Annotated in this window: 105 protein-coding genes (1 of these 105 only partly in view); 73 read left to right on the top strand and 32 right to left on the bottom strand. The window is 49.6% G+C overall.

Annotation, left to right across the window (positions count from 1 at the left end; genetic code table 11):
* The 3 genes from KG631_RS11330 to KG631_RS11320 all read left to right on the top strand — a co-directional run.
* On the top strand, nt 1-429 hold the end of the coding sequence (locus tag KG631_RS11330; protein ID WP_213999834.1) for an efflux RND transporter periplasmic adaptor subunit. Its footprint begins 660 nt before the window's first position; only the last 429 of its 1,089 coding nucleotides appear in the window; its start codon lies beyond the left edge, outside the window; it ends in the stop codon at nt 427-429.
* 2 nt (nt 430-431) lie between these two features.
* A complete protein-coding gene (locus KG631_RS11325) occupies nt 432-3,485 on the top strand; it encodes an efflux RND transporter permease subunit (protein ID WP_213999833.1) in 3,054 nt (1,017 codons plus the stop codon).
* A 195-nt stretch (nt 3,486-3,680) separates the two neighbouring features.
* A complete protein-coding gene (locus tag KG631_RS11320; RefSeq protein WP_213999832.1) occupies nt 3,681-4,112 on the top strand; it encodes a CopD family protein in 432 nt (143 codons plus the stop codon).
* 29 nt (nt 4,113-4,141) lie between these two features.
* Here the strand turns inward: KG631_RS11320 and KG631_RS11315 are convergent, their stop codons facing one another.
* Entirely contained in the window at nt 4,142-4,621 is a 480-nt protein-coding gene (locus KG631_RS11315) for a DUF2231 domain-containing protein (RefSeq protein ID WP_301003764.1), read from the bottom strand.
* A gap of 78 nt (nt 4,622-4,699) precedes the next feature.
* On the opposite strand from KG631_RS11315, the gene coxB reads away from it, so the two are divergent.
* The 5 genes from coxB (at nt 4,700) to KG631_RS11290 (ending at nt 9,480) form a co-directional block, all read left to right on the top strand.
* Entirely contained in the window at nt 4,700-5,398 is a 699-nt protein-coding gene (gene coxB, locus KG631_RS11310) for a cytochrome c oxidase subunit II (protein ID WP_365868917.1), read from the top strand.
* Nucleotides 5,391-7,922, top strand: coding sequence for a cytochrome c oxidase subunit I (gene ctaD, locus KG631_RS11305; protein WP_213999830.1), 2,532 nt, complete (start codon nt 5,391-5,393; stop codon nt 7,920-7,922). Before coxB ends, ctaD begins: the two co-directional genes overlap by 8 nt.
* 11 nt (nt 7,923-7,933) lie before the next feature.
* Entirely contained in the window at nt 7,934-8,323 is a 390-nt protein-coding gene (locus tag KG631_RS11300) for a hypothetical protein (protein ID WP_213999829.1), read from the top strand.
* Entirely contained in the window at nt 8,314-9,141 is an 828-nt protein-coding gene (locus KG631_RS11295) for a cytochrome c oxidase assembly protein (protein ID WP_213999828.1), read from the top strand. Before KG631_RS11300 ends, KG631_RS11295 begins: the two co-directional genes overlap by 10 nt.
* Nucleotides 9,142-9,306: 165 nt before the next feature.
* Nucleotides 9,307-9,480 (top strand): YqaE/Pmp3 family membrane protein, encoded by a 174-nt coding sequence (locus tag KG631_RS11290; RefSeq protein WP_097109909.1) that lies wholly within the window; start codon nt 9,307-9,309, stop codon nt 9,478-9,480.
* Nucleotides 9,481-9,495: 15 nt separating this feature from the next.
* Here KG631_RS11290 and KG631_RS11285 read toward each other — a convergent pair whose 3' ends face one another.
* The 5 genes from KG631_RS11285 to fusA all read right to left on the bottom strand — a co-directional run bounded on the left by KG631_RS11285 (nt 9,496) and on the right by fusA (nt 17,589).
* The gene (locus KG631_RS11285) at nt 9,496-10,377 is read right to left on the bottom strand and encodes a transglutaminase family protein (protein ID WP_213999827.1); all 882 of its coding nucleotides are present in this window, start codon (nt 10,375-10,377) and stop codon (nt 9,496-9,498) included.
* Nucleotide 10,378: 1 nt separating this feature from the next.
* Complete coding sequence (locus KG631_RS11280; RefSeq protein ID WP_213999826.1) at nt 10,379-12,844, bottom strand: circularly permuted type 2 ATP-grasp protein; 2,466 nt, start codon at nt 12,842-12,844, stop codon at nt 10,379-10,381.
* Between the two features lie 22 nt (nt 12,845-12,866).
* Nucleotides 12,867-13,835 (bottom strand): alpha-E domain-containing protein, encoded by a 969-nt coding sequence (locus KG631_RS11275; RefSeq protein WP_213999825.1) that lies wholly within the window; start codon nt 13,833-13,835, stop codon nt 12,867-12,869.
* Between the two features lie 3 nt (nt 13,836-13,838).
* Nucleotides 13,839-15,296 carry a circularly permuted type 2 ATP-grasp protein gene (locus tag KG631_RS11270; protein ID WP_213999824.1) on the bottom strand — a complete coding sequence of 486 codons (1,458 nt, stop codon included), beginning with the start codon at nt 15,294-15,296 and terminating at the stop codon, nt 13,839-13,841.
* A gap of 193 nt (nt 15,297-15,489) precedes the next feature.
* Complete coding sequence (gene fusA / locus KG631_RS11265) at nt 15,490-17,589, bottom strand: elongation factor G (RefSeq protein ID WP_213999823.1); 2,100 nt, start codon at nt 17,587-17,589, stop codon at nt 15,490-15,492.
* Between the two features lie 192 nt (nt 17,590-17,781).
* Between fusA and KG631_RS11260 the strand changes: the two genes are divergently transcribed.
* The 4 genes from KG631_RS11260 to KG631_RS11245 all read left to right on the top strand — a co-directional run bounded on the left by KG631_RS11260 (nt 17,782) and on the right by KG631_RS11245 (nt 19,620).
* Entirely contained in the window at nt 17,782-18,492 is a 711-nt protein-coding gene (locus tag KG631_RS11260; protein WP_213999822.1) for an SIMPL domain-containing protein, read from the top strand.
* Between the two features lie 2 nt (nt 18,493-18,494).
* Nucleotides 18,495-18,956 (top strand): GNAT family N-acetyltransferase, encoded by a 462-nt coding sequence (locus KG631_RS11255; RefSeq protein WP_213999821.1) that lies wholly within the window; start codon nt 18,495-18,497, stop codon nt 18,954-18,956.
* A gap of 83 nt (nt 18,957-19,039) precedes the next feature.
* Complete coding sequence (locus KG631_RS11250) at nt 19,040-19,240, top strand: type II toxin-antitoxin system VapB family antitoxin (protein ID WP_213999820.1); 201 nt, start codon at nt 19,040-19,042, stop codon at nt 19,238-19,240.
* Nucleotides 19,241-19,242: 2 nt separating this feature from the next.
* A complete protein-coding gene (locus KG631_RS11245) occupies nt 19,243-19,620 on the top strand; it encodes a VapC toxin family PIN domain ribonuclease (protein WP_213999819.1) in 378 nt (125 codons plus the stop codon).
* A gap of 151 nt (nt 19,621-19,771) precedes the next feature.
* On the opposite strand, the gene KG631_RS11240 is transcribed toward KG631_RS11245, so the two are convergent.
* Both KG631_RS11240 and KG631_RS11235 read right to left on the bottom strand, forming a co-directional pair.
* Complete coding sequence (locus KG631_RS11240; protein WP_213999818.1) at nt 19,772-20,623, bottom strand: CHRD domain-containing protein; 852 nt, start codon at nt 20,621-20,623, stop codon at nt 19,772-19,774.
* A 4-nt stretch (nt 20,624-20,627) separates the two neighbouring features.
* Nucleotides 20,628-22,046, bottom strand: coding sequence for a CHRD domain-containing protein (locus KG631_RS11235; RefSeq protein ID WP_213999817.1), 1,419 nt, complete (start codon nt 22,044-22,046; stop codon nt 20,628-20,630).
* A 201-nt stretch (nt 22,047-22,247) separates the two neighbouring features.
* Here KG631_RS11235 and KG631_RS11230 point away from each other — a divergent pair, with 201 nt between their 5' ends.
* The 4 genes from KG631_RS11230 (at nt 22,248) to KG631_RS11215 (ending at nt 23,875) form a co-directional block, all read left to right on the top strand.
* Entirely contained in the window at nt 22,248-22,595 is a 348-nt protein-coding gene (locus KG631_RS11230) for a nuclear transport factor 2 family protein (RefSeq protein WP_213999816.1), read from the top strand.
* A gap of 80 nt (nt 22,596-22,675) precedes the next feature.
* Nucleotides 22,676-23,239: a flavodoxin family protein gene (locus KG631_RS11225; protein WP_213999815.1), complete on the top strand. Its 564-nt coding sequence runs from the start codon at nt 22,676-22,678 to the stop codon at nt 23,237-23,239.
* A 152-nt stretch (nt 23,240-23,391) separates the two neighbouring features.
* On the top strand, nt 23,392-23,625 hold the full coding sequence (locus tag KG631_RS11220) for a ribbon-helix-helix domain-containing protein (protein WP_213999814.1): 234 nt from the start codon (nt 23,392-23,394) through the stop codon (nt 23,623-23,625).
* A complete protein-coding gene (locus KG631_RS11215; protein ID WP_213999813.1) occupies nt 23,612-23,875 on the top strand; it encodes a type II toxin-antitoxin system RelE/ParE family toxin in 264 nt (87 codons plus the stop codon). The genes KG631_RS11220 and KG631_RS11215 overlap by 14 nt, the downstream gene beginning before the upstream one ends.
* Nucleotides 23,876-24,081: 206 nt before the next feature.
* On the opposite strand, the gene KG631_RS11210 is transcribed toward KG631_RS11215, so the two are convergent.
* Both KG631_RS11210 and rimO read right to left on the bottom strand, forming a co-directional pair.
* Nucleotides 24,082-24,543: an MgtC/SapB family protein gene (locus KG631_RS11210; protein WP_213999812.1), complete on the bottom strand. Its 462-nt coding sequence runs from the start codon at nt 24,541-24,543 to the stop codon at nt 24,082-24,084.
* A 156-nt stretch (nt 24,544-24,699) separates the two neighbouring features.
* Nucleotides 24,700-26,103 (bottom strand): 30S ribosomal protein S12 methylthiotransferase RimO, encoded by a 1,404-nt coding sequence (gene rimO / locus KG631_RS11205; RefSeq protein WP_213999811.1) that lies wholly within the window; start codon nt 26,101-26,103, stop codon nt 24,700-24,702.
* A gap of 184 nt (nt 26,104-26,287) precedes the next feature.
* Between rimO and KG631_RS11200 the strand changes: the two genes are divergently transcribed.
* On the top strand, nt 26,288-27,304 hold the full coding sequence (locus tag KG631_RS11200) for an NAD(P)-dependent alcohol dehydrogenase (protein WP_213999810.1): 1,017 nt from the start codon (nt 26,288-26,290) through the stop codon (nt 27,302-27,304).
* Nucleotides 27,305-27,437: 133 nt separating this feature from the next.
* A complete protein-coding gene (locus KG631_RS11195; RefSeq protein ID WP_213999809.1) occupies nt 27,438-29,081 on the top strand; it encodes a response regulator in 1,644 nt (547 codons plus the stop codon).
* A 36-nt stretch (nt 29,082-29,117) separates the two neighbouring features.
* On the opposite strand, the gene ylqF is transcribed toward KG631_RS11195, so the two are convergent.
* The 5 genes from ylqF to KG631_RS11170 all read right to left on the bottom strand — a co-directional run bounded on the left by ylqF (nt 29,118) and on the right by KG631_RS11170 (nt 35,898).
* Nucleotides 29,118-30,053 (bottom strand): ribosome biogenesis GTPase YlqF, encoded by a 936-nt coding sequence (gene ylqF / locus KG631_RS11190; RefSeq protein ID WP_213999808.1) that lies wholly within the window; start codon nt 30,051-30,053, stop codon nt 29,118-29,120.
* A 53-nt stretch (nt 30,054-30,106) separates the two neighbouring features.
* Complete coding sequence (locus KG631_RS11185; RefSeq protein ID WP_213999807.1) at nt 30,107-30,385, bottom strand: hypothetical protein; 279 nt, start codon at nt 30,383-30,385, stop codon at nt 30,107-30,109.
* Nucleotides 30,386-30,550: 165 nt separating this feature from the next.
* Nucleotides 30,551-31,750: a CsiV family protein gene (locus tag KG631_RS11180; protein ID WP_213999806.1), complete on the bottom strand. Its 1,200-nt coding sequence runs from the start codon at nt 31,748-31,750 to the stop codon at nt 30,551-30,553.
* Nucleotides 31,747-35,226 carry a transcription-repair coupling factor gene (gene mfd, locus KG631_RS11175; RefSeq protein ID WP_213999805.1) on the bottom strand — a complete coding sequence of 1,160 codons (3,480 nt, stop codon included), beginning with the start codon at nt 35,224-35,226 and terminating at the stop codon, nt 31,747-31,749. The genes KG631_RS11180 and mfd overlap by 4 nt, the downstream gene beginning before the upstream one ends.
* An 81-nt stretch (nt 35,227-35,307) precedes the next feature.
* Entirely contained in the window at nt 35,308-35,898 is a 591-nt protein-coding gene (locus KG631_RS11170; RefSeq protein ID WP_213999804.1) for a PilZ domain-containing protein, read from the bottom strand.
* 110 nt (nt 35,899-36,008) lie between these two features.
* Here KG631_RS11170 and KG631_RS11165 point away from each other — a divergent pair, with 110 nt between their 5' ends.
* From KG631_RS11165 to KG631_RS11155, 3 genes are read left to right on the top strand one after another with little or no spacing between them, the layout of a single operon-like run.
* Complete coding sequence (locus tag KG631_RS11165) at nt 36,009-37,208, top strand: lipoprotein-releasing ABC transporter permease subunit (protein ID WP_213999803.1); 1,200 nt, start codon at nt 36,009-36,011, stop codon at nt 37,206-37,208.
* Nucleotides 37,201-37,884 carry a lipoprotein-releasing ABC transporter ATP-binding protein LolD gene (gene lolD / locus KG631_RS11160; RefSeq protein ID WP_213999802.1) on the top strand — a complete coding sequence of 228 codons (684 nt, stop codon included), beginning with the start codon at nt 37,201-37,203 and terminating at the stop codon, nt 37,882-37,884. The genes KG631_RS11165 and lolD overlap by 8 nt, the downstream gene beginning before the upstream one ends.
* Nucleotides 37,877-39,115 carry a lipoprotein-releasing ABC transporter permease subunit gene (locus KG631_RS11155; protein WP_213999801.1) on the top strand — a complete coding sequence of 413 codons (1,239 nt, stop codon included), beginning with the start codon at nt 37,877-37,879 and terminating at the stop codon, nt 39,113-39,115. The genes lolD and KG631_RS11155 overlap by 8 nt, the downstream gene beginning before the upstream one ends.
* On the opposite strand, the gene KG631_RS11150 is transcribed toward KG631_RS11155, so the two are convergent.
* Nucleotides 39,096-39,641 (bottom strand): DUF2062 domain-containing protein, encoded by a 546-nt coding sequence (locus KG631_RS11150; protein ID WP_213999800.1) that lies wholly within the window; start codon nt 39,639-39,641, stop codon nt 39,096-39,098. The two genes, KG631_RS11155 and KG631_RS11150, sit on opposite strands and share 20 nt — an antisense overlap.
* 62 nt (nt 39,642-39,703) lie before the next feature.
* On the opposite strand from KG631_RS11150, the gene KG631_RS11145 reads away from it, so the two are divergent.
* The 7 genes from KG631_RS11145 to tcdA are packed head-to-tail and all read left to right on the top strand — an operon-like array spanning nt 39,704 to nt 47,158.
* A complete protein-coding gene (locus KG631_RS11145; RefSeq protein WP_213999799.1) occupies nt 39,704-41,893 on the top strand; it encodes a DNA internalization-related competence protein ComEC/Rec2 in 2,190 nt (729 codons plus the stop codon).
* Nucleotides 41,894-41,932: 39 nt separating this feature from the next.
* Nucleotides 41,933-43,678, top strand: coding sequence for a lipid A export permease/ATP-binding protein MsbA (gene msbA / locus KG631_RS11140; protein ID WP_365868929.1), 1,746 nt, complete (start codon nt 41,933-41,935; stop codon nt 43,676-43,678).
* A complete protein-coding gene (gene lpxK, locus KG631_RS11135) occupies nt 43,675-44,640 on the top strand; it encodes a tetraacyldisaccharide 4'-kinase (RefSeq protein ID WP_213999797.1) in 966 nt (321 codons plus the stop codon). The genes msbA and lpxK overlap by 4 nt, the downstream gene beginning before the upstream one ends.
* A 2-nt stretch (nt 44,641-44,642) precedes the next feature.
* Nucleotides 44,643-44,843 (top strand): Trm112 family protein, encoded by a 201-nt coding sequence (locus KG631_RS11130; protein WP_301003763.1) that lies wholly within the window; start codon nt 44,643-44,645, stop codon nt 44,841-44,843.
* The gene (gene kdsB / locus KG631_RS11125; protein ID WP_213999796.1) at nt 44,828-45,580 is read left to right on the top strand and encodes a 3-deoxy-manno-octulosonate cytidylyltransferase; all 753 of its coding nucleotides are present in this window, start codon (nt 44,828-44,830) and stop codon (nt 45,578-45,580) included. Before KG631_RS11130 ends, kdsB begins: the two co-directional genes overlap by 16 nt.
* A gap of 27 nt (nt 45,581-45,607) precedes the next feature.
* The gene (locus tag KG631_RS11120; RefSeq protein ID WP_213999795.1) at nt 45,608-46,318 is read left to right on the top strand and encodes a pseudouridine synthase; all 711 of its coding nucleotides are present in this window, start codon (nt 45,608-45,610) and stop codon (nt 46,316-46,318) included.
* A 9-nt stretch (nt 46,319-46,327) separates the two neighbouring features.
* Nucleotides 46,328-47,158 (top strand): tRNA cyclic N6-threonylcarbamoyladenosine(37) synthase TcdA, encoded by an 831-nt coding sequence (gene tcdA / locus KG631_RS11115; RefSeq protein ID WP_213999794.1) that lies wholly within the window; start codon nt 46,328-46,330, stop codon nt 47,156-47,158.
* On the opposite strand, the gene KG631_RS11110 is transcribed toward tcdA, so the two are convergent.
* From KG631_RS11110 to gltA, 3 genes are all read right to left on the bottom strand, one after another.
* Nucleotides 47,139-47,582, bottom strand: coding sequence for a SufE family protein (locus tag KG631_RS11110; protein WP_213999793.1), 444 nt, complete (start codon nt 47,580-47,582; stop codon nt 47,139-47,141). The genes tcdA and KG631_RS11110 overlap by 20 nt on opposite strands.
* Complete coding sequence (locus KG631_RS11105; RefSeq protein ID WP_213999792.1) at nt 47,579-48,796, bottom strand: cysteine desulfurase; 1,218 nt, start codon at nt 48,794-48,796, stop codon at nt 47,579-47,581. The genes KG631_RS11110 and KG631_RS11105 overlap by 4 nt, the downstream gene beginning before the upstream one ends.
* Before the next feature lie 125 nt (nt 48,797-48,921).
* Nucleotides 48,922-50,205, bottom strand: a complete 1,284-nt coding sequence (gene gltA / locus KG631_RS11100) for a citrate synthase (RefSeq protein ID WP_213999791.1) — start codon at nt 50,203-50,205, stop codon at nt 48,922-48,924.
* Nucleotides 50,206-50,571: 366 nt separating this feature from the next.
* Here gltA and sdhC point away from each other — a divergent pair, with 366 nt between their 5' ends.
* The 12 genes from sdhC (at nt 50,572) to glnS (ending at nt 67,807) form a co-directional block, all read left to right on the top strand.
* Nucleotides 50,572-50,949, top strand: coding sequence for a succinate dehydrogenase, cytochrome b556 subunit (gene sdhC, locus KG631_RS11095; RefSeq protein WP_141397718.1), 378 nt, complete (start codon nt 50,572-50,574; stop codon nt 50,947-50,949).
* The gene (gene sdhD / locus KG631_RS11090; RefSeq protein ID WP_026349296.1) at nt 50,940-51,287 is read left to right on the top strand and encodes a succinate dehydrogenase, hydrophobic membrane anchor protein; all 348 of its coding nucleotides are present in this window, start codon (nt 50,940-50,942) and stop codon (nt 51,285-51,287) included. The genes sdhC and sdhD overlap by 10 nt, the downstream gene beginning before the upstream one ends.
* Entirely contained in the window at nt 51,288-53,060 is a 1,773-nt protein-coding gene (gene sdhA / locus KG631_RS11085; protein ID WP_213999790.1) for a succinate dehydrogenase flavoprotein subunit, read from the top strand.
* Nucleotides 53,061-53,073: 13 nt separating this feature from the next.
* Nucleotides 53,074-53,796: a succinate dehydrogenase iron-sulfur subunit gene (locus tag KG631_RS11080; protein ID WP_213999789.1), complete on the top strand. Its 723-nt coding sequence runs from the start codon at nt 53,074-53,076 to the stop codon at nt 53,794-53,796.
* 104 nt (nt 53,797-53,900) lie between these two features.
* Nucleotides 53,901-56,711: a 2-oxoglutarate dehydrogenase E1 component gene (locus KG631_RS11075; RefSeq protein WP_213999788.1), complete on the top strand. Its 2,811-nt coding sequence runs from the start codon at nt 53,901-53,903 to the stop codon at nt 56,709-56,711.
* Between the two features lie 66 nt (nt 56,712-56,777).
* Entirely contained in the window at nt 56,778-58,004 is a 1,227-nt protein-coding gene (gene odhB, locus KG631_RS11070) for a 2-oxoglutarate dehydrogenase complex dihydrolipoyllysine-residue succinyltransferase (RefSeq protein ID WP_213999787.1), read from the top strand.
* A 147-nt stretch (nt 58,005-58,151) separates the two neighbouring features.
* Nucleotides 58,152-59,318: an ADP-forming succinate--CoA ligase subunit beta gene (sucC, locus tag KG631_RS11065; protein ID WP_019675590.1), complete on the top strand. Its 1,167-nt coding sequence runs from the start codon at nt 58,152-58,154 to the stop codon at nt 59,316-59,318.
* A gap of 10 nt (nt 59,319-59,328) precedes the next feature.
* Nucleotides 59,329-60,201, top strand: a complete 873-nt coding sequence (gene sucD, locus KG631_RS11060; protein ID WP_213999786.1) for a succinate--CoA ligase subunit alpha — start codon at nt 59,329-59,331, stop codon at nt 60,199-60,201.
* Nucleotides 60,202-60,437: 236 nt separating this feature from the next.
* Complete coding sequence (locus KG631_RS11055; RefSeq protein WP_213999785.1) at nt 60,438-63,410, top strand: TonB-dependent receptor; 2,973 nt, start codon at nt 60,438-60,440, stop codon at nt 63,408-63,410.
* A 143-nt stretch (nt 63,411-63,553) separates the two neighbouring features.
* Nucleotides 63,554-64,342 (top strand): hypothetical protein, encoded by a 789-nt coding sequence (locus KG631_RS11050; protein WP_213999784.1) that lies wholly within the window; start codon nt 63,554-63,556, stop codon nt 64,340-64,342.
* 33 nt (nt 64,343-64,375) lie between these two features.
* Nucleotides 64,376-66,010: a tryptophan halogenase family protein gene (locus tag KG631_RS11045; protein WP_213999783.1), complete on the top strand. Its 1,635-nt coding sequence runs from the start codon at nt 64,376-64,378 to the stop codon at nt 66,008-66,010.
* Nucleotides 66,011-66,142: 132 nt separating this feature from the next.
* Nucleotides 66,143-67,807, top strand: a complete 1,665-nt coding sequence (gene glnS / locus KG631_RS11040) for a glutamine--tRNA ligase (protein ID WP_213999782.1) — start codon at nt 66,143-66,145, stop codon at nt 67,805-67,807.
* A gap of 113 nt (nt 67,808-67,920) precedes the next feature.
* Here glnS and KG631_RS11035 read toward each other — a convergent pair whose 3' ends face one another.
* On the bottom strand, nt 67,921-68,115 hold the full coding sequence (locus KG631_RS11035; RefSeq protein ID WP_213999781.1) for a DUF3185 family protein: 195 nt from the start codon (nt 68,113-68,115) through the stop codon (nt 67,921-67,923).
* A gap of 295 nt (nt 68,116-68,410) precedes the next feature.
* Between KG631_RS11035 and KG631_RS11030 the strand changes: the two genes are divergently transcribed.
* The 9 genes from KG631_RS11030 to KG631_RS10990 all read left to right on the top strand — a co-directional run bounded on the left by KG631_RS11030 (nt 68,411) and on the right by KG631_RS10990 (nt 75,283).
* Complete coding sequence (locus KG631_RS11030) at nt 68,411-69,265, top strand: transporter substrate-binding domain-containing protein (RefSeq protein ID WP_213999780.1); 855 nt, start codon at nt 68,411-68,413, stop codon at nt 69,263-69,265.
* Nucleotides 69,266-69,285: 20 nt separating this feature from the next.
* Nucleotides 69,286-69,912: a LysE family translocator gene (locus KG631_RS11025; protein WP_301003762.1), complete on the top strand. Its 627-nt coding sequence runs from the start codon at nt 69,286-69,288 to the stop codon at nt 69,910-69,912.
* 19 nt (nt 69,913-69,931) lie between these two features.
* Nucleotides 69,932-70,465 (top strand): hypothetical protein, encoded by a 534-nt coding sequence (locus tag KG631_RS11020; RefSeq protein ID WP_213999779.1) that lies wholly within the window; start codon nt 69,932-69,934, stop codon nt 70,463-70,465.
* Nucleotides 70,459-70,827, top strand: coding sequence for a hypothetical protein (locus KG631_RS11015; RefSeq protein ID WP_213999778.1), 369 nt, complete (start codon nt 70,459-70,461; stop codon nt 70,825-70,827). The genes KG631_RS11020 and KG631_RS11015 overlap by 7 nt, the downstream gene beginning before the upstream one ends.
* Before the next feature lie 17 nt (nt 70,828-70,844).
* The gene (earP, locus tag KG631_RS11010) at nt 70,845-72,044 is read left to right on the top strand and encodes an elongation factor P maturation arginine rhamnosyltransferase EarP (RefSeq protein WP_301003761.1); all 1,200 of its coding nucleotides are present in this window, start codon (nt 70,845-70,847) and stop codon (nt 72,042-72,044) included.
* A 16-nt stretch (nt 72,045-72,060) separates the two neighbouring features.
* Nucleotides 72,061-72,618 carry an elongation factor P gene (efp, locus tag KG631_RS11005; RefSeq protein WP_097110361.1) on the top strand — a complete coding sequence of 186 codons (558 nt, stop codon included), beginning with the start codon at nt 72,061-72,063 and terminating at the stop codon, nt 72,616-72,618.
* Between the two features lie 74 nt (nt 72,619-72,692).
* Nucleotides 72,693-73,172, top strand: coding sequence for a DUF1456 family protein (locus tag KG631_RS11000; protein ID WP_213999776.1), 480 nt, complete (start codon nt 72,693-72,695; stop codon nt 73,170-73,172).
* Nucleotides 73,173-73,176: 4 nt separating this feature from the next.
* Complete coding sequence (locus tag KG631_RS10995) at nt 73,177-73,731, top strand: PH domain-containing protein (RefSeq protein WP_213999775.1); 555 nt, start codon at nt 73,177-73,179, stop codon at nt 73,729-73,731.
* A complete protein-coding gene (locus tag KG631_RS10990) occupies nt 73,715-75,283 on the top strand; it encodes a PH domain-containing protein (RefSeq protein ID WP_213999774.1) in 1,569 nt (522 codons plus the stop codon). The genes KG631_RS10995 and KG631_RS10990 overlap by 17 nt, the downstream gene beginning before the upstream one ends.
* Before the next feature lie 71 nt (nt 75,284-75,354).
* Here KG631_RS10990 and KG631_RS10985 read toward each other — a convergent pair whose 3' ends face one another.
* The 5 genes from KG631_RS10985 to KG631_RS10965 form a co-directional block, all read right to left on the bottom strand.
* Entirely contained in the window at nt 75,355-76,017 is a 663-nt protein-coding gene (locus tag KG631_RS10985; protein WP_213999773.1) for an exonuclease domain-containing protein, read from the bottom strand.
* A gap of 1 nt (nt 76,018) precedes the next feature.
* Complete coding sequence (locus tag KG631_RS10980) at nt 76,019-77,845, bottom strand: DUF294 nucleotidyltransferase-like domain-containing protein (protein WP_213999772.1); 1,827 nt, start codon at nt 77,843-77,845, stop codon at nt 76,019-76,021.
* Nucleotides 77,846-77,873: 28 nt separating this feature from the next.
* Entirely contained in the window at nt 77,874-78,401 is a 528-nt protein-coding gene (locus KG631_RS10975) for a hypothetical protein (RefSeq protein ID WP_213999771.1), read from the bottom strand.
* Between the two features lie 103 nt (nt 78,402-78,504).
* The gene (locus KG631_RS10970; RefSeq protein ID WP_213999770.1) at nt 78,505-80,286 is read right to left on the bottom strand and encodes a sodium:solute symporter family protein; all 1,782 of its coding nucleotides are present in this window, start codon (nt 80,284-80,286) and stop codon (nt 78,505-78,507) included.
* A gap of 5 nt (nt 80,287-80,291) precedes the next feature.
* Nucleotides 80,292-80,555 carry a DUF4212 domain-containing protein gene (locus KG631_RS10965; protein WP_213999841.1) on the bottom strand — a complete coding sequence of 88 codons (264 nt, stop codon included), beginning with the start codon at nt 80,553-80,555 and terminating at the stop codon, nt 80,292-80,294.
* A 155-nt stretch (nt 80,556-80,710) separates the two neighbouring features.
* Here KG631_RS10965 and KG631_RS10960 point away from each other — a divergent pair, with 155 nt between their 5' ends.
* Nucleotides 80,711-84,277, top strand: a complete 3,567-nt coding sequence (locus tag KG631_RS10960; RefSeq protein WP_213999769.1) for a PAS-domain containing protein — start codon at nt 80,711-80,713, stop codon at nt 84,275-84,277.
* A gap of 23 nt (nt 84,278-84,300) precedes the next feature.
* Here KG631_RS10960 and KG631_RS10955 read toward each other — a convergent pair whose 3' ends face one another.
* Both KG631_RS10955 and acs read right to left on the bottom strand, forming a co-directional pair.
* Nucleotides 84,301-84,975, bottom strand: coding sequence for a response regulator transcription factor (locus tag KG631_RS10955; protein WP_213999768.1), 675 nt, complete (start codon nt 84,973-84,975; stop codon nt 84,301-84,303).
* 101 nt (nt 84,976-85,076) lie between these two features.
* A complete protein-coding gene (gene acs, locus KG631_RS10950; protein WP_213999767.1) occupies nt 85,077-87,032 on the bottom strand; it encodes an acetate--CoA ligase in 1,956 nt (651 codons plus the stop codon).
* A 231-nt stretch (nt 87,033-87,263) separates the two neighbouring features.
* On the opposite strand from acs, the gene KG631_RS10945 reads away from it, so the two are divergent.
* On the top strand, nt 87,264-88,445 hold the full coding sequence (locus KG631_RS10945) for a DcaP family trimeric outer membrane transporter (protein WP_213999766.1): 1,182 nt from the start codon (nt 87,264-87,266) through the stop codon (nt 88,443-88,445).
* 77 nt (nt 88,446-88,522) lie between these two features.
* On the opposite strand, the gene KG631_RS10940 is transcribed toward KG631_RS10945, so the two are convergent.
* Nucleotides 88,523-88,696 (bottom strand): hypothetical protein, encoded by a 174-nt coding sequence (locus KG631_RS10940; RefSeq protein WP_213999765.1) that lies wholly within the window; start codon nt 88,694-88,696, stop codon nt 88,523-88,525.
* 813 nt (nt 88,697-89,509) lie between these two features.
* Entirely contained in the window at nt 89,510-91,738 is a 2,229-nt protein-coding gene (gene rne, locus KG631_RS10935; protein WP_301003769.1) for a ribonuclease E, read from the bottom strand.
* Nucleotides 91,739-92,231: 493 nt separating this feature from the next.
* Between rne and rluC the strand changes: the two genes are divergently transcribed.
* Together rluC and KG631_RS10925 are read left to right on the top strand one after the other, a co-directional pair.
* Entirely contained in the window at nt 92,232-93,185 is a 954-nt protein-coding gene (gene rluC, locus KG631_RS10930) for a 23S rRNA pseudouridine(955/2504/2580) synthase RluC (RefSeq protein ID WP_213999764.1), read from the top strand.
* 16 nt (nt 93,186-93,201) lie between these two features.
* Nucleotides 93,202-93,846 (top strand): HAD-IA family hydrolase, encoded by a 645-nt coding sequence (locus KG631_RS10925; RefSeq protein ID WP_213999763.1) that lies wholly within the window; start codon nt 93,202-93,204, stop codon nt 93,844-93,846.
* Here KG631_RS10925 and KG631_RS10920 read toward each other — a convergent pair.
* Entirely contained in the window at nt 93,843-94,448 is a 606-nt protein-coding gene (locus KG631_RS10920; RefSeq protein WP_301003760.1) for a Maf family protein, read from the bottom strand. The genes KG631_RS10925 and KG631_RS10920 overlap by 4 nt on opposite strands.
* A 149-nt stretch (nt 94,449-94,597) precedes the next feature.
* On the opposite strand from KG631_RS10920, the gene yceD reads away from it, so the two are divergent.
* The 19 genes from yceD (at nt 94,598) to prpF (ending at nt 113,039) form a co-directional block, all read left to right on the top strand.
* Nucleotides 94,598-95,125 (top strand): 23S rRNA accumulation protein YceD, encoded by a 528-nt coding sequence (gene yceD / locus KG631_RS10915; protein WP_213999762.1) that lies wholly within the window; start codon nt 94,598-94,600, stop codon nt 95,123-95,125.
* Nucleotides 95,126-95,140: 15 nt separating this feature from the next.
* Complete coding sequence (rpmF, locus tag KG631_RS10910) at nt 95,141-95,305, top strand: 50S ribosomal protein L32 (protein ID WP_019675618.1); 165 nt, start codon at nt 95,141-95,143, stop codon at nt 95,303-95,305.
* Nucleotides 95,306-95,311: 6 nt separating this feature from the next.
* Complete coding sequence (plsX, locus tag KG631_RS10905; protein WP_213999761.1) at nt 95,312-96,352, top strand: phosphate acyltransferase PlsX; 1,041 nt, start codon at nt 95,312-95,314, stop codon at nt 96,350-96,352.
* A 6-nt stretch (nt 96,353-96,358) separates the two neighbouring features.
* The gene (locus KG631_RS10900) at nt 96,359-97,318 is read left to right on the top strand and encodes a beta-ketoacyl-ACP synthase III (protein ID WP_213999760.1); all 960 of its coding nucleotides are present in this window, start codon (nt 96,359-96,361) and stop codon (nt 97,316-97,318) included.
* 61 nt (nt 97,319-97,379) lie between these two features.
* On the top strand, nt 97,380-98,321 hold the full coding sequence (fabD, locus tag KG631_RS10895) for an ACP S-malonyltransferase (RefSeq protein ID WP_213999759.1): 942 nt from the start codon (nt 97,380-97,382) through the stop codon (nt 98,319-98,321).
* Between the two features lie 2 nt (nt 98,322-98,323).
* On the top strand, nt 98,324-99,070 hold the full coding sequence (gene fabG, locus KG631_RS10890) for a 3-oxoacyl-ACP reductase FabG (protein WP_213999758.1): 747 nt from the start codon (nt 98,324-98,326) through the stop codon (nt 99,068-99,070).
* A 127-nt stretch (nt 99,071-99,197) separates the two neighbouring features.
* Nucleotides 99,198-99,434 carry an acyl carrier protein gene (acpP, locus tag KG631_RS10885; RefSeq protein ID WP_008223041.1) on the top strand — a complete coding sequence of 79 codons (237 nt, stop codon included), beginning with the start codon at nt 99,198-99,200 and terminating at the stop codon, nt 99,432-99,434.
* 80 nt (nt 99,435-99,514) lie between these two features.
* Nucleotides 99,515-100,753, top strand: coding sequence for a beta-ketoacyl-ACP synthase II (gene fabF, locus KG631_RS10880; RefSeq protein ID WP_213999757.1), 1,239 nt, complete (start codon nt 99,515-99,517; stop codon nt 100,751-100,753).
* Nucleotides 100,754-100,850: 97 nt separating this feature from the next.
* Nucleotides 100,851-101,618 carry an aminodeoxychorismate lyase gene (gene pabC, locus KG631_RS10875; RefSeq protein WP_213999756.1) on the top strand — a complete coding sequence of 256 codons (768 nt, stop codon included), beginning with the start codon at nt 100,851-100,853 and terminating at the stop codon, nt 101,616-101,618.
* Nucleotides 101,615-102,631: an endolytic transglycosylase MltG gene (mltG, locus tag KG631_RS10870; protein WP_213999755.1), complete on the top strand. Its 1,017-nt coding sequence runs from the start codon at nt 101,615-101,617 to the stop codon at nt 102,629-102,631. The genes pabC and mltG overlap by 4 nt, the downstream gene beginning before the upstream one ends.
* Nucleotides 102,624-103,265, top strand: a complete 642-nt coding sequence (tmk, locus tag KG631_RS10865) for a dTMP kinase (protein ID WP_213999754.1) — start codon at nt 102,624-102,626, stop codon at nt 103,263-103,265. The genes mltG and tmk overlap by 8 nt, the downstream gene beginning before the upstream one ends.
* Nucleotides 103,258-104,181: a DNA polymerase III subunit delta' gene (holB, locus tag KG631_RS10860; protein ID WP_213999753.1), complete on the top strand. Its 924-nt coding sequence runs from the start codon at nt 103,258-103,260 to the stop codon at nt 104,179-104,181. The genes tmk and holB overlap by 8 nt, the downstream gene beginning before the upstream one ends.
* Nucleotides 104,169-104,495 carry a PilZ domain-containing protein gene (locus tag KG631_RS10855; protein WP_213999752.1) on the top strand — a complete coding sequence of 109 codons (327 nt, stop codon included), beginning with the start codon at nt 104,169-104,171 and terminating at the stop codon, nt 104,493-104,495. Before holB ends, KG631_RS10855 begins: the two co-directional genes overlap by 13 nt.
* Before the next feature lie 22 nt (nt 104,496-104,517).
* Nucleotides 104,518-105,297 carry a TatD family hydrolase gene (locus KG631_RS10850; RefSeq protein WP_213999751.1) on the top strand — a complete coding sequence of 260 codons (780 nt, stop codon included), beginning with the start codon at nt 104,518-104,520 and terminating at the stop codon, nt 105,295-105,297.
* A gap of 566 nt (nt 105,298-105,863) precedes the next feature.
* The gene (locus KG631_RS10845; protein ID WP_213999750.1) at nt 105,864-106,547 is read left to right on the top strand and encodes a GntR family transcriptional regulator; all 684 of its coding nucleotides are present in this window, start codon (nt 105,864-105,866) and stop codon (nt 106,545-106,547) included.
* Between the two features lies 1 nt (nt 106,548).
* Entirely contained in the window at nt 106,549-107,439 is an 891-nt protein-coding gene (gene prpB / locus KG631_RS10840) for a methylisocitrate lyase (RefSeq protein ID WP_213999749.1), read from the top strand.
* Nucleotides 107,440-107,489: 50 nt separating this feature from the next.
* Entirely contained in the window at nt 107,490-108,617 is a 1,128-nt protein-coding gene (gene prpC / locus KG631_RS10835; protein ID WP_213999748.1) for a 2-methylcitrate synthase, read from the top strand.
* A gap of 342 nt (nt 108,618-108,959) precedes the next feature.
* Complete coding sequence (gene acnD, locus KG631_RS10830) at nt 108,960-111,560, top strand: Fe/S-dependent 2-methylisocitrate dehydratase AcnD (RefSeq protein WP_213999747.1); 2,601 nt, start codon at nt 108,960-108,962, stop codon at nt 111,558-111,560.
* A 291-nt stretch (nt 111,561-111,851) separates the two neighbouring features.
* Complete coding sequence (prpF, locus tag KG631_RS10825; protein WP_213999746.1) at nt 111,852-113,039, top strand: 2-methylaconitate cis-trans isomerase PrpF; 1,188 nt, start codon at nt 111,852-111,854, stop codon at nt 113,037-113,039.
* Nucleotides 113,040-113,081: 42 nt separating this feature from the next.
* Here the strand turns inward: prpF and KG631_RS18930 are convergent, their stop codons facing one another.
* Together KG631_RS18930 and KG631_RS10820 are read right to left on the bottom strand one after the other, a co-directional pair.
* Nucleotides 113,082-113,204 carry a tyrosine-type recombinase/integrase gene (locus KG631_RS18930; RefSeq protein ID WP_301003758.1) on the bottom strand — a complete coding sequence of 41 codons (123 nt, stop codon included), beginning with the start codon at nt 113,202-113,204 and terminating at the stop codon, nt 113,082-113,084.
* Between the two features lie 50 nt (nt 113,205-113,254).
* A complete protein-coding gene (locus KG631_RS10820) occupies nt 113,255-114,046 on the bottom strand; it encodes an integron integrase (RefSeq protein ID WP_301003757.1) in 792 nt (263 codons plus the stop codon).
* A gap of 282 nt (nt 114,047-114,328) precedes the next feature.
* On the opposite strand from KG631_RS10820, the gene KG631_RS10815 reads away from it, so the two are divergent.
* Nucleotides 114,329-115,030 (top strand): toll/interleukin-1 receptor domain-containing protein, encoded by a 702-nt coding sequence (locus KG631_RS10815; RefSeq protein ID WP_213999745.1) that lies wholly within the window; start codon nt 114,329-114,331, stop codon nt 115,028-115,030.
* Nucleotides 115,031-115,343: the final 313 nt, after the last annotated feature.

Here is a 115,343-nt window from a genome sequence, read left to right as displayed (position 1 = left end):
CCAATGTACCGCTACCGGGCCCGCATTCGCGAATGGGATACCCGTGCCGATCCGGCAACCAACAGTTTTAAAGTGGTGTTCAGTATGGCGACACCGACCGAATTTAACGTGCTCTCGGGCATGACAGCGAATGTTATAGCCGAAGTCAGTAAAATTAACGCCGCTTATGTTGATGCGTTATTTATTCCGGCCAGCGCTGTTTTTCTGCCTGATGACGCTACGTTAAACAGCCAGCAAAGCTATGTCTGGGTGTACAACCCCGATACCGGTCTGGTTGAGCGGCGCGAAATCACTGTCAGCAGTTTAACCAGTGCCGGCGCGGCGATAACCTCAGGTCTGGCAGTAGGGGAACAAGTTGTCAGTGCCGGTGTACATCATCTGAATGAGGGCCAGCAGGTACGGCCATGGGTGCGTGAGCGGGGGCTGTAACCATGGATCTGGCCCGTTATTTTATTCGCAATCGAACCTCGTCCTGGTTATTTGCCGCAATATTATTATTTGGCGGCATCGTCTCGTATCTTGGGCTTGGCCGGTTAGAAGATCCGCAGTTTACCTTAAAGCAAGCGCTAATCATCACCCAGTATCCCGGGGCATCGCCTGTGCAGGTGGAAGAGGAAGTAAGCTATCCACTGGAAAACGCTATTCAGCAATTACCCTATGTAAATCATGTCAGTTCGGTCTCATCGGCAGGGCTATCGCAACTGATGGTGGAAATGAAAGATACCTACCGGGCGAAAGAACTGAAGCAAATCTGGGATGAGCTACGTCATAAAGTTAACGACTTACAACCGCAATTACCACCGGGTGTGCAAAACCCGCAGGTTAAAGATGATTTCGGCGACGTTTACGGCATTTTGTATGCAATAACCGGCGATGGCTACAGTGAGGATGAACTGCGTGATTATGTCGACTTTCTGCGGCGCGAGTTAGTGCTGGTGCCAAGTGTCGGCAAGGTGGCAGTAGGGGGCGTACAGCAGCAACAGGTTATTGTTGAAATTTCCCGCCCGCGGTTAACCGCCCTGGGCATTGCGCCACAAACCTTATCTGCCTTATTGCAAAGCCAGAATATGGTCGCTAATGCTGGTTCTATTAAAGTGGGGCCGGACCGGCTGCGGATCTTTCCTACCGGTGAATTTGAATCGGTGGCGGAGCTGGAGAACCTGATTATTTCCAGCCCTGATTCAACAGAACTAATCTATCTGGGTGATGTGGCGCAGGTTTATCTTGAAAATGCCGAGGTGCCCAATCAGCTTATTCGGTTTAATGGTCAGACTGCCCTGACGCTCGGGGTATCGTTCTCCGGTGGCGTTAATGTGGTGGAAGCCGGGGACCAGGTACGTCAGCGCCTGGCAGAGCTGGAGTACAACAAACCGGTGGGGATCACTGTCAGCACTATTTATAACCAGCCGGACGAAGTAGCCAGTTCAGTCAGTGGCTTTATAGTTAACCTGGCTGCTGCCGTGGCCATTGTTATTGTGGTGTTGCTGCTGTTTATGGGGCTGCGTAGCGGCATTTTAATTGGGGTTATCTTGCTGTTAACGGTACTGGGTACCTTTATTTTTATGCAGCAAATGAATATTGAGCTACAGCGGGTGTCACTGGGGGCGCTGATTATCGCCCTTGGCATGCTGGTCGATAACGCCATCGTCATTACCGAAGGTATTCTGATAGGGATGCAGCGCCGGTTAAAACTGGCAGACGCCGCCAGTTTAATCGTTAAGCAAACCCAATGGCCGTTATTAGGCGCGACCGTTATTGCCATAGCTGCGTTTGCACCCATTGGTTTATCCAGTGACGCTACCGGTGAGTTTGCCGGCAGCCTGTTCTGGGTGCTACTGGTGTCATTGCTGCTGAGCTGGGTAACCGCTATTACCCTGACGCCGTTTTTTGCCAGCATCTTGTTTAAAGACAAAGTGCAAGCTACTACCAATGAACCGGCACCGTTATATCAGGGGGCTATTTTTAACCTGTACCGCATAATGCTGAACCTGGCCCTGCGCCACCGGCTGAGCACCTATCTGCTGACAGTAGTACTGTTAGTCGCGGCAGTAATTGGTTTTGGCAACGTAAAACAGGTGTTTTTTCCACCGTCGAATACCCCGATTTTTCTGGTTGACCTGTGGCAACCAGAAGGTACCGATATTCGCCATGCCAGTGAAGATGCGCAGCAGCTGATGAATTACCTTACCAATCTGGCTGGGGTTAGCCATGTCACCAGCACCAGTGGCCGCGGCGCCGAGCGCTTTATGCTGACTTATCAGCCGGAGAAAAATTTTGCAGCCTACAGTCAGCTTATTGTTCGGGCGGAGCAACGTGAACAGTTGCCAGAACTTATGCAACAGACCCGCGATTACATCACTGCACAGTTGCCCAGAGTGCAGCATAAATTATTGCGATTAGAAGTGGGGCCCTCTACGCCGGCAAAAATTGAAGCCCGGTTTAGCGGTAGTGATCCGGATGTGCTGCGAAAATTGGCGGCGCAGGCCAAAACAATCTTACTCTCTGATGGTCAGGCCGTTAGTATCAGAGATAACTGGCGTGAGCGGGCAAAGGTGATCCGGCCGCGTTTTAATGAGGCAATGGCCCGCCGGGCGGGGATCAGCAAGCAGGATATCGACGAAGTTCTGCTAACCAGCATGGCTGGCCGCACGGTGGGCATTTATCGGGATGGCACCCATTTGTTGCCGATTATTGCCCGCTCGCCGCTGGCTGAGCGTGACAATCTGGATGCCCTGTATGATTTACAGGTATACAGCAATAAACTGCAGCGCTATGTGCCAATAACCCAGGTGGTTACCGGTTTTGATTTGGTGTGGGAAGATGCGCAAATTCAACGGCGTGACCGCAAACGCACCATTACCGTTATGGCTGATCACAACAACCTGACTGATGACACGGCCTCAGCTTTACAGGCCAGGGTGCAGGCTCAGATTGACGCTATTGTGTTACCTACCGGCTATTTCCTCAGTTGGGGCGGCGAATTTGAAGCACAGCAAAAAGCCCAGCAGGCTTTGTTCAGCTCGTTGCCGCTCGGTTATCTGATGATGTTTGTGGTAACTGTACTGCTGTTTAATTCGCTGCGCAGTGCTTTGGTGATCTGGGCCTGTGTGCCACTGGCGATTATCGGCGTCAGTTTTGGTTTATTGCTGTTAGGGGCGCCTTTTGGTTTTATTGCGCTGTTGGGCTTTTTAAGTTTATCCGGCATGCTGATAAAGAACTGTATTGTGCTGGTCGAACAGATAAAGCTGGAGCTGAGTGAGGGCAAAGCGGCATTTGATGCCGTATTTGACAGTGCGGTCAGCCGGGTACGGCCGGTTGCGATGGCGGCCATTACCACCATTCTGGGGATGATACCGTTGCTGGGAGACGTATTTTTTGCCAGTCTGGCGGTGGTTATTATGTTTGGTCTGGGCTTTGCCACGCTCCTGACACTGCTGTTTTTACCGGTACTGTATTGCAGCGTTTTTAAAATTCAAAACAGCTAATGTGGCTGCTTATCCGGCGTGGCCGCTCTGGCAACCATTGCCAGGGTCTGAACCCGGCGGCTAAAGTTTTTATGGCTGCCGGGCTGCGCTTGTTATTTTGTCTGCTACAGTTAACTGCATAAATTAAAATATTCATCTGATTAACATTTTATCTGAGGTTTTGCTTATTTTGCCTGCAGCTAATGGAATAGGTTGATGGTCTGGTTGTTGTTTTTGCATATTGCGAGCCTGGTTACCTGGGCCGCGGCGCTGAGTATTTTACTAATATTGATGTCCCGCACCGATGCTGGTCTGCAAACCGGCAGTGAGGTGGATACGCTGGAGCGGGTATGGTTTACCCGGCTCGCCAGTCCGGCAGGTCTGATCGCTATCATATCCGGTACCGCTATTTTTGCTTTTAGCAGTAATTTCAGTAGTTGGTTGTTATTAAAACTTACCCTGGTAACCGCTCTGGTTGTCTGCCATGTCGCGGCCGGACTGCTGATTTTATACAGCCAGCGCCCGGGGGCCCGGGGTATTAGCGGCAAAAGCATCGGTTTGCTCTGTACGGTTTTATTATTGGTACTGTGCATTATTACTGTGGTGCTACTAAAGCCGCAGCTGGAGGCATTTCGATGGTTTGCCTGATAAAAACCGTTAAATGGCGCACGGTTGCGCTACGATTTCGCATCCTGTTGCAGCATATCGTCAATGTTAACCCCAACCGCATATTCATAAACCAGCCGGCCGCCAAGGTAACCGGTTGCAATAATCAATACCCCGCTGAGCAGCGACAAATACAAGCCTTTCGGCATGATTTGAGCCGCGGCGTCCGGCAAACGCAGCAACCAGTTAAAGGTAGCCAGCGACAACAACATCACGGCCAGAATAGCGTGGCACCAGCCACTGATCAGCCGTCTTATCTGGCTTACCAGCAACAAATCCATCAGCCCGGCACTGCTGGCCAGCCAGCCGCCCACCGCGCCCACCCCCGACAACCACAAGCTGGCGCGGGCCCAGAACGGATCAGTGCTGTACATAAAGGCCAAATCGGTGGCAATCAGTCCCAGCAGTGCGGCCACCGGGAAATGAATAAGTCCTGGGTGGATGGGGTGGCCAAATACTTTGATCTGGCTGGTGATGGGTTCCATCGACATGGTTTACCTCTGCAGATTAAACGCCCTGCGGCGACGTTACTGCGCTGCATCCGGGCCATATTGAGGCAAAGTGTAGCAGTGTTCTGGCCCGTTATCCTGTTGTCCGCCATCAGCGGCTGCAGCGGGCCTTATTCCAGCCTGGATCCCCAGGGGCCGGCCGCAGCCGACGTGGCCCTGTTGTGGTGGCTAATGTTTGGCTTTTTCTCTCTGGTGCTACTTATTGTGGTGCTGCTCTGGCACTACGCGATAAAACGACGGGCGCCTGAGCTGCCGGTGACCGGGGTCAGTGGCTGGATTATCTGGGGCGGACTGGCCTTGCCGGTGCTCAGCATTACCATTCTATTAATTATTGGCATACCGATAGGGCAACGGATGATGCCGATAGAAGATGAAGACGCCATCCAGATTAAGGTGACCGGCCATCAGTGGTACTGGCAGGTTGAGTATCCGGGCTATAACTGGCAGCTGACAGATGAGCTGCATATTCCGGTTAATACTGTGGTGCATCTGCATATAACCAGCGCCGATGTTATTCATTCGTTCTGGGTACCGCGGCTTGGCGTAAAACTGGACATGTTGCCTGGGCGCACCAATGTCCTGCGGCTGGAAGCATCCGCTGCGGGTGTATACCGTGGCCAGTGCGCTGAATACTGCGGTCTGGGCCATGCGCATATGCAATTTACCGTAACGGCGCATCAGCCTGAAGATTTTGCCAGGTTGCTGGCGGAGCAAACTGTTGCAGGCGCTGCAGCTGACGGAGGTAACGCTGATGACTGAGCACGAGTCTGGCGTTTCGCCAGCTGTTTTTAAGCAACAGTTGGCCCGGGTTTGGGCGAATTTACCCGGCTGGGGCAGTCTGGCAGCAGTAAACCACGGCACCATTGGTTTGCGTTTTATGGTTACCGGTATGCTGTTTTTCCTGGTGGGCGGCGTGCTGGCGATGCTGCTAAGAACCCAGCTGGCACTGCCAGAACAGGACATCATCAGCGCTGAAACCTACAGCCAGCTGTTTACCATGCATGGTAGTGTGATGATGTTCTTATTTGCCATTCCGGTACTGGAAGGGCTGGCGATTTATCTGATCCCGAAAATGATTGGCGCCCGCGATTTGGTATTCCCGCGGATCAGCGCTCTCGGCTACTACTGCTATCTGTTTGGTGGCATTATTATTATGGCCAGCTTGCTGCTGGGTATTGCCCCGGATTCCGGCTGGTTTATGTATACGCCACTCAGCAGCAGTGACTATGCACCGGGGCCGGGCTCTGATTTCTGGTTGCTGGGTATTACCTTTGTTGAAATATCGGCGATGGCGGCGGGTATTGAACTGACGGTATCTATTTTGTGCAGCCGCGCCCCGGGGATGACCCTGAGCCGGATGCCCTTATTCTGTTGGTACATTCTGGTGATGGCCCTGATGATTGTATTTGGCTTTCCACCACTCATTCTGGCCAGTATTCTGCTGGAGCTGGAGCGTGCGGCCGGTATGCCATTTTTTACGGTGGCAGCAGGGGGCGATCCGTTACTGTGGCAGCATTTATTCTGGTTATTTGGCCACCCTGAGGTTTACATAATTTTTCTGCCGGCCGCCGGCATTGTCTCGACCCTGATCCCGGTGTTCAGCGGCCGGCCAATCGTTGGTTATCGCTGGGTAGTCATCGCTATTATTTTAACCGGCTTTATCAGCTTCGGGCTGTGGGTGCACCATATGTTTACTGTCGGTATTCCGCAACTTGCCCAGGCATTTTTCTCGGTGGCCAGTATGCTAGTCGCCATCCCTACCGCAATCCAGGTATTTGCCTGGCTGGCCACGCTGTGGCGGGGCAAGGTGGTATTCCGCCTGCCAATGCTCTGGATAAGTGGCTTTCTGGTGATTTTTGTCTGTGGTGGCCTGACCGGGGTGATGCTGGCGCTGGTGCCGTTTAACTGGCAGGTGCATGATACGCACTTTGTGGTGGCCCACATGCACTATGTATTGGTGGGTGGCATGTTCTTTCCGTTAATCGCCGGGCTTTATTACTGGTTACCGCTGGTTTCAGGCAAAATGCCCTCAGCGCTGATTGGCCGCTGGGGCTTCTGGTTAACCTTTGGCGGCTTTAACCTGACCTTTTTATTAATGCATCTGACTGGCTTACTGGGCATGCCGCGCCGGGTTTACACTTATGAAACCGGGCTGGGCTGGGATGGCTTGAATTTATTGTCATCGATTGGTGGCTTTATCATGGCCATTGGCGTAGCGCTGGTGCTGCTGGATTTATTACTGCATTTCTGGTTTGGCAAACGCGCTGCCGCCAACCCCTGGCAAGCCGATACGCTGGAATGGGCGCTGGATATGCCACCGGCTCAGTATAATTTTGCCAGCATACCAACAGTTAGCAGCCGCCAGCCGTTGTGGCAGGACCCGCAGCTGGCTCAGCGGATAGCCAGTGGCCGGGAAGGGCTTGCCAATGCCAATAGCGGCCTGCGTGAAACCTATGGTACCTCGCCGGTAAGTGCCCAATTACAGAAGATTTTGCAGCTACCCGCTAATTCCTGGTGGCCGCTATACAGTGCGCTGGCACTGGCTGTGGTTTGTATCAGCCTGCTCAGCCGCTGGTACCCATTTGCTTTGCTGGCATTTGTTGTTAGCGTTGTGCTGCTACTGCGCTGGAGTTGGGAGAATGGCGGCCATCCGGCGGCGGCGCCGTTGCACTTAGCTCAGGTAAGCAGTGAGCAACCATTATTACCGGAGTCGCACACCACTGACGGCCCCGGTCGCTGGGGCATGATAGTCACGCTGCTGGCCAATGGTGCCCTGTATATGTCGCTGTTATTTGGCTGGTTTTATTTGTGGACAGCCGCGCCGCAGTGGTCTGCGCCGGATCAGGGGCCTTTGCCGCTGTGGCTGTTATTGCTATCCGGTATACCCGTTTGTATTGCGGTGGGGTTGTTTCAACGCTTGTGTCAGCGTCTGGCTGAAGGGAATGATAGCACGCTGCAGCGCCAGTTATGGTTTAGCGCTGCTTGTGGCGTAGTGCATTTTATTATGGTTCTGGCGCTATTTATGATGGCACCGCTGGATTATTCGAACAGCGCCCACGACGCGGTGTTACAGGTTATTTTATTATATTTGTTAGGCCATGCCGCGCTGGCCATGGTGTTGACAGCGCTGCAGGCAATTCGGGTGGCCCGCGGCTATGTCAGCGCCAGCTTGCCGTATGAACCGCAGGTCGTTAAACCCTTTTGGTTTTACTATCTGGCGGTATACTGGCTCAGTGTGGCGTTGTTCTTTCTGTTGCCGCTTGGCTGGGGGGCGCTTAAGTGAAAAGTACTGGCATGAGCTCTCAGCGCAGACAAAAGGCCCGTTGGTCAGATCCGGGCCATCCGGTTCAGCTGGTCGTGGGCCTGACTATCTGGAGCATCTGGTTTATTGCCATGTATGGTGGTTTATCGGTGGTGTGTCGGTTTGCCCCACCGGCTACTCAGCACAGCCCCTTTACCTGGCTGAATGGCGGTTTATTTGGCTTAACGGTGTTGGTTGTGGTGTTGTTGCTATTGCTGGCCTGGCGCTGTGGCCGCTACTGTCTGCGGCAGCGCCGGGCTAAACATCATGACGCTGGCGTAACGCAGTTTGCCGGCTATGTCAGCACAGTGTTATATCTGGCTGCAGCCGTTGCCACCCTGGCCGGCGGCCTGCCTGTTCTGGTGCTCAGCCCATGCAATTGAACCCGAAGCACATTGTTTTCAGGTTGGTTGCGTTGTTACTGGGCAGTGCCAGCTTGCCATTGCAGGCGCATAACCCCTTGCAAAGCGACGGTGCGACTTTCTGGGCCGCGTTGGTAGCGGTAATACTGCTGGCATTATTCTGGTTGTTTTATCTGGTCGGTAGTATAAAAAGGCCGCCGCAACGGTGGCGGGCGCTGTTGTTCCATAGCAGCTGTGTGTTATGCGCAGTTGCTGTGATCGGGCCGCTGGATGAGTTAGCTGAAACCAGTGCCAGTGCCCATATGATCCAGCATATGCTGTTTATGGTAGTAATAACGCCAATGTGGGCATTGAGCATGCCATTAGCGCAATTTGCTGCTGCCAGCGGTCACTGGGGCCGGCTGGTATGGCAACCCCTGCTGCAACTGACTGCATTTCCGCTACGCCTGGCCTATTTGCATGCGGCTATGGTCTGGTTCTGGCATACGCCCCGTTTTTATGTGTTGGCGCTGGAGCACCCCTGGTGGCATTTAGTGGAGCATTTTTGTTTTATCTTCAGCGCTGCCATCCTATGGTGGGCCGTGCTTAATTGTAGCGAGCGCACCCGCAGCTGGGCCTTGCTGGCGCTCTTGTTTACTCTGATGCATACCGGTTTTCTGGGGGCATTGCTGACATTTGCTGACACCCTTCTTTATTATCCTGAGCATCAGCTAGCAGACCAGCAACTGGCCGGTTTACTGATGTGGGTTCCCGGCGGCCTGCCATACCTGCTGGCTGCTGCCTGGTTGGGGTATCGCTGGTTAACTGGCAGGGCCGCCAACACTGACCCGACGCCTTAGCCGGTAAACTTTACCGGTTGGCAGTTACCTGATGCTATTTTTACCGATACCTGCCCGCTTTTTAGCTTCTTAATTTAAACAATATCAGTAAGTTGTGATTTATTGCCTGGTCGGCATGTTTCCTGCTTAGTTAAATGGAGTCAATCTGAACCTAAGGAGATTTTTATGGCTGTTACCGCAACTGACCCTATTAAAATACTGTTTGCTATTATTCTGCCGCCACTCGGGGTATTTCTGGAAGTCGGTTTAAAAGGTCACTTTTGGCTGAGTATTTTACTGACCCTGCTGGGCTTTATACCCGGTATTATTCATGCGCTTTACGTCATTCTGAAGCATTAACAGCGCCATCGCTTGCTAATCGGCCAGCGGTGCGACGTCGACGGCTACTGTCAGGGTGTGCTCGCCATTGCCCTGCAGTAAGCCTTTCAGTGGCACTACATCTGCATAGTCACGACCAAATGCCACGGTAAGATGTTGTTCGTCGGCCAGCAGATTATTGGTCGGATCAAAATCTATCCAGCCTAATGAAGGATCAAATACGGCGAACCAGGCATGGGAAGCATCAGCACCTACCAGTCTCGGTTGTCCCTCTGGCGGCCGGGTTTCCAGGTATCCACTGACATAGCGGGCCGGAATACCGACAGCCCGCAAACAGCTTATCGCCAATTGGGCGAAGTCCTGACAAACGCCACGCTTATGACTGATCACGTCGCGAAGTGGCGTTACGACGGTGCTGAACTCCGGATCGTACTGAAATTCATTAAAGATAAAACCATTTAATGCCTGCGCCAGCTGCAGCACATTCTGGTTTTCGCGTAGTAACGGCGTTATTAATGCTTTGGCTTGGGGGAGCAGCGGGATAAGCTGACTGGCATGTAAGCAAAGTCTGGCCTGCAGGGTAGCTGGGTCATGCTCGCCGGCCATATGGTTGTGCAACTGACTTAGACTGACCGCATCCTGAATTTTCAGCACATTATGCCTTGGCTGCACGGTAACGATACTGTCAGCAGAGACACTAAGTTGATCATGTGGGCTTTGTAGATGGATGAAATGCTGCGTATTGCCAAAATAGTCGAGCCGCTGCTGTATTTCAGAGGGCTGGGGCATTACCTCAAGCCGGGTTTGCAGTACCTGTTGATAGGGTAGCTGGCGCGGCGTAACGCAGGCCAGATTATAGCTGTTGGCTACCGGCTGCGGGTAACTGTATTGGGTAAGATGTCGTAAGCTGTATTTCATATCAGAAACGTTGCCACTGGTTATGGAAGTCGACATGACTGAAATAGGACAGGGTAATGCGGTCAGACAACTGACGCAGTCTTAACTGCAATTGTAACAGCAGTTGACTAAGCTCAGGCTGTGCCTGCTGCAGACCATCAAATAACTGCCGTGGGTCGGTTTGTTGCAACAGTGCCAGCAATTCGCCGGCCAGCTGACTTTCATTCCCCGGTCGCTGCGTTGTGTCGCCCGCCGAAAATTGCTGGGGCGGTAGCTTTTTCACCTGATGCAATAAGATTGTGCACTGATAAGCAACCGAGCGGGGAGTGCTGTCATCGAGCAACAACAAATCCATTACCGGTACCGGATGCAGTGCGCTGTGGTAACGCCGGCGATACGTTAACAGGGTATCAGCCATTCGTAACAGGGCTTCGAGCAGGCTGGCGCCGGGGGTGGTCTGACAAAACACTGCATGCAGCAGGCCGCTGGTTTGCAGTGCCCGTTCCAGATGCTGGCCCAGGTCCATAAAGCGTAAGCTATGGGTCCGGCTCATAGTTTCGTTATTAATACCGTAAATAGCTGTTTGCAGTAATATAATCTCGTCCATGCTGCGCAGCAACGCAGCCGGATGTTGCCAGTCGGGCTGTGCCGGCCAGCTATAAACTGCGCTTTGCAGCCTGTCCAGCACGTACCAGGTGTCTTCACTAAAGTATTCGCGAACCGACTGGGCGTTAAACAGCAGGTTTTTTAAGATGGCCATCAGCCCATGCGGGTTATCCGCTGAAAACAGCGGGTTTAGTAACAGGCTTAAATCACCATCCGGCGCTGGGGTTGCGCCGCTGGCCTGCAGGCAAAAGCGTAACAGGGTTCTGGCATCATGTTGGCCCTGCTGAGGATCATCACCACTTAACAGCGGCAAAGCAGCGCGCAATGCCCGGCAAATCAGGTTTAAACGTTCATTATAGCGGCCTAACCAGAATAAGTGATCTGCCACCCGGCTGGGTAGCAAGCCGGCCTGGCGTGACAAGGTAAACCGGTTGCCAGCACTTTGTAATAAGCTGCTGCTGTGAGCTTTTTCCGCCAGTACCCAGACATCCTTAGCGTTAAATTGCTGATTGAACCCCTCTCGCAGCCCGCTCTGCAGAATAAGCGGGTTAACGTCGGTTCGTCCCAGCGCGCCGGGCAACACCTCGGGGATAGCACTTTTCTGATCCTGCAGGCTGAATAGCCGTAGGGCGCCGGCCTGCTGCTGCAAGCCGCCGTTGGCAGACCAGCAGGATAACTGGCTTAATGGCAAGATTTCGCGGGCAATATAAGCCTGCGGCTGTTGCTTAATTTGCTGCCACAAGTCGCTAAGCGGATCAGTGCTGAGCAGCGCCGGCAAAAACTGCTGGTTACTGGTTAAATGCTGCAAACAATAACGTTCAGGCTGCTGCTGCACCAAGGCCAGCGCCTCTGGCTCGCCACACCACAGGGTGGGGACTGTGGCCAGTTGCAGCGGTTCAGCCAACAGGAATTGACAGGCTTTATCCATAAAAGGTAGCAGCGCGCCCGACTCCAGTAATCTGGTGCCCGGCGGGTTGGCACAAAACAGCTGATTACTCCGGATACTTTGTAGCAAGCCAGCGCAGCCGCTGCTGGCCGGCGCCAGCTCCAGCGGATCACAGCTGTTGTCATCCAGATAACGCAGTATACTATGCAGTGGTTGCAAACCACTTAAGGTTTTCAGCCATAACTGACCATTTTTAAACATTAAATCGGCGCCATGCACCAGCGCAATATCCAGATAATTTGCTAAAAATGCATGTTCAAAATAGGCAGTGTCACGCTTTTGATGAGTCAGCAACGCCGCCAGTTGTTGCTGGTTACTGTCTGCTGCCGGTTGTTGCAACAATTGTTGTAATTGCCGGAAAAAACCAGCTAACTGGCTTTTCTTTATCTGGTTGTTCAGCTCAGTGGTGGTGTTGTTAAACGCCAGCCGATGTTCCAGCACATGGCCCAGGCCGGCCGGCACCTGGCTGACATCATTGTAGACGCAGAACTGGCCATTGTTGTCACGGCCGACATCACAAGCCAGCAGCGATAACCATGGATAGGGTTGGGCTAAGTTGGCACAGGGCAGCAGAAACTCCGCATTCAGATAAATGACATCGGCTGGGACAATACCGTGCTGCAACAACTGTTGTGGGCCATATAAGTCAGCAAGCATGGCGTTAAGCAGCCGGTGACGCTGCACCAGCCCCGCGTCGAGTTTCTGCCATTGCATATCGTCAATCAGCCAGGGTAACAGGTCAAGTTGCCGTGCTGAGGTATGCCAGGGATCAACTGCTGCGCCATTTTCCCGCAGCTGGTGCTGTAGTTCGCTGTGTAACTGGCTGCGCTGACGGTCATCCTGCCGGTGCCACCATTGTTGCAGGGTCTGCCACTGGGGAAGCGTTTGCCAGTGTTGCTGCTCGCTGTAGCCCGGTTGCCCGGTATTCAGGGACATAAGGATCCTGTGTTTTGCTGGTTCAGGCTGAAAGCTGCTGACTTTGCTGGCTATTGTCAGGTTCAACAATTACCTGATGCAAGTGAATAATGCCGGCCTGGATCTGATCAATTAATACATGCAGCTGTTCGGTTGATAAGTCAGTCAGCGGCTGCTCTTTCAGCAGTGCCTGCAGGGCATGAACCTGCTGCAAAATAGCGTTGCTGTGCGGTAAACCTCTGGCCGAGGCAGCGACCCGGTTCAAACAGTAGGCTATCGATCGCGGAAAATCAGCATAGGTCAGCAGATAATCTATGGCGTCAACATCACCGCTTTGTTCAGCTACATAATAATGATAAGACTCGATGCCACCTAAGGCGTTAAGAATTGAGGTCCAGCGAAACTTTGGCCGTTTAATCTGAGTGGGCTGCAGTTGTTGTAGTACCAACACGTCCATAATCCGGGTGGTCATATCAGCCCGTTCCAGCAATCGGCCACTGTTAAACAAATCAAAGGCATCGCCACGCAGCATGACACCATCCAGCACCCCAACCACCATCTGGCAGCGCCGACTGACTTCGGTCATCAGGTTGTAACGGTGCTGCCTGCCTTGCAGCTGCTGGCAGTGCTGCTGTAAAAACAGATCGAGTTTATTCAGCTCTTCCCACATATCCCGCGGAATAAGCTGGCGGATGGTGCGGGCATTAAATTTTAACTGGCTGCAGGTGTAGCGAATTGACACGGTGCTGTCTTTGTTGCTGATTAAATGCGCCATCACCGCGTTTTCGATACTGGATTGCTCCGGTTTAGCGTCGGCCGGCAGTTGATAGGAATCCAGCGCCTCTGCGCTGTTCAGGCCCATGACATCCAGCAGCACCGGCCAACTGAATTTGGTGTCCTTGTGGCTGTCAATCAGCAGATGGCTGGTGGCATTGACCAGGCGGGCAGTATTGTCCAGCCGCTCCAGATAACGACCCAGCCAGAAAATATGCTCAACGGATTTTAATAACATAGTTTAAACCTCATCGTTGATGATCCAGGTGTCTTTGCTGCCACCGCCTTGCGATGAATTAACCACTAAGGAACCCCGGGTCAGGGCTACCCGACTTAAACCACCAGTAGTACAGTACAATTCTGCACCTTGCAGAATAAACGGCCGTAAGTCGAGGTGACGTGGCTCCAGCACCTCGCCACACAACGTTGGTGCGGTCGATAAATTTAACGTCGGCTGGGCAATAAAGTTACGGGGGTTGGCCTCGATGGCCTCTGCCATTTGCTGTTGTTCTGCTAATGTTGAGCGCGGCCCGATTAAAATACCGTAGCCACCAGACTCATTGGCGGGTTTTACCACCAGTTTGTCGAGGTTGGCCAGCACATAGCTTTTCTGTTTAGGGTCAAGACACAAAAAGGTTTCAACATTATCCAGCAGCGGTTGTTCGCCCAGATAATATTCAATAATTTGCGGCACAAACGCATAAATGACTTTATCGTCTGCTACGCCAGAACCGGGAGCATTAGCAATCGACACATTGCCTTTGGCCCAGGCTTTGATCAGGCCGGGGATGCCAAGCACCGAGTCAGGCCTGAACGCCAGCGGATCAATAAATACATCGTCTACCCGGCGGTAAATAACATCTACCCGGCGTTTGCCGCGCAGGGTTTTCAGCCAGACGACGTCATCTTCCACATACAAGTCATGGTTTTCTGCCAGCTCAATCCCCATCTGCTGCGCCAGAAAGGTATGCTCAAAATAGGCAGAGTTGTAAATGCCCGGCGTTAACAGCACGATGCAGGGCACATCGCCATCGCGTGGTGATAATGACGCCAGCATCTGCCACAGCTGGTGCGGGTAGTCATCAACCGGGAAAATGGTTGAGTCGGCAAACAGCTCCGGAAATACCCGTTTCATTACCGTGCGGTTTTCCAGCATATATGACACGCCGGATGGCACCCGTAAGTTGTCTTCGAGTACCAGAAACTTACCGCTGCCATCCCGCACTAAATCGGTGCCACAAATGTTCGCCCATGCCTTAAAACGGGGCGAAACACCCTGACAGGGTTTTAGATAATTTCTGGATTGCAGCACCAGTTCTGCCGGAACGATGCCTTGTTTCAGAATTTTCTGTTCGTTATATAAGTCATCTATAAACAGATTAAGTGCGCGCAGCCGCTGCTTTAAACCAGCACTGGTATGCTGCCACTCACTACTGGGAATGGTACGTGGCATCACGTCTAATGGCCAGGCACGGTCAATATTATCGCCGTCAGCGTACAGGGTAAAACAGACACCCATATCGCTAATTGTCTGATTAATCTGCCTTTGTCTATGTGTGAGCTCGCTGGCGCCATGTTTATCAATAAAGCGGGCAATAGCAACGGCGGGCCGGCGAATACTGCCATTAGCACTGACCAGTTCGTCAAAACAGTCAGCAGTCAGCGGATAGCCGCCCTGGGTAAAACTGGTTACGCTCATCGGCAACTCCTTGTCCTGCGCAGTGGCGCAATGCGCTTTAGTCGTTAAGTTAAGTCTTTAACTGTAGCAAGGCATGTGCCATAGGGCCAACTCCGGTAGGTGTGTACCATACTCCTGTTGCTTAAAAATTAATACGTAAAACAAAAAGCCCCGCCGGTTTGCACGGGCGGGGCTTTTTAAGCTTGGTTAATGCTTAGTTTTTAGCAGCAGCCGCTTTCTTTTCTTTTTCTTTAGCAATAACCGTTTCTGCAACGTTGGTCGGGCACGGTGCGTAGTGTGAGAACTCCATAGAGAACTGACCACGGCCTGAGGTCATAGTACGCAGGGTACTGATGTAACCGAACATTTCTGACAATGGCACGTCAGCTTTAATCCGCACACCGGTAACGCCCGCTTCCTGGCCAGAGATCATGCCACGACGACGGTTTAAGTCACCGATTACATCACCTACGTGATCTTCCGGGGTAAACACGTCAACTTTCATGATTGGCTCAAGCAGTTGTGCGCCGGCCTTTGGCATGGTTTGACGGAAAGCGCCTTTAGCAGCGATTTCGAACGCGATAGCAGAGGAGTCAACAGCGTGGAAACCACCGTCAAACACTTCAACTTCAACGTCAAGTACCGGGAAACCAGCCAGGGTACCGGTTGACATCATTGACTCAAAACCTTTCTCGATAGCAGGTAAGAACTCTTTTGGAACGCTACCGCCAACAACCGTTGATTTGAAGGTAAAGCCTGAGTTTTGCTCGCCCGGACGAATGCGGTAATCGATTTTACCGAACTGACCAGAACCACCAGATTGCTTTTTGTGAGTGTAGCTGTCTTCTACTTCACGGGTAATGGTTTCGCGGTAAGCTACCTGTGGCTGACCTACAACTAATTCTACGCCGTAAGTACGCTTCAGAATATCTACTTTAATATCTAAGTGTAATTCACCCATACCCTTAAGGATGGTTTCACCTGAGTCAACGTCAGTTTCAACCCGGAAGGTTGGATCTTCAGCCACCATCTTACCGATAGCGATACCCATTTTCTCCACTGAACCTTTGTCTTTTGGCGTAACAGAGATAGAAATTACTGGCTCTGGGAATACCATTGGCTCAAGGGTACAAGGGTGCTTAGGATCACAAAGGGTGTGGCCGGTCTGGGTGTTGTTCTTCATACCAACTAAGGCGATGATGTCACCCGCCTGGGCCGAAGTCAGGTCGATACGGTCGTTAGCGTACATTTCAACCATCCGGCCGATACGCTCTGTTTTACCGGTGAAAGAGTTCAGGATGGTATCACCCTTGTTCAGTACACCAGAATAAATACGGATAAAGGTCAGGGCGCCGAAACGGTCATCCATGATTTTAAATGCTAAGGCGCGGAACGGCTCATCTGCAGACACAATAGCGTGCTTGCCGGTTTCATTACCTTCTTCATCAGTCAGCGGCTGCGGAATAACTTCAGTTGGTGATGGTAAGTATTCTACAACTGCATCTAACAGTAATTGCATACCTTTGTTTTTGAAGGCAGAACCACAGTAAGTCGGGAAGAAAGCCAGGTCACGACAACCTTTTCGGATACAACGCTTAACGTCGTCAACTGAAGGCTCTTCGCCATCCATGTACGCCATTAATAAGTCATCATCCTGCTCTAATGCCGTTTCGATTAACTGGGTACGGTACATTTCCACGTCATCAGCCATATCAGCTGGTACGTCGGTAACTTCATAGTTTTCCGGCTGGCCGGTCTCGTCCCAGATGTAAGCTTTCTGAGTTAACAGATCTACTACACCTTTAAAGGTGTCTTCACGACCGATAGGCAAGGTCATGATTAACGGGTTTGCGCCCAGTACTTTTTTAACCTGCTCGGTAACACGGATAAAGTCAGCACCGATCCGGTCCAGCTTGTTAACGAAAATCAGACGTGATACTTCCGCGTCATTGGCATAACGCCAGTTGGTTTCTGACTGAGGCTCAACACCGCCAGAACCACAGAATACACCAATACCGCCGTCCAGTACTTTTAATGAACGGTATACTTCAACGGTGAAGTCAACGTGGCCCGGGGTATCGATAACGTTGAAACGGTAGCCTTTCCAGAAACAGCTAACGGCTGCTGACTGGATAGTTATGCCACGCTCCGCTTCCTGTTCCATAAAGTCGGTAGTAGATTCACCTTCGTGAACTTCACCTAACTTATGAATTTTACCGGTCAGTTTCAGGATACGCTCGGTAGTAGTGGTTTTGCCGGCATCAACGTGGGCGAAGATACCAATGTTTCTGTATAGGGATAAATCTGCTGACATAGTAATCTCAATAAGCTAGGGTTTGAAAATAGTGCGACAATATACAGGATTTTAAAAAGATTTGCAGGGAAAAAATGTTGTCGGTCGCTAATTTTTTATCCATGCTGTCAAAGCTAAGTTACAGGCTGTGCTCAAGCCCATTTTGCTGCCTGATACAGCTTTATTCCCCAGCCGCCTTAATAAGGATGTATTATGAAAACACTTTGTATTAGCTTGCTGCTACTTATGACTTTGCCGGCAACCGCCAACAGCAGTTTACCCGCTACCCGGCATATTGCGGTGCAGGGTACGGCTGAACTAACTACCACACCAGATATTGCTGTTATTTCAATGGAAGTCACCAGTATGCAAAAAAGTGCACTGGAGGCCAAAGCCGATGTTGATAAGCGGGTCAATCAGTTACTGGACGGGCTGGATGATTTTGCAGTTAAAACCGACGATGTTACTGCCAGCAACCTGCTAACCGAGCCAGAGTATATTTATACCGACGGCAATCAGCAGCAACTCGTCGGTTATCGTGCCAATCGCTCTTTGAAGTTAAAATTGACTAACCTTGAGCAGCTTAATCAATTGCTTGATTATGCGTTGAGCGTTCGTATAGACGAAGTGCAGGACATTCAGCTGCAGTCGTCCAAAGCTGATGAACTGCGTAAACAAGTTACAGCAATGGCCGCAGAAAATGCTAAGACCAACGGTAAAGCACTGGCCAATGCCTTTGATGCCAAGCTGGGCAGAATTTACAGCATTAACTCCAACAGCCAACGACAACGCGGTGGCTATGAGATGATCCAGGTAACCGGTGCCAGACTAAATGCCTCCGATGCGGCGCCAGGCCGATATCTGCAAGCAACGGTAAGCTTCAATAGCACGGTTGATGCGGTATTTGAGTTGTCGGTTAATTAAAGATGCTGAACATTGTTGCGGGCAGGCTGGAATCGCCAGCGGTTAGCCAATTACTGCAGGGCCACTTAGACGATATGTATGCCACCTCACCGCCAGAGAGTGTGCATGCACTGGATATCAGTAAACTACAAGCACCTGATATCCGTTTCTGGAGTGCCTGGCAGGGTGATACTTTAGTGGGCTGTGTGGCGTTAAAGCAGCACAGTGCTCAGATGGCCGAGATTAAATCAATGCGAACGGCTCACGAGGCGCGGGGGCAGGGTGTAGGGCGCGCCTTATTGCAGTTTTTGCTTGAGCAAGCGCAGCACAGCGGTATTCGTCAGCTTTATCTTGAAACGGGTTCAATGAATTTTTTCCTGCCAGCCCGCACCTTGTACCAAAGCGCGGGCTTTAAGTTTTGTGGCCCTTTTGCTGATTACCCGGATGATCCGAATAGTATGTTTATGACCAAGGTGCTGCGCTAGCTTTCGGGGCCAATTCAACAACGCGATTAGCGAAGATGCCATTTTTGATGCATACTTGTGCTTTATCTGATGTTGGGGGCGATATGCGTACCACCGTAACGATTGACGATGAGTTATATCAGCAGGCACTTGCACTGGCTGAACCGGATATGGACAAAGCGGAATTATTTCGCGAGGCGATCAAAACCTATATTCGGGTGCAAGCAGCCCGCAGACTTGCTGCACTTGGCGGTAGCGCACCCGATATGCCACAACCTAAGCGGCGGCGAGCAGAGCTGGCCTAAGCATGAATGTACTAGTTGATACATCGGTATGGGTTAGTCACTTTCGGCAGCACAATGTAGTTTTGGCTATGTTGCTGCAGTCTGATCTGGTTGTAATTCATCCGCTTATTGTATTAGAAATTGACTGTGGCACACCGCCGGCACCTCGTCAGCGAACGTTGGCGGCGTTGCGTTTGCTGCGCCCGACACAGCAGCCGGCGTTACAGGAAGTCGCTGATTTTATTGAGAGAGAACAGCTTTATAATCAGGGTTGTGGTTCGGTTGAAATGATATTGCTGTGCGCAACCTTACTGACTCCGGGCACTAGCCTCTGGACGCATGACAAAAGTTTGCTGGCATTAGCCAGTCGGTTTAACAAAGCGTTTAACGATCAGAACTGACAACACAGATTCAGGCGTGTTATTTAATTTTAGCAACAGCTTTTCTGCGCTGAGCGCAATGACACTGGAAAAGGCAATTTGTCCCAACTAAAACAGGCCAGTTTTGCAACTGACCTGTTGTGCTTCAGATGAACAGCTTAACTAGCAGGTGCTACTCAATCTGGCCTCTTATTTCGCCGTCCGGGAACGCCGGGGTGTGAACATTAACGTAGTGGCCACCGGCTGCCAGCACCTCGAAGATGCTTTGGGTTAACGCCGCATCAGCGGGCGCCATCCAGCGGTTTACATCATCAGCATCTTGCTCCAGCCCCAGCAGTACCGGGCCGTTTTCGCCCGCTATACCGGTATGAATATGCGCCATGGTGGCATCTTCTACGCCTGACGTCAGTACCTGTAATTCCAGGCGGAAATCACTTAAACCAACAAGCGCATAGCCATTACCCATTGCTGTGGTGTCCACTGCCGGTACTTCCTGGGTACCCGATAACGGGAAGGTGACTAACGCATACTGATCGCTTGCGACAATCTGGCCACGCAGCTCGCCACCCGGGTTAGCGGGGGTATGTACATTGACATAGTGACCGCCTGAGGCCAGTACCGCTAAAATATCGGCATCAATCATCGCGCCCTCTGGCGTAGACCATTTGCCGGCATCATCAGCAGATTGCTCCAGCCCAACCAGAACATCACCATTTAAACCAATACGGCCGGTATGAATATGGGCCATGGTGGCATCATCGACTCCTTCGGTCAGCACAGTCAGCTCAATACCAAAGTCAGTGGTGTTCACTAACGCATAACCGGTACCCGATGCGGTAGTGGTTACTGCTGGCACTTCCTGCGAGCCGCTTAGCGCAAACGTCGCTAACACGAAGTTATCGGTTAAGATTTGGCCCCGCAATTCACCACCCGGGTTGGCAGGCGTATGCACATTGACATAGTGTCCACCAGAGGCCAGTACCGCAAAGATATCAGAGTCAAGCATGGCATCGGCAGGGGTCACCCATTTACCCCGGTTCCGCCATATCCTGCTCCAGCGCCACTAACACATCGCCATTGTTACCCACGCGGCCGGTATGAATATGCGCCATGGTGGCATCGTCAACACCTTCGGTCAGGGCAACCAGTTCGACACTGTAATCTGCGGTGTTAACCAACGCGTAGCCTTCACCTGACGCCATTGTGCTAACCGCAGGGACTTCCTGGGCGCCACTAAGTGCAAAAGTCGCTAACACAAAGTTGTCGGTTAAAATCTGGCCGCGCAGCTCGCCACCCGGATTATCAGGAGTATGTACATTGACGTAGTGGCCACCTGAGGCCAGCACAGCAAAGGTTTCTTCGTCAATCTGGGTGTCTTCCGGGGTCATCCAGGTACCTAAATCATCGGCAGATTGCACCAGGCCCACCAGCACGTCACCATTGTTACCAATCCGGCCGGTATGGATATGGGCCATAGTGGCAAAATCAACGCCGCTAGTTACTGCTACTACCTCAACCATATAGTCGTCAGTATTAACCAGGGCATAACCGTCGCCTGACGCCTGAGTATCAACCATTGGCACTTCCTGGCTACCTGATAACCCAAAGGTTGCCAGCACAAAGTTATCAGTGAGAATTTGGCCTCTTAATTCACCACCCGGGTTAGCCGGGGTGTGAACATTAACATAGTGACCGCCACCGGCAAGGACCTCAAAGGTGGCCTGATCAATCATAGTGTCAGCAGGAATGACCCAGACACCGGCTTCATCTTCATAGGCTTCAAGGGCCACCAATACATCGCCGTTGGTACCAACCCGGCCGGTATGAATATGCGCCATTTCGGCGTCATCAACACCCATGGTTCTTACGGTAAGGGTAAGCTCGTAGTCAGTTTGATCGACCGCGGCATAAGCAAAACCACTGGCACTGGTCATCACGGCCGGTACCTCTTGCTGGCCTGACAGCGGGAAGGTGACAATTACCGTGTCTTCATTCACGATCTGACCGCGTATTTCACCGTCCGGGTACTCGGTGGTATGGACATTGATATACCATTCACCGTTTTGTAAGTCGGCCATCAGTTCTGCAGTAATATCTGTTTCGGCAATACTGTAAACGCCATCGTTACCGGCGGTAAATTCAAAGGCGACGTCACCGTTAAAGCCTAAGTCGCCATCGTGAATATGCGCAGCTTCAACATTCTCAACATCTGACAGGTCCATGCTCGCCCTGATTTGCATTAAATCAGTGTCCAGCTCGACGGTGGCCACTGCCATTTGCATCGAATCAACGTTAGGGACCTGCTGCACACCAGACAAACTGACTTCAAAGGTCTGGTCAACGCTAAATACCGGTGGTGGTTCGACTATCACCTCATCATCGTCAGAGCCATCAAAACACCCGCCGAGGACAAACAAAGGGAGTGCGAGATAAAGTAATCTTTTCATTTTAAAACTCCTGTTATTATAAAAGAGTTCATAACGAAGAACTCAGAACGCAACTACACATCAAGCTACGACTTACAACCTGCATTGGATGCAAAAAAATTGCTATACGGACATTTTTTTGAAAATTAAAGATAATGAAGGTGTAAAACTGGCAGAATCAACTATTAACATGCCAAAACCGTAAGCTAAGGGTAGTACAGGATGCAGGACAAACAAGCCGCCTTACCGGTACAGCGTCAGCTGGAAGCCTATAATGCCAAAGATTTAACCGCCTTTATTGGCTGCTATCATCAAGACATCGCCATTTACCGTATGCCGGCCACCGCTCCCTCACTGCGTGGCCGCGATGCACTAGCCGCTTTTTACCAAACCGAGCGCTTTACCATCGCTGCGCTACGCGCCGAAGTACTCAACAGAATGGTGGTCGGTAATAAGGTCATAGACCATGAACGGGTATGGGGTATGGCTGAACAGCCTTATGACGTTGTGGTGGTGTATGAAGTACAAGCTGGCTTGATTTTGAATGCGTGGTTTTATCCGGTTGGTTGAGTGATTAGGGCAGGGCAGTTGGCTGTCAACAATTGTCAAAACGCTTGTTCAACTATCACAAAATGAGAAAACTTAATGTTATGACAAAACTTGCAGTTATATTTCACTCGGCAACGGGCTCCACAAGACAGCTGGCCCATGCAGTGGCCGCCGGCGCCTCTGCTGTTAAGGGGGTTAATGTGGTTAGCCTGGAAATTCTGGGCGCGGATATTGTCGAAGGGCGTTATATCAACACGGCGTTAATTGACCGGTTATCAGATACCGATGCCATGGTTTTCGGCTCACCAACCTTTATGGGCTCTGTGTCGGCGCAATTTAAAGCATTCGCCGATGCGACCGGTGATCTGTGGGCAGCAAAAAAGTGGACCGATAAAGTTGCTGCCGGTTTTACTATTGGTTCAAACTTCTGTGGTGATCAACTACATACCCTTCAATATATGCAAATTTTTGCTAATCAACATGGCATGCTGTGGACAGGCCTCGACATTCCCGGTAACTATGACCCAGAGCAGCGCAACCGGCTTGGTGCGCAATCAGGCTTAATAGCTCATTCCACCGATGGTGCACTAAACGAAACTGATTTAATTACCGCCCATTATCTGGGGCAACGGGTGGCTATTGTCGCTAAGAGATTTACGGTATGAATAGGTGATAGCGGCCAGCGCTTAGGCATTCTGTGGATTATGACAAAAGCATAGCCGGTGCCACTAAACTTATAGCCTCATACAAATGGCGTCTCGCGAAATTAATGTTATAACGCTATAATGTTGTTACGTCATTATGATTGGGGTGATTTATGAGCATTTTATCCAAGCGTTCAACTGTTTACTTTGAACCAGCTATTCACCATGCGTTAAAACTCAGAGCGGCTTCTTCTGACACTTCTATATCTGAACTTGTTGATGAAGCCGTAAGATTACTTATGCGCGAGGATCAGGAAGATCTTGCGGCGGTAAGGCAAAGAGCCAACGAACCTGAAATATCGTACGAAGAATTGTTAAATAGTCTGCAAGCTGATGGAAAAATATAAAATAACGTTCAAAAAGTCCGTAGCCAAAGATTTAAGTGCGATACCCAAAGCAGACATAGCTAAAATATTAGCCAAAATTAATACGCTTGCCGACAACCCACGAAGAGAAGGTGCTATTAAACTAAGTGGACAAGCGCTGTATCGTATCAGGCAGGGACTTTACAGAATTATTTATGAGATCAAAGATAACCAGTTAGTCGTGCAAGTGATAAAAATCGGGCATCGCTCTGATGTATACAAAGGCAAGTGATTTACCAGACCCTGAGGGCAGACATACAGGAACGTGTTGTCGCAAATGAAACCTATAAATTAAAACCCTCAGGGTGCTCTCATCCAGCCAGTTATCGATTAGTTTCATATCCAACGACAACATTAATGGCGAAGCTTTGGTATAAACGGCAATTACTTTGGGAGCGGTGGAAGTGTTGTCACTGAGAATGACAACGCAAGCTCACACTATTTATCTTTGGGTTGTTCTACCATCGTTTTGGCTTCAGTCAACATTCGTAAGGTAATAAACGTCAGCACGCTAAGCACCAGCGCAATTTCCAGCAGACCTGCGGCAACGGATAATCCTATCGCGCCGGTCAACCATAAGCTTGCTGCCGTGGCTGTGCCGCGAACATAGCTTTCACCTTTAACAATATTCTTTAATATCGCCCCACCACCAATAAAGCCGATACCGGTAATGATACCTTGTATTACGCGCGATTCAGCTTCCGTTGATTCAAGAATCTGCAGACCAACCAGCATATAGCCGCAAGCTGCAACGGCGACCAGTGGAAAGGTGCGAAGACCGGCGGTACGCTCCTGCTTTTCCCGATCCCAACCAATGGGTATCGCAAGGATAAAAGCAATCAGCAAGTCACGGATATGTAATGCCGCAATACTCCAGTCAATCTCTGGGATAAGGTTCATAGGCTATGGCTACCTGGCTGATTTAGCATCAGTTAAACATAGCATAGTGTCTGCTTAGCACTAGTGAAACCTGCTGTGCGAGTGGCACAGCGGCATTTTAGCCGTAAAAAAGGCAGCCGAAGCTGCCTGTTTGGGTTAATTACTACTGCGCTGGCTTTACTCAGCCAATGAGGCCCATAAATCATATTCGTCGGCTTCGTCTACCACGGCATCGATAATGTCGCCGGGTTTAACACTGGTTAAGCCGTTTAGGTACACCGCGCCGTCAATTTCCGGCGCATCGGCAAAGCTTCGGCCAATGGCGCCTTCATCGTCTACTTCGTCTATTAATATTTTAATAGTTTTGCCAATTTTAGCCTGCAGCCGGGCGGCGCTGATTGCCTGCTGCTTTTGCATAAAGCGATGGTAGCGGTCTTCCATTACCTCGTCCGGTACCGGGTCAGCAAGCTCATTAGCTTTGGCACCTTCCACCGGGCTGTATTTAAAGCAGCCAACGCGATCCAGCTGGGCTTCGTCTAACCAGTCGAGCAGCATCTGGAAATCTTCTTCCGTTTCCCCCGGGAAGCCGACAATAAAGGTTGAACGGATCGTCAGCTCAGGGCAAATTTGCCGCCATTTCTTGATCCGCTCCAGTACCCGCTCGGCCTGACCGGGACGTTTCATCAGTTTTAATATACGCGGGCTGGCGTGTTGAAACGGAATATCTAAGTATGGCAGCACTTTACCCGCTGCCATTAACGGAATAATGTCATCCACATGCGGGTAGGGGTAAACGTAATGCAAGCGTACCCAGATACCCATCTCGCCTAAGGCTTCACAAAGTGCCTGCATCGAGGTTTTTACCGGCGCACCATTCCAGAAACCGGTGCGGTGTTTCACATCCACACCGTAAGCGCTGGTGTCTTGTGAAATAACCAGCAGCTCTTTAACGCCGGCATTTTTCAAGCGCTGTGCTTCATCCAGCACTTCGCCGACCGGCCGGCTGACTAAATCGCCGCGCATCGAGGGGATAATGCAGAAGGTACAACGGTGGTTGCAACCTTCGGAAATTTTTAAATAGGCATAATGCTTCGGCGTCAACTTAACGCCGTGATCCGGTACCAGCATGGTAAATGGGTCGTATTTTGGCTTGGGTACAAACTCATGCACCTGCTTTAACACATTTTCATAGCTGTGCGGGCCGGTTATACCCAGTACATTCGGGTGCACCTGACGAATTTCATCTTCGCGTGCGCCCAGGCAACCGGTAACAATCACCTTGCCATTTTCTGCCAGCGCTTCACCAATAGTATCCAGTGATTCTTGTACCGCACTGTCGATAAAGCCGCAGGTGTTAACAATAACCAGCTGGGCATCGTCATAGCTTGGCACGATGTTGTAGCCTTCGCTTTTTAGCTGGGTCAGGATCCGCTCAGAATCAACCAGGTTTTTCGGACAGCCCAGTGACACAAAACCGATAGTATTACCTTTGCTGCTGCCGGCATTAGCCTGCTGTGCGATGGATTTGGCAGAGGTATCCAGCGTAGTGGTCTGGCTTGGGTCATAGGTTTGTACTGTCATAGTGTCTCTTAAAATGGGTGCGGCCTGAAAAAAGTCGGCGGATTATACCTGAAAGCAGCGCAAGAAACAGGTATTGCTGGTTGAAAAATGAGCAATGGCAGATATTTCCCAGCACAATGGCAGATCTGGTCAATACTGTTAGCTGTATAGCTACGTTAAACGGATAAAACCAACAGGAGTGATTATGTCAGGTAACAACAAGATAAACGCTTATGCCGCGATGGATGCCGGGGGCAAACTGGTACCATGGCAATATGAGGCTGGTACACTTGGCCGCGACGAGGTAGAGATAGACGTGGATTACTGTGGCATTTGCCATTCAGATGTGTCCATGCTGAATAACGAATGGGGTATGTCGGCCTATCCGCTGGTAGCCGGCCACGAAGTGGTAGGGCGAATTTCCTCGGTTGGTCAGGCTGTCAGCCATCTTAAAGCAGGGCAGGTGGTTGGCCTGGGCTGGCATTCAGGTTACTGCCAGGTGTGCAGTACCTGTGGCAGTGGCGACCATAACTTATGTGCCAGTGCTCAAGGTACCATAGTAGGGCACCATGGTGGTTTTGCCGATAAGGTGCGGGCCAATGCCAGTGCGGTAGTGCCGCTACCTGAGGGCATGGATGCCAAAACGGCCGGGCCGCTGTTTTGCGGCGGTATCACCGTATTTAACCCGATGGTGCAATTTGATGTTAAACCGACCGATAAAGTGGCGGTGATTGGTATTGGTGGTCTTGGCCATCTTGGCCTGCAGTTTTTGCGGGCCTGGGGCTGTGAGGTCACCGCCTTTACCTCCAGCGACAGTAAAACGAAAGAAGCAAAAGAGCTGGGCGCTCATCATTGTATTAATTCCCGCAATGCTGCGGATATCGAGCAGGCTGCCGGCCGTTTTGATTTTATTATTTCTACCGTCAACGTAGCGCTCGACTGGAATTTATACCTGTCGACGTTAAAACCAAAAGGCCGGCTGCATTTTGTTGGTGCCACACTGGAGCCACTGGATATCGGGGTTTTTAATTTAATTATGGCCCAGCGCAGCGTATCAGGCTCGCCGGTGGGTAGCCCGGCAACCATCGCGAAAATGCTGGAATTCGCGGTGCAGCATGATATTAAGCCGGTGGTAGAAACTTTTAAGTTTGACAAAATTAATGATGCTATCGCCCATTTAAAAAGCGGTAAGGCCCGTTATCGGGTCGTGCTGGAGCGTTAAAGGCTGTTTTAGTCGGCTAATTAAATCGCTGGCGTTCCTAATAAGGCGGCGCTATGCTGCTTGCATTCGGGCTTGCTAACATAAGCGTATAAGTTGCTTGCCCGGCAGCTTGCTGCTATTAACAAGGACGTAAATGCCCCAGATGGAACTACAGGAATTAATTGCCTCTGATAAATTAAATGTACTGATTATCGATGATCAGGTACTGGTCCAAAATGTTATTAAATCGGCGCTGTTTGAGCTGGGCATTGCAAATGTTAAGTGTGCTGAGAATGCCTATTATGCGCTGCGGCTTTGTGAACAAACCACATTTCATGTAGTGATTTGCGCTTTTAATGTTAAAAGCGACAAAGATGGCTTTCATTTGCTGGAAGAACTGAAATTTAAGCGTCACGTTACTAAATGTACTGTGTTGATTTTCCTCAGCGCGGAAACCAGTGAACATCTGGTAAATAGTATTGTTGAACTGCAACCGGATGACTTCTGGGTAAAACCATTAAGCAGCAAACATGTGCAAAACCGTTTGCCGGTAACCCTGGAAATAAAACGCACCTTGTTTAACGTTTATCAGGCAATGGACCGCCAGGATTACAGCAAAGCTATTTATTTTGCTGAGCGCCATTTGCTCAATACCGGGCTTAGTAAATACCATATGCAAATGAAACGGCTGAAAGGCGAGTGTCTGCTGCATTTGCGCGAGTTCACTGACGCTGCGGTGTACTATAACAACTTGCTGCAAACCCATAAAATATCCTGGGTGTATCTGGGCTATATCAAAGCCCTACTGGAACAGGACAAACTGGCGGATATTCAGGCGTTGCTGGCACAGCTTACCGACAAAACCGACACCCGTTTCGCTACCTACGATATGCTCGCCCATTATTACATTGGCAAGCAGGATTACCAGCAAGCCTATCAGGAAATAAAAAAAGCCAGCCAGCTGGCGCCGCGTAATATTGAACGGAATAAGCGTCTGCTCGATTTAGCGCGGTTGAACCACGATCATGCCGGCCAGTATCAGGCCACTATCGCTATGGCTAAATATGCCAAAAACTCAATTCATGACTCGCCGCTGCTCAGGTTGAATGTGGTGCGCTCGGGTATAGATTACGCCACGACGCTTGATAAAGCCGACGCCGTGAAAGTGCTGAATCAGGCAGAGTTGGTGCTAACAGAGCTGGAGAAACAACTACCACTGGCAAACCAGCTGAAAGATCAATTTCTGGTGGTCAGAGCCAGGCTGCACACGGCCCGGGAAGAGCGGACCAAAGCAGAGAGTATTGTCGATAATCATCTTAGCCTACGGCCGACCACGTCAGTTGATGACAACCTGGACAAAGTTAAGGCGCTGCATGAACTCGGCCGGCGCGAAGAAGCCGTGTCACTACTCGAGGCGATCAAACGGCAAATTGCTGGCAGCGGTCTAACTAATCAGGTCGTGGGCAAGTATATCGAGCAAGAAGCAGCGGAGCGCACGGCGGTGCATTTTACCCCGCAGCAGTTAAACCGGATGGCGGTAGAGTTTTTTAAGCGCGACAAATTTCATGCTGCCCTTAATTCGCTGGAGCAGGCATTTTCGCTGACCCCGAATAATATGAATGTAGCGCTGAATATTCTGAAGGTGCTGGTGGCGTTACAGGGGCAGCAACCATTGGATGCCGGGCATATTGCCCTGGCAAACAGTGTTGTTCAACAATTGCAGTATGCAGAGCTTGCGCCGGAGCAGCAGGAAAAGTTTACTGAATATCAACAGCAGCTTGCTGCAGTACTTAGCTAACTATAAACTCAGCTAGCCTGCAGATTTCAGTCATTGTTAGCGATACTTGCGCTGTGCTTTGCGCTTGCGCTCTGCTTCGCGTTCGGCTTTATCTTTCGACTTCGCAGCCTCTTCCGCTTTAGCATCAATTTGTTCCTGGCTGACCATGTCTGGCGTTTCCAGAGTAACGGGCCCGAGGTTGCCTGCACGCAGTTCAGTGATAAGTATTGTACCGGCTTTTTCCAGGTCGACCACACCGCCTTTACGCATACAGCCTCGGCGCACGCCAATGGCGTCAAGCAAGGCAAGATCAGAGTCAGGCTGCTCAGTTAAATCAAAGCGCTGCATTACGGCCTGCGGATATACTTGTAACAAGTAGTCAGCAGCGAACAGGGCAATATCGGCATATTCGAACACGGTGTCTTTAATGGCACCGGTTACAGCAAGCCGGTAACCGCAAGTAGGCGGGCTGAGTTTCGGCCATAAAAAGCCCGGGGTGTCGGTTAGCACAACATTATTTTCCAGCTTAATACGCTGCTGGGCCTTGGTAACGCCGGCTTCGTTGCCTGTTTTGGCTATGGTACGACCGGCTAAGGTATTAATCAGCGTTGATTTACCAACGTTCGGAATACCCATAATCATCGCCCGGGCCGGGCGAATATCCAGGTTTCGCTCTGGCAGCATATCATTACATAACTTTAACAAGGCTTTAATGTGTTCCGGATGTTGCTGACTGATCGGAATGGCCCGTACGCCAGTTTGTTGTTCAAAGTGGTTAACCCAGACTGCAGTTAGTGCCGGATCGGCTAAATCTGCTTTATTCAATACCTTAATGCAGGGGGTATTCCCGCGTAGCTGCGGCACCAACGGGTTTTCACTGGAGAAGGGGATACGGGCGTCAAGCATTTCAATAATGATATCAACCTGAGGCATTACCTCAGCAATTTCTTTGCGGGCCTTGTGCATATGGCCCGGAAACCAGTTAATTGACATCAGTTATCCTCAATAGCGATCAGGGGCGCATCATACTCTATTGTGGTAACGTGCTACAGCAAAAATTGATAAAAGCTAACCAGGGTTATCGGGGTAAGAATGGCTGAATATACAGCAGCCGAAGGCAAACGAATGATACCAAGCCCTTTAAACAACAGCATCAGGCTATATAAACCCAGTAGTGGCGGTAATACATCTAACCAAAGGCTATCTGCCGCACCCGGCATTATCCAGCCGAATAGCGTACTGCCGGCACTGGCAAAGATCAGTAACAGCAATAACAGCACATAGTGCCCAGGTGTAAATTCCGGATTTAAGTTTAAATCGTCCATTGATCTCTGGCTGTGGTTAACGGGTAACTGTAATGTAGGAAAAATCCATGTTACTTACCCGTTGTTATTTGTATAAATATGTAACTAGGGCGCTAGTTTAGTTCCTTTTTTAAATAAAGCAACAGCCTTGTTCAGATTTTCTGTAATCAGGCTGGCCGGCCGGTATTATTGCTGCGTGTTGCCCGGTGCTGATAACGGTGCTACAGCGTTAGTTGTGGAACTCGTTTCTGGTTCTGCCTCTGGTTCTGCCTCAGGTTCAGGTGGTTGAAAGCGTCTGATTTGTATAATCATACCCAGATAAGGATGGTCGAGATAATGCAATTCGCCACTGATAACCCGTCGACTCTGTTTGACATTAATACTTTGTATACTACCGTCAGGATTAGAACGACGCAGGTTAAAATCGGTATTTATAAACAGGTAGTGGTCCAGGTGAAGTTTAAATAGACCGTCAAGCTGCCAGATATCGTCCGGCAGGTTGGACAGGCTGTCACTGATTTGTGGCAATTGTTGATCGTGCCGCTGCAGGGCTTCAAGTTTGCCGGCGGCATTAAGCTGATCCAGTAAACTATCTATCGCACTAAACAAATCATCTTGCTGCTCGTTTTGAAATAACGCTTCTGCTGCAGCGGCGGCATCATCGGTGGCATCCTGGTTGCGGTCACGGCCCCAGTAATCGACTAATTCTGAAAAATTCGACCCGCCAAACCAGCGGCTGGGTATTGCCCGTTTCTCGGTTACCGGCGCCTGGCGCCATACGGTATGTAACAGCAGGTTCTGATTTGGCTGACGACTGATTTTAGTGGCCAGTTCTGTTAACCCAAATGCTGACTTCGGTGCCAGATAAGGCCCAGGCTGATGGAGGTCGGATTTTCCTGCAAGCATTACCGGCAGGCTGTCGGGCATTGGCAACTGGGTATTTAATAACTGCTCCGGAAACAATGCAGTACGCTGCCAGGCAGGAGGCTGGGTTTCGCTTTGGCAAAGTAACGGGTAGAACGCTGGTTGCCACTGCTGCCAGTTGCGCAGGGCTGCCGGTAAAAGCGGGCTCTGTGCGGCCTCAGTGCCTTCACATTGCGTTAGTGCATTAAGTAACGGCTTAATGTCTGGTTGGTATTTAGCAGTAACTAAATCAAAGCTGTTACTAAGGCGAATTGGCTTTACTTCATTATCAAATTGTTCTTTCAGCTCGACGCTGCGGGCAGGACTGAAAACAATAAGTTCTATTTCAAACCAGCGCTCTGCCGCAGTATTCGCTGCAGTTGTGCCACTGACTGTGAGCAGCAATGCCCCGATTAATGCCTTACTTAGGGCCGACATTCTTTTTATAACAGGGAATAAGGTTGGTACTGCAATTAGTTTCATGATTTCTCCAGCTGATGTTGGCTGAAATCAGCCAGCATATTGGCAACCAGGGTCAGCCGGTCCTTGGCATCGGGACTGGCAATGGCAAAACGCAATTTCTGACCACCTTCGAGCTTAAATATCCGGCTTTGTTGTTGAATTAAGCCAATAATATACGCTGGTGCAACCCGGGTTTTATCAGCAAATTCAATTAAGCCGCCCTTGGCATTGGCTTCAATTCGTTTGATCCCGAGAACTTGCGCCTGCTGCTTAAACTCAGTCAGTTTTACCAGGTTTTTTGCTGCATCGGGTAACAGGCCGAAGCGATCAATTAATTCTACCTGGACATCATCCAGCTCGGTTTCATCTTTGGCGCTGGCCAGTTTCTTATAGAATGACAGCCGCAAGTTTACATCAGGAATATAACTATCGGGTAACAACGCCGGAATTTTTAAATCAATTTCGCTTTGCTGGCTTAACATCATATCCAGACTGGGCTGACGGCCCTCTTTCAGGGCCGTTACCGCCTCCTCCAGCATATCCATGTATAGGGTGAAGCCAATAGTTTCAATCTGACCGCTTTGCTCATCACCTAATAACTCGCCCGCGCCGCGAATTTCCAGGTCGTGGGTGGCCAATGCGAAACCGGCGCCTAAATCTTCCAGTGATGAAATGGCTTCCAGTCGTTTCTCAGCATCTTTACTCAAGCGTTTTGGTGGTGGCGTCAGCAAGTAAGCATATGCCTGATGGTGCGAGCGGCCAACCCGACCACGTAGCTGATGCAACTGTGCCAAACCAAAGTTATCGGCGCGGTTTATGATAATGGTATTAGCAGTTGGTACATCGATACCGGTTTCAATAATGGTAGAACAGAGTAGTAAGTTAAAACGCTGGTGATAAAAATCGGCCATTATCCGTTCTAAGTCGCGCTCACGCAGCTGACCATGAGCAATAGCGATATTGGCTTCGGGCACCAGTTCCGCAAGGTCAGCGGCCATTTTTTCGATGCTTGCCACGTCATTATGTAAAAAGTAAACCTGGCCACCGCGCAGTATTTCCCGCATCACGGCTTCGCGCAGCAAGCTGGCTTCAAACTCTCTGACAAAGGTTTTCACCGCCAACCGTTTCGCCGGAGGGGTGGCAATAATTGATAAATCACGCATGCCAGACATCGACATGTTCAGGGTACGCGGAATGGGGGTGGCAGTCAGGGTTAATATATCGATATTGGCCCGAAGCGCCTTAATTTTTTCTTTCTGCCGCACGCCAAAGCGATGTTCTTCGTCCACGACTAATAGGCCTAAATCATGCAGCTTAATGTCATCCTGCAGTAATTTATGGGTACCAATTAAAATATCGACTTTGCCATTGGCCACATCTTCTAAAATAGCTTTTTGCTGTTTCGGGCTGACAAAGCGGGATAAGACTTCAACCCGCACCGGCCAGTTGGCAAAACGGTCTTTAAAGTTGTCGAAATGTTGTTGTGCCAGTAAGGTAGTGGGCACTAATATGGCCACCTGCTTACCATCGTTAACCGCAATAAAGGCGGCACGCATGGCCACTTCGGTTTTACCAAAGCCCACGTCACCGCATACCAGCCGGTCCATCGGTTGTGGTGTTTGCATATCGTTTAGCACAGCAGTAATTGCATCCTGCTGATCGGCGGTTTCCTCAAACGGAAAGCTGTCAGCAAAAGCAGCGTATTGTTCCTGATCAATAGTAAAAGCATAGCCCTTGTGGGCAGCCCGCTGGGCATAAACATCCAGTAATTCGGCCGCGACATCGCGGATTTTCTCTGCTGCTTTACGCCGGGCTTTTTCCCAGCTGTCGTTACCAAGTTTGTGCAGAGGTGCATGTTCCTGATCACTGCCGGAATAGCGGCTTAGCAGGTGCAGGGATGAAACCGGTACATACAACTTACTGCTGCCTGCGTATTCGATGGTCACAAATTCGGCACTGATCCCGCCGGCGTCCAGTACCTGTAGCCCCTGATAACGCCCAACACCATGCTGTAAATGCACCACCGGCTGACCTTCACTTAATTCTGCCAGGTTACGGATAATGGTGTCGGAGGAAACCTGCTGGCTTTTTTTGCGGCGCCGGCGCTGGCTGATCTTCTGGCCAAATAACTCGTTTTCACTGATGAGTGCCAAGGGGGGTGTCGTGCTTAGCAGGGCGCCTTGTTCCAATGCGCCAACCAGCATCACCAGATCAGCATCACTGCTGGTAAAATCGGCCAGTTTAGTTATTTCAGGCGCCCGGATCCCCGCTTTACTAAACAGCTGGTGCAGGCTTTCTCTGCGGCCCTCGCTCTCTACAAAGAATATCGCCCGGCCGTTTTGTTGTTTTAACGTCAGTAAAAATTCAGTTAGCAAGCTAAGTGGCTGCTTTAACTGATGCTGGATATTCAGCTCTGGCAGCTCTGCAACCGGAGCGTTAACCTGGCCGGTCCTGGCTGGTAATGTGGCGCGGCTGAGCTTGATCCGACTGAAATCTTTTAACTCACTGAACAACTCGTCCGTTTGCAGGTATAGCTCTTGCGGCTGCAGAATTGGCCGCATCGTATCAATGGCGCGATCATGATAGCGGCGTTTAAGCTCGTGCCAGAATTGGTTGGCACTATGTTCAACGTCACCATAAGTTAAAGCGATGCAGCCAGCGGGCAGAAAACTGAATAAACTTGCCGTGTCCTCGGCAAACAGCGGTAAATAATATTCAATACCCGCCGGGAAAATACCTTGTGTTACCTGTTGATATAACGATTCTTTCTCATTGCGGGCGGCAAAGCGCTCCCGATAGCGCAGCCGGAAGCGTTCAATAGCGGCTTTATCGGTAGGAAACTCATGGGCCGGCAGTAATTCAATGGCGTTAACCTGGTTTAAACTACGCTGATTATCCGGGTCGAAAGTGCGGATGCCATCGACTTCATTATCGAAAAAGTCAATTCGAAACGGCAAGCTGCAACCCATTGGAAACAAGTCCAGCAAGGAGCCGCGAGCTGAAAACTCACCGTGCTCCATCACCTGATCGACAGCCCGGTAGCCCACTGCGGTCAGTTGTAATTTTAAGGCCGTTAAATCGACTTGCTGGCCTTGTTTAATCAGAAAGCTGGCATGCTCCAGATAGTTGCGCTGACTGATTTTTAGCAACAGGGTACTGACGGGCACAATAACCAGGCCATGGCTAAGCCTGGGCAATTGATAAAGGGTTTTCAGACGCTGGGATATAATATCCTGATGCGGTGAAAACACATCATAGGGCAGGGTTTCCCAGTCGGGCAGGGTTAGCACCGGGCAGCTACTATCATCCAGAAATACCGCCAGTTCCTGCTCAAGTCTTAAGGCACTTGGAGTGTCAGGCACCACTAACAAATATACGGCGGGTTCTGTCTGAACCAGCTGGGCAATGGCATAGGGTAGCGCAGCACCATGCAACTGACCCCAGCTAAGTTGATCCTGCGGGCGTTTAATCCGGGGTAAAAACGTAATAAAACTCATTAAAACCTGAAACCCTATACAAAATGCTGACGATAAAAAAACACGATTAAAGGTATCGCATTAATTTGTGGCTGTGTGCGCTTATTCCGGTAACTGACGCAGTGCAGCTTTTTGTTTCAGCTGCCGGGACTGCTGATGCAAACTGGCACGGACGATAAGCTCGCGATCTTGATCTCTAATCCGCCTGAACACAACTTTTATTTGCCAGCCATTGTCTGCCTGTTCTGCACTGATTACCTGGCCGAGGCAATAAACCGCACCTTCATTTTCTGCCAGAAATACTTTTAGCTCAACCAGGGTAAGCGCCGGGATGGGCTGCGAGCTTTGCAAACATAAGCCTGCACCACCGTAACTTAACGTAAACTGACGGTGTTCTGCGCTGTCTTGCTGGCGCAGGACGTAGTGTAGCAATAAATCAATTTTGCGGGCTTGTTGCTGCAAATAGTTGGCTAATTCATCGGCCAGCTCGCCTATCCGGTTCAGTGAGCGTAGCGCTGACATATTCAGGCTGCCCATTTCACCTGCCAGTAAAAACGGTTCGGGAATGCTGGTGATAAACTCCTGTTCAGTTGGCAGGGTGCCGGAATACACTTGGCAATTGACGGTGATGTCGTGTTCAACGCTGAAGTAGTCGTTATAGGCGTCGGTTAATGACTGTAATATTGGGTCCATAGCAGGCCTCGATTAAGGTTGCTTGTCATTATGGCTAATAATCACTATTATCAGCAGCGATTTTTGCAGCTAATTTACCATCTAACCGAGGCAAAGTCCTGAATATTAACATGCAATTACCCGTCAGCATTTTGCTTGGTATCCGATACAGCCAGAGCCGTAAGGGTAATGCCTTTATTTCGTTTATCACTTTTTTCTCCGTTGCCGGCATTTTGTTGGGTGTCATGGCGTTAACGCTGGTCAGCTCGGTGATGAATGGCTTTGAGGGTGATTTGAAAAAACGGATCCTCGGCGTAATACCGCACCTTGTGGTCATGCCTGAACCTTATATTACGGATTGGCAGAGTTTGTTGCGGCCTAATGATGGGGTGCAGGATATCAGTCCATTTTTACAATCTGAAGCCCTGGTACAGGCACCGCGGCAACTTAATGCGGTAATGTTGCAAGGTATAAATCCGGACCAAATTCCACAATTTTTACAACAGGCATTGGTGGTGGGCAGTTGGCAGGATTTTGCGACAAGCCGCTACGGTGTGGTGTTGGGCAGAGGCCTGGCTGAGCAGCTTGAAGTAAGCCGTGGCCAGCAACTGCGATTTATGCTGGCGCAGGGGGGCAACTATACCCCGGTTGGCTGGTTACCGCGCCAGCGCTTATTTGAGGTGGTGGGTATAGTCGATACCGGGTCCGAGGTCGATAGCGTGCTGGCAGTCACCCGTTTAGATGATCTGGCACGGCTATTGCCGGTTTCCGGGCGCGAACCTTCCTGGCGACTTAGTCTGGTGGAACCTTTCAGTGCACCGCTGCTGGCTGAGCGCCTGAGCCAGAGCGGCAGCTTCAGTGACGTATCTGACTGGCGGCAAAGTCAGGGCAAGTTGTTTGCCGCTGTGGCAATGGAAAAAGCCATGATGTGGCTGATGTTACTACTGATAGTCGCCGTAGCGGCTTTTAATATAGTGTCGGCCCTGGTGATGATGGTGACTGAAAAACAGGCTGAAGTGGCAATTTTAAAAACGCTGGGCATGACGGATAGCCAGTTGTTTGCAGTATTTGCGTTTCAGGGCGTGGTGAATGGTATGGTGGGTGCGGTGCTGGGCGTAGTAGCCGGCTTACTGCTATGCCTGCAACTCAATGAAGTGTTAAGCCTGTTTGGGCTGCAACTGGCCAGTGGTATGGCTTTGCCGGTGGCGGTGAACCCGCTGCAAATTGTTACTATTTTTGCGTGCGCGGTCGGGCTGACCTTGCTGGCAGTGCTGTATCCGGCCTGGCGGGCCGTTAAAGTTAATCCGGCGGAAATTTTACGCGATGAATAAAGTATTAGAAGCGACGCATATCTGTAAAAGTTACCGTGACGGCACAGTGGTCACCCAGGTATTACACAACGTCAGCCTGAGTATCGCTGCCGGTGAAATGGTTGCCATTGTTGGCAGTTCCGGCTCGGGTAAAAGTACCTTGTTACATATATTGGGCGCGCTGGATCTGGCTGACAGTGGTTCAGTTTATATCGCCGGCCAGCCACTGGCCGGCTTGAGTTCGGCAAAAAAGGCCCGGCTACGCAACCAGCAGTTGGGTTTTATTTATCAGTTTCATCATTTGCTGATGGATTTCAGCGCCCTGGAGAATGTGGCTATGCCGCTGTTTATCCGTGGCGAAAAACGCACCGATGCGCTGGCTAAAGCTGCAGCACTGATTGAGCGGGTGGGGCTGAGCCATCGGGGCCATCACAAGCCAGCTGAACTGAGCGGTGGCGAGCGGCAGCGGGTGGCGATTGCCCGCGCATTGGTTACCCAACCGGCACTGGTGCTGGCCGACGAGCCTACCGGCAATCTGGATCAGCATACCGCAGAGTCGATATACCAGTTATTACGCGAGCTGAATGCCAGCATGGCGACCAGTTTTGTAGTGGTAACCCATGACACTGAACTGGCAGGCAGGCTTGATACTCAGTACCTGATGCGGGAAGGTCAGCTTGAGGTGATGCATGGCTAGTCTGGCCTGGCAACTGGCAAAGCGCTACCGTTCGACCCGTCACACCAGTGGTTTTATCCGCTTTATTTCGGCTTCTTCGACCTCTGGCATTGCGTTGGGGGTCGCAATTCTTATTCTGGCGCTGTCAGTGATGAATGGCTTTGAGCAAGCATTAAAAGACCGCTTACTGTCAGTGATCCCCCATATTGAATTAGAAGCCGTAGATTACAGCCTGGCCGACTGGCCGCGCAAACTGCAGACCATGGCCAGTGCCGACGGGGTCATTGCTGGTGCACCTTTTATTAAAGCCAACGGCATGCTTCGCCACAGCGGTGCAGTTAAAGCAGCACAAGTACGGGGCGTGAGCCTGAGCCATGAGCAGCAGATCAGCGCGGTCGCAGAGTATGTCAGTCAGGGCAGTATGACTACGCTGAATGACCTGCAAATAGTACTGGGACAGGGGATCGCCGACGCGTTAGAGATTCAGGTAGGTCAGAATTTACAACTTATGCTGCCCCGGTTTGCCGCAGATGGCAGCCTGGCCAGTCATCGCACGGTAAATCTGACCGTCAGTGCAGTGGTGTCAATAGGTGGTCAGCTGGATTTCAGTCAGGTGTGGGTTGATATCGACGCACTGGCAGGATGGTTGGGCGTGCCAGAAGGTGAGGTGCATGGCCTGGCGTTTCGGATAGATGATGTTTTTGCCGCGCCGCAAAAAGCCCGCCAGTTGGGGCAGTTAACAGAAGACTATGTTTATATGCGTGACTGGTTTGGTGCCCAGGGCCATGTCTACAACGACATTCAGATGGTCAGGGCAATTTTGTATCTGGTTTTAACCTTAGTGATTGGCGTAGCGTGTTTTAATATCGTGGCGACGCTGGTGATGGCGGTGCGGGAAAAAGAAGCGGATATCGCTATTTTGCTGACCATGGGTATGGCGCCCGGCCAGTTGATAAAAACCTTTGTGCTGCTGGGCTGGTTAAACGGTTTAATTGGTTCGCTGCTGGGCGTTGGTTTTGGTGTGCTGCTGGCCAGTACCATCGAACAACTGTTTGCTGGCTTGACCCGTTTTCTCGGCAGTTCGCTGCTGGATCCGAGTATTTATTTTATCGATTTTGTGCCATCGCTGTTGCGTTGGCAGGACGTAGCGCTGACTTTCAGCATTGCATTACTGTTAAGCTTGCTGGCGACGTTATATCCGGCCTGGCGCGCCAGCAAAGTTGAGCCGGCTGCTATTCTTGGTCAGCACTAGCTTTTGCTGTTTTTCTGTTTTTCAGTAACTTAGCCAGCTGCGCTTTTTTCACCGATAATCGCCACAGCCAGTCAATCAGAAAATAGCCACTGATACTGGCTGTTATCGCCATCAATAATGATCCAAGCAAAAATGGCTTACCAATAGTATCAAGGCTGTAGCGTAGCCACTCCAGGCTGGCTTCAAACGCAAAAGGTTCCAGGGGTCTGGCGAGTACGACTGTGCCAATTAGATAGCTTAAATAGAACATAATCGGCATGGTCAGTGGGTTAGAGGTCCATACCAATGCCAGAGTTAACGGTAAATTTACCCGCAATGGGATGGCCGTAGCGGCCGCAGCAACCATCTGAAAGGGCATCGGGATCCACGCCCAGAACAAGCCTACAGCAAAAGCACCGCGCGCCGAGCGTCGGTTTAAATGCCAAAGGTTACCATCATGTAGCAAACTTCCAAATAAATTAATAAGTTTTTGTTGCTTGATTTTTTCAGCTGATGGTAGATATTTCTTAAATAGTTTTTTGGGCATTCTAACCTGTATAGAAAGAGGCCATGCTAGGATTCTGCATCGGAGTTATTACAGCCAGCCTATTGTCGTTATTTTTGCCGATAGTGCCACCTTTTTTCAGTATTTTTTTTGTAATGCTGGTTTTAATGGTATTTGTCCGGCGCTGGCCCCAGCCAATTCTGTTTTTATTGGGTGTCAGCTGCTTCCTGGCCAGCTGGAGCTGGCAGTACAAGCAGCATCAAATTGGCCAACGTGCGGTGCTTGAATTGGCAGGCTCTGCTGTAATGGTCCACATCGATGCTGCGCCGAGGGTGTATCCGGACTATACCCAGCTTAGTGCAACAGTGCTAAACGGGCCAGCCAGAGGCTACAGGTTGTCGTTACGCTGGCAACAACCTCCGGCCTTAGCAGCTGGCCAGCACTGGCGTTTGCGCGTGCAGCTTAAACCGATACACGGTTTTGCCAACCCGGCTGGCTTTAATACTGAAACCTCAGCTTATATAAACGCCATAGTGGCGTCCGGACAGGTCGCTCCTGGTCCGCATATTTTGTTACAACAGCAATACTCGCTGCGCCAGCAACTTGTTGAACAGCTGACGCACGCTATCACACCATACCGCACTGCGCCATTAATGAAAGCGCTGGCAGTTGGCGAGCGTGAATTTTCAGACCAGCTGTGGCTGGGGGCACAGCATTCTGGATTGGGACACTTGCTTGCAATATCAGGTTTACATATTGGCTTAGTATTTGGCTGGGTAATTTGGCTGGGTGGCTGGAGTAAAGGCCTGTTAGCTATCCGGCACCACCAACTACTGCTGTTAGTGTTGGCGTTAGGGGCTGCTCTGTTGTATGCCTGGCTGGCCAATTTTGCCATACCAACGTTGCGAGCCAGTATTGCGCTGCTGCTCCTGGTTATCTGCCGCAGCCAGCTGGCAACCATTCCACTTAGCCGTTTTTGGTTGTTACTCGTTACGTTGTTATTGCTGATGCAGCCATTCTGGGCGCTGAGCAGCAGCTTCTGGCTGTCGGTGCTGGCAGTGGCAATTATATTTACTGCGCTGTGGCGCTATCCGTTAACCGACCGCCATTGGCGGGCCCGCCTTAAATGGTTTTTCAGCTTTCATTTATTGTTAAGTTTGCTGATGACCTTGCTTGGAATTATTTTTTTTGGTGGGTTCAGCCCGCTAATGCTGTTATCAAATTTGCTATTTGTGCCCTGGTGCAGTCTGGTTGCGATTCCGTTGCTACTGGCTAGTTTGCTGTTAACAGTAACGGGGCTGAATGTCAGTTGGCTATGGCAGGCCACTGATTATGCGTTGTTGCCGATGCTGTGGTGGTTAGAGCGTAGCGCTCAGCTGCCCCTCTGGTGGCCGCTGGCTCAGGTTTCCGGTATTACCGTTGGATTAATGGTGCTGCTACTGTTGGTGTTGCTGGTGTATCACAGAAAAGCCGGTCTGCTGTTACTGCCATTGTGTTTACTGTTGTTAACTGGTAGTGGCCTGCAAGCCGAGAAATGGCAGTTGCATTTACTGGATAGTGGTCAGCGCCAGCTGGTGTTATTACAGCATGGCCGTCATGGCTTGCTGTATGATCAGGCCCCCGGGAGGGCAACTCAGGATATTGCAGAAAATCAATTGCAACCCATATTGCGGCAACTGGGCATTCTTCAGCTCGACGTGGTGCTGTTTCGCCAGCAGCGCACGGAGCGCAGCCGGCATTGGACCTTGCTGACGCATTATCAGGTCGGCAGGCAAAGCCTGACACGTTTCAGTCAACAGCGCGGCATTGATGGTTGTGCTCAATTACCCGCCCTATACCGGAGTGTGCGGCTGGAAGTACTGACAACGGACAGCGCTGACAGTTGTATTGTCCGGATGACGATAGGGTCATGGCGGCTGCTGATCCCCGGCAGAATTGACCCGGCAACGGAACATGCTTTAATTAGCCGGCATTCAGACCTGACAGCAGATGTGCTGATCCTGGCCAATAATGGCAGTGCGGCAGTGAATAGCCTGGCCTTGCTTGAACGGGTGCAGCCGGTGCTGGCATTAAATGCGGCTGCCTTTATGAATGGTTATCAACATCCGGCAACTGCAGTGCAACAACGGCTGGCACTGCTACGGGTACCCTTGCTTAATACCGCAGACTATGGTGCTATCACCGTTGAGTTTGACGCGAAAAACCTACACGTTAGCGGCTGGCGACGGCAAAGATTACCTTTTTGGCTGGAAAAGCCACCGGCAATTGCTGAAACCTTGGCAACAACACGCTAGAATACAGCAAATTCTAAATGGCAGGATTAACCATTGTCAGTGTCTGAAATTAAGCAGGCGGGCACCGCCCGGCGTCTGTTACGTTATGTTATCCCTTACAAATTCGGTTTTCTGGCTGCAGCGCTGGGTATGCTGGGCTATGCGCTGATTGACGTGTACTTCATCTCGAAACTGCCTGATTTTATTGATGTTGGCATTAATGATAAAAACACCGATTACCTGCGTTACGCACCGGTGTTTATTGTGCTTATTTTTATGTTACGTGGCGCGTTTAATTTTATTGCCAGCTATTGTCTTAACTGGGTAGGTACCCATGTGGTACAAACGCTGCGCCAGCAGTTATTTGAACATTATATGCGCCTGCCGGTCAGCTTTCATGATCAGCATTCGACCGGTGAGCTGATCTCTAAAGTTACCTACAATACCGAGCAAATTAAACAAACCACTTCGCGTTCGTTATCGGTACTGCTTAAGGAAGGCGTTTTTGTTATCGGTTTGCTGGTAATGATGTTTATGATGAGCTGGCAGTTATCGGCTATTTTTCTGCTTATTGCGCCGGTTATTGCTGTAGTGGTCAGTTTTGTATCCAAACGTTTCCGGCTGCTTAGCCGCAATATTCAGAATGCGATGGGCAATGTCACGACCTGCTCAGAGCAAATGCTTAATGGCCATAAGGTTATTTTATCTTTTGGCGGTCAGCAGATCGAAAAACAGCGGTTTTTTAAAGTCAATAATTTAACCCGGCAGCAAGATGTGAAAATGGAAGCGACCCGGGCGATCAGCGTTTCCACTATTCAGGTTATTGCCTCTTTTGCCCTGGCTTTTGTGGTGTATATGGCCAGTTTCCCGGAAATGCTGGAGAGCCTGTCTGCGGGCACCTTTACCACTATTGTCACCTCAATGGTAATTATGCTGCGGCCGTTAAAGCAGTTAACTACAGTAAACAGTGAGTTTCAGCGTGGCCTGGCAGCAGCAAAAAGTGTATTTGCTATTTTAGACCAACCGGTAGAACAGGATACCGGCACCGTAGTGTTATCGGATATCAAAGGTGATATTCAGTTTAATCAGGTTAACTTCAGTTATCCGGGTCATGACAAGCAGGTGCTGTTTGATATTAGCTTTAGCGCTAATGCAGGCCAGACGATTGCCCTGGTCGGCCGCTCTGGCAGCGGTAAGACCACCATCTCTAGCTTATTACCGCGGTTTTATGAGCTGAACAGTGGCGATATTACCATTGATGGCCAGAATATCCGCCAGTGTACGTTAAGTTCGCTGCGCAGCCAGATGGCGATAGTGTCGCAACACGTTACGCTGTTTAACGATACCATCGCTAATAACATCAGCTATGGTATGGCAGAGCCGGTGAGTGCCGAGCAGATACAACAAGTGGCGGAAAAAGCCCACGTACTGGAATTTGCTAATCAGTTAACCGACGGTTTAAATACAGTTATTGGTGAAAATGGCGTCAGTTTGTCCGGCGGCCAGCGCCAACGTATCGCTATCGCCCGTGCCCTGTTGCGTCAGGCGCCAATCCTGGTGCTGGACGAAGCCACCTCGGCACTGGATACTGAATCAGAGCGAAAAATTCAGGCCGCGCTGGATGAATTGCTAAAAGGTCGTACCAATATTGTCATTGCTCATCGCCTGTCAACCATTGAGCAGGCAGATAAGATTATTGTTATGGAGCAGGGGCGGATAATTGAGCAGGGCACACACACCGAGTTACTGACCAGTAATGGGGCTTATGCGCAGCTTTACAAAATGCAGTTTGGCGCTGAACAATGACCCTGCTGGAACAAAGCTGGTATCAAAAAGGGCATTGGTTATCTGTATTGCTCCTGCCGTTGACCGCCCTGTATTGGCTGCTCAGTGTTGGCAGAGCATGGCTGTTCCGGCTTGGCCTTAGGCGCCGTTACCAACTCGCCGTGCCGGTTATTATCGTTGGTAATATCAGTGTTGGGGGTACCGGTAAAACGCCTTTTACGCTCTGGCTGTGCCAGCAACTGCAGGCAAAAGGCCTGCGTCCCGGTATTATCAGCCGCGGCTATGGTGCTAAAATTAACACGCCGACAGCGGTAACCGCCCAGAGTCTGGCCAGTGAGGTGGGTGATGAGCCGCTGTTACTGGCCAGGCGAAGCAAGTGCCCGGTAGTGGTTTGTCCGGACCGGGTTGCCGCTGGCCAGGCGCTGTTGGCCCGTTATCAGGTGGATATTATTATTTGTGATGATGGCTTACAGCATTACCGCTTAGCCCGTGATTTAGAAATAGTGCTGGTAGATGGCCGGCGCGGTTTTGGCAATGGCTTGCTGCTACCGTCCGGGCCACTGCGTGAGCGGCGCTCCAGGCTGGCGAATGTGGACCTGGTTATCGCTAATTCAGGTGAGATTGCCCAGGCTGATTATCAGATGCAGCTGAGTACTTCCGGGGCAAAAAGTTTACTTACTGATACGGTGCTTGCACCATCAGCCGTGACCCTGGTAGCCGGGATAGGTAACCCGCAGCGGTTTCAGCTAACGGCGCAACAGGCGGGTTTTAATGTGATTGGTCAGCGTTTTTTTGCTGATCATCACCATTTTAGCGCCGCCGATTTTAACGATATCAGTGGCCCGGTGCTGATGACCGAAAAAGACGCGGTAAAATGTCAGCATTTTGCCCGCGACAACTGGTATTTTCTGCCGGTCGATGCCAGTTTTACATCGAAAGAAAGCATTGAAATTATATATAAAATTACCCAATTACTGGAATGAATATGGCTATTAACGTTGCGCTTACTGAAATACTGGCCTGCCCGTTATGTAAAGGCAAACTTAAATACGATAAAACCGCACAGCGGTTAATTTGTCTGGCGGATGCGCTGGCCTATCCGGTACGTAATAATATACCGGTGCTGATTGCCGATGAAGCAGAGCAGTTAAGCTCGGAAGAGGTTAAAAAATGGCGTTCGTCGTAGTTATTCCTGCCCGTTATGCCAGCAGCCGGTTGCCGGGAAAGCCACTGGCCGATATTGCCGGTAAAACCATGATTGAGCGGGTGTATCAGCAGGCACTGCAAAGTGGCGCCAGCCGGGTGGTAGTCGCGACAGATGACGCCCGGGTCGCCGCTGCCGTCGACCAGTTTAGTGGCGAAGTCTGCATGACCCGCTCCGATCACAATTCCGGCACTGAACGATTGGCCGAAGTGGTCAGTAAATTACAACTGGGCCCAGAGACTATCGTTGTCAACGTGCAAGGCGATGAGCCTTTTGTTCCGCCGCTAATTATTCGCCAGGTAGCCGAGAACCTGGCAGGTCAGCAAAAAGCCCGGATGGCGACCCTGGCCGTGCCGCTTCGCCATGCAGCAGAAATTCGTAACCCGAATATTGTTAAAGTCGTAACCGATAAACAGGGCTATGCACTCTATTTCAGCCGAAGTGTCATCCCCTACGACAGAGACGGCATTGTTGCAGATGATCTGGCCAGTCATTACCGACGCCATATCGGCATTTATGCTTATCGGGCCGGCTTTATTCAGCATTACGTCAACTGGCCTGCATCTGCTTTAGAGCAAATTGAGAGCCTCGAACAATTACGGGTATTGTGGCAAGGTGAAGCCATTCATGTTGATACTGCACTGGAAACGCCCGCAGTCGGGGTTGATACACCAGCCGATTTGGAGCAAGCCCGTCTGCATGCATTGAGCCTGGCTTAATGAGCAGTCAACAATGAGTTATTGTCAATGAGCCTGGCCTTTGAGCTGGTTGTGCAGACACCTGAATTTGTGGTGCTTAATAAAGCTGCCGGGGTGAGCTTTCACTCAGAGCAGGGGGCTGGCCTGGTCGTTCAGGCTGAGCAGGCACTTGGTTTTAAATTGTTTGCGGTGCACCGGCTGGACAAAGTAACTTCGGGTTTAATTGTGCTGGCCCGCAGCACTGAAGTTGCAGCAGAGCTTACCCGTCTGTTCAGTACTCATCAGGTGCAGAAATATTATCTGGCGCTGAGTTTTGCCAAACCTGCTAAAAAGCAGGGTTGGGTAAAAGGGGACATGGCAGTCGCCAGGCGTGGTGCCTGGAAGTTGTTAAAAAGCCAAAAGAATCCTGCTGTAAGTTATTTTATTAGCCAGGGTTTTGCTGATTTGCCTTTGCGGGCCTTTCTGATAAAGCCCTACAGCGGCAAAACCCATCAAATCCGGGTGGCATTAAAAAGCGTCGGAGCGGCCATTGCCGGTGACGTGCTGTATCAGGGCGCAGCAGCAGATCGGGTTTATTTACATGCATATGCGCTGAGTTTTAGCCTGGCAGGTAAGTTGTATCAATACAAAGTACAGCCAGCGCAAGGTGGCTACTTTCAGCAATTGGGTGCGGCAGGGGCATGGCAGCAATGGGCTGAGCCGTGGCTGCTGAACTGGCCTGACTATCAACAACCGCAATCAACAACCGCAACAGGTTAAAAACTAAAAATGTCTGATTACTTACTTCGGTTTGCCGGTATTGGCCGGCTATATGGTATCTCTGCGCTACAGGCATTCAGCCGGGCTCATGTCTGTGTAATAGGCATCGGTGGCGTGGGTAGTTGGGCGGCGGAGGCGTTAGCGCGTTCCGGGATTGGTGAAATCACCCTGATCGACCTTGATGATGTTTGCATCAGTAATATAAATCGGCAGCTGCATGCGCTAACTGATACTGTAGGCCAGGATAAAGTTGCTGTGATGGCCCAGCGAATTAACGCAATAAACCCCGAATGTATCGTCAATCAGGTAGAAGATTTTATTGGCAGTGATAACCTGCGCCAGCTGATTACGCCTCAAATGACTTATGTCGTGGATGCTATCGACTCAATTAAAGCAAAAGTCGCTTTGCTGGCGCATTGTAAGCGTAACAAAATTAACGTGATTAGCACCGGTGGCGCTGGTGGCCAGACCGATCCCACCCAAATTCAGATTGCCGACTTAACCCAGACTATCAATGATCCGCTGTTGGCAAAAGTACGCAATACATTGCGTCGCGATTATAACTACAGCAGAAACCCGAAACGCCGATTTGGCATAGATTGTGTGTTTTCTAGCGAACAATTGGTTTACCCCCAGCCGGATGGCAGTGTCTGTCAGCAAAAAACACCTCAAGTGACAAGCGACGGTGAAGTGAGCAGTATGCGGTTAGATTGTAGTGGCGGCTTTGGTGCTACTACTGTGGTAACGGCCAGCTTCGGTTTAGCCGCGGTATCCAGGGTATTGCAGAAAATTGCAGCTAAAGCTAATCAGTCAGCAAAGCTTAATGACAGCAGTCTTTAATTCTGGCCATCATGGCATTTAGGCCACTGCCACGGGACTGGCTCAGGTAGGGTTTTAAATTGAGTTTGTCAAACGCCTGCGCCAGTTCAAACTTTTTTAATTCGGTGTTACTCATGCCATTTACCAGGCTTAGCATGATCGCCATTAACCCTTTGACAATCCGGGCTTCGCTGTCCAATACGAAAAAGTGCTGATCCTGATGTTGATTGTAGTAATGCATCAGCCAAGCGCGGCTCTCACAGCCTTTAACCAGCAGCGACGGCTGTTTCATTTTTTCAGGAATTGGCGGCAATTTGCGGCCTAATTGCATCAGAATACGATACTTGCTTTGCCAGTCTTTCGCCTGAGTTAATTCTGGTAAGTCTTCGGCATAAATCTGACTTAGCGCGGGTTTGGTGTCTGTGAGTAATTGATCCAGGGTCATGCCGTTAGTATCTCCACGGCCTGCGTTAATGCTTGCAGGCTGGTTGCCACATCTGTTTCAGTGTTATAGGGCGCGAATGAGAATCTGACTGCGCCAGCTAACCCTAACAGGCTGAAGAAAGGCATAGCGCAATGCTGCCCACCCCTGACTGCTACGGTTTGCTGATTAAGGAGTTCTGCCACATCTGCAGGATGTTCACCTTGTACATTCAGCGCTACGATACCGGCATTATGCACAGGCGAAGACAAAATATCCAGTCCGTCAATCTGATTCAGTCCGGCAAAGAACTGTTTTAATAACATTGATTTATAGCTTTTCACTTGCTCGCTGTTAAATTTTTGTATCCAGTTGCAGGCGGCTGCCAGGCCTATAGCACCTGCTATGTCTGGCGTGCCGGCTTCCAACCGGAATGGCAGAATGTTAAATAAGCTGTGACTAAAGTTAACTTCGCTAATCATCTCGCCACCACCAAAAAGTGGCGTAAGTAACTCAAGTGCTGCGGTTTTGCCGTATAAGACTCCAATTCCAGTCGGACCATACAATTTGTGGCCGGACCAGACATAAAAATCGGTATCCAGGCTTTGCACATCTACCTTGTCATGGACGATGCCCTGAGCACCGTCAATAACAGTAAGCGCGCCTGCAGCCTTTGCCTGACTAACCATTTGAGCAACGGGCTGAATATGTCCCAACACATTCGAGATATGACTAAAACTAACCACCTTAGGCTTGAGCGCCAGCAATTCAGTAAAAGCCTGCTGATCAACCTGATAATCAGCGGTAAGTGGCACGATATCCAGGATGACCCCGTACTGACTGCAATGTATCTGCCAGGGCACGATATTGGCATGATGTTCCAGCGCGGTGATTAATACTCTGTCACCGGCCCTGAGCACGGTATGCATCAGGCCAAATGCGATCTGGTTCAGTGCTGCAGTAGCGCCACTACAAAATATTATTTGCTGGCGGGCACTGGCATTAATAAAAGCCGCAATATCATCGCGGGCTTGTTCAAATGCCTGGGTGGCTTGTTGGCTTAACGTATGGGCACCGCGATGCACATTGCTGTTATTGTGCTGGTAGAACCTGGCCATGGCATCCACAACAACATTTGGTTTGTGCATGGTGGCGGCGTTATCCAGATAAACCCAAGCCGGGTTGTGCTGAAAAAACGCAAACTGACCACGAAAGTTTACAGGGTCAAAAGGCTGCATAAGGTCTCAGAAGGTTAGTAGGTTAAGCGAATTGTCGGTTGTGCTGTAAAAGATAGCAAGGTTACAGGTCAGCTTTCAGCCATAAAAAAAGCGGCGAAGGTCGCCGCTTTTTAACTCAGTAACGATTAGCGTTGGCCAAGCTTTTTAAAATCACGGCTGGCGTAGCCAGTGTAAAGCTGACGTGGCCGACCGATTTTGTGGCCTTTTTCGCCCAGCATCTCGTCCCAGTGGGAAATCCAGCCAACGGTACGTGACATCGCAAAAATTACCGTAAACATACTGGTTGGAATGCCAATGGCTTTCAGGATAATGCCGCTGTAGAAATCGACGTTCGGGTACAGTTTCTTCTCAATAAAGTATGAGTCTTCCAACGCGATCCGCTCCAGCTCCATTGCTACGTCTAACAATGGATCTTTAACGTTCAGCTCCTTCAGTACTTCATGGCAGGTATCCCGCATAACTTTGGCACGTGGGTCAAAGTTCTTGTATACCCGGTGACCGAAGCCCATTAAGCGGAAGCTGTCATTTTTGTCTTTCGCCCGGGCGACAAATTCCGGAATACGGTCGACAGAGCCAATTTGTTGCAACATCTTCAGACAAGCCTCGTTAGCACCACCATGAGCAGGCCCCCACAGTGAAGCAACACCTGCCGCTATACAGGCATAAGGGTTGGCACCAGACGACCCTGCCAGACGTACGGTTGAGGTAGAGGCATTTTGCTCATGATCAGCATGCAACATAAAGATCCGGTCCATGGCTTTGGCCAGAATAGGGCTGACTTTGTAATCTTCAGCGGGCACTGAAAACATCATATGCAGGAAGTTTTCAGAGTAACTTAAATCGTTGCGAGGATACACAAACGGCTGGCCAACGGTGTATTTATACGCCATGGCTGAGATGGTTGGCAGTTTCGCAATTAAGCGGTGGGCACTGCGTTTGCGTTGTTCCGGGTCGTTAATATCTAAATCAGAATGATAGAACGACGACAGAGCACCAACTACACCGCAAAGCATTGCCATCGGGTGGGCATCTACCCGGAAGCCCTGAAAAAACGAGGCGATTTTTTCATGTACCATGGTATGGCGGGTGATAGTGGTGACGAAATCGGTATATTGCTCTTTTTTAGGTAATTCACCTTCAAGCAGCAAGTAGCACAACTCCAGGTAATCTGAGTGCTCCGCCAGCTGTTCAATTGGATAACCACGGTGCAACAATACGCCGTTGTCGCCATCTATATAAGTAATTTTAGATTCGCAGGAGCCCGTTGACATAAAGCCCGGATCAAATGTGAAATAACCTTGCTGCCCGAGCGTACGAACGTCAATTACGTCAGTACCAGCCGTGCCAGAATAAATCGGTAACTCAAATGACTTACCATCTATCTGCACGACGGCCTTTTTATCTGCCATTGGATTTCTCCTAATTGTTGTAGTTTCGGATTCTAAGGGTATTGCCGCTATTCTACTCGCAAACTGCCCCTAAAAGTCAATTTTAATGCGTATTTGCTTAATAAGTATTCGACTCTAGTAGTATTGTCAGCAACCCCTGAATGTGTAATGTTTCGCATGCGGAATTTTCCGGCTAAAACTAAACAAAAATTGTAATAAGCGCTTATGAAATATATACTATTGCCGGCGTAAAATCAGTTCACCAGCCAGATAGTTTTTGTTGAACCAGCTTGAGCAAAAACGAGTATATCGCCAGGGCGGGTAGCTGTTTTTGCAGCACCTAAAACAACAACTAAGCTCTGTACGAGCATCGATAGGCAAGAAACTGTGAAAAAGCAAAGACCAGTAAATCTAGATTTATCAACGATCTCATTACCTGCAGCTGCCAAAGCATCGATTTTGCACCGGGTTACCGGTGTCGCAATGTTTTTCGCCCTTGTGTTCGTTATCTGGGCATGGGCATATTCATTGCAAAGCCAGGCCAGCTTTGACTATGTGCAATCCCTTATGACCTCACATCTGGCGAAGTTTATCGCCTGGGGCACTATCACAGTGTTAATTTATCACTTGCTAGCAGGTGTCAGACATCTTGTGATGGACATGGGACATTGGGAAGAGCTGAAGTCAGGTACCTTAAGTGCCAATATCATCATGGTGTTGTGGCTTGTATTAGCAGTTTTAGCAGGAGTATGGTTATGGTTCTGAATCAGGCAAGTCTGAAGCGTGATGGAGTTCAGGATTACGTATCATTACGTGCCAGTGCAATTGTGTTGGCATTATATACTTTATTTATTCTTGGTTTCTTCTTAGTCACCCCCGAGGTTACCTTCGAAGTGTGGCAGGGCTTATTTGCTAACATGGCGATGAAAGTCTTTACCCTGCTGGCGCTGATCTCTATTGCCGTGCATACCCGTATAGGCTTGTGGCAGGTACTGACTGATTACGTTAAATCAGCTCGGTTACGTGCTGTTTTGCAATTCTTCCTTTACGCACTGGCCTTTGGTTATGTCGCGGTCGGCTTATTTGTGTTGTGGGGTGCTTAAGTGAATATTCCAGTAAGAGAGTTTGATGCCATTGTAATTGGTGCCGGCGGAGCAGGCATGCGTGCCGCGCTGCAAATCACTCAATCAGGTTTAACCTGTGCATTATTATCCAAAGTGTTCCCAACCCGTTCACACACGGTGTCTGCTCAAGGCGGTATTACGGTTGCCCTGGGGAACTCCCATGAAGATAACTGGGAATGGCACATGTTTGACACCGTCAAGGGGTCAGATTACATCGGTGATCAGGACGCTATCGAATATATGTGTAAGACCGGTCCGGAAGCGATTACCGAACTGGAAAATATGGGTTTACCATTTTCGCGCTTTGAAAATGGCCGGGTATATCAGCGGCCATTCGGCGGTCAGTCGAAAAACTTTGGTGGTGAGCAGGCAGCACGGACTGCCGCTGCAGCTGACCGTACTGGTCACGCGTTATTGCATTTGCTATATCAGCAAAACGTAAAGAATAAAACACAGGTGTTCTCTGAGTGGTACGCGCTTGATTTAGTCAAAAATCAGGATGGCGCCATTGTTGGCTGTACTGCCATTGATATTGAAACCGGTGAAGTGGTGTACTTCAAAGCTAAAGCTACTGTATTGGCGACCGGTGGCGCCGGCCGTATTTATGCCTCTACCACCAATGCCCACATTAACACCGGTGACGGTGTTGGTATGGCGTTACGCGCTGGTGTGCCGTTGCAGGATATGGAAATGTGGCAGTTCCACCCAACCGGTATTGCCGGGGCCGGTACGCTGGTAACAGAGGGGTGCCGTGGTGAAGGCGGTTATCTGCTGAATAAAGACGGCGAGCGCTTTATGGAGCGTTATGCGCCCAATGCTAAAGACTTAGCCGGCCGTGATGTTGTGGCCCGTTCCATGATGACAGAAATTCGTGAAGGTCGTGGTTGCGATGGCCCTTGGGGTGTTCACATTAAGTTGAAGCTGGACCATCTTGGCGAAGAAGTACTGGAAAGCCGCTTGCCAGGTATTTGTGAGCTGTCACGGACTTTTGCTCATGTTGATCCGGTTAAAGAGCCTATTCCGGTTATTCCAACCTGCCACTATATGATGGGTGGTATCCCGACTAACGTAAATGGCCAGGTTATCAGCCCGAAAGCTGATGGTTCTGAGTCGGTTGTGGCGGGTTTATTTGCCTGTGGTGAGATTGCGTGTGTATCGGTGCACGGCGCCAACCGCTTAGGCGGCAATTCGCTGCTTGATTTAGTGGTATTTGGCCGGGCTACCGGTTTACACCTCGGTGAAGCATTAGCTGCCACATCGGAAGCGCGTCCGGCATCACAATCTGATCTAGATGCCGCTTTAGCCCGCACCCAGCGCTGGGAGCAAAGTAAAGCCGGCCAGGGGGAAGACCCGGTGCAAATTAAGAAAGATTTGCAGAAATGCATGCAGCTTAATTTCTCGGTATTCCGTGAAGGTGAGGCGATGGCCGAAGGCCTGGCTGAACTTAAAGAAATTCGTGAACGCTTGAAGTTCGCCCGGCTGGACGATAAGAGTTCAGACTTTAATACCATGCGGATTGAATGTTTAGAGCTGGATAACCTGATGGAGACAGCGTATTCAACCGCGGTAGCCGCCAATTTCCGGACTGAAAGCCGTGGTGCTCATGCCCGCTTTGACTTCCCGGACCGTGATGATGAGAACTGGTTGTGTCATAGTGTGTATACGCCTGACACTGAGTCTATGTTTAAGCGCAAAGTGAACCTGGAACCGAAGTTCCGTGAATCTTTCCCGCCAAAAGCACGTACGTATTAAGAGGCGCAGTATTATGACTACACTGGAATTTTCAATTTACCGTTACAACCCTGATGTGGATACCGCGCCGCGGATGCAGGAATATACTCTGGAAAATCCGGAAGGCCGCGATATGATGGTTCTGGACGCCCTGTTAAAGTTAAAAGAGCAGGATCCGAGTTTATCGTTTCGCCGCAGCTGTCGTGAAGGCGTTTGCGGCTCTGACGGTTTAAATATGAACGGTAAAAATGGTCTTGCCTGTATTACGCCATTGTCTGCGCTGGGTAAAGGTAAAGGTGGCAAAATAGTAGTTCGGCCATTGCCAGGTCTGCCGGTAGTAAGGGATTTGGTTGTTGATATGAGCCAGTTCTATACCCAGTATGAGAAAGTTAAACCTTATCTGATTAACGATGCTAAGTTACCGCCAGCGGGTGAATTTTTGCAAAGCCCGGAAGAGCGCGCTAAGCTTGATGGCTTATACGAGTGTATTTTGTGCGCATGTTGCTCAACGTCATGCCCATCGTTCTGGTGGAATCCGGACAAATTTATCGGCCCTGCCGGTTTATTACACGCCTATCGTTTCTTGGCGGACAGTCGTGATACAGCAACAGAACAGCGTTTAAATGATTTAGATGATGCCTTCAGCGTATTTCGTTGTCATGGCATCATGAACTGCGTTAATGTTTGTCCGAAAGGGTTAAACCCGACTAAAGCCATTGGCCAGATTAAATCGATGTTGTTAAACCGGGCGCTGTAATGCGCCCTTATTTTAGTTAATGTTTGAAAAACCGGCCATTTCGCGAGCGAAATGACGGTTTTTTTGCTACTTTTTTCCAGGTGCTCAGAAATAAGGGAAACTAAATGCACGAAGGTGTAATGAAGGCGTGGTTAGAGTCTTCACATCTTGGCGGTGGTAACATGGCCTATGTGGATGAACTCTATGAATCCTACCTAGCAGAGCCCACCAGTGTTGGTGACGAATGGCGAGAGTTTTTCGCCGGTTTACCAAAAATCGATGGGGTCGATCTTGAAATTCGACATGCTGATATTCGTCAGCAATTTGCCGATTTAGCCCGTAACAAACACCGCGAAGTGGTGGTTGTTAATACTGGCAGTGCGACTGACACACGTCAGGTCAAAGTGCTGCAACTCATCAATTCTTATCGTTTTCGGGGGCATCAGCACGCCAACCTTGACCCATTGAATCTTTGGAAGCAACCCAGGGTCCGCGACCTTGAGCTGTCGTTCCACGACTTATCTGAAGCTGATTACGATACTGAGTTCAATGTTGGATCATTTGCCAGTGGTCAGGAGACGATGAAATTAGGCGAGTTGCATAAAGCACTGGAAAAAACCTATTGTGGTTCTATCGGTGCGGAATATATGCATATCGTGTCGACTGACGAGAAACGCTGGATCCAGCAGCGGCTGGAAGGCACGCAATCCAGCGCAGTTTTTGATAAAGAAACCCGGCTGCAGATTTTAAAAGGTCTGGTAGCGGCTGATGGTCTGGAAAAATATTTAGGCTCTAAATTCCCTGGAGCGAAGCGCTTTGGTCTGGAAGGTGGCGACGCCATGATCCCTATGCTCAAAGCGATGATTCACCGTGCCGGCGAGCAGGGTGCCAAAGATTCTGTTATTGGTATGGCACACCGTGGTCGTCTTAATACTTTGATCAACGTGCTGGGTAAGAATCCGTCGACGTTATTTGACGAATTTGCCGGTAAGTATGAAGTTGTTGGTGCCGGTGATGTGAAATACCATATGGGCTTCTCATCAGACTTTGAAACCAAAGGTGGTAATGTTCATCTGGCATTAGCGTTTAACCCATCGCATCTGGAAATTGTTAATCCGGTAGTCATTGGCTCAGTGCGTGCCCGCTTAGATCGCCGTGGCTGCACTGATGGTTCGCTGGCGCTGCCGATTACCATTCATGGTGATTCTGCATTTGCCGGGCAGGGTGTGGTTGCTGAAACCTTTAACATTTCCCAAACCCGCGCATTTAAAGTGGGTGGCACAGTGCGGGTTGTTATTAACAATCAGGTAGGTTTTACCACCTCGAACCCAGAAGACACCCGCTCTACACCATACTGTACTGATATCGCTAAAATGGTTCAGGCACCAATCTTTCACGTTAATGGTGATGACCCTGAAGCCGTGGTATTTGTTGCCCAATTAGCGGTTGATTATCGCAATACCTTTAAACGCGATGTGGTAATTGATTTGTTCTGTTACCGTCGTAATGGCCATAACGAGTCTGACGAGCCCAATGCTACTCAGCCTTTGATGTATCAGAAAATCAAGAAACATCCGACACCACGCGAAATTTATGCCAGTAAACTGGTTGAAGAGGGCGTTTGTACTGAGGATGACGTTAAAACGCTGATCAGCGACTATCGGGATGCCCTGGATAAAGGCGACTGTGTTGTGGACGAGTGGCGGCCAATGACAGAACCTTCGGTCGACTGGACACCTTTCCTCGGTCATGACTGGGATGCAACTTATGATGCCAGCCTGGCGGTGGAAAAGCTGGTGGCACTGGGCGAAAAAGCCATTAGTGTACCTGATAACGTATCGTTGCAACGTCAGGTGAACCGGGTTTATGAAGACCGGGCATTAATGCTAACTGGCGAGAAAAAAATTGACTGGGGTATGGCAGAAATACTGGCCTACGCAGCAACGGTAGCTGAGGGTAACCGGATCCGCTTTGTTGGCCAGGATTCGGGCCGCGGTACCTTTTTCCATCGTCATGCAGTACTGCATAACCAGGAAGATGGCAGTACTTATACGCCATTGAATAAAATCAGTGATGAGCAGGGGCCATTTCAGATTTTTGACTCTGCGTTATCAGAAGAAGCGGTGCTGGCCATTGAATATGGTTATGCGACTGCTGAACCCCGTGCTCTGGTTATCTGGGAAGCCCAGTTTGGTGACTTTGCTAACGGCGCCCAGGTTGTTATTGATCAGTTTTTAAGTTCTGGCGAGCAAAAGTGGGGCCGCTTATGTGGTTTAACGCTATTGTTACCTCATGGCTATGAAGGTCAGGGTCCTGAACACTCCTCAGCACGGTTGGAGCGTTTCCTGCAGTTATGTGCTGATCACAATATGCAGGTTTGTGTGCCAACGACGCCAGCTCAGGTGTTTAATATGTTACGCCGACAGACTGTGCGTCCTATGCGCCGGCCATTGATTGTAATGTCGCCTAAATCGTTGCTGCGTCATCCACAGGCTACGTCGACCCTGGAAGAACTGGCCTCAGGCAAATTTCACAATGTAATCGGTGAAATTGATGACATCAAATCAGAAGACGTCAAGCGAGTTGTATTCTGTAGCGGTAAGGTGTACTACGAATTACTGGAAGAACGGCGTAAGCGGGAGCAGACTGACATTGCAATTATCCGGGTAGAGCAGTTGTATCCTTTCCCGCATGACGAGATGCTGGAAGTACTTAGCCAGTATCAGCATGTTACTGATTTCGTCTGGTGTCAGGAAGAGCCGCAGAACCAGGGAGCCTGGTACTGTAGCCAGCACCATTTCCGTGCTGCAATTCCTAAAGCAGGCTATCTGAGCTATGCAGGGCGTGAAGCTTCATCGTCGCCGGCGGTAGGTTACTTATCAGTACATAATAAGCAGCAGCAAGCGCTGGTTAACGACGCTCTGACCATTAAATAACAAATTGTCCGGCCCGCAATACGGGCCGGTTGAACGAAATAAGACTAACCGGTAAAAGGTGAAAAAGTGGAAATTAAAGTACCCGTACTTCCAGAATCTGTTGCAGACGCAACCATCGCCACCTGGCACGTTAAAGCAGGCGAAGCCGTAACACGCGATCAGGTATTAGTTGACATTGAAACTGATAAAGTTGTACTTGAAGTGGTTGCTCAGGCCGACGGCGTCATGGGTGAGATCATTCATGACACTGGTGCAACGGTAACCGCAGAAGAAGTTATCGGTAAAATGGAAGCTGGTGCGGCACCAGCCGAAAAGAAAGATGATTCGTCAGCTAAAAAAGATGACAAAGAAACTGGCAAAGATGATGCCAAATCTGAAACCAAAGCAGATGCTAAGTCTGATGACAGTAACGATGATGCCTTAAGCCCATCAGTGCGCCGGATGATTTCTGAAAAAGGTCTGGATGCCAGCAAAATTAAAGGCAGCGGTAAAAATGGCCGGGTAACCAAAGAAGACGTGGAAAAGTTTGTTGCAGCAGGTAGCAGTAAAGCCAGTGGCTCTGCTAGCTCAGCGCCTGCAGCGGTTAGCGGTGATCGCAGCCAGAAGCGGGTACCGATGACCCGCCTGCGTAAAACAATTGCCAACCGTCTGCTGGAAGCGAAAAACTCTACTGCCATGTTAACCACTTTTAACGAAGTGAACATGAAGCCAATTATGGATTTGCGTAAGCAGTACCAGGACGTTTTTGAAAAGCGCCACGGTATTCGCCTGGGCTTTATGTCTTTCTATGTTAAAGCGGTAACAGAAGCACTGAAGCGCTTCCCGGAAGTCAATGCTGCCATCGATGGTGATGACATTGTTTATCATAATTACTTTGATGTCAGTATTGCTGTATCTACGCCACGGGGTCTGGTGACGCCGGTTTTGCGTGACTGTGACAAGATGAACCTGGCTGAGATTGAAAAATCAATCAAAGAGCTGGCATTAAAAGGCCGTGATGGCAAGCTGGCCATGGAAGATTTAACCGGTGGTAACTTCACTATCACTAACGGTGGTGTTTTCGGTTCATTAATGTCTACGCCCATTATTAATCCACCGCAGTCCGCGATTTTGGGTATGCACAAAATTCAGGACCGGGTTATGGTTGTCGATGGCAAGATGGAAATACTGCCAATGATGTATCTGGCCTTATCGTATGATCACCGGATTATTGATGGCAAGGAGTCAGTAGGCTTCCTGGTAACCATTAAAGAATTACTGGAAGATCCGACCCGTATTTTACTGGATATCTAATTATTCAAAAAAAGTGCACAAAAATGCTGTTGTTTTAGGGCAACAGCATTTTGTATTTCGCTGGTTGGCTCTATAATATGCGCCGATCAAAACATCAGGCTGCACCATAACGGGCAGCTTCCATATTCAAATGAACGGAAAATAGCCATGAATTTGCACGAGTATCAGGGTAAACAACTGTTTGCCCAATATGGTTTGCCTGTATCTAAAGGCATCGCCGCAGCTACTGTAGAAGAAGCGGTAGCAGCTGCAGATAAAATCGGCGGCGATATGTTTGTTGTCAAAGCTCAGGTTCACGCTGGCGGCCGCGGTAAAGCGGGTGGCGTAAAGCTGGTTAAAAGCAAAGAAGACATCAAAGCCTTCGCAGAGAAATGGCTTGGCAAGAACCTGGTAACCTACCAGACTGACGAAAAAGGTCAGCCGGTTAGCCGTATCCTGGTTGAACCTTGTACTGATATTGCACAGGAATTGTATTTAGGTGCGGTTGTTGATCGCGCTTCACGTCGTATCGTGTTTATGGCGTCCACTGAAGGTGGCGTGGAAATTGAAACTGTTGCGCACGAAACGCCGGAAAAAATTCTGAAAGCGGCTATCGACCCATTAGTTGGCGCTCAGCCATACCAGGGCCGTGACCTGGCTTTCAAATTAGGCCTGGAAGGTAAGCAAATTAACCAGTTTGTAAAAATCTTTATGGGTTTAGCCAAACTGTTCCAGGAAAAAGACCTGGCTTTATTGGAAGTTAACCCGCTGGTTATTACCCCGGCAGGCGACTTACATTGTTTAGATGCCAAACTGGTTATCGATGGCAATGCCTTGTACCGTCACCCAGAATTAAAAGAAATGCAGGATCCATCACAGGAAGATCCACGTGAAGCTCATGCGGCATCATGGGAACTGAACTATGTTGCATTAGGTGGTGACATTGGTTGTATGGTAAATGGTGCTGGTCTGGCCATGGGTACCATGGATATCGTGAAACTGCACGGTGGTCAACCAGCTAACTTCCTGGACGTTGGCGGCGGCGCGACCAAAGAGCGGGTAGTTGAAGCCTTTAAAATTATCCTGTCTGATGATGCAGTTAAAGCCGTATTTATTAACATTTTCGGTGGTATCGTCCGTTGCGATATGATTGCGGAAGGTGTTATTGGCGCGGTGAAAGAAGTTGGCGTTAAAGTCCCTGTCGTTGTTCGTCTGCAAGGTAACAATGCAGAACTAGGAGCGAAAGTACTGTCTGAGAGCGGCCTGAACATCATCGCTGACACAGACCTGACCAGTGCTGCCAAGCAAGTGGTTGCAGCAGCGGCTAAGGCATAAGGGGTAAGTAATGAGCGTATTAATTAATAAAGACACCAAAGTAATTTGTCAGGGTTTCACCGGTGCCCAGGGTACTTTCCACTCTGAACAAGCTATTGCTTATGGCACAAAAATGGTTGGTGGGGTAACGCCGGGTAAAGGTGGTCAGACTCACCTTGGCCTGCCAGTATTCAACACAGTACAGGAAGCGGTTGACGCGACTGGTGCAACTGCATCTGTTATTTATGTGCCTGCACCTTTTTGTAAAGACTCTATTCTTGAAGCGGCGAATAGCGGTATTCAGTTAATTGTTTGTATTACTGAAGGTATTCCTACCCTGGATATGCTGGACGCTAAAGTTAAATGTGATGAATTAGGCGTTACCCTGATTGGTCCTAACTGTCCGGGCGTTATCACGCCGGGTGAATGTAAAATTGGCATTATGCCAGGTCACATTCACAAGCCAGGTAAAGTCGGCATAGTGTCACGCTCTGGCACCCTGACGTATGAAGCGGTTAAGCAAACGACCGATCATGGCTTCGGTCAGTCTACCTGCGTTGGTATTGGTGGTGACCCAATTCCGGGTTCCAACTTTATCGATATTCTGAAACTGTTCCAGGAAGACCCAAAAACCGAAGCTATCGTGATGATAGGTGAAATCGGTGGTTCAGCTGAAGAAGAAGCGGCTGCCTATATCAAACAGCACGTGACTAAACCCGTAGTGTCTTACATTGCCGGTGTTACCGCACCTGCAGGTAAACGGATGGGCCACGCCGGTGCTATCATCTCTGGTGGTAAAGGTACAGCAGCAGAGAAATTTGCCGCGCTGGAAGATGCTGGTGTTAAAACCGTGAAAAGTCTTGCTGATATTGGTCAGGCCCTGAAAGAATTGACTGGTTGGTAACAACTTTTATATATTTTTAAAAAACCGCCTTCAGGCGGTTTTTTTTATGGATAATTACCGGTACATAACAACTTTTCTCCATTCAATTGCCAGCAAAAATCAATTTTTCGTTGCAATTCCCCTAGCAGCCACTAGTATAGATTCAGGTGTCGGTTGAACTTTGACAAATTTGCGTTGTCCGTCGCCGCCGCAATATATAATAAAGAACATAATAAAAAAACTTTCAGGAAGCTCATATGAAAAATTTCGCTCCATTTACCAGGAAGAAACCACTGTCGTTAGCCGTCAGCTGTGTGCTGGCGTCGTCAATGTTCAGCCTGCAAGCGCAGGACCAGACGGATGAGACAGAAAAAGCCGAAGAGAAAACCGAACGTATTCAGGTGGTCGGTTCACGTATTAGGACCGACGGTCTGGATCAGGCCGCGCCGATAGAAGTTATTAACGCCAGCGTAGCGGCCAGCCAGGGTATCAGCAACCTGGGTGAGTTGTTACGTAATTCCACTGTGGCAGCAGGGTCCAATCAGATCACAGCGGCAGCGTCGACTGCTTTTGTTACTGAAGGTGGTACCGGTTCAGAGAATATTTCATTACGGGGCTTAGGTGCTAACCGTACTCTTGTTTTATTAAATGGCCGCCGGGCAGGCCCTGCCGGTACCCGTGGCCAGGTCTCGTCTTTCGACCCTAACGTACTGCCGCTATCAGCAATTGACCGGATTGAAATCTTAAAAGACGGTGCATCATCGCTGTACGGCTCTGACGCGGTGGCCGGTGTTATAAATATAATCACTAAAAAGGGCGATGAAGGTTCAGTTAACCTTTACACTTCACAACCAAGCGAAAGCGGTGGCGAAAACATTCAGTTGGATGCAACTTATGGTAAGACTTTCGGCCGCGGTTCATTCCGGGTAGTGGGCGACTATAAACTACAGGAAGAGCTGGCGCAGGGGCAACGTAGTTTCTTTAATTGTGCCGAGCGTTATATTTTTGACCCGGAAAGTGGTGAGCGGGCAGATCCGATAGACCCGAGAACCGGCAGCTATCATTGTAACGACTTATTATGGGGTCATGTCTGGCTGTATGACTACCAGGGGGCTGGCGGTAACGTGCCAGCTGGTGCCAAGGCCCAGTTTGATTACGATGCCGATTTAGCCAACTATATTCCTGGCTTTGCAACCGATCCAACCAACCCTGATTTTATGGTTACCCCGCCAGGCTGGTTTCCGGTAGCATATGATCGTGCGTCCGATGCCGTGGCGAACGCTGACCACCCATTTCAGGATCTCCAAACGTTAATTCCAGAAACAGAGGTGATTACCGCTTATGCTCAGGGTGATTATGAACTGACCGACAGCATGATGCTGTATGGTGAAGTCTTATTAAACCGCCGTACCACCGAGACAAATGGTTATCGTCAGTTCTGGAGCTACAAATACAACGAAGACTTTTTTGCCGGTGACCCGTTAAGCGCTGGCTGGACCGGTGCCCAATGGTTAAGCCCGACAGCAATTACTGATCATAATAGCGATAAAATTACCGTTGATTACCGCCGCTTTGTTTTAGGCCTGAATGGCGATTTCGGTAACTGGTTCTGGGATCTGTCTTATCAGGACAGCCATAGTGACGGTGACTATCAGTCTGAATTAATTTATGAAGATGCTATTTCGCCATACAACTTTGCCTCTGGCTCTTGTGTTGGTGAAGTAACCCCTATTCGTGGTGTGCCTTGTGTTGATGTACCCTGGTTAGATCCGCAGTTCCTGGCCGGTAATATTACCGGTGAAGTGCGCGATTTCCTGTTCGGTGAGCAAACAGGTAATACGGTTTATAAACAGCAAACTCTGGAAGGTTTTATCACCGGTGATTTATTCGAATTGCCAGCAGGGCCAATCGGTCTGGCGGTAGGTGCCAGTTATCAGCGTGATTCAATCAAAGATACCCCGGGCGTAGAAACTCTGCGCGCTAATACCTGGGGTCAGACTTCTGCCGGTATTACCGAAGGTAAACACAGCACTAAAGCCGTATTCACTGAACTGCAAATCCCATTCCTGCGAGATTTACCTTTCGTAGAAGCATTAGATTTTGCAATTTCAGGTCGCTACACTGACGTATCGTCTTATGGCAGTGATTACACCTATAAAGCTGGCTTAAACTGGCAGGTTGGGCAGGGTTTCCGCTTACGGGCGTCACGTGGCTCGTCATTCCGTTCGCCGGCCCTGTACGAGTTGTATCTGAATAACCAAACAAGCTTTGTTGGTCAGCGGGCGATCGACCCTTGTATTAACTGGGGTGACGGCTTAGAAGCCGGCACGACAAGCGAGATCGTAGCAAGTAACTGTGCGGCGGATGGTATTCCGGCAGATTTCGGTGGCGGTGCAATTTCTGCTACCGTCACCACTGGTGGTGGTGCCGGTCAGCTGGAAGCGGAGACTTCAGTAGCGAAAACAGTTGGCTTAGTCTGGATCCCTGAGTTCACTGACCTTGATGTTAGTGCGTCAATTGACTACTTCAACATCGAAATAACAGGTGAAGTGACGAACTTAAGCGCCGGTCAGATCGTTGGTAACTGTTATGTGTCGGAAACTTTCAGCTCAGAACCATTATGTACTCAGTTTGATCGGGATCCAACCGATTTACGGATCACCGATGTGCGGGGGGGCTACCTGAATATTGCGACTCAGGTTAATCGCGGTATTGATATGCAAATTGGCTACCGCACAGATACGCCAATAGGTGAGTTAAGTGCAACTTACCAGCATACCCGTCAGTTACAGGCATCACAGCAGTTATTTGCGACCAGTGAACCAATTGACAGAACCGGTGAATTTGGCCGGCCAAGAGACGTTGGTAACCTGATGGTCGCACTTGACTATGAAGACTGGACCTTTAACTGGACTGCGCGATACACTGGCGAAGTGTCTAACTACACCCGTTATGGCCTTGGTGAGTATCGTGATACAGGTTCATACCGTGGCGATGAAGTTAAACTGGTATTACACTCAGATGCATTTGTTTATCATTCATTCTCGGTGTCTAAAGAATTCCGGGATGCTGGTCTTGATTTCACCTTCGGTGTGGCCAATGCCTTTGATAAAGAACCACCAAAAGTCAGCGCGATTGGTGGTGTGACCCGCCTCGGCACCTCAGCCTTCTACAGTCAGTATGACTGGTTAGGCCGTCGTTTGTTTATGAACGTTTCTTACGAGTTCTAAGCTTAAGCTTTTAGAAAATGCCGACGCAAGTCGGCATTTTTATTTACAGCGCAGATAAAAACGGAGTAAAACCTTAGCTCAACCTTTTCGGTTGTTTTACTCTAATACAACGTGCTATACAAAGAACAATACAAGAGAGTGACATGCCTACGATCCATGCCAAACCTGACACGTTAAACGATATTAACGCTAATTATTCACAATCTGAGCTTATGCAGCCGGTTTTTCTGAATTCCGTACCAAAATGCGGTACGCACTTGCTGAAAAATATCTTCCGGATGTTTGTGCCGGTAGCGCAACAGTATGACCGACAGTTTATTCAAATTCCTATTTTGCACCAGCATCTGGCTGCATTCAGTACCGAAAAACCCAAACTTAGCTGGGGCCATTTGTTGTTCTCCGACAGCTCCGCTATCGCCCTGAAAAATGTCAGGCAACTGGTTATAGTTCGTGATCCGTACGATTGGGTGCTGGCCCGGGCCCGCTTTTTTCTGTCTGATACTTTTCAGGGCTCGATGGATCATTTAAAAGGCGGCAAAGTATCAATAGAGCAAATGCTGAATATGATGATTTTTGGTATTTACCAGAAAGCACCGACTTTAAATGAAATCTACACCCATAATGCGGTGGCCTGGTTAGGTACCGGCAGCAAGTTAGTCCGTTTTGAGGATGTGCTGAAGTATTTAAAAATATTGGAAACACCGCAGGCGGAAGCCTTTTTCACTGATTTACTCCAACCATTGGGCTTAGCCGGGCTGCCCGCAGACTGGCGGGAGCGGGTACTGGCCGGCGCTGATAAAGAGCAAAGCGGTACCTATCGGGAAAACCTGGCCGGACAAAAAGTTGAGTTGCCAGCAGTGCTGCCCGATATGCAAAAGCAATTGGTGGAATATGCGGCTCCGGGGTTACGTCGTTTACTGGGTTACTTTTAGAAGAATAATAAGCAACTAGTTGTGGAGCGCACAATGCAACAACGAAAAGTACTGATTGTCGGTGGTGGTTCAGCTGGCTGGATGACTGCGGCCTATCTGAATGGGGCGCTTAACAAGCAGGGTAAAGAACAAAATGTCCTGATTGAACTGCTGGAATCACCGGATATTCCGAGAATTTCAGTAGGTGAGGCGACAATACCGTCAATGCGCCATTTACTAGCAGTAGTCGGGGTGGATGAACGTGAGTTTATGCAGGCAACTGATGCTACCTTTAAACAGTCGATCAAGTATTGCAATTGGGTGCATAACGATAACAGCTTTTATCATCATCCCTTTACCAGTATGCGGGTCCAACCCATCGACCGGGCAGGCTGTGACTGGTTGCAAAGCGATCGCAGCATCCCCTTTATGGAAACCTGCTCAGCCCAGCCAATTATTTGTGAAATGGGCCTGGCCCCGTTGATGCTGGGTAAATGGGATATGGGCTCGCCGCTTAATTATGCCTATCATATGAACGCCCAGAAATTTGCTGACTACCTGCGCGATTTTTCTACCGCACGCGGCGTAGTGCACACCCTGGCAAACCTGACAGACGTTGAAATGCAGGGCCCGGAAAAAATTATTGCGGTAACCACTGATCAACAGCAACGGCTGACGGCAGACTTGTTTGTTGATTGCACCGGCTTTAAAGCCAAACTTATTGAAGAACAAATGAAAGTTGGCTTTGAAGACTGCTCGCAGTGGTTGTTGTGTGACCGGGCTGTGACCATGCATCTGCCCTATGACAAATTCTACCCTGGCATGATCAGGCCCTATACCACAGCGACAGCATTGTCCGCCGGCTGGATTTGGGATATTCCGATGCAAAACCAGCGTTCTGTCGGCTATGTCCATTCCAGTCAGTTTATCAGCAAACAGCAAGCGGAGCAGGAAATGCGGGCCTATCAGGGGCCGGGTACCGAGCATCTGACGGCCAGATTTGTTGATTTTAAGGTTGGCCGGCGCCAAGACAACTGGCACGGTAACTGCGTGGCGATTGGTTTGTCAGGCGGCTTTATCGAACCGCTGGAATCTACCGGTCTGTATCTGAGTGATTTAGGTGCGGTGCTATTGGCAGAACACTTTCCTTATGATGATGACAGTATGGAGGTGTTGGCTGGCCGTTATAATCGACTGATGGCAAACCGTTTTTATGAAATTCTTGATTTTATCAACATGCATTACTGCATGACTAAACGCACCGATACGGCATTCTGGCGGGAAGTGCAAAAACCGGAGCGGATCACCGAGCGGTTGAAAGCAAAACTGGCGTTCTGGCGGATTAAACCACCCAGTGCCCATGATTTTCAGGATCAGTGGTACCCGGGTATGGCGACTTCCGGCGCTGATAGTGTTTCGTCCGAAACTGCAGATAGCCGGGCAGCGGTTGATACAGGCGGTTTATGGAACCATGAGAGTTATGAGTGCATATTATATGGCATGGGCTTTTTGGAAGACGAGTGTAGGCAGCGCTATGGGCCTGACTTGCCACCGACCGGTGTGCATCCAGCCATTATGCAGCGCTTGCAAATGGCCCGGCAAAAACTGCCACCCCACGCAATCTGGCTAAACCGGGTGCTGGGTATGCCAGAATACCCAACGGCATATAAGCCCAGGGGCTGGGTCTAGCAAGACATTAAGCTGGCAATGCTGCTGGCTGGCGGTTTTTTGGCTAACTGGCAATAGCTACTGGCACTGGCAGTGTTATAATGCCGGCCATTAATATCTTCTTTATTTGTTTTAACAAGGACATTTTACATTATGGCGGACGTTGAACATCGCCCCAGCAATTTTATCCGGCAAATTATTGATGCCGACTTAGCCAGTGGCAAACATAAGGCGGTGCAAACCCGTTTTCCGCCTGAACCCAATGGCTTTTTACATATTGGCCATGCCAAGTCTATTTGCCTGAACTTTGGTATTGCCGATGATTACCAGGGGCAATGTAATTTACGGTTTGATGATACCAACCCTGAGAAAGAAAACATCGATTTTGTAAATTCAATTCAGCGGGACGTAAACTGGCTGGGTTTTCAGTGGAGTGGAGAAGTTCGCTATTCATCTGATTATTTTGACGCGCTGCATGATTTTGCCGTTGAATTAATCAGTAAAGGCCTGGCCTATGTTTGTTTTCTTAACAACGAGCAGATGCGCGAATATCGGGGCAATTTAACCCAACCGGGTAAAAATAGCCCAACCCGTGACACCTCAGTGGAAGAAAATCTGGCATTATTTGCCAAAATGCGCGCAGGAGGCTTTAACGAGGGCGAATGTTCGCTGCGGGCCAAAATTGATATGAGCTCCAGCTTTATGTGCATGCGCGATCCCGTTATTTACCGGGTAAAATTCGCCCATCACCATCAAACCGGTGACAAGTGGTGCATTTATCCAATGTACGACTTTACTCACTGTATTTCGGATGCGCTGGAAGGGATTACCCATTCCCTTTGTACTCTGGAGTTTCAGGATAACCGCCGCTTGTACGACTGGATCCTGGATAACATCAGTATCAACTGCCATCCGCAACAGATTGAATTCTCTCGGCTTAATCTTGAGTATGCCGTAATGAGTAAGCGTAAACTGCAAATGCTGGTAGAGCAAAATGTGGTTACCGGCTGGGACGACCCAAGAATGCCAACCATTGCTGGTTTACGACGCCGTGGCTACACGCCGGGCGCCATTCGCGAGTTTGCCAGACGTATAGGTGTGACCAAGCAAGACAATGTTATTGAAATGAGCGCACTGGAAGCTTGTATCCGGGAAGATTTAGATGTCACAGCGCCACGGGCAATGGCAGTGTTAGATCCGCTGAAAGTCACTATTACTAACTATCCAGCTGACGGCGTTGAGGTGCTTGATTCACCGAATCATCCGAAAGATGACAGCATGGGCAGTCGTCAGTTGCCGTTTGGGCCTGTGGTCTATATTGATCGCGCTGACTTTCGGGAAGAAGCAAATAAAAAGTATAAGCGGCTGGTTCTGAACGGTGATGTCAGACTGCGCAATGCTTATGTTATTCATGCGGATGAGGCTGTTAAAGATAGCGATGGCAATATTATTGAGCTGAAATGTAGTTATTTGCCGGAAACCCTGGGTGAAAACCCGGCTGACGGTCGTAAAGTACGTGGTGTTATTCACTGGGTTGAAGCAACTAATGCATTACCGGCAGAGTTCCGGGTTTATGACAGGTTGTTCAGTGTGGCAAACCCGGCTGCGGCTGAAGACTTCTTAACCGTGATTAACCCAGAGTCCCTGGTGATTAAACAGGGTTTTGCTGAGCCTTCACTGGCAACAGCAAAAGCTGAACAGGCTTATCAGTTTGAGCGGGAAGGTTATTATTGTGCTGACAGGGAGTCATCAGCAGAGAAGTTAATTTTCAACCGTACTGTCGGGTTGCGGGACAGTTGGGGTAAGTCTGAAGAGTAGATATTACTGCTCGTTATCAGTCTTAAACAAAGGCCACTTAAACTAATTTAAGTGGCCTTTGTAATTATATAAGGCAATTTTTAACTGGTAATTTTAACTGCAAGTGTAATGGCTTATTTTTTAAGCAGCACACCAATACCAATTACGGCAGCCAGGCCACCGGCAACCAGGTACCAGACGGCATTGTCTGTCGGGCTGCCTGTTACAAACTCTGACACTTCAGATGCTGCAGAGTTATATGCGTTGTAACCAAAATAAAGTAGTACCGCACCCACAATTAATAACGCTAAACCAATAATTTTATTCATAACGTTCTCCTTTGTTATCCACACCAGTCTAGCTAATAATTTAACTAAAGCAAATCAGTATGTTATTTAAATGATAAAAAAGGCAAATAACTAACTGCTAGTAAATACTACCACCACTATAGTGCAGCTATGCCTACAGGTATTAGAGAACTTATTAAATATCATCGTTTTATCATAGTTTAATTGAGCAACGGGGCCAATTGGTAATTACACTTTGGCAAACCCCATGCGGGTAACTTGTCTGGTTGCTAATAGTGGCGGTACCAGCTGACATAAGAAATATGGAGTAAAAGCTGTGGCGAAAGTGTTCAGGCTACTCATGCTGGGGTTATTGATATCCGTTGGTCTGCTCGTTAAGGCAGAGCCAGTTCGTTATCCTGCTATTGCCAATCAGCAGGACCCGCGCTCAGTTTATCCGCTTGCCTTGCTGGAACAGGCGCTTTCTTATGCTGAAACCCGTTACCAGCTACAAAGCTCCACGGAGCCGATGTCAAAGTCCAGAGCTATGGTTTTTTTGCGTGAAGGACAGGAAATTGACGTAATCTGGACCATGACCTCAATAGAACGAGAGCTTGAATTACTGCCTGTTCGCATCCCAATTTTCAGAGGGTTAAGTGGTTACCGGGTTGCATTAATTCATCAGGCAAACCAGGACGCCTTCGCTGCTATCCATGCGCCCGTTGCTATCAGACGGTTGTTATACGCTCAGGGCCACGATTGGGTAGACACTAAAATTCTGCGCTTAAACGGTTTTAACGTAATGGATGCCGCTCGATACGAGAATCTTTTTTCGATGTTGCAGCGGCGCCGGGTTGATGCGGTGCCGCGCAATGTGTTGGAGATAACCGATGAAGCGGCGGTGTTGGCGCCACAAAGTATTGTGATTGAACAAAACTGGTTAATTCATTACCCGGCGGCCAGCTATTTTTTTGTCAGATCAGATAATGAGCAACTGGCAGGAGATATCAGGCACGGCTTGGAAAAAATGTTGGCCGATGGCAGTTTTGAACAGTTGTTTCAGCAGTTTTTTTCAAGCCAGTTAGCTGAATTGAAACTTGAGCAGCGGCAACTTATCATTCTGGAAAATCCACTATTACCAGCACAAACTCCGTTGCAAGACCATCGACTCTGGTATCATCCTGCAAAGTAATTTAATGCTTAGCAGAGGCCTTGTATGGAATTGTTTTTGCCGTGTTGTTTTTTGCATTTTCTACCACCATAACACCAGGCCCCAACAATGTGATGATTATGTCATCCGGGGTTAATTACGGTATTAAACAAAGTGTGCCACACTGGCTGGGTATATGCCTTGGCTTTCCGCTAATGGTATTGCTGGTCGGGTTAGGTTTCGGCGTAATATTTGATCGTTATCCTCATTTGCATCAGTTGATTAAGATTGCCGGAACAGTTTATTTAATCTGGTTGGCCTGGCGCATTGCCAGCGCCCGGCCTGAGACGATTGCTACCGGTAAAAGTAAACCGTTCAGTTTTTTGCAGGCAGCCTTGTTCCAGTGGGTTAATGGCAAAGCTTGGGTGATGGCGTCGGGTGCCGTGGCAGCGTTTACCTCAGTCACCGGCGTATATTGGTATCAGGTTATGATGATAACCCTGGCTTTTTTACTGGTCGCTTTTCCGTGTGTAGGCATTTGGCTGGTATTTGGTGCGGGCTTAGGTAAAGTGCTGACAAAACCGTTGTTGCAGCGGGTTTTTAATATCTGCATGGGTTTCATCCTGTTGCTTTCTGTAGTCCCGGTAATGATTGAGATTTGGCGCTATTACTTCACAGCGGCAACTTGAGCCTGTTAAGGTATCGGTTATGAACGGGTCTGAAGAAAAAATAAAACTGGAGCATGAAGCTGCCCGGATTTTTATGCGGCTGTACCAACAGCGTTTCGGCATTAAAATGCGTCATATCTGGCATAATGAGCCGGCAAGGCCAGATGTCTCCTGTTATTACGAGAGCAGTAAACTGGATTTAGAAATTGCGCATTTGTACGGTAGTGAAGTTGAAGCCATGCATATTCTGGGCAGGGCCATTAGTGCTGAAACCCACCGCGAGCTGATGGCGCTGTTACGAACACCACCAGAGCACCGGCTACTGACGGCGCTAAACCGGATTATCAGCAGCAAAGCACAGAAACACTACCAGAGTGACAATGTCTGGCTGGTTATTCGCAATGCCAATCCATTATGGACCCGCCAGGATCTGCTGTCACACTGTGACAAGCTGCACATGCCTAAATCCCATCCTTTTAACGAAATCTGGCTGGTGGGTGATATGGCCGGGGAGTCGGGCATTTTGCCACTATACCCGCCAGCATTACGGCAACAGGAAACTATGCAATGTTAAGCTTTTATCGCGCTTTGGCCGGCAAATTACAGCCTTTACAACCTTTATGGTTACTTTTTGGATTGGCCAGTTTGTGTTGGCTGGGTTATTTATTGCTGCTGGCACCGGTTGACGTTAGTCAGCGTTGGCAGTTAACCGCATTAGTCAGTTTCGCTTTTATGCTGAATGTTATATTGCTAACACTGTTATTTGCCCGGCCGCCATTGTCCGCGGACGCGAATGATTTCTGGGGCAGAATCCAACAACGGTTACGTTGGCTTATGCAGTATCTGCTGGCTTGGCTGGTAACGATTTTGTTTCTGATTATTATATGGCTGTTCCTGCGCATTGCAGTGGGTATAATAGGGCCGTTAATTTTTTAATTAAAACAGGCAGCCATTTGCGACAACTCAATCAAGCTGCAGAGTACGGGCTTTGGCGAATATTCTGCTCGGTAGTGGATAACTTTGGTGACATCGGTATTTGCTGGCGCTTAAGCCGGCAGTTGGCAGCAGAGCATGGCATCCGTGTGCAATTGCTGGTTGATGATTTAGTCAGCTTTAAACGGATCTGCCCGCAAGTATCTTCACAGTCAAGCCGGCAAACCGTCGCTGGGGTAGAGATCCTGCAGTGGCCGGCTGAACCCGGCACTAAGCAATACTGGCAGCAGTTAGCGCCAGCTGCAGTGGTAATTGAAGCCCTGGCATGTACTATTCCTGATGCTTATAAGCAGCACATGGCCAGACAACAGCCAGCGCCGTTATGGCTGAACCTGGAATATCTGTCGGCAGAGCGTTGGGTTGACGGTTGTCATGCGCTAAGCTCCCCCCAAGGCCAGTATGCCCTTAACAAATACTTTTTTTTCCCGGGTTTTAGCAATAAAACCGGCGGCCTGTTGTATGAAAAGAACTTGCAACAGAAACTTGACCAATTTATCGCTGATAAAGCTGCTCAGCAGGCTTTCTGGCAGAAATTAGAGGTTGTGGCTGCAGAGTTTCAGCTTAAAATGTCGCTATTTGCCTATAGCCATAGTCAGTTCAATAATTTAATGCAGCAATGGCAACAACATCCGGCTAAAGTGTTATGTGTAATCCCGCAAGGCGAATTGGCCAACGAGCTCAGCGGTCGGTTTCCAGAGCTATTAAACGGTGAACTCGTAACGCTGCACAATCTCTCTATAAAAGTTATACCGTTTCTGGCTCAGCCAGATTACGATTTGCTGCTGGCTGCCTGCGATGTCAATTTTGTCAGGGGGGAAGACTCGATTATCCGGGCGCACTGGGCGGGCCGGCCCTTTGTCTGGCAAATATACCGCCAACAGGAAAATGCCCATCTGGTTAAGCTGCAGGCTTTTCTGGACCGGTATTGCCAGCATATGCCAGCGCTGCTGGCTGACGCCACCCGCCAGTTTTATATGGCCTGGAATGCGGAGAGTGAACTGGTGCTAAGTTGGCAAAAATTTTATTCGTTTTTGCCACAAATTGCAGAATATAACCGGCTGTGGCGCCAGCAATTACTGGCAAATGGAGATCTTGCCAGCAACCTCGTGCACTTTGCTAAAAAAAAATTTATAATAACGCCCAATTTTTCCCAACAATGAAGATATTTCAATAATGATGAAAACAGCCCAAGAACTGCGCGCTGGCCAGGTAATTATGGTTGGCACCGAACCGATGGTAATATTAAAGGCCGAGTTTAATAAATCAGGTCGTAACTCTGCTGTCGTTAAGATGAAAATGAAAAACCTGCTTAACGCTCAGGGTATGGAAACGGTATACCGCGCCGATGACAAGTTTGAACAGGTATTACTGGAAACTAAAGAAGTTACTTACTCTTACTTCTCTGATCCGATGTATGTGTTTATGGATTCTGAGTATAACCAATACGAAATTGAAGCTGAAAACATGACTGAAGCGCTGAAATACCTGACAGATGGTATGGAATGTTCAGTGGTATTTTATAACGAGCGGGCGATTTCTGTAGACTTGCCAACCGTCGTCGTGCGGGAAGTGGTTTATACCGAACCTGCTGCCAAAGGCGATACCACCGGTAAAGTAATGAAGCCAGCGAAGCTGGATACCGGCTTTGAGTTAATGGTTCCGGCCTTTGTTGATATTGGTGATAAGATTGAAATTGACACCCGTACTGACGAATATCGTAGCCGCGCGAAGTAACTTCGTTCGTTAACGATAACAAAGGGCGCGTTGTGCGCCTTTTGTTGTTTTACAGCCCATAACAGGATTGCACTGTGACCAATAATGACGTGTTACGCCGCTTGCGGTATGCTTTTGAATACAATAACAGCACTATGAGCGATATTATGGCGCTCGGCGGTCAGACACCCAGCCGCGAGCAAATGATTAGCTGGCTGAGTAAAGACGACGATAGTGAATTCGGAGCGATGGCCGATGTTGATCTGGCCCGTTTTTTAAATGGCCTTATTATTCACAGGCGGGGCCGCAAGGATGGGCCACAACCAGAGCCCGAGCAACGGCTTAACAATAATATTATTTTCCGCAAGCTGAAAATTGCCCTCGACTTTAAAGACGACGATATTCTTGAGGTGATGACCCTGGCTGATTTCCGGCTGAGTAAACCGGAATTAAGTGCATTTTTCCGCCGGGCCGATCATAAGCACTTTCGGGCGTGTCAGGATCAGGTGCTTAGGAATTTTATCAAGGGGTTACAGCTGAAGTACCGACCAGGTGCTGCTGAAGCACAGGAGTAAGCTGATGAACGCTGAGGGCGCTTTTAGCAACAAGCAGTTGCCAGGTGAACAACTTACCCCACTGCAGGCGCTGCAACCAGAGCCACTGGCCAGACGGTACCGCTTGTTGCGCCAGGGCGTCAATGCGGGCTTTTTCAGCGTCGTGTGGTTGCTGTTACTGGGGGCAAGGCTGCAGCCCTGGTGGGAGCAACCGCCTCATTTGCTACAGATAACGGCCCATGCGCTGTGGGTCATACCTTTGCTGGGGTTGCTGCGCGCAGTCTACTGCTGGCAGGCCGATACACATAAGTCCTTTGCGCTGCGTGAACATGATATCAGTTACAGTTCGGGCATTTTTTTCCGTAAAATGATTACGCAGCCGGTAGTTAGGGTGCAGCATATCGAATTAAAACAGGGGCCACTGGAGCGTAAAACCTCGCTGGCCCGACTGCAGTTATTCAGCGCCGGTGGGGCGTTACACACCTTTGAAATTCCCGGGCTTGACCTGACCCAGGCGCAGCAAATCCGTCAGTTTGTGTTGCAGCACAAGGATGCATTGCAAGATGAACAACTTCAATGAGCCCGGGGCAGCACCCATAGCAGAGCTGAACCAGACTGTCAGCCAGGCACAGTGGCACCGGGTATCACCGATTGCTATCTTATATTTTGCTGTGGCAGTGCTGCGTTTTTTTGTCGGCCAGTTTGTTTACCTTATTCCGCCTTTTATTTTGCTGTTTAACCGGATTAAAGAAAATCCCGGCCTGGCCATTGGTCTGCTAAGTGGATTATTGTTACTGACAATAACGGTGGCGGTTCTGAAATATTATTACTTTCAGTACCGGTTGTCGGCTGGTACGGTAGAGATCCGCTCCGGCGTCGTCAGTAAAAAATACCTGAATTTGCCGTTTAACCGGATCCAGAACATTAAACTGGAGCAGCCGCTTTTTTATCGGCCGGCCGATTACGTATGTCTGCAACTGGATACGGCGGGCTCCGTGCATCAGGAGGCGAGGTTGGTGGCACTAGGCCGGCCGTTTGCTGAATCACTAAAGCAGCATATACTGGATTTACGGCAAACAGACACGACTGCGCCTGATAACACCAGTGTTGAACCGGTTGCACCGGTAAAGGCCAGTGAAGCCGAACAGCTATTGAATCAGCGCAGTCTGGCTGATTTGGTTATTCATGGTATCAGCAATAACCGGGTCTGGTTATTTTTAGGCTTAGTGGCGCCTTTTTATAATCAGCTCGCTGATAAAGTACTGCAATTACTACTTCAGGCCGGTATCGATTTGCCCGCAATGTTCGACCCCACCCAGCAATCCTGGTTTGTTATCGGCCTTTATGCCGTATCGTTAACTATGTTTATTATGCTGCTGTTAACCCTGTTCTCAATACTGGGGTCAGTATTAACGTATTACGGTTATACCCTGCATAAGAAACAGGATAATTATATCCGGCGCAGTGGGTTGCTGACCCGGCATGAAGTCAGTATGAAGTTGTCTCGTCTACAGTGGGTTGCCTTGAAGCGTGACTGGCTGGATATGCTGCTTGGCAGGGTTAACCTGAGTTTTGAACAGATTAACGGTCAGCAACAATTTTCTACTGAGCAGAAAATTATGGTGCCGTCAGTAACCCCAGCCGAAGCCGCCACCTTGCTTGATGATGCCTATCCGGATAATCAACTGCACCAAGTAACCTTTAATCCGGTGAGCAAACGTTTTATCTGGCGCTATTTACTGTTGTACTGGTTGCCTGCAGGCGTAGTTGTTCCGCTGCTATTGTGGCTGCAGCAACAGCAAACACTGGCAATACTCAGTAGTGTGCCTCTGGCATTCTGGGCACTGCTGATTGTGATGCGCTGGTACCGTTATGGTTATGCACAGGACAATGACTACTGTTATATTCGCCGGGGTTATTTCGGTGTTGATTATTACTGCTTCGCCAAATACAAACTGCAACAGGTCCAGTTTAAGCAAAGCTGGTTGATGCGTCGCGCCGGTTTGTGCTCGGTAAAACTGGTGATGGCATCCGGTGCACTGGAGATTCCTTTTATGGCTGAAGCTGACGGCCGGGCGTTACTGGAGCAGGGGTTGTATCAATTGGAACGCAGTAACAAAGCCTGGATGTAGCAAAGCCTGGACCAAGCAACACCTGCACGAAGTAACGCCGCAAGGTAACGCTGGCAGCGCCAGTGGCAGAGTTAGCGGCTTTGCAGCTGCAAATCCGCCAGGGTGATATCAGCATGGCTGTGTTTCAGCTGACTCAGTAGCAACAAGGCACAACTGTATGCGTCGGCCAGCGCATGGTGCTGATTACTCTGTGGCAGTTTATGCCGGCTTAAACATTGTGGCAGCCGCAATGCATCTTTTTTCATGACAATACCCTGTTTCTGCAGCCGGTAGAGTTCAATATTCAGGGTGTCGATAAAACTGAACTTCGCTGCTTTACCGAAGATACGTTGGCTGGCGACTTCTAAAAACCGACAATCAAGCTGGCAATGATGAGCAACAAAAATGTAGCCAGCATACTGTTGCAGCAGTTCAGTCAGTACTTCCGCCAAATCCAGTGCTTTGTCAAAATCCCGGTCATGCAGGCCATGAAAAACCGCACTCTGGCCCACACTGACTGGGCTATGAACCAGATAATGCCGGGCTTCAGCTAGCACAATTTCATGCTGACGCACCGGCAGCCAACCCAGGCTGACGATGTGATCCTGTTTTGCATTTAAACCCGTCAGTTCTAAATCAATAACCAAAAAAGGACAGTCGGCTGCGCGAACGCCCCCGGCAGGCAGTGCCGTCTGATTAAATGTCTGCACGATGTGGCTGAGCGGTGCTGTTTTATTTGATAGCCAGGCCAGCATGTTATAAATCCCGGCAAAAACGGTGTTTTAATGACGACTGGGCATCATTAATCACTGTCAGGCTGTCCTTCAGCTGATGGCGCTGTAAACCTGATAACACATTAGGGTCCAGCAGGTTGCTGACATCATGGCCCTGGATCAGATCATGCTGATGTTTGTCCCAGCGCAGCTGCGCCAGCACATCGAAAGCGTCTGATAAATTCTGGGTATCCTTGCTGTCCATTATGCCTTTATTGGCTAACTGGACTAAGCGCTGCCGGGTATTGATTTCGCTGATCCCAGCTGACAACGCATATACTCTAACAATATCAGTAATTAAACTGATCCCGCGTTTCTTTAAGTCGAGACCTTTTTTCTGTTTACCGTCATGTTCCAGAATAAAATTACGCAAAAAGCTCAGTGGCGCAGTGCGTTGCAAGGCGGTTTGCGCCAGATGATATAAGAACAATGCATTGTCGGTGGTTCTGGCCAGAATATCCTGTTGTAAGGCGTTAAACAGACCTTTACTGCCTTCAATTACCCGTAAATCAAAAAAGATACTGGACTTAAGCAGCGCTTCGGGAGTAGGGCTGGTAACCCATTTGGCAAATTGGCCTGACCAGCCTTTTAAGCTTAAGCGCAGAGCACTGTTGGACGCCATAATATTGCCAGGACACAGAATAATGCCGCAGCGGGCTAACCCCTGACAGACAAAGTCGGCCAAGGCGGCAAAGTAAGCCGCAACCTCGCCAACAGGCTCTTTTTCCAGTAATAAGGCATTATCCTGATCAGCATTTAAGCTTTGATCCATCCGGCCTTGTGAACCGAAAGCCAACCAACTGAATACGCAAGGGGGCGGCCCTAGCTCAAGCTGAGCTAAGGTGATCAGGCGCTGGGTCAGCGCATCGGTAATAGTGGTAATAATGTGTCCGGCCTCATGTGCGGGCACCTGTTGCTTGCCCAGGGTTAAGGCCAGGCTGCTGACCTGACTGGCACAATGTTCCAGGCCATCGACACTGGTCTGGCGGTGAATTTCACCAATCAGGTATACGGGGTGGTCTTGCTGCGAGCGGATAATGTCAGTGGCGGTGATCATTGAATAGCTTTGCTGTTTGTCCAGCACGGGCAAATGGTGCACATTGTGCCGGCTCATCAGCTGCACGGCTTCAAACAGATAAGCATGTTTGTCGATAGTATGTGGCTTAGCCGTCATTACCTGCTTAACCGCGGTTTGCGCCGGCAAGTCAGCGGCCAGTACCCGGCTGCGCAGGTCACGGTCGGTGATAATGCCAACCAGCCGCTCGTGTTGCTCTACCAGCAGTGATGACACTCTTTTTTCGGTCATTAATGCCGCAGCTTGCTGCACGCTGTGCTCACCACTGATCGCGATTTTGCGGGCCTGGACTATGTCACTGATTTTCAGGGTAAAGCGGGAATTTTGTTGTTGCGCTTTATATTGGTGGAGCCGTCTGCTAAATAAGCGCTGAAAGAAAATATCAATATTCTTATACTGATAGCGCAACTGATGAAAGGCATCAGCGCTTAACCAGTAAACCAGACCATCTTCTTCACAAACCAGCTTATCGTTGTCGCTTAAGCCGGTTAATAATAACTGATAGCCGTAAAAGTCACCTTCTTCCAGTTTGGTCAGTAAGGTTTGCTGGTCACTGTACAACGCGAATATGCCGGTCCGGACGATCATCAAGCGCTCTGCGCTCAATTGTACTGTTTCGCCGTTCTGACAGTAGTACACACTGATATTGCCGGCCAGGCTGGCCAGCTGGGCATGATCAAGCTGGTCAAATGGGGTAGTGCCAGCTAAAAAAGTAGTTACCTCAGCAACTTCCATAAGACCTCAGCGTATAGTGTCGGTTAAGTTACACTGCCTGACGTTGACATAACGCCAACAGTAACGGGTCATTATTTTCCAGCTTATGCCAGGCGTTACCTACCGCTTCACCGGGAGCGGGAATATGCAATTGTTCGGTGAAATCGGCGCGGGCCTGTTGCTGACAATGCACAACCTGAGGTACCCGTTTGGCTGACAGCCGGCGTTCAAAAAAGTATAAGTCGACCAGCCAGATGGCCTCATTTCGTTGATTAGGGGCCGCATTGGCAATGTCAGCGGCAATAAAACGCAGTGTTTGCGGGTGCAGATAACTCCATGGCCGCCAGAATGCTTGTTGCTCAACGGTTCGCACCACCACTACACCGTCTGGTAATAAACCCGCCTGATGCGGGTACCAGTTGTATTCACTTTGCACCTGAAAGCTCAGCATGCCCAAACCGGCAAACGCGGGGATCAGCCAGCGTGGTGCTTTTTTTCTGCTGATAAAGCGGATGGCCAGGGCTATGCCCGCTGCACCCAATCCGGCAAAAACGGTCGCGATTAATTCCCATAACATAGGGTATTCCTGCTTAGTATCTTGCTTTAAAAAGGCGGGCTTTCAATTGAAAGCCCGCTACTACTTCAACATCTTATTACTAACACTATAACGTAGTGTCAGCTTAGTGGTCTACAGCCTGACCAGCACCACGCGGGAAGCGGACGCTTTCTACCAGTTCCTGAATACGCACTGGTGGCGGCGCGGTTAACGCTGACACTGTAAAGGCCACAGCAAAGTTAATCATTGCCCCTACTGCACCAAAAGACAGCGGTGAAATGCCATAACCTGTGCTACCAAACAACCAGTTATCCGGCGTATTGGCAAACGTCGCAGTGCCTGGGATAAAGAACCAGCCCAGATACAGGAAGATATAAACACAGGTAGAAATTAACCCTGCCAGCATACCTGCAATCGCGCCAACGTTATTCACCCGCTTGGAGAAGATACCCATCATCAGCGCCGGGAAAATTGACGCCGCAGCGATACCAAAGGCCAGTGCAACCGTCTGCGCAGCGAAGCCGGGTGGGTTCATGCCGAGCCAGGTAGCAACTACGATAGCGACCCCCATCGAAATACGGGCTGCCATTAATTCACCTTTTTCACTGATATCGGGCTTGAGCGAGCCTTTGATCAAGTCATGGCTGATTGCCGACGAAATTGCCAGTAGTAATCCGGCTGCCGTTGACAGCGCCGCCGCCAAACCACCGGCAGCAATTAAACCAATAACCCAGCCTGGTAGGTTAGCAATTTCCGGATTCGCCAATACCAGAATATCGTTATTGACTACCAGCTCGTTACCATTCCAGCCACGTTCGGTGGCGGTAGCAGCAAATGCAGGTGTATCGTTATAAACCTGAATGCGGCCGTCATTGTTTTTATCGGTGAACTGGATTAAACCGGTGGTTTCCCAGGTTTTCATCCAGTCTGGCCGCTCTGCGTACTGAATAGCATCAGCTGTTGGACCTGCCGGATAAATAGTATTCATCAGGTTTAAGCGGGCCATTGACGCCACTGCTGGTGCGGTTAAATACAGCAGGGCAATAAACACCAGCGCCCAACCGGCTGACCAGCGGGCATCAGCAACTTTGGGTACCGTGAAAAAACGGATAATAACATGTGGCAAACCGGCAGTACCGATCATCAGCGACAGGGTAAACAATACCATATTCAGTTTGTTATCCACATCAGCGGTGTAGTCCTGGAAGCCAAGCTCACGCACAACTTCGTCAAGTTTTGCCAGTAATGGCATACCTGACTCGGTATGTTCAGAGAACAGGCCCAGTGGCGGTAAGAAGTTACCGGTTAACTGCAATGAAATAAATACCGCCGGAATGGTGTAGGCGATAATCAGCACGACATATTGTGCTACCTGAGTATAGGTAATGCCTTTCATCCCCCCCATAACCGCATACAGAAAAACAATAACCGCGGCGATAATCAGCCCCATGTCGCTACTGACTTCCAGGAAGCGCGAGAAGGCCACACCGGCGCCAGTCATCTGACCGATAACATAGGTTACTGAGGCAATAATTAAACAGGCTACGGCAACCAGCCGGGCACCGGTGCTGTAAAAGCGGTCACCGATAAAGTCTGGCACGGTAAACTTGCCGAACTTACGTAAGTACGGGGCAAGTAACATGGCCAGTAAGACATAACCACCGGTCCAGCCCATTAAGAAAGTAGAATTAGCATAGCCACCAGCAGCAATTAAGCCGGCCATTGAAATAAATGACGCCGCTGACATCCAGTCGGCAGCTGTGGCCATACCATTCATTACCGGGTTAACCCCGCCGCCGGCCACATAGAACTCTTTAGTGGTGCCAGCCCGGGCCCAGATTGCGATTGCGATATAGAGGGCGAAGGAGCCGCCGACAAATATCAGGTTTATTGCAAATTGACTCATCCTGCTTACTCCTCGTCCACGCCGAATTCCTTATCGAGTTTGTTCATTCTCCAGGCGTAGAAGAAGATCAAAGCGATAAAGGTTAAAATTGAACCCTGTTGCGCAAACCAGAAACCCAGGTCTGTGCCACCTACCGGAATGCCTGCCAGCCAGGGCCGCAGCAAAATGCCAAAGCCATAGGACACCAGTGCCCATATCGCCAGACTGATAATGATCAAGCGAAGGTTCGCTCGCCAATAAGCCTGGGCGTTCTTTGTATGGTCCGCCATCATATTTCTCCTTTAGTTATTTTTATCGAGCATTGTTAATCTAGCAGCAGTTATCCCGGGCGCCAGCCCGACTTTAGTCGAAGCCTGATGGCCAGCGATTGACAGCAGAGTTATTGCGGCTCAAAGTATCGTTATTCAGACAGCAGGAGAAAGTAGTGACGGCATGGACTGTCGCCTTATTGGCGCTGATTTACGTCGGGGGTTTATTCTGGATTGCCAACTGGGGTGAGCGCCACGCCGATGACCGGCTTATACGAAAGTATGGGGGATTAATTTATAGCCTGGCATTAGCGGTTTACTGTACCTCCTGGACCTACTATGGCGCTGTTGGTACTGCGGTAACCCGCGGTTGGGACTATATCCCCATTTATCTCGGGCCCATCTTACTGTTTATTTTTGGCCAGCCATTTTTATTTAAATTGCTTTACGTGTCCAAAAAGCAAAATGTTACCTCGATAGCCGATTTTATCGCTGCCCGTTATGGTAAACGCAAAAACATTGCGATGTTTTCTGCAATTATCTGCCTTATCGTGGTTGTTCCGTACATTTCACTACAGTTAAAAGCGGTAGCCAGCTCTTATCAGGTGTTACTCGGTGGTGATTTTACCGATATCGCCGAAAACTGGTATCAGGACAGTGCCTTACTCAGTGCAATTGCCATGGCATTTTTTGCCATTTTATTTGGTACCCGCAAGCTGCATTTAACCGAACAAAATCGCGGCGTGATGGTGGCGATAGCCTTTGAATCTGTAGTAAAACTGTTTGCGCTGTTAACCCTGGCCATTGCCGTCTATGTGTTTATTCTGGATAAAGACCAAAACGTGCTGCGGGCCTTTGCAGCCCATGCCAGTAGTCAGCAGGCCAATTACAGCACGTCCGGTATTGTTGAGTTTATTACCAAAACCCTGTTGGCAATGGCCGCTGTTTTTTTGTTGCCCCGCCAGTTTCATGTAGCCTTTGTTGAAAACGTGTCTCATCACCACCTGCGTCATGCCAGACGCTGGTTTTCCGGTTATTTACTGCTGGTCACTATCGTTGTCGTACCGCTGGCGGTCGCAGGTATGCAGATGTTTCCTTCCATGCTGTCCCAGGCTGACAGTTTTGTCCTGCTGATCCCGGCGCAGTCTGGCTGGAACAGCTTAAGTGTGCTGGTATTCATTGGTGGTTTCTCAGCCGGAACCTCGATGATTATTATCGCCACCCTGGCTCTTAGCACCATGATAAGTAACGATGTTGTCATGCCAAGCTTGTTGCAGTCTAACCGGCGCAAAGGTATGCCGCATGATTACAGTTTACTGATTTTGCTGGTACGCCGGGCGATGATTTTGCTGGTGATGGGCTTGTCCTATTTTTACTATCAGATTTTTGCTCGTAATTATGAACTGGCAGAAACCGGTTTACTGGCATTTGCATTAGCTATCCAACTGGCACCGGCGGTACTGGGTGGTTTGTACTGGCGTCGTGGCAACGCCTGGGGCGTATATGCCGGTTTGAGTTTAGGCCTGGTGCTCTGGTTTTATACCTTAATGTTGCCGCAACTGGTGAATGCCGGAGTGATTAACAGCGATATTATGCAGCAGGGGTTACTGGGGATCCAGTGGCTGTCACCGACCGGCATGTTTGGTATTACTTTGGATAGTTTAAGCCATGGTGTCCTGCTGTCACTCGGTTTTAATATTCTGGCTTATACGGTGGTATCGCTGCTCAGCAGCGTCAACCTGCAGGACCGGTTACAGGCCGTGGCTTTTGTTAAGCCTAACCTGCCAATTGACCATCAGGACACGCCAGCCCGGCGGATCCGTATCCACAATGCGGATTTAAAAATATTACTGGAGCGCTTTGTTGGTACCGGCCGGGCGATAGAATGTCTGGCAGAGTTTGGTCGTAAACACAAACTCAATCTGCAACTGGACGACTTACCAACAGTTGGTCTGGTGGAGCATGTCGAGCGGGAACTGGCCGGGGTTATTGGTGCGTCATCCGCTTCGGCTATGGTTAATGCGGTGCTGGAGGGGCGGCAGCTTGGTTTTGAAGATGTTGTCACCTTATTTGATGATACGACCCAGGCTATTCAGTTTTCCCGGAAAATATTGTTCTCTACCCTGGAACATTTAAGTCAGGGGGTCAGTGTGGTCGACCGGGAGCTGAAACTGGTTGCCTGGAATAAAGCGTATCTGGAAATGTTCAGTTACCCTGAAGGAATGGTCAGAGTGGGCCGGCCGGTTGCTGATATTGTCAGACTAAATGCAGAGCGCGGGCTTTGTGGCCCTGGCGATCCGGATGAGCATGTAGAAAAGCGCATTGCCCATATGCAAAAAGGCACTGCCCATGTGTTTCAACGGGTACGCCCTGATGGCCGGGTCATTGAAATGCGCGGGAACCCCATTCCGGGTGGTGGTTTTGTTACCAGCTTTACTGATATTTCAGAGCATGTAAAAGCAGTACAGGCCCTGGCAGAGGCGAAGCAACATCTGGAAGAGCGGGTACAGGAACGAACGCAAACTATTTCAGATATAAACCACGAACTGCTGGCCGAAGTAGGGCGGCGACGTGCAACTGAGCAGCAACTTTTACAGGCAAAAGCAGAAGCGGAAGCGGCTAATGCCTCCAAAACCCGGTTTCTGGCACTGGCCAGTCACGATATTCTGCAGCCATTAAATGCTGCCAGGTTATTTACCGCTGCCCTGAGTGGCGCTCAGGAAAAGCAGCAGCAAAAAGCGATCCTCAGTCAACTGGATAACTCGTTAAAAGCCTCAGAAGAGCTGATTTCAACCTTGCTGGAAATTGCCAAACTGGATGATGGTAAGTTGCAACCCGATGTGCGACCCGTAGCGCTGCAAGAGTTGTTGTCGCAGCTGGCAGACGAGTACAGTCTGGTCGCCAGTCAGAAAGGCCTGGCGTTAAACGTACGAATGGCAAAGTATAATGTCCTGACAGACTCCACTTATCTGCGGCGCATTTTGCAGAATCTGTTATCAAACGCGATTAAATATACGGTAAAAGGGCGAATTTTACTCGGTTGCCGTAAGCGGAAAGACCGGGTTATTGTTCAGGTGTGGGATACCGGGCCCGGCATTTCTCCCTATGATTTAGAACGGATTTTTGAAGATTTTTACCGGATAGATGCCACAGCTAAAGGTCAGCAGGGGGTAGGTCTGGGTTTGGGGGTAGTGCACCGGATGGCAAAACTGCTGGACCATCCGTTAACTGTCCGCTCCTGGCCCGGTAAGGGCACATTATTCAGCATCAGCCTGCCGCTGGCACAACAGCGACAGCGTGCTGTGCTGCCGTTGCCTGGGCAGCAGGCGCAACAACGGCCTTTGCCTGGCTTAACGGTGGTGTGTATCGATGATGATGCAGCAAACCTGGCCGCGTTAAAGGTATTGCTGGAGCAGTGGCAAATTGCAGAAGTCAGTTGTTTTTATGATGAGCAGGAACTGCTGGATTACGCCCGCACTGCGGCGGCACCCGACGTTATGTTAATAGACTATCAGTTGGGCCAGCATGCCAATGGCCTGGACTTATATCAGCAAATTAAACCCTTGTGGGGTGATGTCGGCGGAATTCTGGTTTCGGCTTCACCTCAGGCAGATTTAGCGGCGCAGGCTAAGGCCGCAGGCCTGATGTATCTGGCCAAACCAATTAAGCCAGGCGCGCTCAGAGCCAGCCTGAACCACTTTAAAATGCTTAAGCGCAGTAAACAGATGCCCGGCACTGACTAATGCAGCCATAGTCAACGGCTGACTCAGTGCTGCTGGGCCATGGCTCTGTCCACCGGCGGCTCTAAGGTTAGGCGCTGTGCCTGAATAACCACCTGGGTACGGTTGGTACAGCCAAGTTTACGAAAAATAGCGGTTATATGTGCTTTAACTGTGGCTTCAGAAATATGTAAGTCGTAGGCGATTTGTTTATTCAGCCAGCCTTCGGTTAAGTAATACAGAACTTTATACTGTTGCTGGGTAAGTTGGGCTACTTTGGCTGCTAAATCTAAATCCTCGCCGGCACTTTGTTCCTGAAACACTGCTTTGTGCAAGCTGGCTGGTACCCAGAGCTCTCCGGCCAATACGGCATTAAGTGCCGTACTGATATCTACCGGATTGGCTGATTTAGGAATATAGGCCGATGCACCAAACGCAATAACCCGTCTGATCACGTCCAGTTCTTCACTGGCCGATATCACCACTATCGGCAGGCTGGGGTAGTTTTTACGAAGCTGGATTAAGCCCAGAAAACCACAATTGCCAGGCATATGTAAATCAAGCAATAGTAAATCTGTGTCGGGGTGTTGCTCCAATGCAGTGCAGGTGGTATCGAAACTGTCGGTTTCGATGGTCGCCTTAGTGACAAAGGTACTGCTTATCGCGTTAATCAGTGCATTGCGAAACAACGGGTGGTCGTCAGCAACGATAAGCTTTGCCATATAAATCCTCCGGTAAGGTCCAGAATTGTAATTATTATAAAGGCCGCAATAGCGGCCTTTTTGCTGCAACTGGAACAACGTAAGCTTACGCTGTTTTTGCCTTACTTACGATTTAAACGGTTATTCACTAAAATTTCAACTACTGATGGGTCTGCCAGAGTAGAAATATCACCTAACTGGTCATGTTCATTCGCCGCAATTTTACGCAAAATGCGCCGCATAATCTTACCAGAGCGGGTTTTCGGTAAGCCTGAAGGCGCCCATTGCACCAAATCCGGGGTGGCTATCGGCGATATTTCTTCCCGCACCCAGGCTCTGATTGCTTTAGTCAGCTCATCACTGGGCTCAACCCCAACTCTGGGTGTGACATAAACATAAATGCCCTGGCCTTTAATATCATGCGGGTAACCGACTACGGCGGCTTCGGCAATGGCATCGTGGGCGACCAGACAGCTTTCAATTTCTGCAGTGCCCAAACGGTGGCCGGAGATATTCAGGACATCGTCGACCCGGCCGGTAAGCCAGTAGTAGCCGTCTTCATCGCGTCTGGCCCCATCACCAGTAAAATACATGCCGGCATAGGTACTGAAGTAGGTTTGTTCGAACCTGTCGTGATCACCGTACAGGGTGCGCATCTGGCCAGGCCAGCTGTCAAGGATCACCAGATTGCCCTCAGCAACACCGTCCAGTTGCTTGCCTTCATTGTCGACAATCGCCGGTTTAACCCCGAAGAATGGCCGGGTAGCAGAACCTGGCTTTAATGCTGTGGCACCCGGTAATGGCGTAATTAAAATGCCACCGGTTTCGGTTTGCCACCAGGTATCCACAATGGGGCACTGGCTGCTGCCAATTTTCTCGTAATACCAGTTCCAGGCTTCCGGGTTTATTGGTTCGCCCACACTCCCCAGTATTTTCAGTGAGCTTAAGTTTGCGCCCTCTACCGGGCTGTCGCCATGGGCCATTAACGCCCGTATTGCCGTCGGGGCGGTATAAAGAATGTTCACCTGGTACTTGTCAACTATCTGGGCAATACGTTTAACGCTGGGGTAGGTTGGAACGCCTTCAAACATTACGCTGCTGGCACCATTGGCCAGCGGACCGTAAATAATATAACTGTGGCCGGTAACCCAGCCAACGTCTGCTGCACACCAGTAAATATCACCATCATGATAATCAAATACATACTGATGGGTCATTGCGGCATAAACCAGATAACCGCCGGTAGTATGCAAAACACCCTTTGGCTTGCCGGTAGAACCCGAAGTGTAAAGAATAAACAGCGGGTCTTCGGCGTTCATTGGTTCTGGTTCACAGGTTTTACTCTGGCTGGCGACCAGCTCGTGGTACCAGACATCCCGGCTTGGATGAAAGTCGATGTTTTTGCCAACGTGTTTTACTACGATAACATTTTGGACCGGACTGTCGCTGCCAAGGTGACCCAGAGCTGCATCAGTATTGTCTTTTAAATGGGTTGCTCTGTTGCCACGCAGCGCCTGATCTGAAGTAATGACCAATTTGGAATCGCAATCGACAATTCTGTTACCAAGGGCGTCGGGAGAGAAACCGGCAAATACCACTGAGTGCACGGCACCAATTCTGGCACAGGCCAGCAGGGCAACCGCAGCTTCCGGGATCATCGGCAGATAAATTGTTACCCGATCACCTTTTTTAATTCCCAGTGACTTCATACCGTTGGCCAGCGCACATACCTGATCATACAACTGCTGGTAGGTCACTGTTTTTTGCACACCCGGTTCATCACCTTCCCAGTAAAAAGCGACCTGGTCGGCGCGGCTTGCCAGATGACGGTCAAGACAATTGTAACTGGCGTTCAAGAGGCCATCGCTGTACCAGTTAACGTTAACTTTACCTAATTCAAAACTGGTGTCTTTAATCTTGCTGTACGGCGTGATCCAATCAAGACGCTTACCCTGTTCAGCCCAGAATTGCTCAGGTTGTTCAACCGATTGGCGATACATTTCCTGATAAATGGCATCGGTAATATGTGTTCTGGCTTTGGCCGTCTCACTCACCGGATAAAAGCTTGGATGTGACATAGTTTCCCCTGTGGATCTGCAGTATTAATATAAGAATTTATAACTGGTTACTTTCTATCGAAATGACACTACAAATGAAATTAGACCATAGTCTAGCCAAGCATCAGCCATTGCGCTAACTGCGACTAAAGGCTAATTGCGAAGTTACAGACTGTCACCCAAAGTTGTACCGTCAAAATCCAAATAACGCAAACCAGATGTTATTACAATAATAAAGATGGAGAACTTCAGATGAGACAGAGAAAGACCCTAAGCGCCCTGACGGCGGCTATCGCGCTGGCGTTATCTGCCGGCAGTGTCCAGGCTAATACAGGCTTTAGTATTGGTGATACTAACGTCACCTATGGCGGTTTCATTAAGCTTGATGCTATGGCTACCGACTCTGACGGTGAAATGATTGCTCTAGGTCGCGATTTCTATGTGCCGTCGCTGACACCAATAGGCGGTGATAGTACCAGCCGTTTTGATATGCACGCCCGTCAGTCACGTTTCTTCTTCGCTACTTCTACTGATTTAGGTAACGACGAAAAGTTAACCGGACATATCGAATTTGATTTTATGACCAGCAATAATGGTAACGATGAACGGACTACCAATGGTTACAGTCCGGTTATGCGTCATGCGTTCATAAAGTATAAAAACTGGACACTTGGCCAGACCTGGTCAAATTTTATGGATCTTGCATCCTTACCTGATACGCTCGATTTTGTCGGCAACCCGGATGCAGCTGTCTTTATCCGTCAGGCGCAGATTCGTTACACTCATGGTAATTTTGCTTTTGCTGTGGAAAATCCGGAAAGCACTATTACGCCGTTTGGTGGTGGGGCGCGTATAACGACCGATGACAACGCAACGCCCGATTTTACAGCCAGTTATAGTTTAACAACTGACTGGGGGGTTTTAAGAGTAGCCGGGCTGTTACGCCAACTAAGTATTGACGGCGATTACAGTGGGGTGAATTACGACGATGATGTGACATCTTACGGCTTGTCGGTAAGTGGTAAAATTAACTTTGCCAATATGAACGATTTGCGTTTTACCTTTAATACCGGTAAAGGATTAGGCCGTTATGTTGGTTTGAATACCACCAATGGTGCAGTGCTTACAGGCAGCGGACCAGATGCCGGTTTAGAAACTATTGATGCTACGTCGTATTCTGTGGCTTACCGTCATTTGTGGAATGCGCAATGGCGGTCAACAGTATTGTACTCAGTGCTTGATATCGACAATGATACTGCGCTAACAGGCATGAGCGCCAATAAGAATACCCATAGCTATAGTGCAAATTTACTGTATCAGGTAAATAAAAAACTGATGGTTGGCGCTGAGTATAAATTTGCTAACCGTGAGGTAGAATCAGGCCTGGATGGCGATATGCACCGCTTGCAGTTTAGTGCCAAGTACGATTTCTAAATAAAAAAAACCAGCGGTTAAGCTGGTTTTTTTACGAAGCAAAATTTACAGAACCGCCCCCGAAACCGGGGGCTTTTTTATTCCGCTTTTTCTGGTTTGGTCATCGGTGCACTGGCGGCCTGTCTGGCAAACGCTGAACCGGCAGGCCGGTTTGAGCTGCTTACTGCTGGGCGCTCTGCGGCACTGGCTGCAGCTGCTGGTGTTACGCTGGCAGTTGCAGGCTCAGTATTACTGGTCTCGGGTTTCGCCATATCAGCTACCACCATGTTACCAAAGCGGCTACCTGTTTTTGCCGGCGCAGCTTTAGTCGCTGGCGCTGCTTCGCAGAATCGCAGCCTTGTCGCGTGCAATAAGAATACAAAACAGTCACGCGCAGCGATACAACTGGTTCTTACCGATGGTCGATATCGCTTCCGATCGTCTTTGGAAAGGCATTGGTTTAGCTTTCGCTGGTAATCAGTCAGCTGTTTGATCCGTGTTTATCATAAAACTCGGTCGTTTGGGCTGTCTCGCGCAAAATCGTTCACTATTTCGCTTTGAACAGCGCATTTACTTTTAATTTTCATCACCTTCATTCTTTATGTTCTAGTTTCACACATATCGCATCACGGCGCGTATGTTCGTACTTGTCTGTTGTTATAGTTTTTGCGTAGCGCTGTCGTTCATGTTTCAGCTTAATTACGCTTGTTTCAGCGATCATTGTTAACGTTCATTGTCAGCTGCAATATTTTGGTCAGCCTCGTTGATCTCTTCAGCTCACTCGCGAAATAGTTTGATATTTAGTTTGCGTTCATGAGTTCGTTGCGCTTTATTGTCTCATGAACTGCTTTGGTTTTCATTATGAGAACTACAGAATAAGATCTCATTAAAAGGCTTTTTTTAGTTTGTAAAGTTGTGTTGTAAATCTTCATACTCATAAGTTTAGTTCATGTATTTCAAATAAACACACTTCATCTCCTCTCTGTCTGACTTTCGTGGTGCTGCTCGTGCGGTTCGCGGCTTCATTTCTCACTCCCTTTCATAAAAATGCCGCTTTTCAGTTTCCTCAGTGAATCCCTTCTTCATCACCTTCTTCGCTTCTGAGAAAGCCGGTAGGAACGAGGAGCCGGCACCTGCTCGGCGGCCACAGGCTGGGTAGCAGCAGCATCAGTGTTTGCATTATCTGCAGCCTGATTCAGGCGTACCGATTTACGCATATTGCGACGCTGACGGCGTTCTGCGGCGACACTGCGCTCTTTCGGCTCTTCGGCTTGCTCTGCCGCTTCAGCAACACGTTCGGTCTGTGGCTTGCGACTGTCTTGCTGCCGATTGCGATCCTGAGCAGGACGTGGCGGACGTTCTTGTTTTACCGGCGCTGCTGTGGCATTGCTGATGGTCTCGTCTTTTTCTACCGCCCGGTCGGCTTGATCCGGACGACGGCGTTTACTGTTACGCCGACGATTATTGTCGTTCTTGCTATCTGCACGGCTGCCATCGCGGTTATTGTCGCGGCTGCTATCACGGCCGGTGCGGTTGCCATCCCGGCCAGGCTTGGCCTCTTCTTTGCGGGCAGTATGCTGCTGGCTTGGTGTTTTACTGTGCTCAGTTTTCGGCTCACTGCCGGTAATCAAACTTTTAAACCATTTACTCAGTTTGCTGAATAAATCAGGTTGAGCTGCAGTTGCCGGTGCTGCTGATGCCGCTGCCGGCGCTGTGCGGGCCGGGGCCGACTGAGCAATATTTATTGCCGATACTGCTGGTTTTTCTTTAACCACTTCAACACTGGGCTGATAAGGCTTACTGATAACCTCAGGTGCTTTAACCATGTTGTAGCTAACGTCATCCAGCTCTTCATCAATCCGGATCCGTGACACTTCATAGTTAGGGGTTTCCAGGTGTTCATTAGGAATAATGAAAATCTGGATACCATTGCGTTTTTCAATGCGTCGCACCGATTCGCGCTTTTCGTTCATTAAATAGGTGGCAACCGAGATAGGCACCTGCGCATGGATCTGGCTGGTGTTGTCTTTAATGGCTTCTTCTTCAATTAAGCGCAGAATCGATAAAGCAGAGCTTTCGGTTCCACGAATAGTACCGCGACCATGACAGCGCGGACAGACATGTCCGGCAGACTCACCCAGCGAAGGACGCAGCCGTTGCCGCGACATTTCCAGCAAGCCAAAGCGTGAGATGCGGCCAATTTGAACCCGGGCACGGTCGTGTTTTACTGCATCTTTTAAGCGGTTTTCCACCTCACGCTGATGCCGTACCGGCGTCATATCAATAAAGTCGATAACAATTAACCCGCCCAAATCGCGTAAACGCAGCTGGCGGGCAATTTCATCCGCCGCTTCCAAATTGGTATTAAAGGCCGTTTCTTCAATATCACCACCTTTGGTGGCCTTTGACGAGTTGATATCAATAGCGGTCAGTGCTTCAGTGCCATCAATGACAATAGAGCCACCTGACGGTAAGCGCACTTCACGGCGAAAGGCCGTTTCAATCTGGGTTTCAATCTGGTAATGCATAAACAGCGGTACTTCACCGTCATACATTTTTACCCGGTGGGCAAAATCAGGCCGGAACTGCTGAATATAAACTTTGGCTTCTTCAAAAATTTTCGGATTATCAATCAGAATTTCGCCAACATCGCGGCGCAGGTAATCGCGGATGGCGCGAAATACCACATTACTTTCCTGATGAATTAAGAACGGGGAGGGGCGCTTTGCGGCCTCTTCGGTGATAGCAGACCAATGCTTGAGCAAGGCTTTTAAATCGTAATCCAGCTCTTCATAAGATTTGCCTACGCCAGCAGTACGAACGATAAGTCCCATACCATCCGGCATATCTAACTGGCCCAGAGAGTCTTTCAGATCCTGACGTTCATCACCCTCAATCCGGCGGGAAATGCCACCCGCCCGTGGGTTGTTCGGCATTAATACCAGGTAAGAGCCGGCTAAACTGATAAAGGTGGTTAACGCCGCGCCTTTCTGGCCGCGTTCTTCTTTATCAATCTGAATAATCACTTCCTGACCTTCTTTAACCACCTCTTTAATATTGGGGCGGCCATCGAAGCTGTAACCTTTCGGGAAATATTCGCGGGAAATCTCTTTCAGCGGTAAAAAACCATGGCGGTCAGCGCCGTAGTCAACAAAAGCGGCTTCAAGACTGGGTTCGACCCGGGTGATTTTGCCTTTGTAAATATTGGCTTTTTTCTGTTCATGACCCGGGCTTTCTATATCCAGATCGTAAAGTTTTTGGCCATCGACCAAAGCAACGCGGATTTCTTCTTCCTGCGTTGCGTTTATTAACATTCTTTTCATTGTTGGGTGACTCTGTTATGCAGCCACAACGCAACCTTACTGGGCACCTGGGTGTTCAGATGTTATCAGGCATCAAATAATGCAATCTCCCGACTGGGATACCTGAGGGAACCAAATTGTCACTATTTACAGTATAGTTATCTGTTTTCGTTTGAATCTGAAACACACCGCCGTTCGGCGTTGCGTTATAGCAAATTATTCTTGTTGCTCAGGTAACCGGAAACTGTGTTTTGCCGTTGTTGGTAACAGATTACGCAACATTACCTCAGGCAAATGGCGTTATTTAAACGCCGGGGCTATAAAAAACGTTGGTTTTCACCACGAATTCGGTATGATCACATCCCCTGACGGTGCCGCACAATTTCTCTTATGTCACTTTGAGCGCCCTAATTGCCACGTTTTGGCATAATTAGCCGGATGATTATCCCACTAATGTGCATCGGATAGCAACTTAAAAGTAATTTTAGCAGAGTATTTAAAGCACATGGCGGATGAAATCAAATTACCGATACAAATGATTGAAATTGAAGATGATTTTATCGGTCAGCGAATAGACAATTTTTTACTTGCCCGGCTGCGGGGTGTGCCAAAAAGTGTTATTTACCGGGTTTTACGAAAAGGTGAGGTGCGAGTTAATAAAAAGCGGGTCAAACCTGAGTATAAGCTGCAACAGGCCGATATCGTAAGGGTGCCACCGTTAACCGTCGCGGCAGAGCCGGATAGAGTGTCAGTTAAGTTAAGCCTGGTCAGCGAACTGGAAAGCCATATCCTGTTTGAAGACAATGATCTTATTGTGCTGAACAAACCCTCTGGTATGGCTGTACATGGCGGTAGCGGCTTACAGTTTGGGGTTATTGAAGCAATGCGGGCGTTACGTCCCCAGGCTAAATTGCTGGAGCTGGTGCACCGGCTGGATCGGGATACCTCAGGCTGTTTATTAATTGCCAAGAAGCGCTCAGTACTGACTCATTTGCATGCGCAACTACGGGATAAAACGGTTGAAAAGAAATACTGGGCGCTGGTCAGTGGGGATTGGGATAACAAAGTGCGTAAAGTTACTGAGCCGCTGCGTAAAAACACCCTGCAATCAGGTGAGCGGGTAGTAAAAGTTGATGAAATAAATGGTAAGCCGTCGGAAACCCGCTTTCGGATCCTGCAGCGTTATCAGCAGGGCACCTTAGTTGAGGCATTTCCGGTTACAGGTCGTACCCATCAAATCCGGGTGCATACTGCTTGTAAAGGTCATCCTATTGCCTGTGATGATAAATATGGCGATAACGCTTTCAGCGGTCAAATGAACCAGCTGGGGTTAAACCGGTTGTTTTTGCATGCCAAAAGCCTGAGTTTCACCCACCCGAACAGCCTGACTACGATGCGAATTGACGCGCCACTTGATTCTCAACTGGAAAACGCCCTGACCAGATTAACCCGAAAGTAGTTTAGGTAAGCGCTATATGACAGAAGTAAAATTAGTTATTTTTGATTGGGACGGCACGGTAATGGACTCGATTGGCCGCATTGTGTCATCAATGCAGGCCGCAGCAGGCTTAACCGGTTTAGTGGTGCCAAGCAGTCACGCAGTAAAGCAGATTATCGGGTTAAGTCTTGACCCGGCCTTTGCGGTATTGTTTCCGGACACTAACCAGACCCAGCGCAGCCAGTTGTTTGAGCACTATCGTGATCATTACACTATTTACGACACTACCCCTACACCATTATTTAACGGCGCTGAGCAGGTGCTGAAAACCCTGGCTGAGCAAAATATTCTGCTGGCGGTGGCGACCGGTAAAGCCAGAAAGGGCCTGGACAGAATGTTTGCCCAAACCGGGCTTGGCCACTATTTTGTGACCAGCCGCTGTGCTGATGAAGCCCAGTCAAAACCGCACCCGGATATGCTGTTACAAATAAGCCAGCAACTGGGGGTGCCTCCTGCCAATGCGATTATGGTCGGTGATACCAGCCATGATATGAAAATGGCGCAGGCGATTGCGATGCCGCGGGTAGGGGTGACCCATGGTGTGCATGGTGCCGAGGTTTTACGGCAGTTTCAGCCAAAAGCCATCATTGATGATTTGCCGGCGTTGCTGCCTCATATCTAGCCGCCGGCGGTTAACAGATTAACGTCTTCATTACGGAGTAACTGCAGTAATCTTATCAGGGGCAGACCAATCAGACTGTTTGGGTCATCACCACGCAGAGCGCTGAACAAGCTGATCCCAAGCCCTTCACTTTTAAAGCTGCCGGCGCAATCCAGCGGTTGCTCCCGCTCTACATAGGCAATAATTTCTGCATCAGTCAGTTTTCTGAAACAGACTGTAAAAGGTTCTACGGTTAGCTGGCAGTTGCCGGTTGCGGCGTTCAGCAGGGCCAGGCCGGTTAAAAAAGTGACACTGTGACCACTAAACTGACTTAACTGCGCAACAGCATTTGCGCGGCTATGTGGCTTACCAATAATTTGACCATTAAATACGGCTACCTGATCAGCGCCAATGACCAGCCCTTCATCCAATGTCGCCGCAACAGCCAGTGCTTTAGCCCTTGCCAGCCGGCGTACCAGCGCGGTTGCATCTTCATCCGGCAATGGTGTTTCATCCGTTTGCGGTTTGACGGCAATAAAATGCGGGGTTAATTTTGCCAGTAATTGCTTGCGATAGGGTGAGGTGGATGCGAGATACAGCTTAGGCAGAGGAGATTGAGACATTAAAACCTCAGAGAAGGGCTGAGAAAAAGCTATTATGCCAACTGAACCGGGTTTTCTCAAAGCATGGTTTTTTTTCAGCCAAGAAAAAGCTGAAAAAACTGTGGGAACCCTTTGACAGCAGGGGGTGGGTTCTATATGATGCGCGCCTTATGCAAAAAGTGAAAATACCTGTTACGCTGGACCCGGTGAAAGCTGCTCAAAAGCGGTCGATTTTCGACGGCATAGTGCCGCTGCAAAATCTAACCCGGTTAACAGAGAGTCTGGTTGAAAAACAAGGCGAAGTAGCAGTACGAATTGAGTGCGGAACAGATGAGCAAGGCCTTGCAGTGTTAAACGGCGAGGCGGCTTCTGAGGTTACTGTACGCTGTGAGCGTTGTGGCGAGCCCATGCAACTGGCGTTAGGCAGTGAATTTGTCTATACCCCGGTGAAAGGGGATGATGACGCCGCGCTGGCATTAATACCAGAGCGTTACGATGTTATTGTGCGCGACGAGCATGGCGAAATAAATTTACGGCAGTTGGTTGAGGATGAACTTATTCTGGCATTACCACTGTTTCCAATGCATGATGCAGCAGACTGTAATATCAGTGCTGAGGCAATGAGCTTTGGAGACATAGGGCCAGAACCAGAAAAACCAAACCCCTTTGCCATACTGCAAGAACTGAAAAAAAAGTGATTTAGGAGAAAAACAATGGCTGTTCAGCAAAACAAAAAATCTCGTGCACGTCGTGACATGCGCCGTTCTCACGATGCGTTAACTGGCCCTACGCTGTCAGTTGACTCAACAACTGGTGAAACGCATCGTCGTCACCACATTACTGCCGATGGTTTCTATAAAGGCCGTAAAGTAAAGTAAGCCCGGATGCACCTGGTGCAGCCAATCAAGATTAAGCTTGCTTTAGATATGATGGGGGGCGACCATGGCCCCCTTACTACTATTCCTGCCGCCCTGGCAGCGATTAGCGAATACCCCCAATTAAACCTTGTGTTGTGTGGCGACATTGACATGTTGCAGCAGCAGTTACGTTTTCATAATAGCTATCCACACCCGCAGCTCAGCCTGGTTGCCAGCAATAATGATGTTGGTATGGCCGATAAGCCTTCTGTTGCCCTGCGCAATAAACGCGAGTCATCTATGCGCCGGGCTCTGGACCTGGTTGAGCAGGAGCAGGTTCAGGCCTGTGTCAGTGCCGGCAATACCGGCGCCTTAATTGCCATGGCCCATTATGTGCTGAAAATGCTGAACGGGGTAGAACGACCGGCGCTGATCAGCGGGCTACCCAGTTGCAAAGGTAATCCGGTGTATATGCTGGATTTAGGCGCTACCGTTAATTGTGATGCTGACACCTTGTTCCAGTTTGCAGTTATGGGTGCGGTAATGGCTGAAGAAGTCGTCGGCATTCGCTACCCGAAAGTTGCGTTGCTGAACATGGGCGAAGAGGAAATTAAAGGCTCGGATCAGATTAAGCGTGCCTCGCAGTTACTGACCAGCTGTAACGACATTAATTACATTGGTTATATTGAAGGCGATGATATTTTTTCCGGGAAAGCTGATGTGATTGTGTGCGATGGTTTTGTCGGCAACGTTGCACTGAAAACCTGTGAAGGGGTTGCCAAGCTGATATTACGCCGGTTTGAAACCAGTTTACGCCAGAAAGTCAGTGCCCAGTTTTTTGGCTGGTTACTGAAACCTTTTATAAAAAGTCTTTATCAGGGGGTGAACCCCGACCACTATAACGGGGCAAGTCTGATAGGATTGCGCGGAATTGTAGTGAAAAGTCACGGAAATGCGACAAAAGACGCATTTTTAAGTGCCATCCGACAAGCAGTGCGCGAGGTAGAACGCCAGGTGCCTGCCAAGATTAAAGATCGGCTGGAACACGTATTAATAGATAAAGCATAGGTTCGCATGTACTCACGCATTATTGGCACCGGGAGTTACTTCCCGTCTCAGGTTCGCACCAACTCTGACTTGGAAACCATGGTGGAAACCACCGACGAATGGATTATAGAGCGAACCGGCATTAAAGAGCGACGGATTATCGGCGCTGACGAATCTGTTGCGACTATGGGCGCTCAGGCGGCGCTGCAAGCTATTGACGCAGCGGGTATAGATAAGAACAGCATCGATATGATTATCTGTGCTACCACCAGTGCCTCGCGCGCGCTGCCAAGCGCCGCGTGTGAAATTCAGCGCGAATTAGCCATTCCAGCCATCCCTGCCTTTGATATTGCCGCTGCCTGCGCCGGTTTTTGTTATGGCTTAAGTGTGGCAGATCAGTATATTAAAACCGGTATCGCTAAACGTATTCTGGTGATTGGTTCAGATTGCCTGTCGCAATTAGTCAGTCCGGAAGACCGTTCCATGGTGATCTTATTCGGGGATGCCGCCGGTGCCGTTTTACTGGAAGCGTCAGAGCAGCCCGGTATTTTATCTACTCATATCCATGCTGACGGTAAATACTCAGAATTATTGTACGTCGATAACCCAATTCGCGGTGATGAAAACTCGGTACACAATTCCTGGGGCAGTATGAAAGGTAACGACGTCTTTAAAGTGGCCGTCACTAAACTATCCCAGGTCGTCGAGCAAACCCTTAGTGCCAATAATATGGATAAGTCAGAAATTGACTGGCTGGTGCCGCATCAGGCTAATTTACGCATTATTTCTGCGGTAGCCCGTAAACTGGATATGTCGATGGACCAGGTGGTGATTAATCTTGACCGTTATGGCAATACCTCTGCTGCAACTGTTCCCACCGCGCTGGATGAAGCTATCCGGGATGGCCGGATTAAACGGGGCCAGACCTTACTACTGGAAGCTTTTGGTGGCGGTTTTGCCTGGGCTTCAGCCCTGGTACGTTACTAATAATACAGCATTAATTTTACGCTATTTTTAAAAGCTATAAGTTAAAAGTGCAGGACAAAAAATGACTCAAAAACTTGCAATCGTCTTTCCCGGACAGGGTTCACAAAGTGTTGGTATGCTAAGTGACTTATATCAGCACGACATCGTTAAAACCACCTTTGCTGAGGCCTCTGCCGCGCTGGGTTACGATTTATGGGCATTAGTTGCTAACGGCCCGGAAGCTGATTTAAACGAAACACAGCGAACTCAACCGGCGTTATTAACGGCTTCTGTGGCTATCTGGCGCTTATGGCAGCAACAAGGCGGTGCGACCCCCGCTTATTTTGCAGGGCACTCATTGGGAGAGTATTCTGCGCTGGTGTGTGCTGATGTGCTGAGTCTGGGCGCAGCGGTAAAACTGGTTGAGCAACGTGGTCAATATATGCAGCAGGCGGTGCCTGCCGGAGTAGGGGGCATGTCAGCAATCATTGGTCTTGACGACGCGCTGATTGCCAAAGCCTGTGCAGAAGCGGCGCAGGGCGAAGTCGTGGCGCCGGTAAATTACAACTCACCCGGTCAGGTCGTTATTGCCGGACATAAGGCGGCAGTCGAGCGGGCCGGGGAATTATGTAAAGCAGCGGGGGCTAAGCGGGCTTTGCCACTGCCGGTCAGTGTACCGTCGCATTGTGCGCTGATGCGCCCGGCCGCTGAGCAGTTGTCTACCGACTTAGCGGCGCTGAACTTTAATTCACCGCAATTACCGGTAGTAAATAACGTTGATGTCAGTATTGCTATCGATAGTGCGGCAATAAAAGATGCCCTGGTCCGCCAGTTATACAGCCCGGTGCGCTGGACTGAAACCATTGAGTGGCTGGCAAGCAATGGCGTCACTGACGTGATTGAGCTGGGCGCCGGCAAAGTGCTCAGTGGCCTGATAAAACGCATTGATAAAAATCTTAATAGCAGTTCAGTTAATGATCAGGCATCGTTACAGTCTGCATTAACCCAGCTAACACAGGAATAACGATGACAAACTTACTCACATTAGACGGCAAAGTTGCCCTGGTAACCGGCGCCAGTCGTGGTATTGGCCGCGCGATAGCTGAGCAATTGGCGGCATTGGGTGCCAAAGTTATCGGCACCGCAACAACAGAGAAAGGCGCTGCGGCTATTTCAGCTTATCTGGCAGATAAGGGCCAGGGCCTGGTACTGAACGTAACTGATGCCGATTCAATTGAACAATGTTTAACTGAAATTAAAAACCAGTTTGGCGAAATTGATATTTTGATTAATAATGCGGGTATTACCCGCGACAATTTATTGATGCGGATGAAAGATGATGAGTGGTTTGACATTATTCAGACTAACCTGACATCGGTATTCCGGCTGAGTAAAGCGGTCTTGCGTAGCATGATGAAAAAACGTTATGGTCGCATTGTCACTATCGGCTCTGTGGTTGGCTCAATGGGTAATGCAGGTCAGACCAATTATGCAGCGGCCAAAGCTGGCGTGCTGGGTTTTACTAAGTCTTTGGCGCGTGAAGTGGCCTCACGCGGTATTACGGTTAACGCTGTAGCGCCGGGATTTATTGACACAGATATGACTAAAGAGCTGTCTGACGAGCAAAAAGAAGCAATATTTTCTCAGGTTCCGGCTAACCGGCTGGGCCAGCCAGAAGAAATTGCAGCGACAGTCGCTTTTTTAGTCTCGGCACCGGCAGCCTATATTACCGGTGAAACAATTCACGTTAACGGCGGGATGTATATGCTGTAAGCAAAGCAGGTTTGACCAGCAAAAAATGCTGGTAAGCATGCTTGCAACAGTTGCAGCTTACGCATAAACTAGCGCCACACAAAATTGCACGAATTGTTGCGATTTATATGAGAAAAAGGAAGAAAAGATGAGCAACATCGAAGAACGCGTTAAAAAAATTATCATCGAGCAGCTGGGTGTTAAAGAAGACGAAGTGAAAAACGAAGCGTCTTTTGTTGACGATCTGGGTGCTGACTCACTGGATACAGTAGAGCTGGTAATGGCGCTGGAAGAAGAATTCGATACTGAAATCCCTGACGAAGAAGCTGAGAAAATCACTACTGTTCAGTCAGCGATTGACTACATTAAAGCCCACGCTGAGTAAGCGCAAAGCTTGTAAAACGGGTAGCTTAGCTACCCGTTTTCGTTTCACGACAGATATAATTTGCTAAGACGGAGGACACGATGGCAAAACGTCGTGTGGTAGTGACCGGTCTGGGAATGTTAACGCCGCTGGGCAACGACGTTTCCAGTAGCTGGCAGGCTATGCAGCAGGCCCAAAGTGGTATTGGATTTATCGAGCATTTCGACACCAGTGCTTACACTACAAAATTTGCTGGTCTGGTTAAGAATTTTGATGTTGAGCCCTTTTTCCCGGCAAAAGATGCCAAGAAAATGGACTTATTTATTCAGTACGGTGTGGCCGCTGGTATTCAGGCTTTTCGTGATTCCGGCCTGGAAGTTACTGAACAAAATGCCCCGCGCATTGGCGCAGCTATCGGTTCGGGAATTGGTGGTCTGGGATTAATCGAAGAAAACCATATTAAATTGCTGAACAGCGGTCCTAAGCGCTTATCTCCGTTCTTTGTACCTTCAACCATTATTAATATGATTGCCGGTCACCTTTCTATCAATCTTGGTTTGCAGGGCCCGAATATCAGTATTGTTACCGCCTGTACCACAGGTGTGCATAACATTGGCCAGGCCGCGCGGATGATTGCCTACGGCGACGCTGATGCCATGATTGCCGGCGGTGCTGAAAAAGCCTCAACTCCGATGGGTATGGGCGGTTTTGGTGCGGCCAGAGCATTATCGACCCGCAATGATGCGCCGGAAAAAGCCAGCCGTCCGTGGGATAAAGACCGCGATGGTTTTGTATTGGGTGATGGTGCAGGGGTAATGGTCGTGGAAGAGTACGAGCACGCCAAAGCCCGTGGTGCCAAAATATATGCCGAGCTCGTTGGTTTTGGCATGAGTGGTGATGCTTATCATATGACCTCGCCGCCAGAGAGTGGCAAAGGGGCGGCACTGGCAATGAAAAATGCTTTGCATGATGCCGGGGTAAACCCGGAGCAGGTGCAATATATTAATGCCCATGGTACTTCTACCCCGGCTGGCGATATTGCAGAAACTATGGCAATTAAATCACTATTCGGGGCTAAGCCTGCTAATTTAATGGTCAGTTCGTCCAAATCAATGATGGGCCATTTGTTAGGTGCAGCGGGCTCGGTCGAGTCAATTATTACTGTACTGTCGTTGCAGGACCAGTTGGTGACACCAACTATTAACCTGGATAACCCCAGTGACGGCTGTGATCTGGACTATGTGCCGCACACGGCCCGCCAGGCGAAGCTGGAGTACGCATTGTGTAACTCCTTTGGTTTTGGTGGTACTAACGGTTCTATCCTGTTTAAGCGGGTGTAATTCCAACTCAGCGTTGACAAAGGCTGCTGTGGCAGCCTTTGTTTTATCTGCAATTTAAGGCATACTCGGCCTTATTTCCCGGTTGTTAATCAGTCACGTGACCAACACTATCAGTATCAACGATCGCTGCTTTTTATACGGTGATGGCTTTTTCAGCACGGTCCGGGTAACTGACGGCATACCCCAGCTGTGGCCGTTGCATCTGGCACGGTTACAGCATAGTGCCCGCCAGCTGGCTATTGATATTGCTGACTGGCACCAGGTCACTAACGCCGTTGCGGCTACAATAGCAGCTGAACAACTGACTGATGCGGTATTAAAAATTCAGATTTCCCGCGGTGACGGCCTTCGTGGCTACAGCCCCGCGGGAATTGCACCTGCCAGCATTTTTATCAGCCATAGTCAGCTGCCAGATTACCGCCAGTGGCAGCGGCAAGGTGTTAATTTACTGCTGGCTGAACTGCGCCTTGCGGTTCAACCTGCGCTGGCGGGCTTAAAACACTGTAACCGGCTAGAACAGGTGTTGTTAAAACAGGAAGCCATTGCCAGACAGGCTGAAGATCTGCTGGTCTGCGATCAGCAGGGTTTTATTACCGAAGCTATCGCTGCAAATCTGTTTATGCACCGCGCCGGACGCTGGTATACGCCAGAGCTAACCCGGGCAGGGGTTGCCGGTGTTATGCGAAGCCAGCTGTTAGCGCGGCATGCTGATATCGGGCTGGTTAACTGGCAGCTGTCTGAGTTAGCGACGGTTGATGCAATGGTACTGACCAATGCTCTGATGGGATTAGTGCCGGTACAGTCTTATAATAATCAGCCGCTTAATCTGACGTTGGCGAAAACCTGGTGTAACGGGCATTTATGATTAAAAAACTATTCGTTTTTCTGTTGCTAAGCGCTATTAGCGCTGTGCTAATTCTGGCATACGGTTTTAAACAACTGGAACAGCGGCCGGTGCAACTGACTGAGCCCTATTTCACTGTGCCCGCCGGCAGCAGCGCCCGGGGCCTTTGTCAGCAGTGGCTGGCACAGGGCCAGCTTAACGATATCGACTGTCAGTTACTGCGATTGTATTTAAAGTGGCAGCCTGAGTTAGCTAAAGTCAGACAAGGTACATACCAGACGCCGGATGGTGCGACACTGTTGTCATTGCTGCGGTTGTTTGCCAGTGGGGAGGTCGCCCAGTTCAGCGTGACTTTTATTGACGGGGAAACAGTGCAGCAAGCCCTGGCGAGGTTGCAGCAGGCAGCATACTTACAACAGGATGTCAGCACTACCAGCCAAATACTGGCGCTGTTAAACTGGCCAGCCGAGTGGGGGGGCAAACCTCAGCACCCGGAAGGCCTGTTATTTGCTGACACTTATTTTTATACCGCAAACAGCCCTGCCAGTGCCCTGATAACACGTGCGCAACAGGCACTACTGCGCCAACTCGACCAGGCCTGGCAACAACGTCAGGGAGAATTACCACTGCAAAACCGCTATCAATTGTTGATCATGGCCTCGTTAATTGAAAAAGAAAGCGGTTTACTGGCAGAGAAGCCGCTGGTCAGCTCAGTATTTGTTAACCGTTTAAACAATAATATGCGGCTGCAAACCGATCCCACCGTAATTTATGGCTCAACAGACTACAGCGGCCGGATAACCTATGCCGATTTACGCAATCCGCATCCGTACAATACCTATCGTCATCATGGTTTACCACCAGGACCGATTTCACTTGTCGGGAGCAGTGCCTTGCAGGCGGCTGCGCAGCCGGATGTCAGCGATTATTTTTATTTTGTCAGCCGTGGTGATGGCGCTCATGTGTTTTCAGAAACGCTGGAGCAACATAATGCCGCGGTAAGGAAGTACATATTGGGAAAAAACGATGATTAAGCCCGGCAAATTTATTGTAGTGGAAGGGCTGGAAGGTGCCGGAAAAAGCAGTGCCATCACAACTATTACTCATTGGCTGCAGCAACGACATCTGCAGGTGGTATCTACCCGTGAGCCCGGCGGCACCCCGCTGGCTGAAAAGCTGCGAACCCTGGTAAAGCAGGTTGATAGCAATGAACAACTGGCGCCGGAAACGGAGTTGCTACTGATGTATGCCGCAAGGGTGCAGCTACTGACCAACATTATCCGGCCTGCACTGAGCCGTGGCGACTGGGTGCTGGCTGACCGCCATGATATGTCTTCCCGCGCTTATCAGGGGGGCGGTCGCCAGTTAGATGAGCAGCTAATTAATAACCTGCGCACTACGGTGCTGGGTAATACCCGGCCTGATCTGACGCTCTATCTTGATATCGACCCGGCAGTGGGGCTAAGCCGTGCTGCCGCCCGCGGTGAGCTGGACCGGATTGAGCAGGAGCAGCTGGCATTTTTTGTCAGAACCCGGCAAAAATACCTGCAAATTGCCGCAACCGAACCCAATATTGTCAGTATCGATGCCAGCCAGCCTTTGGCTGCGGTGCAGCAGGCTATCATCAACGCCCTGGATAACCATTTTACCGGGCAAACAGATGACTGAACTGTATCCGTGGTTACTTGCGCAGTTTAAGCAGATGCAGACGCTGATCAGCAATGACCAACTGGCTCACGCCCTTATTCTCAGTGGCCCGGCGGGTATTGGTAAAGGTGCAATGGCTGATGCGCTGGCTGCCACGTTACTGTGTAAAAACAGGCAGCCAGCAGGAGCCTGTGGTGAATGTAAAAGTTGTTTATTGCGACAAGCAGGTAACCATGCTGATTTACTGCTGCTACGCAGCGATAGCCAACATCTTGGCGTGGATGCTATCCGGCAACTGAATCAGTTTACCCATGGCGCAGCACAGCAGCATGGCTACCGGGTGGCTGTTATTCCGCAGGCAGATACGATGACAGAAGCGGCGGCCAACGCCCTGCTAAAAACCCTGGAAGAGCCGCCAGCGGGTTGTTTTATTGTGTTGGTAACCAGTAACTATCCGCAGTTGTCAGCGACCATTCGTAGCCGCTGTCAGCAATGGCTGTTAGCTGCTGGCAATGCTGCTCAGACAGCACAGTGGCTGCGCCAGCAAACCAGTCAAGCGCCACCGGATTTTTTAGTTGATTACTGTCAGGGCGCACCGTTAAAAGCGCTTAGTTTGCTGGCGGATAATACCGCGGACAGCCTGGGTGACAGTCTGAAATTGCTGGATGAGTATGTTAGTGGCCAACTGCCGTTAGCCCGTGTCGTAAAGCAGCTGGATGGTAACGCTGAACTCAGTGGTTTGCTGGGTTATTATTTACGTAAAAGGCTGGCCGGCCCGTTGGAGTTTTCACGGCAGCAGGCTGTTTTAACGGCATATCAGCGTTGGTGTCGTGACGCGACCCGGATTATAGGGCAAAATAGTGCTTTAGCGTTGTCCGGTTTATTAACTGAATTGAAAACCTTGTTGCAACATCAGGAGGCAAAATGGAAGAGCTGACCCTTGGCTTTACTGATAATAAAGAGTTGTACCGCTGCTATATGCCTTTTTTTAAAAATGGTGGTTTGTTTATCCGCTCGGCCCGGCAGTATAAGATGGGACAGTCACTGGCCCTGAGTGTCACCTTGCCAGATGCATTAGAGCCATTAGTTGTGACTGGGAAGGTGGCCTGGGTAGCACCGCACGGTTCACAAAGTGCTAATCCGGCAGGGATTGGCGTAGCTTTTATTGATGATAAAGCGAATTTGTCCGGTAAAATAGAGAAACTGATTGGCGGTATGCAAAACAGTACCGATCCCACCTATACCATGTAATCGACATATTTCAGAGGTTGTTTTGTTTGTAGATTCTCATTGTCATCTGGACCGGTTAGAGCTGGACAAACTGGGTCTGAGCCTGGAGCAGGTTATTAATGCTGCCCTTGAGCGCCAGGTTGAGCATATGCTGTGTGTGTCGGTCAGCCTGGCGGAATTTGCTGAGATGGCGGCCACGGTGGCTGACTATCCGCAAGTGTCTGTATCCTGTGGTGAACATCCGTTACATCAGACTGGTACGGTAGACCCTCAACAGTTACTCACTTTATGTCAGCAACCGAAGGTAGTGGCTGTCGGTGAAACTGGTCTTGATTACTTTTATGCGCCAGAGTCTAAGCTGGCCCAGCAACAGGCGTTTGTCAGCCACATAGACGTGGCTCGCCAGGTTAAAAAGCCCCTTATTGTCCACACCCGTGATGCCAGAAGTGACACTATCGCCTTACTGAAGTCACACCAGGCTGAACAGGCGGGTGGGGTATTGCATTGCTTTACCGAAAGCTACGAGATGGCGAAAGCCGCCCTAGATTTAGGGTTTTATATTTCTATTTCCGGGATTATGACCTTTCGAAATGCTGATGAGCTGCGCGCCGTTGTAAAGAAGTTACCGCTGGACCGCCTGTTAATTGAAACCGACTCACCCTATCTTGCCCCGGTGCCTTACCGGGGCAAAACCAATCAACCGGCTTATGTTACCGCCGTAGCCGATGCCATCAGTGAGTTACGGGGCATCAGCGTGGCCCGTCTGGCAGAGCAGACTACCGCTAACTTTTATCAGTTATTTCCACTTTGCAAACCAGCTTAACCCTTGGCTTTAATTCAGCATTACGCTGAATTCTGGCTTGGCTGTCACAATTATTTGAAGTTGCAGATAAAAGAAGCCCAGAACCAATCCGAATTGTTCTGGGCCTAGGGGAATGGCTCATAGGGAATGAGCCGTGCGCTATCGAAAAAGTGTTGCAAATAAGGTAAAGGCAAGTGTAGTAAAGCTAATTCATTTTTTCCTGTTGCTGTCAGGTCCTTAATTCTGTTTTCTGGCAAAGTTACCCACCGTTTCCGCTCAGGTTATACCCAGCTTATCCCCTGTTTTGTGCCGCAGCATGGCGTTATTGCAGCCTTTGTCCTTATTTGGGTGCAAATGTTTTTTATAAGACATTTGTATAGATTGTTAATTTGTTAATAATAAAAAAGTCTAAAAAATAATTTTACTCAACGTAATTTAACTGAGGCAGCAGCAGCGGCTATGCCATCTTGGTTGCTAGCCTGTCTACTACTTTAGGCGCATATTGTCGACAATTTATGCTTTCAAGGCTTGACACTGGTCATTAAGAAGCATAAAAAGGGCGCATAAATTATTTATGTCGACAATTTATGTATCAGGCGCATCCGGCTTTACGTCAACCAGTTACTGCTGCCGATAGGGTTTTGCAGGAAATTCAGCGGGCTATCGTTGATGGCGATATTGCTGCTGGCAGCAAAATAAGTGAGCCGGAACTGGCCCGTCGCTTCGACTTAAGCCGGGCACCACTGCGGGAAGCCCTGGCACGTCTGGAACGCTGTCATCTGATTGAACGGATCCCGAATGCTGGTGCCCGGGTAGTGACGTTGTCGACAGCTGGTTTGCTGGCATTGTATCAGCTGCGGGAAAACCTGGAAGGGTTGGCCTGCAAATTGGCAGCGGAACATATGACAGACGCTGAGATTACCGAAGTCCGCCAGTTACTGGATCAACACCTGTCATCGCAACGGGTACGCGAAGGCGAAAGTTATTATCAGGAAGCGGGCGACCTGGACTTTCATTACCGGGTGATTCTCGGCAGTAAAAACAGTTATTTAATCAACATATTATGTGACGAGCTGTACTACCTGGTACGAATGTACCGGGTGCAGCTTGGCATGAATGGGCCACGGGTGTCGCGTGCGTTTGATGAACATAAAGCTATTATTAATGCCATTGCTAACCGGGACGGTGAGCTGGCCGATTTACTGATGCGCCGTCATATAGCCGCATCGCGACGCAATATTGAATTACAACTTGAACAAATGGGAACCTGATATGGCTAATACACAGACCGCCGGCGCTAAATTTCGCGCGGCTATAACTGCAAACCAACCGTTACAAATAGTCGGTACCATTAACGCTTACACGGCAATGATGGCCGAACGTTGTGGCCATCAGGCTATTTATTTGTCTGGCGCAGGTGTTGCAAATGCCTCTTTTGGCTTGCCTGATCTTGGCATGACATCGCTAAATGATGTTTGTGAAGATATCCGCCGGATTACCGCCGCTACCAGCGTACCACTTTTAGTTGATGCCGATACCGGTTGGGGCGGGGCCTTTAATATTGCCCGCACCGTGAAAGAAATGAGCCGGGCCGGCGCAGCGGGTTTTCATATTGAAGATCAGGTGGCGCAAAAGCGTTGTGGCCACCGGCCCAACAAAGAAATTGTCAGCTTAGATGAGATGGTCGACCGGGTGAAAGCCAGTGTTGATGCGCGTGATGATGAAAGCTTTTTTATTATGGCCAGAACCGATGCTTTAGCGCAGCAAGGCGTAGATGCGGCTCTGGAGCGGGCATTAGCCTGTGAAGCTGCCGGCGCCGATGCTATTTTCGCCGAAGCAGTTCATACCCTAGAGCAATATCAGGCTTTCACTAACGCATTAAAAATACCGGTGCTGGCTAATATTACTGAGTTTGGTCAGACGCCACTATTTAATAAAACAGAGCTGGCCAGCGTTGGCGTAGCAATGGTGCTGTATCCGCTAAGTGCGTTTCGAGCCATGAATAAAGCAGCGCTGAATGTGTATCAGTCTATTCTGGCTAATGGCGATCAGAAAGCAGTGGTAGACAGCATGCAGACCCGCGCTGAACTATACGACTTTTTAAATTATCACAGCTTTGAGCAAAAACTGGATGCATTGTTTAGCGACGGTAAAAACAAGTAAGCGTCAGCTGGCAGTTAACAGGTTAATTATCAAAGAATTGGAGCAAGACAATGGCAAATGCAAAACAATTATCAGGGGCCGGCCTGCGTGGTCAGGTTGCCGGCAAAACAGCTTTATCAACGGTTGGTAAAACGGGTTCTGGTTTAACCTATCGGGGTTACGATGTAAAAGATTTAGCCGCAAGTTGCGAATTTGATGAAGTCGCGTTTCTGATTTTAAAAGGCGAGCTGCCGAACAAGAGCGAGCTGGCGCAATATAAAACCACATTGAAAAACATGCGGGCATTACCTCAGGCATTAAAAGATGTGCTGGAGCGGATCCCGGCATCAGCCCACCCAATGGATGTGATGCGAACCGGCTGTTCTATGCTGGGTAACCTGGAAACCGAGCAGCGTTTTGCCGAGCAACAAGATGTTACCGACCGCATGCTGGCTATATTTCCGGGTATGGTGAATTACTGGTACAACTACAGTCATCATAATAAACAGATTGAAGTGGAAACTGATGCAAATTCTACCGCTGAACAGTTTTTATGGACCCTGCATGGCGTTAAGCCAACCGCATTGCACACTCAGGTGATGGAAGCGTCGCTGATTTTATATGCTGAGCATGAGTTTAACGCTTCTACCTTTACGGCCCGGGTTTGTGCCTCTACCCTTAGCGATATGCATTCCTGTATTACCGGTGCTATTGGCTCGTTACGCGGCCCGTTGCATGGTGGTGCCAACGAAGCGGCGATGGAACTGATTGAAAACATGAAAGACCCAGAAGATGCAGAGCAAAAGCTGCTGGGGATGCTGGAACGCAAAGAGAAAATTATGGGCTTTGGCCATGCGGTTTATGCTGATTCCGACCCTCGCAATGCGGTTATAAAAGCCTGGTCAGAAAAGTTAGCTAAGGCTAATGGCGACACACGTTTATATGATGTATCAGAGCGCTGTGAAGCGGTAATGTGGCGTGAGAAGAAGTTATTTTGTAACGCCGACTTTTTCCATGCGTCGGCTTACAACTACATGGGTATTCCAACCAAGCTGTTTACGCCAATTTTTGTTTGCAGCCGTTTAACCGGCTGGGCTGCCCATGTGATGGAGCAGCGCGCGGATAACCGCATTATCCGGCCAAGTGCTGACTATGTTGGTGTTGAGCCACGCAGTGTTAAACCGATTGGCGAGCGGTAAGTAACTAGCAAAGCTGTAAAACGGAACTGAGGTTGGAACCCGTTAGCGCAGCCACAGAGTGTCTGAGCCCTGCCGCAGGCATAAGGGCGAGTTGCTGTGGCGAGCATGGCGGGATTCCAACCGATAGGTTGCATATTAACCCGAATTTTTAGAGAGCGTTTAGCCAGCTAATAAACCGGTAAGTTTGTGTACGAACCGGTTTGCCCACGCCGACACGCCGTGAACCCATCCATGGGGGCTCGTTTCCGCCCGTCCAGGGCTTCAACGGTCGGCTTAGGGCAAACCGATTCTTCCACTGTGTAATATCGGGCTTTACTCTCTTCTGCCAGACAGGTAACTACAATGAACAGCGATTATCGTAAAAAACTGCCCGGCACCAACCTGGAGTATTTTGATACTCAGGCCGCCGTCGATGCTATTGAACCCGGCGCTTACGCCAAACTGCCTTATACCTCACGGGTATTTGCCGAAAACCTGGTTCGCCGTTGTGATCCGGCGAGCTTAACAGCTTCTTTAAAGCAGTTTATTTACCGCAAAAATGATCTGGATTTCCCTTGGTATCCGGCCCGGGTCGTCTGCCACGATATTTTAGGCCAGACCGCGTTGGTCGATTTGGCCGGCCTGCGAGATGCCATCGCCGAGCAGGGTGGCGACCCGGCTAAAGTAAACCCGGTAGTGCCAACCCAGTTAATTGTGGATCACTCGTTAGCAGTAGAACACGGTGGTTTTGACAAAGACGCCTTTGAAAAAAACCGGGCCATCGAAGACCGGCGTAATGATGACCGGTTTCATTTTATTAACTGGACCAAAAAAGCCTTTAAGAATGTCGATGTTATCCCACCGGGTAACGGCATTATGCACCAGATTAATTTAGAGCGGATGTCGCCGGTAATTCACTCCCTGGATGGGGTAGCGTTTCCCGACACTTTAGTAGGTACAGACAGCCACACCCCGCATGTTGATGCCCTGGGCGTTATTGCCATTGGTGTCGGCGGTTTAGAAGCGGAAAGTGTGATGCTTGGCCGCGCCAGCTGGATGCGTCTGCCTGATATTATCGGGGTAGAGCTGACCGGTAAGGCCCAGCCTGGCATTATGGCGACCGACATTGTACTGGCGCTGACCGAGTTTTTACGTAAAGAAAAAGTGGTATCGAGCTACTTAGAGTTTTATGGCGAAGGTGCCAGCAGCCTGAGTTTAGGTGACCGGGCAACGATATCTAATATGACCCCGGAATATGGTGCTACCGCGGCCATGTTTTATATTGATCAGCAAACGCTGGATTATTTAACCCTGACCGGCCGTGAAGCCAAACAGGTGCAACTGGTCGAAACCTATGCCAAAACAGCAGGTTTGTGGGCCGACAGTCTGGTAACAGCACAATACCCGCGGGTGTTGAAGTTTGACTTATCCAGTGTTGGCCGCACTATGGCCGGGCCGTCTAATCCGCATGCCCGTTTAGCCACCAGTGATTTAACCGCCCGTGGCATTGCCGGCAACTATGTACTGGAAGAGGGTAAAATGCCTGATGGCGCGGTCATTATTGCTGCCATCACCAGCTGTACCAACACTTCTAACCCGCGCAACGTCATTGCCGCCGGCTTACTGGCCCGTAATGCCAATGCTAAAGGCTTAACCCGTAAGCCGTGGGTAAAAACCTCACTGGCACCCGGCTCCAAAGCGGTTCAGCTGTATCTGGAAGAGGGCAATTTGTTGTCTGAGCTGGAACAGCTGGGCTTTGGCATTGTTGGTTTTGCCTGTACTACCTGCAATGGTATGAGTGGTGCACTGGACCCGGTGATCCAGCAAGAAGTGATCGAGCGTGATTTATATGCCACGGCGGTGTTATCGGGCAACCGGAACTTTGATGGCCGTATTCACCCTTACGCTAAGCAGGCATTTTTAGCCTCGCCAGCCTTAGTCGTGGCCTACGCTATCGCCGGTACTATCCGCTTTGATATTGAAAAAGATATCTTAGGTTATGACGACAAAGGCAATGCCATTACCTTAAAGGATATCTGGCCGGACGATGCTGAAATTGATGCGGTAGTGGCCAAAAGCGTTAAGCCTGAGCAATTCCGCCGGGTGTATGAGCCAATGTTTGCGGTAGATGTTGATTACGGTGAGCAGGTTACGCCACTGTACGACTGGCGGCCACAAAGTACCTATATTCGCCGTCCGCCATACTGGGCAACAGAGGGCGAGGGCGCTATTGCCGGCGAGCGCAGCTTAACCGGCATGCGGCCACTGGCGGTGCTGGGCGATAATATTACGACCGACCATTTATCACCGTCAAACGCCATTATGCTGGACAGCGCTGCCGGTGAGTATTTGCATAAAATGGGCCTGCCGGAAGAGGACTTTAACTCTTATGCCACCCACCGCGGCGATCATTTAACCGCGCAACGGGCCACCTTTGCTAACCCCAAGCTGATTAATGAAATGGCGGTGGTCGATGGCAAGGTAAAGCAGGGCTCGTTAACCCGGCTGGAACCAGAAGGCAAGGTTACCCGCATGTGGGAAGCGATTGAAACCTATATGCAGCGTAAGCAGCCGCTGATTATTGTCGCTGGTGCCGATTATGGTCAGGGTTCATCACGTGACTGGGCCGCCAAAGGGGTGCGCTTAGCCGGAGTGCAGGCGATTGCCGCTGAGGGCTTTGAGCGTATTCACCGTACCAATTTAATTGGTATGGGGGTATTGCCGCTGGAGTTTAAACCCGGCACGACCCGGCAAACGCTGCAGCTGGATGGCACTGAAACCTATGATGTTAAAGGTGAGCGTAAACCACGGGCAACGCTGACGCTGGTTATTCACCGTAAAAATGGCGAGACGCTGGAAGTGCCGATGACCTGCCGGCTGGATACAGCAGAAGAGTTGTCGATTTATGAAGCGGGCGGTGTTCTGCAGCGCTTCGCCCAGGACTTCTTGCAGGGCGCGGTGTAACTGCTGTTGCCAAAAGTAAGCAGTAATTGCTGCGATTACAACGCTCTGAACTGCTTGTCACAGCAACTCGTCCTTATGCCTGCGGCAGGATTCAGACACTCTGTGACAACATTTCAGAGGTTCTAATCTTCGCTGACAGAGTGCATTTTTTCCGAAGGGAGAGTCGATGCCCTGTTTTGTCGCCGTAGAGTGTCTGAGTGAACGCGCACACGTTCACGAGTTGCTGCGGCGAGCAAAATAGGGTTGTCGGCTCGTACTCCACGCAATAAAAAAATTCAATGGGTAACAACTATGACTACACCACAAATTAAAATCCCCGCAACTTACATGCGTGGCGGAACCTCGAAAGGGGTGTTTTTTAAACTGGACGACTTACCAGAGGAGGCTCAAAAGTCAGGCTCTGCCCGTGACAAGTTGTTACTACGGGTTATTGGCAGCCCGGACCCCTATGGTAAGCATACCGATGGTATGGGCGGCGCGACATCCAGTACCAGTAAGGCGGTAATTTTAAGCAAAAGCAGCAAAGCCAACCACGATGTTGACTATATTTTCGGCCAGGTCGCGATAGATAAACCCTTTATCGACTGGAGCGGTAACTGCGGTAACTTAAGTGCTGCGGTAGGTTCATTTGCTATCAGCAATGGCCTGGTAGCGAAAGATCGCATTCCTGAAAACGGGTTTTGCACCGTGCGGATATGGCAGGGCAATATTAATAAAACCATTATTGCCCATGTACCAATCACAAACGGCGACGTGCAGGAAACCGGTGATTTTGAGCTGGATGGTGTAACCTTTCCGGCAGCTGAAGTACAAATAGAGTTTCTCAACCCGGCCGCTGATGCAGGCGAGGGCGGGGGCGCGATGTTCCCTACCGGCAATATCGTTGACGAGCTGGATGTGCCGGGTATTGGCCGCATTAAAGCAACGCTGATTAATGCCGGTATTCCGACCATTTTTGTTAATGCTGCCGATATTGGCTACAGCGGCACCGAGTTGCAAGAGGCAATAAATGGCGATGTTGAGGCCTTACAACGGTTTGAAACCATCCGTGCCCACGGCGCGCTGAAAATGGGCTTAATTAACAACATTGAACAGGCAACCGTACGCCAGCACACACCGAAAGTCGCCTTTGTCGCGCCGCCGCAGGCCTATGTCTCATCCAGCGGCAAACAGGTAGCTGCCAGTGATATTGATCTGCTGGTACGGGCATTGTCTATGGGTAAACTGCATCATGCCATGATGGGTACCGCTGCCGTCGCCATTGGCACCGCCGCTGCGATACCCGGCACGTTAGTTAACCTGGCCGCCGGTGGCACTGAGCGTGAAGCCGTGCGCTTCGGCCACCCGTCAGGTACGTTGAAAGTAGGGGCGGCAGCTGAACAGGTTAATGGTGAATGGACAGTCACCAAAGCCATTATGAGCCGCAGCGCCCGGGTACTAATGGAAGGCTGGGTCCGCATACCAGGTGATAGCTTCTAACCAGAAACTACCAGTTGAACAGGGCGCTACGGCGCCCTTTTTTTATAGCAGTTGTGATAGCGGGCTTCTTACGCCACTGGCGCCTTGTTTAAGTATATGGGTGTAAATTTGGGTGGTGCGTACATCGCTATGGCCCAATTGTTCTTGTACGGTGCGGATGTCCATACCCGCTTCAAGTAGATGTGTGGCAAATGAATGGCGCAAAGTATGGCAGGTTACATTTTCTTAATTTTAGCCTGTCGAGCCGCCAATTTAATGGCTCGCCTGACAGTTGTTTCATCTATATGGTGACGCCGTAGTAGTTTAGATTCTGGATCAACACTTAACTGGCCTGATGGAAATAAATACTGCCAGCCAATTTCACTAGGAGCTGCCGGATATTTTCGGGCAAGAGCAAAAGGCAGCCATACACCGGCATATTGCGGGTTTTGGAAGTCAGCCTGAAAATACTGTTCAATTTGATGAATTTGGATGTGTAAAACAGGAACTAACTCTGCTGCCAGCGTAACCCTTCGGTTTTTATTACCTTTTCCCTGCCACACCATTACTGACAAGTAGTCAAAATCAATATCTTGCACCCGAAGCCGTACTGCTTCCATCAGGCGTAAACCACTGCCATACAATAGTTGGGCTATCAATTTGTATTTGGGATCTATTACTAATAGAAGTTGTTGTATTTCTGCTCTGGTTAATACCACTGGCAACTTTTGAGCTACACGGGCTTTATTAAAATTTAGCTGCAAAGACAACGGTCGCTGAATAATATGTTTATAAAGAAAACTCAACGCATTAAGCGCCGTTGCTTGCGTTTTTACCGCAACATTGCGTTGATTTGATAGAAAAGACAGAAACTGTTCAACTTCCAGATCGCCAAGTGCATTTGGATGCTGTTTTTTGTTGTGCAATATAAAAAACTTGATCCAATACAGGTAGGTGTCAATAGTCCGCCTGGCATAGCGGCGGGTTCTCATAAAGTCGGCGATATATTCCAGAAATGGGGATGCCATAGCGTCACCTTGATAGTGTTTATTTATACAGTAGTCTGCTATGAGTTAAATATCCACCAACTTGCGGGCACAACGCCTACTTTTAGTTAAGTTTATTAACAGTGGTAAACAGAAAGTTGTTGATAACCGGTGTTTTTCGGGTTAGTTTTGGGAAATTAAATTTTTTGTTGAAGGCGACTTGCTGGTGCGACTTGCGGGCATAGTGCCTTCTATTAAATTGTTAGAGCGCATCGTCAGGTTCTGTCGCAACCGGAAGTAATAAGCTGAAAGAGGGAGTAAGAGATGGCTAGATGCACGGCTCCAGTTCGCGGTCATAGTTCAGCGGCAGCAGCAGCTGCATGCCCAGCATGTCGTTATCGTAGTAGAGGTTACGGCGGCTACTCTTCGTCTTACACCTCTTCCGGTAGTGGAGGGAGTAGCTACCGCAGCAGTAGCGGGGGTAGCGGATCAAGTGGTGGTTCAAGACCACGCTGGTCGAGAGCCGGCTCTTCCGTCTCTTACACGCCTGCCCAGATCGTATCGTTAACACCATTCCGCGAAGCAGTTGAAGCACGGGCAGCGCAGCAACCAGATCTTCGGGATGTGTTTCTCTGCCATGCTTGGGACGACCGCCAAGAGTCAGCGAAGGAGCTGCACGACTTGCTCGTGGCGGCTGGAGTCAAAGTCTGGTTCAGCGAGAAGGACCTTGGCTTAGGTGTACCGATGATGCGCGCAATCGATAAGGGCTTGGCGAACTCAAAAATTGGACTTGTTCTTGTAACGCCTGCGCTTCTTGTGAGGCTGCCAAAAGAAGGTGTCGCCGATAAAGAGCTCTCGGCCTTGCTGGCGCGTAATCAGCTTGTCCCAATTGTGCACAAGACGACTTACGACGCACTGCGTAATGTCAGCCCAATGCTGGCCTCGAGGAGCGGCCTAGATACTGCAGAAGACTCTATGGCCGTTGTAGCAAAGAAAATTGCTGAACTCGTTGATCTTCATGCGTAGCTCGAATGCGCTCTAACAATCGGCTGTTGTCGCCCCTGCGGGGCTGGGACGGCCTTTCCGCCGCTGCGCGGCTATAAGTCCGCCCCAAAGCCGGGCGTTATGTGAAAACTATGATCAGATATTTAACGTTTCTAATAGGACTTTGGTGTTCCGTGGTATTCGCCCAGGATATTGAAGTGGAAGTCGACGACTGCGGCCCGTTGGCTAGGGAAGGGCTAGGTGTTGTATTTAGTCTAAAGCCGCACGGTTCTGGCCAATCGTATTTCGCTAAAGGTAGTGCGATGGAGATTTGTCCAAAGCTAGTTACGGCAAA

The sequence above is a fragment of the Arsukibacterium sp. genome (assembly GCF_018402695.1).
In the GTDB taxonomy this organism is placed as follows: Bacteria; Pseudomonadota; Gammaproteobacteria; order Enterobacterales; family Alteromonadaceae; genus Alishewanella.
Note: the sequence above shows the minus strand (reverse complement) of the source record. Positions and strands in the feature narration are given on the sequence as shown.

Coding starts and splice junctions, on each gene's coding strand:
- KG631_RS11325 (WP_213999833.1), top strand. CDS start 432: ATGGATCTGGCCCGTTATTTTATTCGCAATCGAACCTCGTCCTGGTTA.
- KG631_RS11320 (WP_213999832.1), top strand. CDS start 3,681: ATGGTCTGGTTGTTGTTTTTGCATATTGCGAGCCTGGTTACCTGGGCC.
- KG631_RS11315 (WP_301003764.1), bottom strand. CDS start 4,621: ATGTCGATGGAACCCATCACCAGCCAGATCAAAGTATTTGGCCACCCC.
- ctaD (WP_213999830.1), top strand. CDS start 5,391: ATGACTGAGCACGAGTCTGGCGTTTCGCCAGCTGTTTTTAAGCAACAG.
- KG631_RS11300 (WP_213999829.1), top strand. CDS start 7,934: ATGAGCTCTCAGCGCAGACAAAAGGCCCGTTGGTCAGATCCGGGCCAT.
- KG631_RS11295 (WP_213999828.1), top strand. CDS start 8,314: ATGCAATTGAACCCGAAGCACATTGTTTTCAGGTTGGTTGCGTTGTTA.
- KG631_RS11290 (WP_097109909.1), top strand. CDS start 9,307: ATGGCTGTTACCGCAACTGACCCTATTAAAATACTGTTTGCTATTATT.
- KG631_RS11285 (WP_213999827.1), bottom strand. CDS start 10,377: ATGAAATACAGCTTACGACATCTTACCCAATACAGTTACCCGCAGCCG.
- KG631_RS11280 (WP_213999826.1), bottom strand. CDS start 12,844: ATGTCCCTGAATACCGGGCAACCGGGCTACAGCGAGCAGCAACACTGG.
- KG631_RS11275 (WP_213999825.1), bottom strand. CDS start 13,835: ATGTTATTAAAATCCGTTGAGCATATTTTCTGGCTGGGTCGTTATCTG.
- KG631_RS11270 (WP_213999824.1), bottom strand. CDS start 15,296: ATGAGCGTAACCAGTTTTACCCAGGGCGGCTATCCGCTGACTGCTGAC.
- fusA (WP_213999823.1), bottom strand. CDS start 17,589: ATGTCAGCAGATTTATCCCTATACAGAAACATTGGTATCTTCGCCCAC.
- KG631_RS11260 (WP_213999822.1), top strand. CDS start 17,782: ATGAAAACACTTTGTATTAGCTTGCTGCTACTTATGACTTTGCCGGCA.
- KG631_RS11255 (WP_213999821.1), top strand. CDS start 18,495: ATGCTGAACATTGTTGCGGGCAGGCTGGAATCGCCAGCGGTTAGCCAA.
- KG631_RS11250 (WP_213999820.1), top strand. CDS start 19,040: ATGCGTACCACCGTAACGATTGACGATGAGTTATATCAGCAGGCACTT.
- KG631_RS11245 (WP_213999819.1), top strand. CDS start 19,243: ATGAATGTACTAGTTGATACATCGGTATGGGTTAGTCACTTTCGGCAG.
- KG631_RS11235 (WP_213999817.1), bottom strand. CDS start 22,046: ATGAAAAGATTACTTTATCTCGCACTCCCTTTGTTTGTCCTCGGCGGG.
- KG631_RS11230 (WP_213999816.1), top strand. CDS start 22,248: ATGCAGGACAAACAAGCCGCCTTACCGGTACAGCGTCAGCTGGAAGCC.
- KG631_RS11225 (WP_213999815.1), top strand. CDS start 22,676: ATGACAAAACTTGCAGTTATATTTCACTCGGCAACGGGCTCCACAAGA.
- KG631_RS11220 (WP_213999814.1), top strand. CDS start 23,392: ATGAGCATTTTATCCAAGCGTTCAACTGTTTACTTTGAACCAGCTATT.
- KG631_RS11215 (WP_213999813.1), top strand. CDS start 23,612: ATGGAAAAATATAAAATAACGTTCAAAAAGTCCGTAGCCAAAGATTTA.
- KG631_RS11210 (WP_213999812.1), bottom strand. CDS start 24,543: ATGAACCTTATCCCAGAGATTGACTGGAGTATTGCGGCATTACATATC.
- rimO (WP_213999811.1), bottom strand. CDS start 26,103: ATGACAGTACAAACCTATGACCCAAGCCAGACCACTACGCTGGATACC.
- KG631_RS11200 (WP_213999810.1), top strand. CDS start 26,288: ATGTCAGGTAACAACAAGATAAACGCTTATGCCGCGATGGATGCCGGG.
- KG631_RS11195 (WP_213999809.1), top strand. CDS start 27,438: ATGCCCCAGATGGAACTACAGGAATTAATTGCCTCTGATAAATTAAAT.
- ylqF (WP_213999808.1), bottom strand. CDS start 30,053: ATGTCAATTAACTGGTTTCCGGGCCATATGCACAAGGCCCGCAAAGAA.
- KG631_RS11185 (WP_213999807.1), bottom strand. CDS start 30,385: ATGGACGATTTAAACTTAAATCCGGAATTTACACCTGGGCACTATGTG.
- KG631_RS11180 (WP_213999806.1), bottom strand. CDS start 31,750: ATGAAACTAATTGCAGTACCAACCTTATTCCCTGTTATAAAAAGAATG.
- mfd (WP_213999805.1), bottom strand. CDS start 35,226: ATGAGTTTTATTACGTTTTTACCCCGGATTAAACGCCCGCAGGATCAA.
- KG631_RS11170 (WP_213999804.1), bottom strand. CDS start 35,898: ATGGACCCAATATTACAGTCATTAACCGACGCCTATAACGACTACTTC.
- KG631_RS11165 (WP_213999803.1), top strand. CDS start 36,009: ATGCAATTACCCGTCAGCATTTTGCTTGGTATCCGATACAGCCAGAGC.
- lolD (WP_213999802.1), top strand. CDS start 37,201: ATGAATAAAGTATTAGAAGCGACGCATATCTGTAAAAGTTACCGTGAC.
- KG631_RS11155 (WP_213999801.1), top strand. CDS start 37,877: ATGGCTAGTCTGGCCTGGCAACTGGCAAAGCGCTACCGTTCGACCCGT.
- KG631_RS11150 (WP_213999800.1), bottom strand. CDS start 39,641: ATGCCCAAAAAACTATTTAAGAAATATCTACCATCAGCTGAAAAAATC.
- lpxK (WP_213999797.1), top strand. CDS start 43,675: ATGACCCTGCTGGAACAAAGCTGGTATCAAAAAGGGCATTGGTTATCT.
- KG631_RS11130 (WP_301003763.1), top strand. CDS start 44,643: ATGGCTATTAACGTTGCGCTTACTGAAATACTGGCCTGCCCGTTATGT.
- kdsB (WP_213999796.1), top strand. CDS start 44,828: ATGGCGTTCGTCGTAGTTATTCCTGCCCGTTATGCCAGCAGCCGGTTG.
- KG631_RS11120 (WP_213999795.1), top strand. CDS start 45,608: ATGAGCCTGGCCTTTGAGCTGGTTGTGCAGACACCTGAATTTGTGGTG.
- tcdA (WP_213999794.1), top strand. CDS start 46,328: ATGTCTGATTACTTACTTCGGTTTGCCGGTATTGGCCGGCTATATGGT.
- KG631_RS11110 (WP_213999793.1), bottom strand. CDS start 47,582: ATGACCCTGGATCAATTACTCACAGACACCAAACCCGCGCTAAGTCAG.
- KG631_RS11105 (WP_213999792.1), bottom strand. CDS start 48,796: ATGCAGCCTTTTGACCCTGTAAACTTTCGTGGTCAGTTTGCGTTTTTT.
- gltA (WP_213999791.1), bottom strand. CDS start 50,205: ATGGCAGATAAAAAGGCCGTCGTGCAGATAGATGGTAAGTCATTTGAG.
- sdhD (WP_026349296.1), top strand. CDS start 50,940: ATGGTTCTGAATCAGGCAAGTCTGAAGCGTGATGGAGTTCAGGATTAC.
- KG631_RS11080 (WP_213999789.1), top strand. CDS start 53,074: ATGACTACACTGGAATTTTCAATTTACCGTTACAACCCTGATGTGGAT.
- KG631_RS11075 (WP_213999788.1), top strand. CDS start 53,901: ATGCACGAAGGTGTAATGAAGGCGTGGTTAGAGTCTTCACATCTTGGC.
- sucC (WP_019675590.1), top strand. CDS start 58,152: ATGAATTTGCACGAGTATCAGGGTAAACAACTGTTTGCCCAATATGGT.
- sucD (WP_213999786.1), top strand. CDS start 59,329: ATGAGCGTATTAATTAATAAAGACACCAAAGTAATTTGTCAGGGTTTC.
- KG631_RS11055 (WP_213999785.1), top strand. CDS start 60,438: ATGAAAAATTTCGCTCCATTTACCAGGAAGAAACCACTGTCGTTAGCC.
- KG631_RS11050 (WP_213999784.1), top strand. CDS start 63,554: ATGCCTACGATCCATGCCAAACCTGACACGTTAAACGATATTAACGCT.
- KG631_RS11045 (WP_213999783.1), top strand. CDS start 64,376: ATGCAACAACGAAAAGTACTGATTGTCGGTGGTGGTTCAGCTGGCTGG.
- glnS (WP_213999782.1), top strand. CDS start 66,143: ATGGCGGACGTTGAACATCGCCCCAGCAATTTTATCCGGCAAATTATT.
- KG631_RS11035 (WP_213999781.1), bottom strand. CDS start 68,115: ATGAATAAAATTATTGGTTTAGCGTTATTAATTGTGGGTGCGGTACTA.
- KG631_RS11020 (WP_213999779.1), top strand. CDS start 69,932: ATGAACGGGTCTGAAGAAAAAATAAAACTGGAGCATGAAGCTGCCCGG.
- KG631_RS11015 (WP_213999778.1), top strand. CDS start 70,459: ATGTTAAGCTTTTATCGCGCTTTGGCCGGCAAATTACAGCCTTTACAA.
- efp (WP_097110361.1), top strand. CDS start 72,061: ATGAAAACAGCCCAAGAACTGCGCGCTGGCCAGGTAATTATGGTTGGC.
- KG631_RS10995 (WP_213999775.1), top strand. CDS start 73,177: ATGAACGCTGAGGGCGCTTTTAGCAACAAGCAGTTGCCAGGTGAACAA.
- KG631_RS10990 (WP_213999774.1), top strand. CDS start 73,715: ATGAACAACTTCAATGAGCCCGGGGCAGCACCCATAGCAGAGCTGAAC.
- KG631_RS10985 (WP_213999773.1), bottom strand. CDS start 76,017: ATGCTGGCCTGGCTATCAAATAAAACAGCACCGCTCAGCCACATCGTG.
- KG631_RS10980 (WP_213999772.1), bottom strand. CDS start 77,845: ATGGAAGTTGCTGAGGTAACTACTTTTTTAGCTGGCACTACCCCATTT.
- KG631_RS10975 (WP_213999771.1), bottom strand. CDS start 78,401: ATGTTATGGGAATTAATCGCGACCGTTTTTGCCGGATTGGGTGCAGCG.
- KG631_RS10970 (WP_213999770.1), bottom strand. CDS start 80,286: ATGAGTCAATTTGCAATAAACCTGATATTTGTCGGCGGCTCCTTCGCC.
- KG631_RS10965 (WP_213999841.1), bottom strand. CDS start 80,555: ATGGCGGACCATACAAAGAACGCCCAGGCTTATTGGCGAGCGAACCTT.
- KG631_RS10955 (WP_213999768.1), bottom strand. CDS start 84,975: ATGGCAAAGCTTATCGTTGCTGACGACCACCCGTTGTTTCGCAATGCA.
- acs (WP_213999767.1), bottom strand. CDS start 87,032: ATGTCACATCCAAGCTTTTATCCGGTGAGTGAGACGGCCAAAGCCAGA.
- KG631_RS10945 (WP_213999766.1), top strand. CDS start 87,264: ATGAGACAGAGAAAGACCCTAAGCGCCCTGACGGCGGCTATCGCGCTG.
- KG631_RS10940 (WP_213999765.1), bottom strand. CDS start 88,696: ATGGCGAAACCCGAGACCAGTAATACTGAGCCTGCAACTGCCAGCGTA.
- rne (WP_301003769.1), bottom strand. CDS start 91,738: ATGTTAATAAACGCAACGCAGGAAGAAGAAATCCGCGTTGCTTTGGTC.
- rluC (WP_213999764.1), top strand. CDS start 92,232: ATGGCGGATGAAATCAAATTACCGATACAAATGATTGAAATTGAAGAT.
- KG631_RS10925 (WP_213999763.1), top strand. CDS start 93,202: ATGACAGAAGTAAAATTAGTTATTTTTGATTGGGACGGCACGGTAATG.
- KG631_RS10920 (WP_301003760.1), bottom strand. CDS start 94,448: ATGTCTCAATCTCCTCTGCCTAAGCTGTATCTCGCATCCACCTCACCC.
- yceD (WP_213999762.1), top strand. CDS start 94,598: ATGCAAAAAGTGAAAATACCTGTTACGCTGGACCCGGTGAAAGCTGCT.
- rpmF (WP_019675618.1), top strand. CDS start 95,141: ATGGCTGTTCAGCAAAACAAAAAATCTCGTGCACGTCGTGACATGCGC.
- plsX (WP_213999761.1), top strand. CDS start 95,312: ATGCACCTGGTGCAGCCAATCAAGATTAAGCTTGCTTTAGATATGATG.
- KG631_RS10900 (WP_213999760.1), top strand. CDS start 96,359: ATGTACTCACGCATTATTGGCACCGGGAGTTACTTCCCGTCTCAGGTT.
- fabD (WP_213999759.1), top strand. CDS start 97,380: ATGACTCAAAAACTTGCAATCGTCTTTCCCGGACAGGGTTCACAAAGT.
- fabG (WP_213999758.1), top strand. CDS start 98,324: ATGACAAACTTACTCACATTAGACGGCAAAGTTGCCCTGGTAACCGGC.
- acpP (WP_008223041.1), top strand. CDS start 99,198: ATGAGCAACATCGAAGAACGCGTTAAAAAAATTATCATCGAGCAGCTG.
- fabF (WP_213999757.1), top strand. CDS start 99,515: ATGGCAAAACGTCGTGTGGTAGTGACCGGTCTGGGAATGTTAACGCCG.
- mltG (WP_213999755.1), top strand. CDS start 101,615: ATGATTAAAAAACTATTCGTTTTTCTGTTGCTAAGCGCTATTAGCGCT.
- tmk (WP_213999754.1), top strand. CDS start 102,624: ATGATTAAGCCCGGCAAATTTATTGTAGTGGAAGGGCTGGAAGGTGCC.
- holB (WP_213999753.1), top strand. CDS start 103,258: ATGACTGAACTGTATCCGTGGTTACTTGCGCAGTTTAAGCAGATGCAG.
- KG631_RS10855 (WP_213999752.1), top strand. CDS start 104,169: ATGGAAGAGCTGACCCTTGGCTTTACTGATAATAAAGAGTTGTACCGC.
- KG631_RS10845 (WP_213999750.1), top strand. CDS start 105,864: ATGTATCAGGCGCATCCGGCTTTACGTCAACCAGTTACTGCTGCCGAT.
- prpB (WP_213999749.1), top strand. CDS start 106,549: ATGGCTAATACACAGACCGCCGGCGCTAAATTTCGCGCGGCTATAACT.
- prpC (WP_213999748.1), top strand. CDS start 107,490: ATGGCAAATGCAAAACAATTATCAGGGGCCGGCCTGCGTGGTCAGGTT.
- acnD (WP_213999747.1), top strand. CDS start 108,960: ATGAACAGCGATTATCGTAAAAAACTGCCCGGCACCAACCTGGAGTAT.
- prpF (WP_213999746.1), top strand. CDS start 111,852: ATGACTACACCACAAATTAAAATCCCCGCAACTTACATGCGTGGCGGA.
- KG631_RS18930 (WP_301003758.1), bottom strand. CDS start 113,204: ATGGACATCCGCACCGTACAAGAACAATTGGGCCATAGCGATGTACGC.
- KG631_RS10820 (WP_301003757.1), bottom strand. CDS start 114,046: ATGGCATCCCCATTTCTGGAATATATCGCCGACTTTATGAGAACCCGC.
- KG631_RS10815 (WP_213999745.1), top strand. CDS start 114,329: ATGGCTAGATGCACGGCTCCAGTTCGCGGTCATAGTTCAGCGGCAGCA.